This window comes from Duganella guangzhouensis (assembly GCF_009674535.1).
Classification (GTDB): Bacteria; Pseudomonadota; Gammaproteobacteria; order Burkholderiales; family Burkholderiaceae_D; genus Rugamonas; species Rugamonas guangzhouensis.
In genome coordinates this window covers 1-112,939 of sequence record NZ_WKJK01000013.1, presented here as the reverse complement: position 1 = coordinate 112,939, position 112,939 = coordinate 1, and the positions used below count along the sequence as shown (strand labels likewise).

General features: G+C 61.9%; 109 protein-coding genes and 1 pseudogene (1 of these 110 cut by a window edge). 52 read left to right on the top strand and 58 right to left on the bottom strand.

The features are described 5' to 3' along the window. A protein-coding gene (locus GJ699_RS23045) for a response regulator (RefSeq protein WP_154380719.1) crosses the window boundary here: on the top strand, positions 1-328 show its 3' end. It extends 3,092 nt beyond the left edge of the window; 328 of the gene's 3,420 nt are visible here — the last part of the coding sequence; its start codon lies off the left edge, out of view; it ends in the stop codon at positions 326-328. On the opposite strand, the gene GJ699_RS23040 is transcribed toward GJ699_RS23045, so the two are convergent. Continuing rightward, entirely contained in the window at positions 325-1,734 is a 1,410-nt protein-coding gene (locus GJ699_RS23040; RefSeq protein ID WP_154380717.1) for a M16 family metallopeptidase, read from the bottom strand. The genes GJ699_RS23045 and GJ699_RS23040 overlap by 4 nt on opposite strands. A gap of 3 nt (positions 1,735-1,737) precedes the next feature. After that, positions 1,738-3,054: a M16 family metallopeptidase gene (locus GJ699_RS23035; RefSeq protein WP_154380715.1), complete on the bottom strand. Its 1,317-nt coding sequence runs from the start codon at positions 3,052-3,054 to the stop codon at positions 1,738-1,740. A 118-nt stretch (positions 3,055-3,172) separates the two neighbouring features. On the opposite strand from GJ699_RS23035, the gene GJ699_RS23030 reads away from it, so the two are divergent. Then, positions 3,173-3,640 (top strand): acyl-CoA thioesterase, encoded by a 468-nt coding sequence (locus tag GJ699_RS23030; protein ID WP_154380897.1) that lies wholly within the window; start codon positions 3,173-3,175, stop codon positions 3,638-3,640. Between the two features lie 35 nt (positions 3,641-3,675). Here the strand turns inward: GJ699_RS23030 and GJ699_RS23025 are convergent, their stop codons facing one another. The 3 genes from GJ699_RS23025 to gudD all read right to left on the bottom strand — a co-directional run bounded on the left by GJ699_RS23025 (position 3,676) and on the right by gudD (position 8,860). Beyond that, positions 3,676-5,961, bottom strand: coding sequence for a TonB-dependent receptor (locus GJ699_RS23025; protein WP_154380713.1), 2,286 nt, complete (start codon positions 5,959-5,961; stop codon positions 3,676-3,678). Positions 5,962-6,181: 220 nt separating this feature from the next. Continuing rightward, positions 6,182-7,486: an MFS transporter gene (locus tag GJ699_RS23020; RefSeq protein WP_154380711.1), complete on the bottom strand. Its 1,305-nt coding sequence runs from the start codon at positions 7,484-7,486 to the stop codon at positions 6,182-6,184. A 33-nt stretch (positions 7,487-7,519) separates the two neighbouring features. Continuing rightward, positions 7,520-8,860 (bottom strand): glucarate dehydratase, encoded by a 1,341-nt coding sequence (gene gudD, locus GJ699_RS23015; RefSeq protein WP_154380709.1) that lies wholly within the window; start codon positions 8,858-8,860, stop codon positions 7,520-7,522. 152 nt (positions 8,861-9,012) lie between these two features. Here gudD and GJ699_RS23010 point away from each other — a divergent pair, with 152 nt between their 5' ends. Then, positions 9,013-10,050: a LacI family DNA-binding transcriptional regulator gene (locus GJ699_RS23010; RefSeq protein WP_154380707.1), complete on the top strand. Its 1,038-nt coding sequence runs from the start codon at positions 9,013-9,015 to the stop codon at positions 10,048-10,050. 17 nt (positions 10,051-10,067) lie between these two features. Beyond that, positions 10,068-10,340 (top strand): KTSC domain-containing protein, encoded by a 273-nt coding sequence (locus GJ699_RS23005; protein ID WP_154380705.1) that lies wholly within the window; start codon positions 10,068-10,070, stop codon positions 10,338-10,340. On the opposite strand, the gene GJ699_RS23000 is transcribed toward GJ699_RS23005, so the two are convergent. Next, on the bottom strand, positions 10,318-11,187 hold the full coding sequence (locus tag GJ699_RS23000) for a DMT family transporter (protein WP_154380703.1): 870 nt from the start codon (positions 11,185-11,187) through the stop codon (positions 10,318-10,320). The two genes, GJ699_RS23005 and GJ699_RS23000, sit on opposite strands and share 23 nt — an antisense overlap. A 55-nt stretch (positions 11,188-11,242) precedes the next feature. On the opposite strand from GJ699_RS23000, the gene GJ699_RS22995 reads away from it, so the two are divergent. Next, positions 11,243-12,043, top strand: a complete 801-nt coding sequence (locus GJ699_RS22995) for an AraC family transcriptional regulator (RefSeq protein ID WP_154380701.1) — start codon at positions 11,243-11,245, stop codon at positions 12,041-12,043. Here the strand turns inward: GJ699_RS22995 and pdxR are convergent. Continuing rightward, positions 12,015-13,499 (bottom strand): MocR-like pyridoxine biosynthesis transcription factor PdxR, encoded by a 1,485-nt coding sequence (gene pdxR / locus GJ699_RS22990; RefSeq protein WP_154380699.1) that lies wholly within the window; start codon positions 13,497-13,499, stop codon positions 12,015-12,017. The genes GJ699_RS22995 and pdxR overlap by 29 nt on opposite strands. 82 nt (positions 13,500-13,581) lie before the next feature. Between pdxR and GJ699_RS22985 the strand changes: the two genes are divergently transcribed. Continuing rightward, complete coding sequence (locus GJ699_RS22985) at positions 13,582-14,190, top strand: FMN-binding negative transcriptional regulator (RefSeq protein WP_154380697.1); 609 nt, start codon at positions 13,582-13,584, stop codon at positions 14,188-14,190. On the opposite strand, the gene GJ699_RS22980 is transcribed toward GJ699_RS22985, so the two are convergent. After that, a complete protein-coding gene (locus GJ699_RS22980) occupies positions 14,126-15,127 on the bottom strand; it encodes a DMT family transporter (protein WP_371867639.1) in 1,002 nt (333 codons plus the stop codon). The genes GJ699_RS22985 and GJ699_RS22980 overlap by 65 nt on opposite strands. Positions 15,128-15,245: 118 nt before the next feature. Between GJ699_RS22980 and GJ699_RS22975 the strand changes: the two genes are divergently transcribed. After that, entirely contained in the window at positions 15,246-15,821 is a 576-nt protein-coding gene (locus GJ699_RS22975; RefSeq protein ID WP_154380693.1) for an SET domain-containing protein, read from the top strand. Here the strand turns inward: GJ699_RS22975 and GJ699_RS22970 are convergent. Together GJ699_RS22970 and GJ699_RS22965 are read right to left on the bottom strand one after the other, a co-directional pair. After that, entirely contained in the window at positions 15,745-18,588 is a 2,844-nt protein-coding gene (locus tag GJ699_RS22970; RefSeq protein ID WP_154380691.1) for a bifunctional diguanylate cyclase/phosphodiesterase, read from the bottom strand. The genes GJ699_RS22975 and GJ699_RS22970 overlap by 77 nt on opposite strands. A gap of 115 nt (positions 18,589-18,703) precedes the next feature. Then, positions 18,704-19,456, bottom strand: coding sequence for a fused MFS/spermidine synthase (locus GJ699_RS22965; RefSeq protein ID WP_229262252.1), 753 nt, complete (start codon positions 19,454-19,456; stop codon positions 18,704-18,706). 92 nt (positions 19,457-19,548) lie between these two features. On the opposite strand from GJ699_RS22965, the gene GJ699_RS22960 reads away from it, so the two are divergent. The 13 genes from GJ699_RS22960 to GJ699_RS22900 all read left to right on the top strand — a co-directional run bounded on the left by GJ699_RS22960 (position 19,549) and on the right by GJ699_RS22900 (position 32,537). Beyond that, on the top strand, positions 19,549-19,824 hold the full coding sequence (locus GJ699_RS22960) for a hypothetical protein (RefSeq protein ID WP_154380689.1): 276 nt from the start codon (positions 19,549-19,551) through the stop codon (positions 19,822-19,824). A 14-nt stretch (positions 19,825-19,838) separates the two neighbouring features. After that, positions 19,839-20,984: a GGDEF domain-containing protein gene (locus GJ699_RS22955; protein ID WP_154380687.1), complete on the top strand. Its 1,146-nt coding sequence runs from the start codon at positions 19,839-19,841 to the stop codon at positions 20,982-20,984. Positions 20,985-21,043: 59 nt separating this feature from the next. Continuing rightward, positions 21,044-22,495, top strand: a complete 1,452-nt coding sequence (locus GJ699_RS22950; RefSeq protein WP_154380685.1) for a Ppx/GppA phosphatase family protein — start codon at positions 21,044-21,046, stop codon at positions 22,493-22,495. A gap of 45 nt (positions 22,496-22,540) precedes the next feature. Next, positions 22,541-23,275, top strand: coding sequence for a substrate-binding periplasmic protein (locus GJ699_RS22945; protein WP_229262251.1), 735 nt, complete (start codon positions 22,541-22,543; stop codon positions 23,273-23,275). Between the two features lie 40 nt (positions 23,276-23,315). Continuing rightward, complete coding sequence (locus GJ699_RS22940; RefSeq protein WP_229262250.1) at positions 23,316-25,940, top strand: hybrid sensor histidine kinase/response regulator; 2,625 nt, start codon at positions 23,316-23,318, stop codon at positions 25,938-25,940. After that, positions 25,937-26,311 carry a response regulator gene (locus tag GJ699_RS22935; RefSeq protein WP_154380681.1) on the top strand — a complete coding sequence of 125 codons (375 nt, stop codon included), beginning with the start codon at positions 25,937-25,939 and terminating at the stop codon, positions 26,309-26,311. The genes GJ699_RS22940 and GJ699_RS22935 overlap by 4 nt, the downstream gene beginning before the upstream one ends. A gap of 38 nt (positions 26,312-26,349) precedes the next feature. Continuing rightward, complete coding sequence (locus tag GJ699_RS22930; protein WP_154380679.1) at positions 26,350-26,868, top strand: hypothetical protein; 519 nt, start codon at positions 26,350-26,352, stop codon at positions 26,866-26,868. Between the two features lie 100 nt (positions 26,869-26,968). Then, entirely contained in the window at positions 26,969-27,739 is a 771-nt protein-coding gene (locus GJ699_RS22925; protein WP_154380677.1) for a GNAT family N-acetyltransferase, read from the top strand. A 57-nt stretch (positions 27,740-27,796) separates the two neighbouring features. After that, positions 27,797-28,606, top strand: a complete 810-nt coding sequence (gene fdhD, locus GJ699_RS22920) for a formate dehydrogenase accessory sulfurtransferase FdhD (protein WP_154380675.1) — start codon at positions 27,797-27,799, stop codon at positions 28,604-28,606. Beyond that, entirely contained in the window at positions 28,593-29,660 is a 1,068-nt protein-coding gene (locus GJ699_RS22915) for a DMT family transporter (protein ID WP_371867638.1), read from the top strand. Before fdhD ends, GJ699_RS22915 begins: the two co-directional genes overlap by 14 nt. A 167-nt stretch (positions 29,661-29,827) precedes the next feature. After that, positions 29,828-31,984, top strand: coding sequence for a TonB-dependent receptor plug domain-containing protein (locus tag GJ699_RS22910; protein ID WP_195763630.1), 2,157 nt, complete (start codon positions 29,828-29,830; stop codon positions 31,982-31,984). A gap of 190 nt (positions 31,985-32,174) precedes the next feature. After that, positions 32,175-32,342, top strand: a complete 168-nt coding sequence (locus GJ699_RS22905; protein WP_154380669.1) for a Flp family type IVb pilin — start codon at positions 32,175-32,177, stop codon at positions 32,340-32,342. A 27-nt stretch (positions 32,343-32,369) separates the two neighbouring features. Further along, positions 32,370-32,537, top strand: a complete 168-nt coding sequence (locus GJ699_RS22900; RefSeq protein WP_195763629.1) for a Flp family type IVb pilin — start codon at positions 32,370-32,372, stop codon at positions 32,535-32,537. A gap of 47 nt (positions 32,538-32,584) precedes the next feature. On the opposite strand, the gene GJ699_RS22895 is transcribed toward GJ699_RS22900, so the two are convergent. The 7 genes from GJ699_RS22895 to GJ699_RS22865 form a co-directional block, all read right to left on the bottom strand. Beyond that, positions 32,585-34,321, bottom strand: coding sequence for a S41 family peptidase (locus GJ699_RS22895; protein WP_195763628.1), 1,737 nt, complete (start codon positions 34,319-34,321; stop codon positions 32,585-32,587). A gap of 96 nt (positions 34,322-34,417) precedes the next feature. Next, a complete protein-coding gene (locus tag GJ699_RS22890) occupies positions 34,418-34,735 on the bottom strand; it encodes a hypothetical protein (protein ID WP_154380663.1) in 318 nt (105 codons plus the stop codon). A 58-nt stretch (positions 34,736-34,793) separates the two neighbouring features. Beyond that, entirely contained in the window at positions 34,794-35,606 is an 813-nt protein-coding gene (locus GJ699_RS22885) for a DUF5677 domain-containing protein (RefSeq protein ID WP_154380661.1), read from the bottom strand. 95 nt (positions 35,607-35,701) lie between these two features. Beyond that, a complete protein-coding gene (locus GJ699_RS22880; protein ID WP_154380659.1) occupies positions 35,702-36,049 on the bottom strand; it encodes a hypothetical protein in 348 nt (115 codons plus the stop codon). Positions 36,050-36,221: 172 nt separating this feature from the next. After that, complete coding sequence (locus GJ699_RS22875) at positions 36,222-36,533, bottom strand: DUF3144 domain-containing protein (RefSeq protein WP_154380657.1); 312 nt, start codon at positions 36,531-36,533, stop codon at positions 36,222-36,224. A 211-nt stretch (positions 36,534-36,744) separates the two neighbouring features. Continuing rightward, the gene (locus tag GJ699_RS22870; protein WP_154380655.1) at positions 36,745-37,122 is read right to left on the bottom strand and encodes a hypothetical protein; all 378 of its coding nucleotides are present in this window, start codon (positions 37,120-37,122) and stop codon (positions 36,745-36,747) included. A 336-nt stretch (positions 37,123-37,458) separates the two neighbouring features. Next, a complete protein-coding gene (locus GJ699_RS22865) occupies positions 37,459-37,869 on the bottom strand; it encodes a DUF3997 domain-containing protein (protein WP_154380653.1) in 411 nt (136 codons plus the stop codon). A gap of 1,096 nt (positions 37,870-38,965) precedes the next feature. Here GJ699_RS22865 and GJ699_RS22860 point away from each other — a divergent pair. Continuing rightward, positions 38,966-39,892: a LysR family transcriptional regulator gene (locus GJ699_RS22860; RefSeq protein WP_154380651.1), complete on the top strand. Its 927-nt coding sequence runs from the start codon at positions 38,966-38,968 to the stop codon at positions 39,890-39,892. Positions 39,893-39,961: 69 nt separating this feature from the next. Beyond that, positions 39,962-40,942, top strand: a complete 981-nt coding sequence (locus GJ699_RS22855; RefSeq protein WP_229262249.1) for an MBL fold metallo-hydrolase — start codon at positions 39,962-39,964, stop codon at positions 40,940-40,942. Positions 40,943-40,954: 12 nt separating this feature from the next. Here the strand turns inward: GJ699_RS22855 and GJ699_RS22850 are convergent, their stop codons facing one another. Together GJ699_RS22850 and GJ699_RS22845 are read right to left on the bottom strand one after the other, a co-directional pair. Continuing rightward, positions 40,955-42,721, bottom strand: coding sequence for a serine hydrolase domain-containing protein (locus GJ699_RS22850; protein ID WP_154380649.1), 1,767 nt, complete (start codon positions 42,719-42,721; stop codon positions 40,955-40,957). Next, on the bottom strand, positions 42,718-45,018 hold the full coding sequence (locus GJ699_RS22845) for an FdhF/YdeP family oxidoreductase (protein ID WP_154380647.1): 2,301 nt from the start codon (positions 45,016-45,018) through the stop codon (positions 42,718-42,720). The genes GJ699_RS22850 and GJ699_RS22845 overlap by 4 nt, the downstream gene beginning before the upstream one ends. Before the next feature lie 51 nt (positions 45,019-45,069). Between GJ699_RS22845 and GJ699_RS22840 the strand changes: the two genes are divergently transcribed. Both GJ699_RS22840 and GJ699_RS22835 read left to right on the top strand, forming a co-directional pair. Further along, the gene (locus GJ699_RS22840; protein ID WP_154380642.1) at positions 45,070-45,330 is read left to right on the top strand and encodes a helix-turn-helix domain-containing protein; all 261 of its coding nucleotides are present in this window, start codon (positions 45,070-45,072) and stop codon (positions 45,328-45,330) included. 50 nt (positions 45,331-45,380) lie between these two features. Then, positions 45,381-47,093 (top strand): sensor domain-containing protein, encoded by a 1,713-nt coding sequence (locus GJ699_RS22835; RefSeq protein WP_154380640.1) that lies wholly within the window; start codon positions 45,381-45,383, stop codon positions 47,091-47,093. Between the two features lies 1 nt (position 47,094). On the opposite strand, the gene GJ699_RS22830 is transcribed toward GJ699_RS22835, so the two are convergent. Continuing rightward, entirely contained in the window at positions 47,095-48,267 is a 1,173-nt protein-coding gene (locus GJ699_RS22830; RefSeq protein ID WP_154380888.1) for a DUF1501 domain-containing protein, read from the bottom strand. A gap of 10 nt (positions 48,268-48,277) precedes the next feature. Next, a complete protein-coding gene (locus tag GJ699_RS22825) occupies positions 48,278-49,807 on the bottom strand; it encodes a DUF1800 domain-containing protein (protein ID WP_154380638.1) in 1,530 nt (509 codons plus the stop codon). A gap of 85 nt (positions 49,808-49,892) precedes the next feature. Between GJ699_RS22825 and GJ699_RS22820 the strand changes: the two genes are divergently transcribed. Continuing rightward, positions 49,893-50,495 (top strand): YdeI/OmpD-associated family protein, encoded by a 603-nt coding sequence (locus GJ699_RS22820; protein ID WP_154380635.1) that lies wholly within the window; start codon positions 49,893-49,895, stop codon positions 50,493-50,495. A 4-nt stretch (positions 50,496-50,499) separates the two neighbouring features. Here GJ699_RS22820 and GJ699_RS22815 read toward each other — a convergent pair whose 3' ends face one another. The 8 genes from GJ699_RS22815 to GJ699_RS22780 form a co-directional block, all read right to left on the bottom strand. Further along, positions 50,500-51,765, bottom strand: coding sequence for a carbohydrate porin (locus GJ699_RS22815; protein ID WP_154380633.1), 1,266 nt, complete (start codon positions 51,763-51,765; stop codon positions 50,500-50,502). Then, entirely contained in the window at positions 51,740-54,169 is a 2,430-nt protein-coding gene (locus GJ699_RS22810; RefSeq protein WP_154380631.1) for a membrane-bound PQQ-dependent dehydrogenase, glucose/quinate/shikimate family, read from the bottom strand. The genes GJ699_RS22815 and GJ699_RS22810 overlap by 26 nt, the downstream gene beginning before the upstream one ends. Before the next feature lie 200 nt (positions 54,170-54,369). Then, complete coding sequence (locus tag GJ699_RS22805) at positions 54,370-54,657, bottom strand: hypothetical protein (protein WP_008447145.1); 288 nt, start codon at positions 54,655-54,657, stop codon at positions 54,370-54,372. Positions 54,658-54,841: 184 nt separating this feature from the next. Further along, positions 54,842-55,537: an ABC transporter ATP-binding protein gene (locus tag GJ699_RS22800; RefSeq protein ID WP_154380630.1), complete on the bottom strand. Its 696-nt coding sequence runs from the start codon at positions 55,535-55,537 to the stop codon at positions 54,842-54,844. An 8-nt stretch (positions 55,538-55,545) separates the two neighbouring features. Next, positions 55,546-56,337 carry a phosphonate ABC transporter, permease protein PhnE gene (phnE, locus tag GJ699_RS22795; RefSeq protein WP_154380628.1) on the bottom strand — a complete coding sequence of 264 codons (792 nt, stop codon included), beginning with the start codon at positions 56,335-56,337 and terminating at the stop codon, positions 55,546-55,548. Continuing rightward, positions 56,334-57,269, bottom strand: coding sequence for a PhnE/PtxC family ABC transporter permease (locus GJ699_RS22790; protein ID WP_154380626.1), 936 nt, complete (start codon positions 57,267-57,269; stop codon positions 56,334-56,336). Before GJ699_RS22790 ends, phnE begins: the two co-directional genes overlap by 4 nt. Continuing rightward, entirely contained in the window at positions 57,269-58,090 is an 822-nt protein-coding gene (locus GJ699_RS22785) for a phosphonate ABC transporter ATP-binding protein (protein ID WP_154380624.1), read from the bottom strand. The genes GJ699_RS22790 and GJ699_RS22785 overlap by 1 nt, the downstream gene beginning before the upstream one ends. A 6-nt stretch (positions 58,091-58,096) precedes the next feature. Next, positions 58,097-58,957 (bottom strand): putative selenate ABC transporter substrate-binding protein, encoded by an 861-nt coding sequence (locus GJ699_RS22780; RefSeq protein WP_154380622.1) that lies wholly within the window; start codon positions 58,955-58,957, stop codon positions 58,097-58,099. Between the two features lie 127 nt (positions 58,958-59,084). Here GJ699_RS22780 and egtD point away from each other — a divergent pair, with 127 nt between their 5' ends. After that, positions 59,085-60,089: an L-histidine N(alpha)-methyltransferase gene (egtD, locus tag GJ699_RS22775; protein WP_154380620.1), complete on the top strand. Its 1,005-nt coding sequence runs from the start codon at positions 59,085-59,087 to the stop codon at positions 60,087-60,089. An 8-nt stretch (positions 60,090-60,097) separates the two neighbouring features. Next, positions 60,098-61,321 carry an ergothioneine biosynthesis protein EgtB gene (gene egtB, locus GJ699_RS22770; RefSeq protein WP_154380618.1) on the top strand — a complete coding sequence of 408 codons (1,224 nt, stop codon included), beginning with the start codon at positions 60,098-60,100 and terminating at the stop codon, positions 61,319-61,321. Positions 61,322-61,340: 19 nt separating this feature from the next. Here the strand turns inward: egtB and GJ699_RS22765 are convergent, their stop codons facing one another. The 7 genes from GJ699_RS22765 to GJ699_RS22740 form a co-directional block, all read right to left on the bottom strand. Then, positions 61,341-62,228: a glycosyltransferase gene (locus GJ699_RS22765; RefSeq protein ID WP_154380616.1), complete on the bottom strand. Its 888-nt coding sequence runs from the start codon at positions 62,226-62,228 to the stop codon at positions 61,341-61,343. Between the two features lie 32 nt (positions 62,229-62,260). Further along, complete coding sequence (locus tag GJ699_RS22760) at positions 62,261-63,148, bottom strand: glycosyltransferase family 2 protein (protein ID WP_154380614.1); 888 nt, start codon at positions 63,146-63,148, stop codon at positions 62,261-62,263. Then, entirely contained in the window at positions 63,145-63,855 is a 711-nt protein-coding gene (locus tag GJ699_RS22755) for a class I SAM-dependent methyltransferase (RefSeq protein ID WP_154380612.1), read from the bottom strand. Before GJ699_RS22755 ends, GJ699_RS22760 begins: the two co-directional genes overlap by 4 nt. A 230-nt stretch (positions 63,856-64,085) precedes the next feature. Beyond that, positions 64,086-65,627 carry a methyl-accepting chemotaxis protein gene (locus GJ699_RS22750; RefSeq protein ID WP_154380610.1) on the bottom strand — a complete coding sequence of 514 codons (1,542 nt, stop codon included), beginning with the start codon at positions 65,625-65,627 and terminating at the stop codon, positions 64,086-64,088. Between the two features lie 152 nt (positions 65,628-65,779). Beyond that, complete coding sequence (leuA, locus tag GJ699_RS22745; protein WP_154380608.1) at positions 65,780-67,474, bottom strand: 2-isopropylmalate synthase; 1,695 nt, start codon at positions 67,472-67,474, stop codon at positions 65,780-65,782. A 96-nt stretch (positions 67,475-67,570) separates the two neighbouring features. Then, positions 67,571-67,693 (bottom strand): hypothetical protein, encoded by a 123-nt coding sequence (locus GJ699_RS35010; RefSeq protein WP_267877736.1) that lies wholly within the window; start codon positions 67,691-67,693, stop codon positions 67,571-67,573. Between the two features lie 204 nt (positions 67,694-67,897). Next, positions 67,898-68,602, bottom strand: a complete 705-nt coding sequence (locus tag GJ699_RS22740) for a TetR/AcrR family transcriptional regulator C-terminal domain-containing protein (protein WP_154380606.1) — start codon at positions 68,600-68,602, stop codon at positions 67,898-67,900. Between the two features lie 104 nt (positions 68,603-68,706). On the opposite strand from GJ699_RS22740, the gene GJ699_RS22735 reads away from it, so the two are divergent. From GJ699_RS22735 to GJ699_RS22715, 5 genes are all read left to right on the top strand, one after another. Beyond that, a complete protein-coding gene (locus GJ699_RS22735) occupies positions 68,707-69,825 on the top strand; it encodes an MBL fold metallo-hydrolase (protein ID WP_154380604.1) in 1,119 nt (372 codons plus the stop codon). Positions 69,826-69,837: 12 nt separating this feature from the next. Beyond that, positions 69,838-70,398 carry an ester cyclase gene (locus GJ699_RS22730; protein WP_154380602.1) on the top strand — a complete coding sequence of 187 codons (561 nt, stop codon included), beginning with the start codon at positions 69,838-69,840 and terminating at the stop codon, positions 70,396-70,398. A 45-nt stretch (positions 70,399-70,443) separates the two neighbouring features. After that, positions 70,444-72,000, top strand: a complete 1,557-nt coding sequence (locus tag GJ699_RS34690; protein ID WP_229262248.1) for a zinc-binding dehydrogenase — start codon at positions 70,444-70,446, stop codon at positions 71,998-72,000. Between the two features lie 11 nt (positions 72,001-72,011). Beyond that, the gene (locus GJ699_RS22720; protein WP_229262247.1) at positions 72,012-72,659 is read left to right on the top strand and encodes an MBL fold metallo-hydrolase; all 648 of its coding nucleotides are present in this window, start codon (positions 72,012-72,014) and stop codon (positions 72,657-72,659) included. 200 nt (positions 72,660-72,859) lie between these two features. Then, positions 72,860-74,248 carry an OmpP1/FadL family transporter gene (locus tag GJ699_RS22715; RefSeq protein WP_154380600.1) on the top strand — a complete coding sequence of 463 codons (1,389 nt, stop codon included), beginning with the start codon at positions 72,860-72,862 and terminating at the stop codon, positions 74,246-74,248. A gap of 120 nt (positions 74,249-74,368) precedes the next feature. Here the strand turns inward: GJ699_RS22715 and selD are convergent, their stop codons facing one another. Then, a complete protein-coding gene (gene selD, locus GJ699_RS22710) occupies positions 74,369-75,415 on the bottom strand; it encodes a selenide, water dikinase SelD (protein ID WP_154380598.1) in 1,047 nt (348 codons plus the stop codon). A 48-nt stretch (positions 75,416-75,463) separates the two neighbouring features. On the opposite strand from selD, the gene senA reads away from it, so the two are divergent. The 7 genes from senA to GJ699_RS22675 all read left to right on the top strand — a co-directional run bounded on the left by senA (position 75,464) and on the right by GJ699_RS22675 (position 83,335). Continuing rightward, complete coding sequence (senA, locus tag GJ699_RS22705) at positions 75,464-76,657, top strand: selenoneine synthase SenA (protein WP_154380596.1); 1,194 nt, start codon at positions 75,464-75,466, stop codon at positions 76,655-76,657. Positions 76,658-76,722: 65 nt separating this feature from the next. After that, positions 76,723-77,997 carry a Xaa-Pro dipeptidase gene (locus tag GJ699_RS22700; RefSeq protein WP_154380594.1) on the top strand — a complete coding sequence of 425 codons (1,275 nt, stop codon included), beginning with the start codon at positions 76,723-76,725 and terminating at the stop codon, positions 77,995-77,997. 112 nt (positions 77,998-78,109) lie between these two features. Next, positions 78,110-79,375, top strand: a complete 1,266-nt coding sequence (locus tag GJ699_RS22695; RefSeq protein ID WP_154380592.1) for a hypothetical protein — start codon at positions 78,110-78,112, stop codon at positions 79,373-79,375. Between the two features lie 205 nt (positions 79,376-79,580). Continuing rightward, positions 79,581-81,227, top strand: coding sequence for a methyl-accepting chemotaxis protein (locus GJ699_RS22690; protein ID WP_154380884.1), 1,647 nt, complete (start codon positions 79,581-79,583; stop codon positions 81,225-81,227). Between the two features lie 67 nt (positions 81,228-81,294). After that, a complete protein-coding gene (locus GJ699_RS22685; protein ID WP_154380590.1) occupies positions 81,295-82,563 on the top strand; it encodes a glycosyltransferase in 1,269 nt (422 codons plus the stop codon). A 5-nt stretch (positions 82,564-82,568) separates the two neighbouring features. Then, positions 82,569-82,889 (top strand): YnfA family protein, encoded by a 321-nt coding sequence (locus GJ699_RS22680; RefSeq protein WP_154380881.1) that lies wholly within the window; start codon positions 82,569-82,571, stop codon positions 82,887-82,889. Positions 82,890-82,897: 8 nt separating this feature from the next. Beyond that, positions 82,898-83,335, top strand: a complete 438-nt coding sequence (locus tag GJ699_RS22675; protein WP_195763626.1) for a nuclear transport factor 2 family protein — start codon at positions 82,898-82,900, stop codon at positions 83,333-83,335. Here GJ699_RS22675 and GJ699_RS22670 read toward each other — a convergent pair whose 3' ends face one another. The 5 genes from GJ699_RS22670 to GJ699_RS22650 form a co-directional block, all read right to left on the bottom strand. Then, positions 83,336-84,568: a malic enzyme-like NAD(P)-binding protein gene (locus GJ699_RS22670; RefSeq protein ID WP_154380587.1), complete on the bottom strand. Its 1,233-nt coding sequence runs from the start codon at positions 84,566-84,568 to the stop codon at positions 83,336-83,338. An 84-nt stretch (positions 84,569-84,652) separates the two neighbouring features. Beyond that, on the bottom strand, positions 84,653-85,948 hold the full coding sequence (locus GJ699_RS22665; protein WP_154380585.1) for a Glu/Leu/Phe/Val family dehydrogenase: 1,296 nt from the start codon (positions 85,946-85,948) through the stop codon (positions 84,653-84,655). Between the two features lie 142 nt (positions 85,949-86,090). After that, complete coding sequence (locus GJ699_RS22660) at positions 86,091-87,050, bottom strand: LysR substrate-binding domain-containing protein (RefSeq protein WP_154380583.1); 960 nt, start codon at positions 87,048-87,050, stop codon at positions 86,091-86,093. Between the two features lie 11 nt (positions 87,051-87,061). Continuing rightward, on the bottom strand, positions 87,062-88,396 hold the full coding sequence (locus tag GJ699_RS22655) for an MFS transporter (RefSeq protein WP_154380582.1): 1,335 nt from the start codon (positions 88,394-88,396) through the stop codon (positions 87,062-87,064). A gap of 12 nt (positions 88,397-88,408) precedes the next feature. Beyond that, positions 88,409-88,858: a MarR family winged helix-turn-helix transcriptional regulator gene (locus GJ699_RS22650; RefSeq protein WP_154380580.1), complete on the bottom strand. Its 450-nt coding sequence runs from the start codon at positions 88,856-88,858 to the stop codon at positions 88,409-88,411. 121 nt (positions 88,859-88,979) lie between these two features. On the opposite strand from GJ699_RS22650, the gene GJ699_RS22645 reads away from it, so the two are divergent. After that, on the top strand, positions 88,980-90,185 hold the full coding sequence (locus tag GJ699_RS22645) for a cation:proton antiporter (protein ID WP_154380578.1): 1,206 nt from the start codon (positions 88,980-88,982) through the stop codon (positions 90,183-90,185). A 12-nt stretch (positions 90,186-90,197) separates the two neighbouring features. Beyond that, positions 90,198-90,446 carry a DUF3297 family protein gene (locus tag GJ699_RS22640; protein ID WP_154380576.1) on the top strand — a complete coding sequence of 83 codons (249 nt, stop codon included), beginning with the start codon at positions 90,198-90,200 and terminating at the stop codon, positions 90,444-90,446. 52 nt (positions 90,447-90,498) lie between these two features. Here the strand turns inward: GJ699_RS22640 and GJ699_RS22635 are convergent, their stop codons facing one another. The 9 genes from GJ699_RS22635 to GJ699_RS22595 all read right to left on the bottom strand — a co-directional run bounded on the left by GJ699_RS22635 (position 90,499) and on the right by GJ699_RS22595 (position 95,584). After that, positions 90,499-90,693 carry a hypothetical protein gene (locus tag GJ699_RS22635; RefSeq protein WP_229262246.1) on the bottom strand — a complete coding sequence of 65 codons (195 nt, stop codon included), beginning with the start codon at positions 90,691-90,693 and terminating at the stop codon, positions 90,499-90,501. A gap of 190 nt (positions 90,694-90,883) precedes the next feature. Next, positions 90,884-92,128, bottom strand: coding sequence for an MFS transporter (locus tag GJ699_RS22630; RefSeq protein WP_154380574.1), 1,245 nt, complete (start codon positions 92,126-92,128; stop codon positions 90,884-90,886). A gap of 3 nt (positions 92,129-92,131) precedes the next feature. Then, positions 92,132-92,467 carry a hypothetical protein gene (locus GJ699_RS22625; protein WP_371867637.1) on the bottom strand — a complete coding sequence of 112 codons (336 nt, stop codon included), beginning with the start codon at positions 92,465-92,467 and terminating at the stop codon, positions 92,132-92,134. A gap of 14 nt (positions 92,468-92,481) precedes the next feature. Continuing rightward, positions 92,482-93,036, bottom strand: a complete 555-nt coding sequence (locus GJ699_RS22620; protein ID WP_154380572.1) for an RNA polymerase sigma factor — start codon at positions 93,034-93,036, stop codon at positions 92,482-92,484. Positions 93,037-93,074: 38 nt separating this feature from the next. Continuing rightward, on the bottom strand, positions 93,075-93,527 hold the full coding sequence (locus GJ699_RS22615; protein WP_154380570.1) for a hypothetical protein: 453 nt from the start codon (positions 93,525-93,527) through the stop codon (positions 93,075-93,077). Positions 93,528-93,621: 94 nt separating this feature from the next. Beyond that, positions 93,622-93,828, bottom strand: coding sequence for a DUF6434 domain-containing protein (locus tag GJ699_RS22610; protein WP_154380568.1), 207 nt, complete (start codon positions 93,826-93,828; stop codon positions 93,622-93,624). Between the two features lie 9 nt (positions 93,829-93,837). Further along, the gene (locus tag GJ699_RS22605; RefSeq protein ID WP_229262245.1) at positions 93,838-94,401 is read right to left on the bottom strand and encodes a nucleotidyltransferase family protein; all 564 of its coding nucleotides are present in this window, start codon (positions 94,399-94,401) and stop codon (positions 93,838-93,840) included. Continuing rightward, a complete protein-coding gene (locus tag GJ699_RS22600) occupies positions 94,398-95,018 on the bottom strand; it encodes a hypothetical protein (RefSeq protein ID WP_154380566.1) in 621 nt (206 codons plus the stop codon). Before GJ699_RS22600 ends, GJ699_RS22605 begins: the two co-directional genes overlap by 4 nt. Beyond that, positions 95,015-95,584 (bottom strand): hypothetical protein, encoded by a 570-nt coding sequence (locus tag GJ699_RS22595; protein WP_154380564.1) that lies wholly within the window; start codon positions 95,582-95,584, stop codon positions 95,015-95,017. The genes GJ699_RS22600 and GJ699_RS22595 overlap by 4 nt, the downstream gene beginning before the upstream one ends. 152 nt (positions 95,585-95,736) lie before the next feature. Here GJ699_RS22595 and GJ699_RS22590 point away from each other — a divergent pair, with 152 nt between their 5' ends. From GJ699_RS22590 to GJ699_RS22580, 3 genes are read left to right on the top strand one after another with little or no spacing between them, the layout of a single operon-like run. Further along, the gene (locus GJ699_RS22590) at positions 95,737-95,997 is read left to right on the top strand and encodes a DUF4160 domain-containing protein (protein WP_154380562.1); all 261 of its coding nucleotides are present in this window, start codon (positions 95,737-95,739) and stop codon (positions 95,995-95,997) included. A gap of 4 nt (positions 95,998-96,001) precedes the next feature. After that, positions 96,002-96,256, top strand: coding sequence for a DUF2442 domain-containing protein (locus GJ699_RS22585; protein ID WP_154380560.1), 255 nt, complete (start codon positions 96,002-96,004; stop codon positions 96,254-96,256). A gap of 51 nt (positions 96,257-96,307) precedes the next feature. Then, positions 96,308-97,342 (top strand): DUF5694 domain-containing protein, encoded by a 1,035-nt coding sequence (locus tag GJ699_RS22580; protein ID WP_154380558.1) that lies wholly within the window; start codon positions 96,308-96,310, stop codon positions 97,340-97,342. Between the two features lie 38 nt (positions 97,343-97,380). Here GJ699_RS22580 and GJ699_RS22575 read toward each other — a convergent pair whose 3' ends face one another. After that, positions 97,381-98,856 (bottom strand): DEAD/DEAH box helicase, encoded by a 1,476-nt coding sequence (locus GJ699_RS22575; protein WP_154380556.1) that lies wholly within the window; start codon positions 98,854-98,856, stop codon positions 97,381-97,383. 303 nt (positions 98,857-99,159) lie between these two features. Next, positions 99,160-99,687, bottom strand: coding sequence for a cyclic nucleotide-binding domain-containing protein (locus tag GJ699_RS22570; protein WP_195763625.1), 528 nt, complete (start codon positions 99,685-99,687; stop codon positions 99,160-99,162). 177 nt (positions 99,688-99,864) lie between these two features. Here GJ699_RS22570 and GJ699_RS22565 point away from each other — a divergent pair, with 177 nt between their 5' ends. Further along, positions 99,865-100,266, top strand: coding sequence for a hypothetical protein (locus GJ699_RS22565; RefSeq protein WP_154380552.1), 402 nt, complete (start codon positions 99,865-99,867; stop codon positions 100,264-100,266). A gap of 4 nt (positions 100,267-100,270) precedes the next feature. On the opposite strand, the gene GJ699_RS22560 is transcribed toward GJ699_RS22565, so the two are convergent. From GJ699_RS22560 to GJ699_RS22550, 3 genes are all read right to left on the bottom strand, one after another. Next, entirely contained in the window at positions 100,271-101,293 is a 1,023-nt protein-coding gene (locus GJ699_RS22560; protein ID WP_154380549.1) for a hypothetical protein, read from the bottom strand. A gap of 52 nt (positions 101,294-101,345) precedes the next feature. Beyond that, a complete protein-coding gene (gene fabI / locus GJ699_RS22555) occupies positions 101,346-102,137 on the bottom strand; it encodes an enoyl-ACP reductase FabI (RefSeq protein ID WP_154380547.1) in 792 nt (263 codons plus the stop codon). A gap of 187 nt (positions 102,138-102,324) precedes the next feature. Further along, the gene (locus tag GJ699_RS22550; RefSeq protein ID WP_229262243.1) at positions 102,325-103,695 is read right to left on the bottom strand and encodes a transglycosylase SLT domain-containing protein; all 1,371 of its coding nucleotides are present in this window, start codon (positions 103,693-103,695) and stop codon (positions 102,325-102,327) included. Between the two features lie 230 nt (positions 103,696-103,925). On the opposite strand from GJ699_RS22550, the gene GJ699_RS22545 reads away from it, so the two are divergent. Together GJ699_RS22545 and GJ699_RS22540 are read left to right on the top strand one after the other, a co-directional pair. Continuing rightward, positions 103,926-104,483: a DUF1415 domain-containing protein gene (locus tag GJ699_RS22545; protein ID WP_154380545.1), complete on the top strand. Its 558-nt coding sequence runs from the start codon at positions 103,926-103,928 to the stop codon at positions 104,481-104,483. Then, complete coding sequence (locus GJ699_RS22540) at positions 104,480-104,668, top strand: DUF1289 domain-containing protein (protein ID WP_154380543.1); 189 nt, start codon at positions 104,480-104,482, stop codon at positions 104,666-104,668. The genes GJ699_RS22545 and GJ699_RS22540 overlap by 4 nt, the downstream gene beginning before the upstream one ends. On the opposite strand, the gene GJ699_RS22535 is transcribed toward GJ699_RS22540, so the two are convergent. Then, positions 104,669-105,178, bottom strand: coding sequence for a DUF1993 domain-containing protein (locus tag GJ699_RS22535; protein WP_154380541.1), 510 nt, complete (start codon positions 105,176-105,178; stop codon positions 104,669-104,671). A 153-nt stretch (positions 105,179-105,331) separates the two neighbouring features. Between GJ699_RS22535 and GJ699_RS22530 the strand changes: the two genes are divergently transcribed. Together GJ699_RS22530 and GJ699_RS22525 are read left to right on the top strand one after the other, a co-directional pair. After that, positions 105,332-108,454 carry a bifunctional diguanylate cyclase/phosphodiesterase gene (locus GJ699_RS22530; protein ID WP_154380539.1) on the top strand — a complete coding sequence of 1,041 codons (3,123 nt, stop codon included), beginning with the start codon at positions 105,332-105,334 and terminating at the stop codon, positions 108,452-108,454. 18 nt (positions 108,455-108,472) lie between these two features. Continuing rightward, positions 108,473-110,746: a xanthine dehydrogenase family protein molybdopterin-binding subunit gene (locus GJ699_RS22525; RefSeq protein ID WP_154380537.1), complete on the top strand. Its 2,274-nt coding sequence runs from the start codon at positions 108,473-108,475 to the stop codon at positions 110,744-110,746. Positions 110,747-110,835: 89 nt separating this feature from the next. On the opposite strand, the gene GJ699_RS22520 is transcribed toward GJ699_RS22525, so the two are convergent. After that, positions 110,836-111,261, bottom strand: a complete 426-nt coding sequence (locus tag GJ699_RS22520) for a thioredoxin family protein (protein WP_154380522.1) — start codon at positions 111,259-111,261, stop codon at positions 110,836-110,838. Between the two features lie 84 nt (positions 111,262-111,345). Here GJ699_RS22520 and tsaB point away from each other — a divergent pair, with 84 nt between their 5' ends. The 3 genes and pseudogenes from tsaB to GJ699_RS35345 all read left to right on the top strand — a co-directional run. Continuing rightward, the gene (tsaB, locus tag GJ699_RS22515) at positions 111,346-112,038 is read left to right on the top strand and encodes a tRNA (adenosine(37)-N6)-threonylcarbamoyltransferase complex dimerization subunit type 1 TsaB (RefSeq protein ID WP_154380520.1); all 693 of its coding nucleotides are present in this window, start codon (positions 111,346-111,348) and stop codon (positions 112,036-112,038) included. Next, positions 112,035-112,508, top strand: coding sequence for a ribosomal protein S18-alanine N-acetyltransferase (gene rimI / locus GJ699_RS22510; RefSeq protein WP_154380518.1), 474 nt, complete (start codon positions 112,035-112,037; stop codon positions 112,506-112,508). The genes tsaB and rimI overlap by 4 nt, the downstream gene beginning before the upstream one ends. A 212-nt stretch (positions 112,509-112,720) precedes the next feature. Next, positions 112,721-112,939, top strand: a pseudogene (locus GJ699_RS35345) (DUF4440 domain-containing protein); the annotation flags it as partial.

Genomic DNA, 112,939 nt, shown 5'->3' with positions numbered 1-112,939 from the left:
GGTGGCGGCGCTGAAGCGCCTGGGCGGGCTGGAGGCGATCTACCTGATCGCGCTGCGCAGCTACGTCAGCGAAGCGGAAAAGCTGGTGGCCGAGTTGCAGGCCGCGTGCGCCGTTCAGAACGCCGAGGCCGCGCTGCCGCCGCTGCACACACTGAAAGGCTTGGCCGGCACCATCGGCGCCGACCGCCTGGCCACGCTGGCCCAGCAAGCTGAACGCGCCCTCAAGCAGGATGCCGACGCCTGGGCGCCGCTGGAGCTGGTGCTGGCCGCCTGTCCCGGCGTCGCCGACGACATCGACCAGCTGGTGCGTCAGCTCGATCCGGCCTAGTTGGCGGCCGGCTTGAAGCCGTCGGCCGTGATTTCCAACTCGCTGACTTCGCCATATTGGCGGGCCACCTCGCGGATCGCCTCGGCCTTGCCGATCAACACCGTCTGCAGATTGGCGCGCGGGAAGTGCTTGTTGATGATGACTTTGGCGCGCTCCGGCGTCAGACTGTCCACCGACTGCGTGAAGTTATCGATCTGCTCGCGGCCGACGTCGTTGGCATACATCTCGCCCAGCAGCCCGGCCAGCTGCTCGCCGGTTTCATAGCGCGGCGGGAACTGGCCTTTGACGTAAGCCTTGGCCGATTCCAGCGTCGCCTTGTCGATGCCCTGATCCCACAGTCGCTGATAGGTCTTGTGCGCCAGCGCCAACGCCGCCGCCGTCTTGGGCTGGGCGGTGAAGCTGCTGATGGCGAAGGTGCCGCTCTGCGACAGCGTGATGAACTGGCTGCTGGCGCCATAGGTCAACCCCGAATTCACCCGCAGCTCGTCGTTCAGCCATGAGGTGAAGCGGCCGCCCAGCACCGTGTTGACCACGTTCAGCTGCACATAGTCCGGATCGTTGCGGGCGATGCCGGCGCCGCCGATCAGGAATGTGGTCTCAGTCGCATCCGGCTTGTTGACCAGCCAGACGCGGGCTTTATCGGCCTGCACCTTGCCATTGTCCAGCCGCGCCGGCGCCGCTCCCTTGGCTTGCCAGGCGCCGAACAGCGACTCGATCTGGCGCCGCATTTCCGCCTTCTGGAAATCGCCCACCACGATGATGGCGGTATTGTCCGGCCGGTAGTATTGCTGGTAGTAGCGCTGCACGTCCGCCTGCTTGAGCGCGCTCACACTGTCGACCGTGCCGCTGGCCGGAATCCCATACCGGCTGTCGCCGAACAGCATCACGCGGTAGTAAGTCTGCACCACGGTGCGCGGTGATTCCTTGGCCTGTTTCAGGCCGGCGACCTTGCGCTCGCGCAGCTTGGCCAGCTCGCCATCGTTAAAGCTGGGCTGCTGGACGATTTCGGCGAACAGCGGCAGCAGCGCCGCGCTGTCGGCTTTGGCGAAATTGGCTTGCACATTGGTGGCCTCGGCGCCGCCGCCGTTGGCCAGGCGTGCGCCGCGATAGTCGAACGCCTGGTCGATGGCGGCCTTGTCGTGGGCCTGGGTGCCCAGCAGCAGGGCGTCGCCGGTCAGATTGGACAGGCCGGCTTGCTGACCGTCGTTGACGGCGCCGGTTTTGACCACGGCGCGCACCGAAATCAGCGGCACGTCATGGCGTTCCATCAGGTAGACCGTCAAGCCGTTCTGCAGCGTGACGGTATCGTATTCCGGCAGCCGGAACTCGGCCGCCTGGGCCAGGCCGGCGGCCAGCAGGGCGGTGGCCAGTGCGGCGCGGCCGCATGCGATGGTGGTACGGGTCATCAATCAATCCTCCTTCGCGGCCAGCACGCCGACGGTGCGCTGCGATTTCTTCAGGTATTTGGCGGCCGCGGCCTGGATATCGGCCGGGGTCAGCTTCTGGTAGGCGGCTGGCGCGTCGAACATTTTGCGGTAATCGCCAAACAGCAGCTCGTAATTGCCCAGCTGCTGGGCCTTGCCGTTGATGGTTTCCTGTTCGCGGTACAGGTCGATCAACTTCTGGTTCTTCACCTTTTGCAGCTCGTCGTCGCTGACGCCATCCTTGACCAGTTTGTCGATCTCGGCCAGCAGCGCCTGCTCCAGCTTGGCCGGATCGACTTTGGGCACCGCTACCGCCGACACATACAGCAGGCCGGGGTCAAAGCCCTCCAGGCTCTGGATGCCGAGCTGCGTGGCCAGTTGCTTCTCTACCAGCGCTTTGTACAGGCGCGAGGTCTTGCCACCGGCCAGCAGGGTTTGCAGCACGTCCAGCGCGTAGTAATCGGGATCATTCGCTTGCGGGATTTTGTACGCGACGGTCAGCGTGGCGGCGGTGGCCGACTCCTTGGCCACGAATACGCGGCGCTCGCCTTTCTGCGGCGGCTCCACGGTACGCACCGCCGGCGGCAGCGCCCGTTTTGGAATCGCGCCGAAGTATTTGGTGGCCAGCTGCTTCACCTGTTCGGTCTTGACGTCGCCCACGATCACCGCCACCGCATTGTTGGGCGCATAGTAGGTCTGGAAGTAGCGCTGCAAATCTTCCTGAGTCCATGCCTTGATGTCGGATTCATGGCCGATCACCGGCCATGAATACGGATGCGCCGAAAAGGCCGCGCTGTTGATTTGTTCGCGCAGCGCGCGCGCATTGGAGTTTTCCAACCCGGTGCTGCGCTCCGACAGCACCACACCGCGTTCGCTGGCCACCATCTTCGGATCGATGCTCAGATGCGCGATGCGGTCGCTCTCCAGCGTGAAAATCGTTTCCAGTGACGAGGCCGGGAACCAGTCCTGATACACCGTCATGTCGCTGGTGGTATAGGCGTTGTTGGAGCCGCCCTTGGCTTCCATGGTGCGGTCGAACATTTTCGGGCCGTAATGCTGCGAGCCGTTGAACATCATGTGCTCGAAGAAGTGCGACAGGCCGGTAATGCCGGGCGCCTCATTGCGCGAGCCAACCTTCCAGAAGGTGTACATATTGGCGTTGGGGATGGCGTGCGATTCCAGCACGATGAATTTCATGCCGTTGGCCAGCGTGAAGGTTTGCACCTGATCGGCACTGAGCGCGGCGTGCGCATTGGCGGCCAAGCCGAGCAGGATGCCGGCGGCCAGGGTTGTCCATTTCATGGGCGCTCCTTGAAGAGAAGCGCAAAGCATACAGCTTTTTGACAAGTATTTGCGAATGACAAGCTTACCGGCTAGCATGGCAGCAACGACAACAAGGAGCTATGCAATGGAAAAACCGATGAACTGGGTGGCGCACGAACTGAGCATGACCGTGCTGATGACACCGGATATGGCTAATTTCTCAGGCAACGTCCACGGCGGCACCATCCTCAAATACCTCGACAGCGTGGCCTATGCTTGCGCCAGCCGCTATTCGGGCAGCTATGTGGTGACGCTGTCGGTGGACCAGGTGATGTTCCTGCAACCGATCCACGTTGGCGAGCTGGTCACCTTCCTGGCCTCGATCAACTACACCGGCAACACCTCGATGGAAGTCGGGATTCGCGTGGTGACCGAGAATATCCAGCAGCGCCTGGTGCGCCATGCCAATAGCTGCTACTTCACGATGGTGGCGGTGGATTCCGACCGCAAGCCGGTCAAGGTGCCGGCGCTGGTGCCGGAGAACGAAGAGCAGAAACAGCGCTGGGAGCAGGCGCTGCTGCGCAAGCAGGCGCGCCAGATGGTGCACGGCAATCGCAAGAAATAAGCCATCCCCGGCGTGAGGCCGGGGATGGCCACGCCTCACATCCGGTAGTCCAGCGAGACGCCGATGCGACGGAACGAGTTTTCACCCAGACTGTAGGCAAAGCCCGAACCGGCGCCTTTGCCCGGCAGCGGATAGATGATGGCGTTCGGCACCCGCTTGTCGGCCAGGTTGCGGCCATACAGCTCGATGCCCCATTTGTCATCTGGCGAACGCAGCGCCAGCCGCAGCGATGCGATCGAGTGGCCGCCGAAGCCGCACTCCAGGGCCAGCGAATTGCAGTAGCGGACGCGGCTCTTGTAGACCAGATCGCCGCCCAGCTTCAGCTGATAATCACCCGGCAGTTCCCAGCTGTAGTCGCCGTTGAACGTCACCTTGTTGCGCGGCGAATACAGCAGGCGCTGGCCGCCGACGTTGTTGTTGTCGAAGATGAAGCCGGCCGGATAAGCGGTATCCAGAATCACCGCCATGCTCATGCCCAACTGCAGTTCCGGCAGCGGCCGCGCGCGGACATCGGCCTCAAAGCCTTTGGTGACCACGTTCGGCACATTCAGCGGAATGCAGCTCAGCGAGCCCACCGAAGTCAGCGTGCAGTTCTGCTCCTGGAAGTCCTTGATCTTGGTGTGGAACACGGCCATGTCCACATCCAGGCGGCGGTTCAGGAACGACAGCTTGGAACCCAGCTCCACGCTGGTCGGGATTTCCGGCTTGACGGTGTAGCCCTGGAAGCTGCCGGCGGCGGCGGCCTGATTGATCGGCGTGTCGTTATCGATCTGCGGTCCCTTGTAGCCACGGCTGAGCGTGGTGTACAGGTTGACGTCGCGCGACAGCGTGTGTTGCAGGCCCACTTTGCCGGACACATTCGACTGGCTGGCATCGCCGCTGGACGATTTGACCGTGGCCGGTACCGAGAAGCCGTCGAAGCTGACCACACTGCTTTGCGTGTACTGCGCCGACACCGAATCGCGCGTATAGCGCAGGCCGGCGATCACGGCGCTGGCGTCGGTGACATGGTAGGTGGCCTGGCCGAACAGCGCTTTGCTGGTCAGCTTGGCGGCCTGCACATTGTCGGTGGCGATCGAGCGCGGCACCGGCGGCGATGGCAGCACCGGGTTCGGGTAAATCGTGGTGGTCGAACTCTTCTGGTTGGACGAATCGGCATAGAACAGGCCGCCGACGTATTCCAGCGTCTGCTTGGCTGGCGAGGCGATGCGCAGCTCCTGCGAGAACTGTTTGTAGTTCTGGTACGGATCGTGGTTGCGCACCTTGTCGTAGCCTTCCGACATATCGATGGTGGTGTCGTTCGGCCCCATGTCGCGCTTGCGGTAGGCGGTGATCGAGGTCAGCGTGGCGCCGCTGGCCAGGCTCCAGTCGATCTGGCCGGACAGGCCGCGCACCTGGGAGCGATTCAGCTCGGCGCCATCGGAGCAGACCTGGTTGTTGGTCTTGGAGACGGTCACGCCACAGGCGGCGAATTCGGCCAGTGCGTTGTGGTTGCCGGCGGTGTTGCTGCTGTAGGCGACGGCTGGCGCGAAGAACACCGCGTTTTCGCTGCGCGTGTTGGACGCCTCACCAATCACATTGATGGTGACGTCGCGATTCGGCTGCAACAGATAGCGCAGGCGCGCGCCGGCGTTGGTGGTTTCGCTGTCCTTGCCGGTGTGGACATTGTGATACACCCCGTCGTTGCGCTCGGCCAGCGCCGAGATGCGCAGCGCCGAAATATCGTTGAGCGGGACGTTGCCGGTGGTGCGCACGGCTTCGCCATGGTTGCCCTTGTATTCGACTTGCACGCTGGCGCTGCGGTCGCCGATGATGGGCTGCTGGGTCGCCATGTTCAGCACCCCGGCCGAGGCGTTCTTGCCGAACAGCGTGCCCTGCGGACCACGCAGCACTTCTACCCGCGCCATGTCCAGCATCAGGCCGCTGGCGGTGGCGCCTTGCGGCACGCCGTCGATCACCACGCCCACCGAGCTTTCCGCCGACAGCGTGAACACCGAGGTGCCGACGCCACGGATCGAGGCACTGCCGCCGGCGCCGCCGGTGGCCTGGTCGCCAAATTCCAGCGAGGCGGCGGTCTTGGCCAGGTCGCTGATGTCTTTGACGCCGGCGCGTTCCAGCGCGGCGGCATTGATGACGGTGATCGCCACCGGCACTTCCTTGATGCTCTGGCTGCGTTTTTGCGCGGTGACGACGACGGTTTCGATTTCAGGGCTGGCGTTGTGGTCGCCACTCTGGGCGTGGGCGGGATGCCAGATGGTAGCGAGGCTCATGGAAAGCAGGGTCAGCGAACCAATCGCCGACGTGGTGCGAGGTACGTGCATTTATAGTCTCCTTTTTATTGGCCGGTGGCCCGGCCTGCCTGTTCTTCAGGTCTGCGAATCGAGTATAGGCAGGCTGTATAAAAATTCCCAAGCCGTAATCCGTGATACCTGCTATCTCCGATTGAGCGTGGCAAACTGATAGGTGGTTTGTCGGAAAAAAGAAACTCCCCGGGCCGGTGACGGCGCGGGGAGCAAATGGGGAGAGACGAAGAAGGGGAGGTTAGCGTTGGCGGCGGGTCAGGAATACCAGCCCGGCGGCGATCACCGAGGCGGCGGCCAGCGCATACAAGCCGCCCTGGATCGAACCGGTTTTCTGTTCCAGGTAGCCGAAGGTGGCCGGCGCCACGAAGCCGCCCAGATTGCCCAGCGAATTAATCAGCGCGATCACGGCGGCGGCGATGCGGCTGTCCAGATAGCCCTGCGGAATCGGCCAGAACAGCGACGAGGCCGCCTTGAAACCGATGCCAGCGAAGCAGATCGCCACGAACGCGAACACCGGGCCGCCGGTGGTGGAGGCAAACATGCCACACGCCGCCACAATCAGCGCCACCGCCACCCACGCCTGTTGATGGCGATACTTCTGCGCCAGCGAGGCAAACATATACATGGCCGCGATCGAGATAATCCACGGAATCGAGTTGAACAGGCCGATCTGGAATTCCGAGAAGTGGCCCATCTTCTTGATGATGGAGGGCAGCCAGAAGGTGGCGCCGTAAATGGTCAGCTGAATCGCGAAGTAGATGAAGCAGAACAGCGCGATGCGGCCATCCTTGAGCAGCGTGAACATGCTGGCGTGGGGCGGCTTGTTGGCGTCGCGCTCTTTCTTCTCGGTTGCGATGACGGCCGCCAGTTCGGCGCGCTCTTCGTGGGTTAGCCACTTGGCGTCTTCTGGCCTGGAGTCGAGGAAGAACCACACCACGAAGCACAGCGCCACCGATGCCAGGCCTTCGATGATGAACATCCACTGCCAGCCATGGAAGCTGCCGCCCTGAATCGACAGCAGCGCGCCGGACAGCGGACCGGAGATCACCGACGCCAGCGCCGAGCCGCTGAGGAAGATCGCCATCGCCTTGCCGCGTTCGCGGTTCGGCAGCCACTGCGTGAAGTAGTAGACCACGCCGGGGAAGAAGCCGGCTTCGGCCACGCCGAGCAGGAAGCGCATCACGTAGAACGAGGTTTCGCCCTGCACAAAGGCCATGCCGGTGGCGACCACGCCCCAGCTGGCCATGATGCGGGTCAGCCATGCCTTGGCGCCGAAGCGTTGTTGCAGGATGTTGGACGGCACTTCAAACAGTGCGTAGGCCAGGAAGAACACCCCGGCGCCAAAGCCGAACGCGGCGGCGCCGATGCCGAGGTCTTTTTCCAGGTGGCTGCGGACGAAGCCGATGTTGACGCGGTCGATATAGTTCGCGATGAACATCACCACGAACAGCGGCAGGATGCGCCACTTGACCTTGCTGACGGCCGTGTCCAGCACGGTCGGCGCGGCCACGGCGGCGCCATTTGTTGTTGCTGCGGTATTCATGCTTGTCTCCTTGTTCTAGTTCTGGTTTTATTATTAGCGAACCATGCAAGGCATTTTGTTGTTGAACTTCCAGCCAGGGATCAGGAACTGCATCGCCATCGCATCGTCGCGCGCGCCCAGTCCCATGTTCTTGTACAGCTCGTGGGCACGTTCGACCGCGTCCATGTCCAGTTCGACGCCGAGGCCGCCCTTGGTCGGCACCTGCACCATGCCGCCCTTGATTTGCAGCGGATTCTTGGTCAGATGTTGGCCGTCCTGCCAGATCCAGTGGGTGTCGATGGCGGTGATGTTGCCAGGTGCCGCCGCCGCGACGTGGGTGAACATGGCCAGCGAAACATCGAAGTGGTTGTTCGAGTGCGAACCCCAGGTCAGGCCCCACTCATGGCACATCTGGGCGACGCGCACCGAACCTTGCATGGTCCAGAAGTGTGGATCGGCCAGTGGAATGTCGACCGATTGCAGCTGGATCGCGTGCCGCATTTCGCGCCAGTCGGTGGCGATCATATTGGTGGCGGTCAGCAGGCCGGTGGCGCGGCGGAATTCGGCCATCACTTCGCGGCCGGAGAAACCGTTCTCGGCGCCGCATGGATCTTCGGCGTAGGCCAGCACGTCGCCCTGGTCGCGGCACAGGCGGATCGCATCTTTCAGCAGCCAGCCGCCGTTCGGGTCCAGCGTCACGCGCGCTTGCGGGAAGCGTTCGTGGATGGCGGTGACGGCTTCGATTTCTTCCTCGCCACGGAACACGCCGCCTTTCAGCTTGAAGTCGTTGAAGCCATAACGCTCATACGCGGCTTCGGCCAGGCGCACTACCGCTTCCGGCGTCACCGCCTGTTCGTGGCGGATGCGCAACCAGGTGTCTTTTTCATCCGGCGCTTCATCGTAGGGCAGGTTGGTGGCCTTGCGGTCGCCGACGTAGAACAGATAGCCTAGCATTTCCACTTCGCTGCGTTGCTGGCCTTCGCCCAACAGGGCGGCCACCGGCACGTGCAGGAATTGGCCGACCAGGTCCAGCAGCGCCGCTTCCAGCGCGGTGATGGCGTGCACGGCAATGCGCAGGTCGAAGGTTTGCAGGCCGCGGCCGCCGGCGTCGCGGTCGGCAAAGGCGCTGCGGGCGGCGTTCAGGATGGCGTTGTAGTTGCCGATCGGCTGATTCAGCACCAGATCGCGAGCATCTTCCAGCGTCTGGCGGATTTTCTCGCCACCCGGCACTTCACCGACGCCGTTGTTGCCCAGGCTGTCGGTCAGGATGACGATGTTGCGGGTGAAGTAGGGGCCGTGGGCGCCGCTCAGGTTCAGCAGCATGCTGTCGCGGCCGGCGACCGGGATCACGCGCATGGCTACGATGCGTGGGGTGTCGGTGGTGTGTTGGGTCATGATGTCTCCATAAATGATTGCGCTGTCATTTGCAATCTTAGTCCTGTATCCAAGGCATTTCAAGAGAAAACTGCGCCTCGGCACAATTTTAAAAATGATAGAAAATGATGTGTGATGCTACAATGTCATATCGTTTTCTATCAGAGTGCATCATGGACAAGACTGAAATGCGCACCTTGCGCACCGCCGGCGGCGAGGTGCCGGTGAGCGGCGCCACGCTGGCTGACGTGGCGCGGGTGGCCGGAGTGTCGCCAATTACGGTGTCGCGCGCGCTGAACCAGCCACAGCTGGTGCGGCCGAACACGGTGGCCAAGGTGCAGGCGGCGGTGCAGCAGACCGGCTACGTCAAGAACATGATGGCCGGCGCGCTGGCGTCCAGCCGCAGCAGGCTGGTGTCGCTGGTGCTGCCGACCATTTCCACGCCGATTTTTGCTGACATGGTGCAGGCCGCCAGCGACCATTTGACCGCCGCCGGTTATCAGGTGATGCTGGGCCTGTCCAGCTACGAGGCGTGGCGCGAGGAATTGCTGGTGGAGACCATTCTCAGCCGTCGTCCGGACGGCGTCATCCTGACCGGTTCGCTGCACACGGACAGCACCCGGCGCCGTCTGCAAGCGGCGCAGGTGCCGGTGGTGGAAGCCTGGGATTTGACGCCGTCGCCGATCGACATGATGGTCGGCTTTTCGCACGAGGAGGTGGGCCACGCGATCGCCCAGCACCTGCTGGAGCGCGGCTACAAGCGCATCGCCATCCTGGCGGTGCAGGACCCGCGCGCGGCGCGCCGCAACCAGGGTTTGCAGGCCGGGCTGGCCAAGCACGGGGTGGAAGTGGCGGCGCTGCAGATCATGCCCTTGCCCTCGACCTTCGCGCTAGGGCGCGACGGCATGGCGGCGCTGCTGGCCAGCTGTCCGGACGTGCAGGCGGTGGTGTGCAGTTCCGACACACTGGCGCACGGCGTGCTGACCGAGGCCATCGCGCGCGGCATCAAAGTGCCGGAGCAGCTGGCGGTGGTCGGCTTTGGCGATTTGTCGTTTGCCGCGCATACCTATCCGCCGCTATCGACTGTACGCGTCGATGGCGCTAATATCGGACGTGTGGCGGCGCAAGCGATACTGGACCGGTTGGAGGGCAAGGCGGTGGGCAGCCTGACCGATACCGGTTTCCAGTTGCTGCAGCGCGGCAGTACTTAATCTGAGGGGAGGCCGGCATGGAAATGAAGCGCATCAATGCGGGTAAGCTGCGGGCCATCGGCTACGACCCGCGCGACAAGCTGTTGCGGGTGGAGTTTGACGACGGCACGGCCATCGATTATTCCGGCGTGGGCAACGAGGTGTGGCGCAAGCTATCCAGCTCCGGCGCGGCCTGGAGCTACTATCGCGACAATATTGAGGAAGAATACACCGGTCGCAAAGGCGTGGTGCGCAAGCCGACCACCCGCGCCGATCTGGAAAATTTGTTCAAGCCGCCCGGCGAGGCTTGAATTCGGCCAGTGCCACGCCAGCGATGGCCAGCGCGCCGCCGCCGAGCACCCAGCCGCTCAGGTGCTCGGCCAGGAAGACGCTGGCCAGCAAGGCCGTAATCACCGGCACCAGATTGAAAAACAGCGACACGCGCGCCGCGCCCAGTCGATTGACTCCGCTCATCCACAGCAGCGGCGCCAGGATGGACGCGCCGACGCCGGCAAAGCCCACATAAAAGCTGTCCGCCACACCCAGAGCGTGGTGGCTGCCGGCCAGATAAGCCGGCAAGAACGCCAGCGTCGCCACCAACGCCTGGATGTAGGCTGATTCGACCAGCGGCACCCCCAGCTTCCATTTATTCAGCAACAGGCTGTAGGTCGCGAACGACAGCACCGCGACCAGCATCAGCGCGTCGCCGAGATTCAGACCTTGCCGTACCAGCGCACCGAGGTCGCCGCGCGACACCACCAGCACCACGCCGCTGATCGACACCGCCAGCCCGCACAGCGCCGCCACGCCGGCCCGATGACGCAAAAAGAAGATCGACAGCAGCAGCGCGATCAGCGGCACCAGCGCCTGCATGATGCCCATATTGGTGGCGCTGGTGTAATGCGCGGCGTAGTAGGCGATGGATTGAAAGATTACGCCGCCAAACAGGCCCAGCACAGCGAGCCGCGCCAACACGCCGCGTGTCAGGGCGGGATTGGCGCATACGCGTTTCAAGGTGAACGGCGTCAGCACCAGCACCGCCAGCAGCCAGCGATAAAAGCTGATTTCGATCGGCGTCAGCGTTTGCGCGCACAGTTTGGTGACGATGGTGTTGCCACCCCAGATAAGGGCGGCCAGCAGGGGAAATAGATAGTTCATGCAGGCATGGTAGGCTTTGTCGTATTATTTGCATATCCTTGAAATACGACATTCCATGCAGCGAAACCGACAGCACCATCCGATTCCCGACAGCGTCGATCTGAGTCAGGATATCTACTTCCGCCACCTGGAGCTGGAACCTACTGAATGGGGTTCGCACACGCATCCGTGGGGCCAGCTGAACTACCTGACGCATGGTGTGATGAGCTTGTCGATTGCGGGCACATCGTTTCTGTCGCCGCCACAGTACGCGGTATGGATTCCTCCCGGCATGGCGCACACCTCGGTGAATGCGACGGCGGCGAGTTACCGCGCGGTCTACTTGTCGCTGGCGGCGTCGGCGCGGATGCCGGTGGAGCCGTGCGCGCTGACCGTCGGCCCGGTGTTGCGCGCCATCCTGGATGAATTCGCGCGCATCGATGTGCGCGTGCCGGCGACTCCGCAGCAGAAACGCATGGCGCGGGTGGCCTTGGACCAGATTGAATCGGCGCAGCGGCTGCGCGATTACATGCCGGCGCCATCGTCGGCGTTGCTGCGGCAGGTGCTGGCCGAGGTGGAGGCGGACCTGTCGCGCAAGCGCTCGACCAAAACGCTGGCGGCGCAGTTTCATCTGACCGAGCGCACGCTGGAGCGGCGTTGCCTGGCCGAGATGGGCATCGGCCTCGGCGAATGGCAGCAGCGCTTGCGCTTCATGCGCGCCATGCAGGCGCTGGACGCCGGTCAGACCATCAAGCAAGTGGCGCTGGCGCTGGGCTATTCGTCGCCGTCGGTGTTCATCAGCATGTTCCGCCGCCAGGCGGGGCAGACGCCGGACCAGTACCGGCGCGCTAGCTCAGCAACTGGCGCAGCTTCTTGACGGTGGCTTGCAGTTGCGGCGCGGTGTAGCCGCCAAAGCCGAGCATCAGGCCGGACAGCGGCGGGGTGGCGTGGCACATCGGTGATAGCGCGCGCACCGCCAGGCCGGCGGCTTGGGCGCGGGCTGCGACCGCCACGTCGTCCGCCAGCCACAGGACGATGTGCATGCCCTGGTCGGCCGGCTGGATGCGCAACGCCGGCAGTTCGCGCCGCAGGGCATCGATCAGGATCTGGCGTTTTTCGCCGTACAGGCTGCGGATGCGGCGGATGTGGGTTTCAAAATATCCCTCGCGCATATAGGTGGCGATGACGTGTTGCTCGCTCAGCGGCGAGCCGCGTCCGATCAGGGCGCGGGCGCCGGTGAAGGCGGCCACCAGTGCCTCGGGTGCGACGATGTAGCCCAGCCGCAGCGATGGCGCCAGCACTTTGCTGAAGGTTCCCAGATAGATCACCCGTTCGCGGTCCAACCCTTGCATGGCGGGGAAGGGCTGGCCGGCGTAGCGCAGTTCGCTGTCGTAATCGTCTTCGACGATCCAGCGGTTGTGGCTGGCGGCCCAGTCGGTCAGGGCGATGCGCCTGGCCATGCTGAGTGGCATGCCGATCGGATATTGGTGGGACGGCGTGACGAAGGCGGCCTTGGCTTGCGGGCAGGCTTGCAACGCGGCGGCGACGTTGAAGCCCTGGTGGTCTACCGGCACCCGCTGCACTTGCACGCCGCGATCTTCCAGCACGGCGGTCAGGCCGCTGTAGGCCGGGTCTTCGGCCCAGGCGAAGTCGCCGGCTTGCAGCAGGACTTTGGCCGCCAGGTAGAGACCTTGCTGGGTGCCTTCGGTGATGATGATGTGCTCGGGATCGCAGTCAACAGCGCGCGATTTGCGCAGGTAGTCGGCCAGCGCGGTGCGCAGCGCGGGCAGGCCTTGGGCGTCTGGATAGCCCGACGGGGCGGCGGCTGGCGTGGCGCGGATGCGCTTGCTCAGGCGGTGCCAGTGGTGGTCCATCGCCACTTCGCCTTCAGGGACGGCGATTGAGAATGGCACCGAGGGCAGCGCCGACAGGCGGGTGGCCAGCGCGGCGTAAGCGCTGGTGGCGGGTGGCGTTGCGTTGGCGGTAGCGGTAGCGGGCGGCGAGGGGCGGCGTGGCGCGGGTTTGCGGCGGGCGTCGGTGGCGTCGCTGATGGCCAGGCGGTGCAGGTCGGCGGCGACGCGGGTGGCCGAGCCGATGCGGGCTTCGAGGTAGCCTTCGGCAACCAGCTGGGCGTAGGCGACGCTGACGGTACCGCGCGCCAGCCCCAGCGAGCCGGCCAGGCTGCGCGTGGACGGCACTCGCTCCCGCGCCTTGAGCTCGCCCTTGAGGATGGCGCCGCGCAGCGCTTCCGCCAGCCGGCGTCCGATTTCGCCCGGCGCGGCATCCAGCGCGCCCAGCGCGGGAATTTCAATCACGAGTGGCTTGCGCGGCATACTGGACCAGTCATTTTTGCGGTAAGTGGATCTTCATCATACGCCGCTTAAACCGCACAATGGTGTTTTAACAGGAGTTGCCATGCACTGTCCCGCCATGTTTCGCGAAGAGCGCATCGAGGTTCTGCAGCAGTTGATCCGCCATCATCCGTTGGCCACGCTGATCACCAGCGGCAGCCACGGCCTGAGCGCCAATCTGATTCCGTTCACCCTGCACGGCGACGTGCTGCGGGCGCATCTGGCCCGCAACAACCGCCAGCTGGACGATTTGCGCGCCGGTGGCGAGGCGCTGGTGGTGTTTCAGGGACCGGAATGTTATGTCTCGCCAGCATGGTATCCATCCAAGGTCGAGCACGAGAAAGTGGTGCCGACCTGGAATTTCGTCATGGTGCAGGCGCGCGGCACGCCGCAGGTGATGGATGACCCCGACTGGCTGCGCGCCCACGTCGGCCAGATGACCGATCAGCTCGAAAGTGAACGCGAACAACCATGGAGCGTGGATGACGCGCCGGCCGATTTTATCGCCGGCCAGCTGCGCGCCATCGTCGGCGTCGAGATCCCGATCGCCGCCATCGAAGGCAAGTGGAAGATCAGCCAGAACCGCCAGCAAGCCGACCGCCAGGGCGTTATCGACGGTCTGGCGGCTGAGGGGCGCTGCCCGCACATGCGGCAGTTGATGACGGGCGGCTAGCGCCGGGCTTCAGCAGACGTGCCAGCATGGCGTGGCCGCTGACCAGCAGGATGCCGGCCAACACCAGCGCGGCGCCGATCAGGAAGCCGGCGTTGATGTGTTCACCCAGCAGCAGGGCGCCCAGCATCACGCCGAACAGCGGCGTCATAAAGGAGAACGCGCCCAACGGCGAGGCCAGGTAATGGCGCAGCAGCCAGAACCAGGCCAGCAGCGAGATGAACGACACCACGATGGTCTGGAACAGCAGATTGGCCAGCGCCAGCGGCGTCGGCGCGAAGTGGGCGCCGCCGACGGCCAGCGCCGCCAGCAACAGCAGCAGGCCGGCGCCGACCAGTTGATACAGCAGCGTTTGCGTGGGCGTGCAGCGGGCCAGCGCGGAACTGCGGATCACCACCGTGGTGGCGCCCCAGGCGATGCCGGCCGCCAGGCACAGCGCGTCGCCCAGCAGGGTCGAGCCGGCGCCGCCGCTGCCGCTGCCGCTGCCGCTGTCGCTGCCGGGATGCAGTGCGAACGCGGTGGCCACGCCGGCAAACGCCAGCCCGATGCCAAGCCATTGCAGCGGCGCCAGCCGTTCCGATGGCAGTTTCAGATGCAGGCCGAGCGCGGCAAACAGCGGGCCGGTGTAGAGGAACACCACGGCGTGGCCGGCGCTGGTATGCAGCAGGCCGGCGCCCAGCAACAGGTATTCCAGCGCGAACAGCAAGCCAGCCAGCAGGCCGGGGCGCCAGGCGCCTGGCACGGCGGCAAAATTTTCGCGCCGGCTCAGCATCAGCAGGCCAACCAGCACGGCGGCAGCGCCGGAGCGTAGCGCGATTTGCAGGATAGGCGTGACATCCTGCGCGGTGGCCTTGAGGCCGATTTGCTGCAAGCTCCATATCAGGCACAGCAACAGCATGATGGCGACGGCGCGACCGTCCAGAGCCTTACGTGTATCCACAATCCATTCCTCATTTTTTAGCGAGGCCGGATTATGCACGCAATCAGTATCGTAAATCCATTTGAATCCGCGCAAGCGCTGTGGTTTAATCGAATGATCTTCGATCACTCTGATTACCATGCCCAGCGACAGCCTTCAGCCAGAGTCAGTTCCAGCCCTTACGCCCGCTTACCGCGTCGAACGCTCGTCGGTGCACGGTAACGGCGTGTTCGCCCAGCGCGACATTCAACCAGGTGAACGCATCATCCAGTACGCCGGCCGCGAAATCGGCTGGGACGAGGCGCAACTGCGCGCCGAGCGCCAGGGCGGGCCGCACAATCACACCTTCTTTTTCAGCCTGTCCAACGGCAATGTGGTCGATGGCGGCGACGAGGGCAACGAGGCGCGCTTCATCAACCATTCCTGCGAGCCGAATTGCGAGGCCATCGAGGAAGAGGACGGCACCATCTTCATCTACGCGCTGCACGATATCAGCAAGGATGAGGAACTCAATTATTCCTACCCGCTGATCTACGAAGGCCGTCACACGCCGGCCATCAAGAAGGAATTCGCCTGCCGCTGCGGCGCCGTCAATTGCAGCGGCACCATGCTGGCGCCCAAGCCGCGCAAGCGCAAGCCTAGGCCGGCATCGCCTGTAGATCGCGTCCCTGTCGCAGCAACTGTTCAAATTCCTCAACCGGCAGCGGCCGGCTGAAGTAATAGCCCTGGATTTCGTCGCAGCCGTGGCGACGCAGGTAATTGACCTGGGTTTCGGTTTCCACGCCCTCGGCGATCACGCGCAGCTTGAGGTTGTGCGCCAGCGCGATGATGGACACCACGATGGCGGCCTCGTCATCCTCGTTGATGTCGCTGATGAAGGAGCGGTCGATCTTCAGCACGTCGATGGGGAAGTGGCGCAGGTAGGAAAAGCTGGAATAGCCGGTGCCGAAATCGTCGATCGACAGCGCCAGTCCCAGCGACTTCAGCTTGTGCAGCAACTCCACCGCCTGCGTCACGTCGTGCATGAACAGCCCCTCGGTCAGCTCGATGTCGAGGCAGGCCGGCGGCAGGCCGGTGTGCTCCAGCACCTCGGTGATCGCGTTGACCAGCTGCGGTTCGCTGAACTGGCGCGGTGACAGGTTGACCGCCACCCGCAGCGCGCCGTGGCCGGCGTCCTGCCACTGCCGCGCCTGGGCGCAGGCGGTGCGCAACACCCAGGCGCCGATTTCCACGATCATGCCGGTTTCCTCGGCCAGGCCGATGAAGCGTTGCGGCGCCACCATGCCCAGTTCCGGATGCTGCCAGCGCAGCAGCGCCTCCATGCCGACCACGCGGCCGCTCTGCAAGTCCACTTGCGGCTGGTAGTGCAGCACGAATTCGCGCCGCTCCAGCGCGTTGCGCAGCGCGCTTTCAATGCGCAGCCGTTCGCGTGCTTCCTCGTTCATGGTCGGCTCGTAAAACTGGGTGTTGTTGCGGCCCAGCTTTTTGGCGCGGTACATGGCGATGTCGGCGTGTTCGATCAGGCGCTGCGCCGAGCTGCCGTCGGAGCCGTACACCGCGACCCCGATCGAGCAGGTGACAAAGAACTCCTTGCCCTCCAACATCACCGGCTGGGTCACGGCTTGCATGATGCGTTGCGCCACGTCCGGCGATAGCGCCTGGTCTGGATATTCGGTCAGCACCGCGACGAATTCATCGCCTGACAGGCGCGCCACGGTGTCGCTGTCGCGCACGCTTTCCTGCAGCCGATGGGCCACGGTTTTCAGCAACTGGTCGCCAGCCTTGTGGCCCATGCTGTCGTTGACGAACTTGAAGCGGTCGAGGTCGATCAGCATGACCCACAGCGAGTTGCCGCTGCGGTTGGCCAGCGCCACCGCCTGGCTGAGCCGGTCCTGCAGCAGCATGCGGTTGGGCAGGCCGGTCAGCACGTCATGGTGGGCGATGTGCTGAATGCGCTGTTCGGCCAGCTTGCGCTCGGTGATCTCGGTGCCGGTGCCGCGATAGCCGGTGAAGCTGCCCTCGCGGTCGAACACCGGTTCGCCGGCGGTGCTGAACCAGTGGGTCTGGCCGTCCAGACCGGGCAGCGAATATTCGAGATTGGCGAACGGCAGATGGGCTTCCAGCGTGGCCATGTGTTCGCGGCCCCAGCGGTTGTTCCACATTTCCGGATGCAATTCCCAGCGGGTTTTGCCGACGAAGCGCTGCGGGTCTTGTTTGCCCTTGTGGAAGAAGCCGCCGCTGATGTTGGTGAAGCGGAATTGCGCGTCCTGCTCCCAGTACCAGTCCGACGACAGCGCCAGCAGGCGGCGGAAGCGGTGCTCGCTTTCCTGCAGCGCTTCCTCGGTGCGCTTGCGCGCGGCCACGTCCTCGGCCAGCTGCTCGTTGCTGCGTTTCAGGGCCAGCGTGCGTTCGTCGACCAGCCGCTGCACTCGCAGCGAACGCCGCGCCAGCGAGTTGACGAAAGCCGCCGTCAGCAGCGAGAACAACAGGCCGCCGATCAGCGTCGACAGCGAGCCCAGGTGGGAGGGCAGGAAGGGGCGCGGCAGCGGCGTTACCTGCACATGCCAGGACTTGCCGGCGGCGCTGAAGGTGCGGACATAGGGTTCGCGGTAGTCGAACGCCAGCCAGCGTTGCATTGGTTGCGGCGCTGGCGCCTCGCCGGCCGGCTGGCCACGGCTGTAGACCAGGTTGGCCGGACTGATGCTGTCGCCGATGTAGACCTGCAAGCGCAGCTCGCTGTCGTCCAGCAGGTCGGCCGCCAGCAGCACTTTCTGGATCAGGTCGCCGGAGCGGATGACGGCGCTGGTGTTGCCGATCCAGGCCGCGCGCCGCTGCGCCACCGTGCTGAGGTCGGCGCCGGCGCGATAGAGCGGGATCATCATCACAAAGCCCTGTTGCATGGCGCGTTCCTGTTCCAGCCGCATCAGGGGTGTGGTGCGCGGCTGGCCGTGGTCGACCGCATCGGCAATCGCCCGCGCCATCGGCGGCAGCGAGGCTACGTCCAGGCCGAACGCGGCTTCGTTGCCCTCCAGTGGCTCCAGATAATCGACGATGATGTGCTGACGGCGCGTACCCAGCGCCTGTTGGCCGGCGTCGTGCAGCCGGAAGCCGGGATATTGCGCCTGCATCGCGGCCTGGTGGCGGCGCGCCTGTTCGTCATCCATCACGCGGTGGAAATTGAAAGCTTGCACAAACGGATAACGTTCCAGCAGTGGCCGGGTAAAGTCAGCGAATTGTTCCCGGTTGGGCACGCCCACCGACTTGAACAGGCCGTTGAGGGTGGTGACCAGTTCCAGCGCATCGTCCAGGCCGCGCCGGATGGCGGCGGTGCGCATATGGCCGCGCTGCTGGAAGCTCAATTCCAGCTTGCTGTATTCGAGCGCGCTGACGGCGACGAACAATAGCCCGGTCACGGCGAAGCCGGTTATCAGGGTAAGTATGGCCGCCAGCGAAACTCGCGGTAAGAGGCGGGGCGACGACATGGCACGCTTTCCAGGGGAATTTAGCTGGGACGCGGGCAGGGGCAGGGACCGCAGAGGATGGTGCTAGTGTGTCACAAAAAGTGCCATGGGGACAGATTTTGCGGCGGCCGCTGTGTCAATTTGCCACGTTCCAGCGCAGTTTGAGCACGATCCAGTGCGCCAGCAGACGGTTCAGCAGCGGCAGCGCCAGGCCGCCGGTGCGCGCCACTTTTTGCTGCATCGCCAGCGCCGGCGAGCGGCCGCCGCCACGCACCGCGAACAGAATACAGTTGTTGCCGGCGATGCCGTGGAAGGCGCAGACACGCTGCTCGAAGGTCTGGCGCAGCCGTTGCCGCATGGCCTGGTAGTGCGGATCGTAGCTGAAGATGTTCGCCACCAGCACGCCGCCGGGCCGTAGCGCGTTGTGGCAGTCGGCGTAAAAGCTGGCGCTGCCCAGCTCGGGCGGCAGGCCGCTGGCGTCGAAGCCGTCCACCAGCAGCACGTCGGCGCTGCCGGCCAGGCTGGCCATGTGGCTGGCGGCGTCGGCCTGGATGACACGGAAGCGGGCGTTGTCGGGCGGGATCGCAAACTGCTCGCGCAGCGCGATCACCTCCGGGTCCAGTTCCAGCACGGTGATGCGGCTGTGCGGCAGGTAGCGGTAACAGAACTTGGCCAGCGAGCCGCCGCCCAGGCCGACCATGACGATGTGCTCGGGCTGCGGATGGAACAGCACAAAACACATCATCGCGCGGTTGTAGCTAAGCACCAGCTGGTCCGGGCGTGACAGGCGCATTTCGCTTTGCACCATGCCGGGCGTGAATTCCAGCAGGCGTTTGTCGCCCAGGGTGCGGACTTGCGGGCGTTTCAGGGGCGGCGTGGGCTGGTCCAAGTTTGTTGTATTCTGGATTTACGTAGGGAATCATAGTAGCATGGCGTTAGCACCGGCCAGCCCCTCTGGCGGCCCCAACGGAGAGAGAGACGATGTTTTTAGACCACCCTACGCTTACCGCCACCAACAGCTTCACCGAGCCGGACCGCCTGGAGCGCCTGACCCGCGTCTACGGCTACGTGGCGGCGCTGGCCGATTTGGCCGGCAAGCAGAGCTTCATTGAAAAAGTCAGCCAGTTGCACGATCACAAGGGGACGCTGATCGTGTTCTGGCACGACACCCCGACCGAAGAGGAAAAAGCCTTCTTTGTGCAGGCATGGGCCAGCAAGATGGGCGACGGCAGCAGCAACGTCGAGCACGAGGTCTGACCCCGGCTGCGGTCATGGATATAAAAACCTTGTTGTTGGCGCTGGCATTGGGCAATTTGAGCCTGTGCGCAGCGCTGTTCTTTTTTGAGCAGGACGCGCGCCGTGCCGGCCAGGCCGCGCGCAGCCACGCCACCTGGGCGTGGGCCAAGCAGTGCCAGGCGCTGGCCTGGACCTTGTTGTACTTCCGTGGCGTTCTGCCCGATTTCCTGACCATCCCCTTTGCCAACGCGGTGCTGTTTGCCGGCTTTGCGCTGGACGCGTCCGCGCTATGGGAGCAGGCCGGGCGCCGCGTCTGGCGCAGCCATTTGCTGCCGGCGCTGGGCGCGGCGGTCGGCCTGTACGCCGGCGCCTGGCTGTTGCAAGTGCCGGCCGGCGGCCGCATCGCGATTGGCGCCGTGGCCAGCAGCCTGTTTTTCCTGGCCGGCGCCGCCGCGCTGGGACGCGGCTGGCGTCACGCCAGCGCGCTGCGGCGCTATCTGGTGCTGGCGACGCTGGTGTGCGTGCTGGCGGTGCTGGCGCGCGGACTGGGTTCGCTGCTGCCGGAGGGCGTCAGCTGGATCAATCCGCTGGCGATGCAGGCGCTCGGCATGGGCGCGCTGTACTGGATGATGGTGAGCAGTGCCTTCGGCTACCTGCTGTTGGCGCGTCAGCGCGAACAGGGTGAGTTGGCGCGGCTGGAGGTGGTGGACGCGTTGACCGATGTGCCGAACCGGCGCGGCTTCTATCAGGCGCTGACGCCGTGGATCGCGCTGGCGCGCCGCCCCGGCACGCCGACCGCGCTGATCGTGCTGAATCTGGACCAGTTCAAGCGCGTCAACGACAACTATGGCCATCCGGCCGGCGACATGGTGTTGAAAGCCATGGTCGGCGTCTGCAAAAAACAACTACGCGATTCCGATCAGATGGGCCGCCTGGGCGGCGCCGAATTCGCGATTCTGCTGCCGCGCACCTCGCAGGAAGATGCCGAAATGGTGGCGGAGCGCATCCGCAACGCGGTGGCGGCGCTGCCGGTCAAGGCGGAAAAGGCCATTATCAACATGACGGCCAGCCTGGGCGTGACCACCATCCGCGCCGAGGACAGCACCGTCAGTCTGTTCAAGCGCGCCGACGAAGCGCTGCATTCCCCCCAATTAGATACCTCTGAAGTCATGAAGCTGTAACAAACTGGGCTTATCGTGCATATAATAGTGTAAATCGTTTAGTTTAATTTCAATCATATATGTACGCAGCAGTCGACCTAGGGTCCAACAGTTTTCGTCTCCACATCGGCAAGCATGATGGAGAGGCCATCCGCGTCCTGAAAAGCGTGCGCGAACCGATACGCCTGGCCGCTGGGCTGGACAAGGACGGTAATCTGACGCCGGCCGCCAAACAGGCGGCGCTCAACTGCCTGAAGAATTTCCGCACCGTGCTGGCGGCTTACAAGCTGGATGCGGTGCGGGTGGTGGCCACGTCGGCGATGCGGGTGGCGCGCAATTCGGCCGCATTCCTGCCCGAGGCAGAGCAGGCGATCGGCTATCCGATCGAGATCATCTCCGGCGAGGAGGAGGGGCGCCTGATCTATATGGGGGTGGCCAACGCGGTCGGCCTGCCGGGTGAACGCCGGCTGGTGATCGACATCGGCGGCGGCTCCACTGAACTGATACTGGGACGCGGGCAGGAGATCGAAAAAGTCGAATCGTTCAGCGTCGGCACGGTCAAGCAAAGCCTGTCGTTCTTCATCGGCGGGCTGGTGGACGGGGCGTCGTTTGAAGCCGCCATCCTGTCGGCGCGCAGCCATTTCGAGGATGCGGCACCGCCGTACCATCCGCAGTTCTGGAAGCAGTGCTATGGTTCGTCCGGCACCGCGCGCACTATCGCTGACATCATCATCAAGAACGGGCTGGGACGCGAAGTCAACGCCGAGTCGCTGGAGCTGCTGAAGCAGCGCTTCATCGAATTCGGCCATGTCAGCAAGATCGACATGGCGGGCCTGAAGGCGGACCGCGCCAGCACCATCATCGGTGGCCTGGCGATTTTGATTGGCCTGGTGCGCGAGCTGGATATCCCGGTGGTGCAGCCGATCGAGGCCGGCCTGCGCATGGGCGTGATGTGGGACTTGCACCTGCGCTCCACCAAGCGTGACCGCCGCGAACAATCGGTGCTGACCTGCGTGCAGCGCTTCCATGTCGACGAGCGCCGCGCCCACCGCGTGGCCAACGACGCGCTGGCGCTGTACGGCCAGACCAAGCCGAGCGCGGACCTGTACACGCGTCATCTGTACTGGAGCGCGCTGCTGCACGAGATGGGCATGGTGGTGTCGCACACCGGCTATCACAAGCACGCCGCCTACATGATCGAAAACGCCGACCTGCCGGGCTTCACGGCGCGCGAGCAACGCACCATGAGCTGTCTGATCCTCGGCCACAAAGGCAATCTGCGCAAGGTGGTGGAGGTGCTGGGCGAGCCGGATTTCGCCAAGGCCATCGTGGCGCTGCGGCTGGCGGTGCTGTTCATGCACTCGCGCATAGATATCGACTTCACGCAGATCAAACTGCGCTACAAGAGCCGCATCGAGCTGGAGATCCGGCGCGAGTGGGTGGCCGAGCATCCCACCCTATCCTACTGGCTGGAGAAGGAGCAGGAGCAGTGGGATGAGGTGGGTGTAGACTTCAGCATCCGCACCAGCTAAAAGGCACCCGCCATGTACGACAGGATTCTTCGCTATTGCACTTGCATGTTGCTAGTCCTGTCGCTACCGGCCTTCGGGCGCGAGACCGTGACCTTGTGCTTCGAGTCGCAAGATGTACGGCCCTGGCGCACCGAGCAAAACGGCGGCCTCAATTTCGAGCTGCTGAAGATGGTCGAGCAGCGGCTCGACATCCATTTCGATTTCCAAAGCATCCCATGGAAGCGTTGTCTGGCGCAGCTGAAGGCGAACGCGGTCGATGGCGCGTTCGCGGTCAGCTACAAGCCGGACCGGCGCGAGCTGGGTGAATACCCCGGTGGCGACACCCCGGACGCCGCCAAGCGCATGCACACCGACACCTATGTGGTCCTGCGCCGCAAAGGCAGCAAAGTGGCATGGGACGGAAAGCATTTCAGCAATCTGGATGGCGCGATCGGCTTCCAGCTCGGTTATTCGGTGGGCGATGTGCTGCGCGCGCAGAACCTGGAGGTGGACGAGGGCAGCCAGCGCGCCGATGAACTGGCGCGCAAGCTGATCGCCGGACGGCTGGCGGCAGCGGCGGTGGGGGGCAGCGACGCCGCCGGCTTGATGCGCGGTCCGCTGGCGCCGCAGCTGGAGCAACTGCCGATCCCCATCATCGAAAAGCCGTACTTCCTGATCCTGTCGCACGCGCTAGTGGCCTCGAAGCCGCAACTGGCGGCGCGCATCTGGAACGCGGTGGAGCAGGCCCGCAACAGCCCCGCCTACAAAAAGCTGGCGCTGGCCCAGGGAGTGCGCCATTAACCCGCAGGATACGGTACTGACTGACGGTGGCGGTCCGCTGATGCAGCTGCGGCTGGCGTGGCGCCGCAATATCCTGCTGCGCCTGAGCTTTGGCATTTTTCTGGCCGTGGCGATTTCCACCGCCATCTACACCACCTATGTGATGCAGTCGCTGCACAGCGAGGCCGAACAGAAGCTGCGCGAGCGCGCCGAGCGGCTGGCGGCGGTGCTGTCGCAGGCGCTGGCGCGGCCGCTGTTCGACATCAACAGCGCGGCGGTGTCCAGCGTGGTTGATGCATCGGGCGCGACGCCGGAAGTACTGGTGCTGCGGGTGCTGGCGCCCAACGGTGCGGAGCTGGCCAGCTATGTGTCGCCGATGAAGGAACCGGTGGCGTCGATCCGCGTGCGCCGCGAGATCCAGTTTGCCGATGCGCGGCGCAGCTATCCGGTCGGCGCCATCGATCTGGCGTACTCGCGCCAGCAGATGGACAGCGACCTGAATCGGCAGATCTTCAACACGGTGGCGGCCAATCTGCTGCTGGCGCTGGCCATCGTGCTGTCGATTTTCATTGTCGGCCGGCGCGCGGCGCGGCCGTTTGCCGACATCCGCATCGGGCTGGAAAAGCTGACGCGCGGCGAGACCGACATCAAGCTGTCCGGCATCGGCCGCGCCGACCAGGTGGGAAGGCTGTCGGACGCGGTGCTGCGCTTTCGCGACACGCTGGTGCGGCTGCGCGACGCCGAGCGCGCGCTGCGCGACCTGAATGCGGAGCTGGAGCAGCGCATCGACGCCCGCACCGCCGAACTGTCGCGCAGCATGCAGATGGCGCGCGACAGCCAGGCCAATCTGCAAACCATCGTCGATACCGCGCTGGATGCGGTGGTGCGGATGGATCTGGAAGGGCGCATCGTCGGCTGGAATCGGCAGGCGGAGGCGATCTTCGGCTGGAAGCGCGAGGAGGCGCTGGGGCTGGAACTGGACCGCACCATCATTCCGCCACGCTTCCGATATGACCACAAGCGCGGCATGCTGCGTTACCTGACCAGCGGCGCCAGCGATGTGCTGGACACCCGCATCGAGGTGTACGCGTTGCGCCGCAACGGCGAGGAATTCCCGATCGAGCTGGCCATCACGCGGGTGCGCACCGAGGAGCATGACAGCTTTGAATTCTGCGCCTTCATCCGCGACATCAGCGAGCGCCGCGAGCGCGAGCAAAAGCTGGTGACGGCCAATGTGATGGCGGAGGCGGCGAATATCGCCAAGTCCGAGTTCCTGGCGAATATGAGCCACGAGATCCGCACCCCGATGAGCGCGGTGATCGGCATGGCCTACCTGGCGCTGCGCACCGACCTGACGCCGCAGCAGCACGATTACATCAGCAAGATCCACCGCGCGGCGCTGACGCTGCTGGGCATCATCAACGACATTCTGGATTTCTCCAAGATTGAGGCCGGGCGGCTGGAGGTGGAGGCGATTCCGTTCGCGCTGGAAGATGTACTGGCCAATGTCAATAGCGTGACGGCGCAACGCGCGGCCGACAAGCAGTTGAATTATCGGGTGCAGGTGGCGCCGCAGGTGCCGGCTTACCTGGTGGGTGATCCGCTGCGTCTGGGGCAGGTGCTGATTAACCTGGTCAACAATGCGGTCAAGTTCACGCTGGAGGGCGAGTTGGAATTGCTCTGCGAATTGCGCGGCGCAACGGATGACGATAAGGCGGTGCTGCGCTTCACCGTGCGCGATTCCGGCATCGGCATGACGCCGCAGCAGAAATCGCGGCTGTTCCGCGCCTTCAGCCAGGCCAATGGCTCGACCACGCGCCAGTTCGGCGGCACTGGGCTGGGATTGTCGATTTCGCAGCAGCTGGTGCGGCTGATGGGCGGGAATATCGAGGTGGAGAGCACCGTGGATCGCGGTTCGACCTTCCGTTTCGATTTGCCGTTTGCGCTATCCGACGAGGCGGCGCTGGCCAATCAACTGGCCACGCATCATGCGCCGGCGGCGGAGTTGACACTGGACGCCGCGCCGCAGCGCACCGCGCGCGTGCTGCTGGCCGAGGACAGCGCCGACAATCAGGATGTGACGCGCGACCTGCTGCGTTTGCAGGGGCTGGACGTGGAAGTGGTGGCCAATGGCCGCGAGGTGGTGGAGCGCCTGCGCGAAGCCGGGCCGCTGGCCTATGACCTGGTGTTGATGGACCTGGGCATGCCGGTGATGGACGGCCATGAGGCCACGCGTCTGCTGCGCATGGATAGCCGCTTTGCCGAGTTGCCCATCATCGCCGTCACCTCGCACGCGCTGTCCGGCGTGCAGGCGCGCTGCCTGGAGGAGGGCATGCAGGACTACATCACCAAGCCGATCGATCCGCAGCGGCTGTACCGGGTGCTGTCGCGCTGGCTGGGTATTTCGATGAAGGTGATCCCGCCCAAACCGCCGTTGCCGGAATCCGAGGCTGCGGCGTTCTGCGCCAGCGCGGCCGATGCGCGCAAGGCGCTGGCCGAACTGGCGGCGCTGGTGGCGGAGTTCAGCGGCGAGAGCGTGGACCATTTCAAACACGCGCGCGCCTGTCTTGGCACCTTGCTGTCGCCGCAATTGATGGCGCGGCTGGATCATCATATGGAGCAGTATGAATTCGAGGCGGCCGGGAAACTGCTGGCCGAGGCGATCAAAGATCAGGAGGCATCATGAATTCCGCTAATAGAAAAACCGTGCTGATTGTGGATGACACGCCGGACAACATCACCCTGTTGTCCAATCTGCTGAAGGACAAGTACAACACCAAGGTCGCCACCAGCGGCGCCACGGCGCTGCAGATCGTGGCTACGTCCAAGGTGGATCTGATCCTGCTGGACATCATGATGCCGGACGTGGATGGCATTGAGACCTGTCGCCGGCTCAAGGCGGACCCCGTCAGCGCGGCGATTCCCGTGGTGTTCCTGACCGCGAAGAGCCAGCAGGAAGATGAAGCGCTTGCACGCAGCGTGGGCGCGGTGGACTTCCTGCGCAAGCCGCTGAACCCGGATTTGCTGTTCGCGCGTGTGGCGGCTTACTTGAAATGATATATACTATTTATATTGTTGATTAAAATGGAGTGAATATGGCCACCAAAGCCGCTACCAAAACTACCCCCGCCAAGCCAGCCGCCGCCACCAAGGCCGCGCCGAAAGCCGCCGTCAAGCCTGTCGTGAAAGCCGCTGCCAAGCCAGCGCCGAAGGCTGCCGCCCCTAAAGCGGCGCCGAAAGCCGCCGCACCAAAAGCAGCGCCTAAGGCCGCACCGAAAGCCGCAGCGCCTAAAGCAGCACCTAAGGCCGCCGCACCGAAGGCAGCACCTAAAGCTGCACCGAAGGCCGCCGCCAAACCGAAGGCCGCAGCCAAACCAGTCGTCGCCAAGCCGCAGAAGGAAAAACTGGTGCGCGACAGCTTCACCATGCCGGAAGCCGAATACGCAGTGCTGGGCCAAGTGAAGAAAGCCGCCCTGAAAGCCGGCTTCGAAGTGAAAAAGAGCGAACTGCTGCGCGTCGGCGTCGCCCTGATCTCGCAGATCGACCTGGCCACGCTGAAAAACGTGCTGGCAGGCCTGCCGCAGCTGAAAACCGGCCGTCCAAAGAAAGCCTGATAGAAAAACAACACGTCATCAAAATGACATTTTTTTGTCATTTTCTTGAAGTATTCGCTGGTTACGCTTGCTTCGTCTTCCAACAAAAAAGGGATGAAGCATGCAAACCTCGATCATTCAGGCCGACGCGCGAGCAACGTCCGGCAAGCTGGTTCTCAGCATGGCAAGCACGCCAGAAGAACTGCGCGAAGTTCAGCGTCTGCGCTACAAAGTATTCATCGAATCCATGGGCCTGAGCGCGCTGCAACGCGCCGACGGCCTGGATAGCGACGAATTCGACGAGCACTGCGATCACCTGATCGTGCGCGATTCCGACACCCTGATGGTGGTTGGCACCTACCGCCTGCTGAGCGCCAACCGCGCCCGCAAGCTGGGTCGCTTGTATTCGGAAGGCGAGTTTGACCTGGGCCGCTTGAACAACATCCGCAGCCGCATCGTCGAGGCTGGCCGCGCCTGCATCCATCCCGACTATCGTGGCGGCAGCGTCATCATGCTGCTGTGGTCCGGCCTGGCCGAATACATGCGCCGCGAGAATGCCGAATTCCTGGTCGGCTGCGCCAGCATCTCGCTGGCCGATGGTGGCCACAACGCCGTCGCCGTGTACCAGCAACTGATCGCCAAGAATCTGGCACCGGTCGAATACCGCGTCACGCCGCACCTGCCGTTCCCGTTCTCCAAACTGGAAGCCGCGCAGAAGCCGCAAGTGCCGGCACTGCTGAAGGGCTATATGCGCTCTGGTGCCTGGATTTGCGGCGATCCAGCCTGGGATCCTGATTTCGAAAGCGCCGACCTGTTCCTGCTGATGCCACTGGCGAACCTGGATACGCGCTACGCCCGTCACTATGGTGTAGGCGAAGCGCAGGCCGCTTAAACGCGTCCGCCCGGCCCCGTGTAAAATAAGCCGTTGTGCTTATTTTGCGGGGCTGTCATGAAGTTGGATCTGGAGTCGGATAAAGCGGGTTTTCAGGAACGCCCGGTACTGCGCCATCGCGGCGCGGGCGCCACCCGTCTCACCGACAGCGTCATCGAGGAAGTACCGGTGGCGCTGGTTTTTAATGGCATCTCGCATGCCGTCATGATGGTCACGCCGCGTGACCTCCAGCCGTTTGCCATGGGCTTCGCCTTGACCGAAGGACTGGTCGCCAAAGCTTCCGATATTTTCGACATTGAAGTGCGCGAGCATGCGCGCAGCTTCGAAATTGACATCACCATCGCCAGCGAGGACTTCGTCCAGCTCAAGCAGCAGCGCCGTTCGATGGCTGGCCGTAGTGGTTGCGGCGTGTGTGGCATCGAAAGCCTGGAACTGCTGGATCTGCAGCCGGAACGCATTACGACCGCGCCGCTGCATGCGGAAGGCGGGCTGCAGCCGGCAATCGCCATCGCCGTGTCGCAGCTGGGACAGTATCAGGATCTGATGCGCGCCACTGGTGGTGTGCACGCCGCCGCGTGGTGCGACGCCAACGGCACCGTGCTGCGCGTGTGCGAGGATGTCGGCCGCCACAATGCACTGGACAAGCTGATAGGCCATCTGGCGCTGGACGGCGTCGACCTGCAGCGCGGCTTCGTCTTCATGTCCAGCCGCGCCAGTTATGAACTGGTGCGCAAGGCGGCGCGCATGGGCATTTCCATGCTGGCCACCATCTCTGCACCCAGCACGCTGGCGATCGATATCGCCGCCGAAGCTGGCATCAAGCTGGTGAGTTTCTGCCGTCAGGATGGCTGCGTTGAATACACTTGAACACCACAGCGGGCTGCATCAAGGCGCGATCTATGCGCTGCTGGCCGCCGCGCTGTTCGGCGCCAGCACACCGTTCGCCAAATCCCTGTTAGGGCAGGTGGCACCGGTGGCGCTGGCCGGCATGCTTTACATGGGCAGCGGCCTGGGGCTGCTGTTGTTCTATCTGATCCGGCGTGGCAGCAAGGCTGAACGTGCGGGACTGACCGCCAAAGACTGGCCGTGGCTGGGCGGCGCCATCCTGGCCGGCGGCGTGGCCGGTCCGGTGCTGCTGATGCTCGGGCTGACCACCACGCCCGCGTCTTCCGCCTCGCTGCTGCTGAATATGGAAGGCGTGCTGACATCGTTGCTGGCCTGGTTCGTCTTCAAGGAGAATTTTGACCGCCGCATCTTTGTCGGCATGCTGTTGATTGTGGCGGCGGGCGTGCTGCTGTCCTGGGATCAGGCGACCACGCACGGCATGCCGACCGGCGCGCTGGCCATCGTCGGTGCTTGCCTGTGCTGGGGCATCGACAACAATCTGACGCGCAAGGTGTCGGCCAGCGACGCGGTGCAAATCGCCTGCGCCAAAGGGCTGGTGGCCGGCACCGTCAACCTGAGCATCGCCGCCGCGCTGGGACAGCCGCTGCCGGGCGTGTCGATCACGCTCAGCGCGGGGCTGATCGGCTTTTGCGGCTATGGATTGAGTCTGGTGATGTTCGTGCTGGCGCTACGTCATCTGGGCACGGCGCGTACCGGTGCCTACTTCTCGGCCGCGCCATTCGTCGGCGCCGTGATTTCGCTGCTGATGCTGGGCGAGCAGCCGCAATCCGCGTTCTGGCTGGCCGCAGCGCTGATGGGGGCCGGCATCTGGCTGCATCTGACCGAAAGCCACGCGCATGAACATCAGCATGAGGTGATGGACCACTCCCACGCCCACACGCACGACGCCCATCACCAGCACGCGCACGATTTCGACTGGGACGGCGCTGAGCCGCATGTGCATGCACACCACCACGCGGCGCTGACGCACGCGCACAAGCACTATCCGGACATTCATCACCAGCACAAGCACTGAGATCCGATCGTCTTCTCCAACACGCGGCGGACGTCTCCACTCAAACATTTGATTATTTGACCCAATCGACTCCTCGCTATTGTGAGCCGACTGATGGAAAGGGCAGAATCACTCCACGGTGTATTTCCCCGTTCGCCTGTTCAAAAACCATCAGGAGCACAATGGAGTTGAGATTGATATTTGTCGCCGCATTGACTGCGGGGGCGAGCGGTACGGGCCTGGCCCAAGAGAGCACCGACAAGGCGACCGGCAAGGACAGCGCTGCTCCAATCCAGAAAGTTGAGATCAAGGCCCAAGCCGAGGAATATGATCCACGCCGTGACGACACGGCCAGCAAGACCGTGATCACCAATGCCGAGATCATGAAATACGGCGACACCAATGTATTCGACGTGCTCAAACGCGCGCCAGGGGTGACGGTGATCGGCAATTCGATCCGCATGCGCGGGCTGGGCAACTACACGCAGGTGCTGGTCAACGGCGAACGCGCGCCGCCGGGGTTTTCACTGGACACGCTGCCGCCGGAACAAATCGAACGCATCGAAGTAATCCGCGCGGCGTCGGCCGAGTTCTCGATGCAAGCCATCGCCGGCACCATCAACATCGTGCTGAAGAAGGTGGTGGCAAAGGCGCAGCGCGATCTGCGCGCCAACCTGTCACGTGCCGATGACCAGCGCGATGCGCTGCTGCTTGGCACGCTCGCCGACCGCAGCGGCAATCTGTCCTGGTTCGTCAACGGCGTGATGGGCCGCACGCTGCGTGATGCGCCGAGCGGCGGTGATGATGACTTCACCAATGCGCAAGGCGTGATGACCCAGCAGCGCGACTGGTGGCGCCGTAACCGGTGGCGCAATTCCTACCTCGGCCTCCAGCCGCGCCTCAGCTTTAAACTGCCGGGCGACGATCAACTGAACCTGAGCGCCTTCGTTCAGGTTGGGCGTTCCGGAGGCGACTCCGAAACCCGCTACAACGAAACGATCGGCCATTTCAGCAATCCCGATTACGTTGACCTGACGAGCCAGAACGCGTCGCGTACCCGCTTCCTCGGCGGTGAGGTGAACTGGGTCGCGAAGCTGGGCGGCGGCAAACTGGACGCGAAGCTCAATCTCTCGCAGGGCAAGATCAATAGCGACAGCGCGTCGCTGTCGGCCACCGTGGACAACGCCGTCGTGCTGGACCGCGATGCGGATACCAGGAGCGACTACGACACCGTCAGCAGCACGGGCAAGTACACCCGCACGCTGTTCGACGGACACTCGCTGGCGACTGGCTGGGAGATCAACCAGCAGAGCACCGAGGATAACGTATTGCGTGTGGAGGGCATTATCGGCACCACGCGGCTCATCATACCGGAGCACTTCAAGCCGCGCGTGTTGCGCTATGCCGCGTTCGGCCAGGATGAATGGAACGTCACCAAGAACTGGTCGGTCTATCTGGGCGCGCGCTGGGAAGCGATTCGCACCGACAGCGAAGGTACGGGCTTGCCGGTGACGCAGTCGAAGAGCCACGTGCTGAGTCCCGTGGCGCAGACGCTGTATAAATTCCCGGACAAGAGCGGCCGCCAGCTGCGGCTGGCACTGACGCGCACCTACAAGGCACCGAGCACGCAGCAGTTGACGGCACGCCGCTACGAAGCGCCCGAGAATACCCGTTTTAATCCTGATTCGAGCGGCAATCCGAAGCTGCGGCCGGAGCTGGCGAATGGCATCGACATCACTTACGAGCATTTCTTCGCACCCAGCGCCTTGTTCTCGGTGGGGACGTCGCAGCGCCGCATCCGCGACTATATCCGCACACGGCTAACGCAGGACGAGCATGGGCTGTGGCTGAACCAACCGCTGAACGACGGCCAGGCCACCGTGCGTACACTGGACGTCGAGCTGAAGTTTCCGCTGAAAGCGTTGCTGGCGGATGGCCCGAATGTGGACCTGCGCGCCAGCGCCAACAAGAATTGGTCGCAGGTCGAGACGGTGCCCGGCCCGAACAACCGGCTGGACCAGCAGGTGCCGCTGTCCGCCAACCTCGGGGCCGACTTCCGCAGCGACAAGCAGAGCTACGGCGCCAGCTTCGCCTACCGCCAAGGCAGCCCGGTGCGCGCGTCCGCCGAACAGACGATCCGCGTGTTCCAGCGGCGCGACCTGGATGCGTACTGGCTGTACAAGTTCAATCCCGGCCTGCAGGTGCGCCTGTCCGCCAACAACTTGCTGGGCGAGGACAACTACGGCTACTCGCGCTATGAGGATGTGAACGGCGTGAGCCGCCAGGCCAGCCGCACGCCGGGCTCGGTGAAGCTGGCCGCGAATCTCGAAATGAAGTTCCAATAACACTTCGGGTCAGCGCACCGGCACATCGTGACAAATATCACTCCACAAAGTGACGTTTGTCCGATGGCGGCCGGGGTGGCGGTGCGTAGAATGTCTTTCATCGGCAGCACACGAGCAGTAACCTAAAACCGGAACCCCGTTTTAGTTGAAGACTACCAATCCAACCCAATCAACTTAAACGAGGTCCATCATGAACGCAGTCAAAAACTTCATCAACGACGAAGCCGGCATCACCGCCATCGAATACGCCCTGATGGCCGCCGCCATCGCCGCAGCGATCACCGCTGGCCTGGCAGTACTGGGCCCGAAACTGACCGCTTCGCTGACCTACATCTCCGGTCTGATCAAATCGTCGTAATCCCTGATTAAGCTTGGGAGAATGACCATGAACGCAATCAAGAACTTCATCCACGAAGAAGACGGTATCACCGCGATCGAATACGCCCTGATGGCAGCGGTGATCGCCGCAGCAATCACCGCAGGTGTGGCCGTCCTGGCGCCGAAGATCACCGCATCGCTGACGTATATCGCTGGCCTGGTGAAGTCGTCGTAATCGCATAGGCAGCAAACGAAAAGCCGGAGCATATGCTCCGGCTTTTGTCATTTATGCCGCTGTATTTCGTTGATGGAGGCATCCAGTACCTCGTCGCGCATTGCGCGTAGTCCCTTGATCGTCGGCTTGACCTCGATATCGGGAACGATCCCAGTACGCTGCGTGGGGCGTTTATCGGGATAGAACACCCCGATACCGCTGATCATGGTCCTTAGCCCGCCAGGCAAGGGAATCGGGGACACGTTACCATCGGCACCAGCCGTCGTGCTGCCGACTACCGTGGCGCGTGGACCCGCACGCAAGGCCATTGCCGTGTATTCGGACTGACTCTGAGACTTCTCGTCGACCAGTATCACCACCTTGCCAGCATAACGAGATGCTTGCGGTGGAATAGTGAGTTCCGGCCCCCATTTGAAGCCGCCCGGATTGGCCAGATCACCGATCGTGAAGCGTACAAATTTGGTGGGTTTATCGATGAAATACTGGCCGAGGGCAAAAGGCACGAAATCTGACGGGTAGTTCCGGATGTCGATGATCAAGCCTTTGGTCTGCGCGGAGCGCTCCATATAGCCCGGAATGTCGGCGCTCTTGATGGAGGACAGTTTGATATAGGCGATGTCATCACTGAGCAGCTGAAAGGTAGCGCCCGCTTTGTCATGCGTTACCCGGTTCCTTGGCCCGGTTCGCGGCAGACGGGAGACCGCAATCTCCCTCAATCCGTCGACTTGCCGTACCTTTAATTGCGCGCTCTCGCAAGCGCCGACGGTCATGCCTTCAGCGATATCGCGCAAGAGCGTCGGCTCATTCGACGCCGCATAGTACGGCCGCCAGGAATCAACCAGCTGGGAGACCGGGACGCCATCGATGGCTTCAATGATGTCGCCACGGTGAAGCCCGCTAGCCGCGCCAGCTTCATCGTTCGCGTAGCCGCTGATCGCCGCGACACCTTCCACGAATCGAATCTGGACCGGCAACTGGCAGGCCCCCACCGGAGGACGCACCTGGAGCGAGCTCCATAAATTGGCGTGCGTATCATGGATGCGTGCTATGACCGCCATCATCGCCAGTTCGTAAGCTGAGCGATCTTTTGCCAGCGTTACCGGGACAATCGACTCCCGCAACGCATTGTCCCAGTTTTCACCGATCTGATCGCGGTATGGCGCCCAATACTCGACAATATTCCAGAGTCGGAATAAGGACAGGAGTTGAAAGCCGGCATCCGGAAACTGGAGTTCTTTATATTCGGCTTCCTTGTCGAATACCGGATTGCCTATTTGGGGCGCGAGAGAAACGTAGAATTGCGTTCCTGCACTGCTACGTTGGTGATAAATCTTGTTCAAATCGTTCCGCAGCGCTGTGCTGAGCAGATGCGTGTCGTTCAGCCAATCCAGATCTGGCACCAATTGGAAATCCTGCTTGTCCAGTTTGGCGCAAGGATTGCATTCCGTAATTGGCCCGAGGCTTGCGATCCATGCGTGCAAAATGGCATCGGCGCTATCGCGATCCGTTGCCGCGAGAACTGTCGGCAGTATCTTCAGCAGCTCGTAGTCCCATTGATACTGGCCGCCAACGACCGAAGGGTGGTGGTATTTCAAGAAGCCCCATACTTTGCCAGTGATGATGAGGTTGTCGACCTGAATCGTGCTGAGCTGCTGAAGGCTGATACGAGAGCCCGCATCGAATTCGTGGTTTGTGCCGGGCGCCTGAGTGTCGGCTTGCGCTGTCGCCATGCTCACTGCGAAAACAAATCCGAGAAGGGTGCTGCAAATAATATTTCTGAGCATTAATGCCTTCCTCAATAGTCGTGGTTCGTTGCTGCGATAGACAGGGCTCATACGAGCCGAATTTCATTCACTCTGTTTGAGTCTTGTGAAGATGAGTTATGCATCGGACCACCCGACCAGAGTCAGCATGAGTTCAGGCAGAATAATCATAGTTATACCCAGTACGCCCGTTAACAGACTAACCAGTAAGGCTGGGAGACCAGTTAGATAGCCTGAAGGTTCTTTTCCTTCCCAGCCATATGGAATCCGACATTCCGCAATATGCAATCCCGCATCTATAAGCATTATGACACCCGCTCCCATAATCCCTGCTTTTGAGGCCACAAAAATAAAAAGGACAACCATCACTGCAAAGGCCGCAAAGCGCACGATACGCCAGCGTGGATATTTTTCAGGGGTGGGCGGCTTAACCATCTTAGGATATTCAAGGTTGTAGAAGCAAGGTCGGCTGATGCCCCTTCTCGGACCTTCATCAGTGCTCCTCATCAGGCCCAAAGAGTCTAGAAAGATATTTGTACCTGGCACGTAAACTACTGGCGTGAGAAAGCTCATCGTTGGTACCCCATTTTTCTAGAAAGCCTTCCAAACCAACAAGTGCCGAGGCAATGCCAGCTAACAACGTATCGGCAAACTCCGAGTAATCTGGTCCGAATGTATAGCTGTATTCATCGTCTGGCGACATGTGGTGACTGACTGAAGTAGCTGTCGGGTGTGCATCTTGAGAAAGGGGACGATAAAGTATCGTGTAAAGGCTTTCGATACTCAACGCTTCTGCTAAGGTCTTTAAATCGATTGAGGTGTTTTCACCTAACAATTCGCCTGCCAACTTTGACATCTTCGCCTTTATTGATGCAGGTGTCTCATCAATGCCGGTGATTTCTTGTGATACGACTCTTCGATATTTTTCGTTTGCCCGTATCAAAGCTTCACTGTAAGTAAGTGCTTTGCTCTCCTTGCTGACGTTACGCAGTTCAATATTCTTTGCCGCGCCTAAGCAGTGCGTCGCCGACTCAAATGTAGCTCGTGCCATGGACCTGGACTGAGCCCGAAATCCATTATTGGCCAATAAAATACAGGCTTGAAAATCTTGGGTTAGCCGACACAGCAAAGCTGGACCTATAAGCTCCCAAGAGCTATCGGGCGTAGGCCTTACGCTAGCAATCACCTGCATTAAAAAACGACTCAAGTCGAGTGCCAGTGACAGATGGACTGCTTCTGATGAATCAGGTGGAAAGTCCGGCTTGATGAAATTATTATCAAGAAAGCCGTCAGTCTCTAATGACATAGCTTATATAAATCCTATTCTGCTTTTTAATCGATACTACGTCTACTTTAATTAAATACTATGACCCTGTTTTCAAAATGTGGACGCTGAACGTCTTACTTCGGCCGATCTGAAGCGATTTCAAATTTCTGAAGGAAATTATTAATTAAAACTGCGACTGACCTCTGCTTCAATTCATAGTCAACAAACCAATCGAGCCAATCGTTTCCGACATGTCCTGGAGATTCCCAAAAGTCATCGTGTTCCCATTCAAGTTCAACTTGCTGGATTTCTATTCCCGCGGTCGGCTTGCAATGCTTGGTTCCGTTTGCTAGTTGACGTATCGTATCCCATTCAGGGTAAGCTGCTTTCATCGCACGACGGGCATTGTCATCAAAACTTCGCCCAAGATCGATCTTGAAGTGCCAGTCAGCGACGTGATTAGCCATCATTATGGCAGCCATCAAATCACCAAAGCGTTTTTCCTTTTTAAGGCGATCAAGCGATTCGCTAGCTAATGCAGCGAGGTCATCCGCACAAGTGATTTTAGAAATAGTCAGAACGTCTCTCCCGCTTAAACTGAATATCTAATGGGTGATTTCCACGGCACCTCCAATGACGGTCCGCAACTGGCCTTTATTGATCTTCAGTCGCTGTCTTAGTCGAGAGTTTCATATACTGATCAAAGTTCTGGATGTAGTCATCGAGGTTCTCGATTAAGCATTTTTCGTACTCGGTTACAAAGTAGGCGATGGTCTCTGCACGCGCTGCTTGCATATCTTCCTTTTTCTGAAATCCACAGGCACTCCGCCATGCGTTGAATCTGGACACTGCAAACATGAACGAGGCGCTTACTGATCCGCTAGCCGCATCGCTTAATTGATCGTTCGCGAGATGAATGTGCGCATCTGCACGATTGTAGAAATGGTCATCAGCTTGTTGAGGCATATTCGAATTTAATTCTATTAATCACAAAGTGGTAAAGTTATCATGAAAGTCCGGAATTGGCCGAACGTGGCGAGAGACTCATAACACGGACATCCAGTCGCTTCTCTCAAGTAAACTAATGAATTCATTCAATGACTCGTCAGCCATATCAGAAGTTTCCATTATCATAATTTCTAAGAGCACATTTCCGAACGGCAGCTATTGGCCGAACTCAGCCCATTTTTTCCTGTGAAAACTCAGGGAACGCGTGGTCCACGCAAATGGCCATGTTTTTCAAGACGCGATTTCTGCAACGATCCCAAAGGCATATTTCATCACCTTCACCGCCGTGAGTTCGGACAATGAACGCTCGACGGAATGGCTTGTCATCAAATGACTCCCAGTCCGCTGAAGCCGGAACCTTGATCGCCCAATCGGACCGGTCATTTACGTCTAGTTGCCAATACGTATCGCATCCATGACAGCGATAAAGCCTTAGCCAGTCACGACTTCCGACAAGTTCAAAATCTTTGGCAAAGACCTGCTCTTCACCGTAATTCAAGCAGTCTGGCATTGCCTGGCATTTGCATTTCATTGGTGCTTTTTTCAATTAAAGATGAACGTCCGATTTTGGCAGCCGTTTCCGGTGATGCTAAATGATGAGATGGAAACGCCCCGAAGGCAATGAGTCTGGTTCGTCGTCATGCCACCACCATCCAACAAAAAGCTTTTTCCCGTCTACCTCAAAAGAAAAAACAGTGGACGAGTCATATGGGCTATATTCTACATCTGTAAGTCGATATCGCTGTCCTGGAATGAAGTTGCCAGTATGCGTATTGATTGGTTCAGAAACCATATAAAGCGCCCCAATACGCAATGGGTTGTTACGCCAAGTCATCATCAAGTGCTATTTTTCAACGGTGGCTTCTGGCCGGTATCGGAACATCTATCGTAAGTCGTCAAACGTCCGAGTAAACTCGGGCAACGACATCAGTGTGGATTTTCTCTTGTACTCCGACTCCGACATAGGCCCCAAAACCGTAACGCTTGGGTCTACATATTTTGCATCTTTCTTCCGGTCCAGGATGAAATAATTGGTCATGGATTTATTACCTGCTGGATGTTGCTTGGCTACGATGAAACTCTCATTCCAGCCCACCGAAAACACTGTCTCGGGGATACGCCCAATACAAGTATCCTCTTCTTTCAACTCATAACAAACCCCCATTTCCTCTGTGATGTCGATAGCTGATAAGTGATAGGGGCCACTAATTTTTTCATCAAATACAACGGTTTGCCAGCAGCCGACCAACTGAGTCAATAGCAGAGTGAAGGTTAATGAGCTAATCTTTTTCATCGTTTTTTAATGTCGGCTGCTGGCCGCTAGCCGACTCTTCTACTAGAGAAAGCCTGCCAGCAAAAAATTAAGGCTAAAACTAGAAATGCGACGGAAAACCCAATAACCAAATAGTCCGGTAGAAGAGATGGATATACCTTATCGAAAATAATATAGCTTAACCCGAAGGCATACGCCAGCGAAGGCAGCCATTTCTTCTGCCACAAGAAACTAACCATCGCTATGGCGCAACCCACTATACCTAAAATAGTGGCAAAGTGCATGTCATCCTTCAAAAAACTTCGGTCTGCTTTTGGCCGGTTACGGACAAATTAAGGTGTGTGCAACAATGAACTCGAACAAGATTTCACAAATTTACCAATACTTTCGTTTCGTTCATCTTCTGACGGTAATAGAATTACCTCATCCATAAAATGCTCGAAATCATCTTGGCCTAATTTATGGTACTTCTTGGCAAGTTCGTTATGAGATGGATCTCTATCGTCATCAGCTGTCACAATTTTTTGAGTGGCTGCCAATAAGAATTTTGTAGATATTCTTGCAAGTTTCTCTCGTTGATCTATTGGCCCAGTCTTGCTATTTTTTTAAAAAAAACTAAAACAGGAATAAAGCTTACGCGCATCCATCAATCGTTGATCTTCACCTTGGGCGTATGCCGAAGATGCACAACAAAAAAAGATAAAAATAATTACCTTAAAATTACTCATGGAGATGACAATATTGAAATATGTTGATCAAAATTTTAAAAGCTAAGCACATATTTTTACGCTAGGGCTGACCGATAAACGTCTGGTATTGGCCGAACTCTGCCGGTGGCATGGAGAATAACATATTGCAAATCTGAAAAGTACGTGAAATCTCACTGCCGAAGTGGTGCCGGGCTTCGATTGCTGGGAATGGACGGCAGCTTTTAACGTGATTGAATGAGGTGATGAGAATGCTCGCACATTGGTGGGAACCTTGGCTACGCGATCATTCGCCCCTTCGTCGTAATTGCCGGTTCGTAAGGATTTGCTCGGCGTGCGAAGAGGGGCAGCGCAGCAGCGGGTACAATCCCGCCATCGTGCCAACCCATCCATAAAGTGAGGAGTAATTCGTGCGTCTGAGGGGACTGGACATTAATCTGCTGATTTGCCTCGACGCACTGCTCAGCGAGAAGAACGTGTCGCGCGCGGCGGAAAAAACGTGCCGCAGCCAGTCGGCCATGAGCCACAGCCTGGCGCGCTTGCGCGCCATCTTCGAGGACGAGCTGTTGACCCAGGTGGGGCGTAAACTGGTGACCACTGCGCTGGGCAATGAGCTGGCGGCGCCGGTGCGCAAGCTGCTGCTGCAATTTGATGCGCTGGCCCTGATCGGTGCCGGTTTCGATATCGCCAAGGTGGAGAAAACCATCACCATCATGGCGACTGATTATTCGGGCACGGTCTTCTTTCCCGAGTTGGTGCGGCGCGTGGCGGCGCAGGCGCCCGGCCTCCGTCTGCATCTGCGGCACACCGAGCAGCAGTGGCCGGAATTGCTGGAGCGCGGTGAGATCGATATGATTGTGCTGCCGCAGCCGTTTGTGCTGGCCAGCCAACCGCATGAACGCCTGTTCAGCGATCAGCATCAGTGCATCGCCTGGACCGGTAATAGCGTGCTGAGTGGCGACACCATCAGCCGCGAGCAGTACGCCAGCATGGGCCATGTGCTGTTGGAATACGCTGGCGGCCGCACACCCACGGTCAACGAATACCTGCTACGCCAGCTTGGCATTACGCGCCGGGCCGAATGCGTTGCGCCGCACTTCACACAGATCCCCTTTATGGTGGCAGGCACCGACCGCATCGCCACCGTACCGCGCCGCGTGGCGTTCATGTCCAGCAAGTATCTGCCGCTGAAATTGTTGGCCATGCCGGTTGAACTTCCGCCGCTGGAAATGGCGGTGCAATACCACCAATATCAGGAGCTGGACCCGGTGCTGGGCTGGTTGCGCGCCGAGATGCGCGCGGTGGGCGTCTCGCTGGATTATCTGCCGGCTGCATAGCTGCCATGCAGAGATTTCATTTCTCCTGGCGGCGCGCAGGCAGTATCGTTTTCGGGATTAAGGAGACTCATGATGAACAATAACGAAAAACGTCGTCATTTTATGAAGTTGGGCATTGCCGCCGCAGGCGCCATCACGCTGCCGCTGCTGGCCAGGGCGCAGGCCGTGCCGTCAGCTGGACAGGATAGGCTGGTACTGTTGGGGACAAAGGGCGGCCCACGCGTGGGTGACGTGAAGAGTCCCGCCAGCGCTTGGCGCATGAATCCATCCAGCATGCTGGTGATCGGCGGCGTGCCGTATGTGATCGACTGCGGTTATGGCGTGTCGCTACAAATGGTCAAGGCTGGCGTGCGGTTGCAGGATCTGCGCTACATCTTCATCACGCACCACCATTCGGACCACGAGATCGAATACGGCAACCTGATTTACAACGGCTGGGCTACCGGCCTGAATCAGGTGGTCGATGCTTACGGCCCGCCGGGACTGGAGAAAATGACCAGCGATTTCCTGGCGCTGAATCAGATCGACATCACTACCCGCATCGCCGACGAGAGCAAGCCGGATCTGCGTACCCTGGTGCGGGCGCATGACATCCACGACCTGGCGAACGTGATGCGCAACGAGCGGGTGAAGGTGAGCGCGCTGTATGCGCTGCATCCGCCGCTCAACGACAGCTACGCCTACAAGTTTGAATTTGATGGCAAGACGGTGGTGTTCTCGGGCGATACCACCTATAACCCCAAGCTGGCCGAGTTTGCGCGTGGCGCCGATTATCTGGTGCACGAAACGATTTACGTGCCGGCGGTGGATGCCATGGTCAAGCGCGTACCCAACGCCGCCACGCTGCGCAAGCACCTGCTGGGCAGCCACACCACCACCGAGGATGTCGGCCGCATCGCCGCCGCGGCACAGGTGAAAAATCTGGTGCTGACCCACCTAGTGCCGGGCGACGACGCCAGCATCACGGACGCCATGTGGGCGGAGGGCGTGCGTCGCCACTATCAGGGCAATATCGTGGTGGGCAAAGATCTGCTGTCCATCGACCTGTGAATCTGTTTTGCGCTACTGGTTTTTGCTTGCGCCTGGGGTGATAAAAGCGGCGGTTTTTTCGCCGGGTTTGGTGGGGACGATGGAGACGCGCGTGAACTGCAGATTGCGTATGCGGCCGGTATCGACGGTGAATGTGTTGCAGTCGCCGGCGCTGCACTGATACGCGATGCGGTTACCCGAGCCGCTGGCGATGAAGGCGTTGGGGCTATCTTGCTCCAACGTGAGCTCGCCGCGTGGATAGGTCAGGATCAGTTTTCCATCGCGACGGCTGACGGTGTACAGCACGTGCAGTTCGTCGCTATAGAATTCGCCTTCATAGTTTGCCAGTTCCACTTCGCTCAACGGCGTGGGTGGCGCGGATCGGGTGAAGTGGTGCGTTTGGCCTGCCTGCCAGTAGGAGCCGCCTTGGATGACGCCATCCTGGTCCGGCGCATCGAACGCGAAGCGGCCGTCGACCACTTTCAGGAACAGCGACCGTTCGCCGGAAACGAACAGCGGATACGGCGGCTGGCCGGTTGGCTTGACCATCAATTTTCCACCTTCCTTGTAAATCGTGTTGGTGAAGGTGGGCGAAAATTTCCAGTAACCGATGAATGCGTCCAGTTTGGCTGGATCGATGTTGGTTTCAACATTGGGCAGGAAGTGCGTGTCCTTTGCCGGAGCCGCTGCCGGCACGGCATCCATCTGTTTGCCCAGATAGATGTCCGCGATTTTGCGCGACAGGCCACCCGCGTCGGAGTCCGCGAAGTTGGATAGTGTGATGACCGACAGATGTTGTTCGGGGAAGCGCATCAACTCACTGCGGTAGCCCGCATCGCCGCCGCTGTGTTCAACGGTCTTCAGTCCGCGATATTTGCCGATCACCAGTCCGGAGGCATAGGTCAGCGGCTTGCCATTAGAGAGCACACCAACGGTCTGCATTTCCTCCAGCAGTTTTTTGCCACCGACTTTGCCATCATAGAAATTGCGATCCCACAGCGCCAGGTCTTCGACCGTGGTGGACAGGCTGGTGGCGCCGACGTTGGAGTAGGACAGGGCGATGTAGTCGTAGCCGTTGTGACCATTCGGGCCATACGAGGCAGCGCGGCCTTTGATGAGCGCCTGGTAGTCGTCGACGAAGCGGGTGTGCTTCATGTTCAGCGGATCGAAGATGCGGGCTTTCGCAAACTCCGGCAGCGACTGTCCGGACACTCGTTTAACCACGATGCCCAGCAATGTATAGCCGGTGTTGCTGTACAGGTGAGCGGTGCCGGGCGGCGAGTTGAGCGCGCGCTGGCGCTTGAGCAGGCCGAGGATGTCGTTTTCGGTGATGACGTCGTCCAGGCGCCAGCCTGCAAGCATCAGCAGTTCCCACTGGTCGCGCAAGCCGCTGGTGTGGTGCTCCAGCTGACGCAGCGTGATCGGTGCGCCAAAATCCGCCAGCTCGGGGATGTATTTGTGGATGTCGTCGTCGAGCGAGAGTTTGCCATCCTGTGCCAGCAGATGGATCGCAAAGGCGGTGAATTGTTTGGAGACCGATGCGATATGAAACGGCGTGGTTGGTTTGATCGGCACATCATGCTGCAGATCGGCCAGGCCGATGCCTTTTTCGTACACGATACCGCCATCTTGAATCACCGCGATCGCGTAGCCGGGATGTCCAGGCTTTTGCAGCGGCGCCAGTAGCGCGTCAACCTGGCGCTTGAGGGCTTGCTGTTCACCCGGTTTTTCGGCCGACTGACAAGGGATGGACAGCGTGGCTGCGGCCAGTGTGATGACGATGGCGGTGAGGTTTTTCATTGGTTGGTATTAAGCTCCAAGAGTACCGGGATTGATTTGTAGGCCGGCGTGCCTGCGATGTCGGCCTTGCTGTGCAGCGGCACCAGGCCGTTCGTTTCGGGGAAGTAGGAACCGAGGCAGCCGCGCGGGATATCGTATTCCACCAGCAGGAAGCGTTCGGCGCGGCGCGTGACGTCATCCTCCCACACGCTGACCAGGTCGACGTACTGACCATCCTTCATACCCAGCATGGCCAGATCTTCCTTGTTGATGAAGACCACGCGGCGCATGCCGAACACGCCGCGATAGCGGTCGTCCATACCGTAGATGGTGGTGTTGTACTGATCGTGCGAGCGCGCCGTCATCAGCGTTAGCAGACGTTCGCCGTAGCGCGCGCGGGCGCGGTGGATTGGGGTGTCGACGTCCACTGCGTGCGGCACGAACTGGGCGCGGCCGCTGGCGGTACGCCATTCGCGTTCACGCGAGGCCACGCGCAGGTGGAAGCCACCGGCGTGCGCGACGCGCGCATTGAAGTCGTGGAAGTCGTCGAACACCTGTTCGATCATCTCGCGGATGCGCGCGTAGTCGGCGCCGCAGGCCAGCCAATCCAGTTGGCCGTCGCCCAGCGTGGCATGCGCCAGCCGCGCCACGATAGCGGTTTCCGACAGCAGGTTGTCCGAGGCCGGTTTGTTGATGCCGTAGGAGATGTGCACCATGCTCATCGAGTCTTCCACCGTCACGCCTTGTGGCACGCCGTTTTGCAGGTCGATCTCGGTGCGGCCCAGTGTCGGCAGGATCAGCGCTTCCTTGCCGTGTACCAGATGGCTGCGATTCAGCTTGGTGGTGACGTGCACCGTCAGGTCGCAATTGCGCAGCGCCTCAAAGGTCAGCGGCGTGTCCGGCGTGGCCATGGCGAAGTTGCCGCCCATGCCGAAGAAGACTTTGACGCGGCCATCCAGCATGGCCTGGATGCTCTCCACCGTGTCGTAGCCATGTTCGCGCGGCGGTTCGAAGTGGAAGACTTTTTGCAGCCGGTCGAGGAAGGCTTTGGCCGGCTTTTCCTCGATGCCCATGGTGCGGTCGCCCTGCACGTTGGAGTGGCCGCGCACCGGACACAGGCCGGCGCCGAGGCGGCCGATCTGCCCGCGCATCATCATCAGGTTGGACAGGATCTGGATGGTCTTGACGGCGCTCTTGTGCTGGGTCAGGCCCATGCCCCAGGTGCAGATGACGTTTTTGCCCTTGATGTAGATTTCGGTCAGTTGGTCGATCTGCGCGCGTGGCACGCCGGATTCGGTCAGCAACTGCTCCCAATCCTGGGCGCGCAAGTCTTGTTCGAATGCTTCGTAGCCGCTGGTGTGGCGGCCGATGAATTCGCGGTCCAGCACACTGGCGCGGCCGGCCGCCAGTTCTTCGTCGTCGCGCTCGACCAGGCGCTTGGCCATGGCTTTGATCAGCGCGAAGTCGCCGGCCAGCTTGGGCTGGATGAACAGGGTGCTGATGCTGGTGCTGGAACCGGTCAGCATCTCCAGCGCGTGCGCCGGGCTGGTGAAGCGTTCCAGGCCACGTTCGCGCAGCGGGTTGATGGAGACGATGGCGGCGCCACGGCGCGCACAGTCGCGCAGCTCGTTCATCATGCGCGGATGGTTGGTGGCCGGGTTCTGGCCGAAGATCAGCAGCGTGTCCGCGTGTTCGAAGTCTTCCAGCGTGACCGTGCCCTTGCCGATGCCGACGGTGCCCGGCAAGCCACGGCTGGTGGGCTCGTGGCACATATTGGAGCAGTCGGGGAAGTTGTTTGTGCCGTACATGCGCACGAACAGCTGGAACAAAAACGCCGCCTCATTGCCAGTGCGGCCGGAGGTGTAGAAGGTGGCGTGGTTGGGATCGGGCAGGGCGTTCAAATGGCGCGCGATCAGGGCGAAGGCGTCGTCCCAACCGATTGGCAGGTATTTGTCGCTGGCGGCGTCGTAGACCATGGGATCGGTGAGGCGGCCATGCTGTTCCAGCTCGTAGTCGGATTGTTCCAGCAGTGCGCTGACGCTATGGGCGGCAAAGAAGTCCGGCCGTACCCGTTTGCTGGTAGCTTCCGCCGCTACCGCCTTGACGCCGTTTTCGCAGAATTCGAAGGTGGACGCGTGTTCGCGGTCCGGCCAGGCGCAGCCCGGGCAGTCGAAGCCGTCCGGCTGGTTCTGCTTGAGCAGGGTCTTGTAGTTACCACCGGCGACCTTTTCGCGCACCAGGTTGACCGCGACCTGTTTCAGTGCGCCCCAGCCGGCGGCCGGATGGGTATAGGGTTCGATGTGAGGCTTTTTGTTCATGCTGCGGTCCAATCTGATGCAGAATTATGTTTTCGCTAAATTTAACACACCATGGATGAAGAAGTCATGGCCGCGCTGGGCGGCGTCTTGCTGGCTTTGCGGCAGATCGCCGCCGAATGGCCGGACAAGCCCTGCACGCTGGCCAAGCTGAGCAAACAAACGCAGCTGCCGATGAGCGTATTGCGGCGCCAATTGACGGTGCTGGAAGAGGCCGGGCTGATCGCGCTGGCGCTGGACGAGGGCGGCATCACCGGCACGGTGGCGCTGAGCGCCGCCGGTAGCGAACTGGCGGCGCAGTTGATCATGCCGTGAACCCGGCGGCCTGGCCGTGGTCCAACCGTGTTTGGGGGAGCGGTACGCCCATGACACCGCCATTGACGCATCTGATCGCGCCCGGCCTGGCGCCGGAGGTTCTGCTGCAGCAGATTTATCTGAATGTGCGCGATTTCGCCATCTTCACCACCGACCCGGAGGGGAAGGTCAGCAGCTGGAATATCGGCGCGGAGCTGATCTTCGGCTATGCGCCGGGCGAGATCATCGGCCAGAACATGAAATGCCTGTTCACCGTCAGCGATCAGGCCGAGGGCCAACACTTGCAGGAGATGCAGCAGGCGCTGGAGCGGCAACGTGCCTCTGATTACCGCTGGCATATGCGTAAGGATAACTCGATGTTCTGGGCCGATGGCGTGCTGACGCCGATTCCCGGCGAGGATAGCCAGTCGATGGGGTATCTGAAAATCCTGCGCGACGTCACCGAGCGCAAGCTGGCGCAGGATGAAATCCACCGCCTCGCCACCATCGACGTGCTGACCGGGCTGGCCAACCGCGCCGCCTTCGACACGCGCCGTGGCGAGTTGATGGCGCTGGCCGAGCGCACCGGCCAGCTGCTGTTGTTGCTGATGATAGATCTGGACCAGTTCAAGGAGGTCAACGACTTGCTGGGTCATCATGCCGGCGACCAGCTGTTAAAGCTGGTGACGCAGCGCATCCGCGCCGTCAGTCGTGAAAGCGATTATGTGGCGCGTCTGGGCGGCGACGAATTCGGATTGATGCAGCTGCATGCGCCATCGCCGACCAGCGGTGGCGTGTTGGCCGACAAGCTGCTGCAGGAGCTGGAGCGGCCGTTCATGATCGGCGACCACGAGGTCAAGATCAGCGCCAGCATCGGCATCGCGGTGTGTCCGATGGATGCCAGCGATCCGGACCTGCTGCTGAAAAAGGCCGATCTGGCGCTGTACCACGCCAAGAACGCCGGCCGCAATCGCTATCACTACTACACCGAGGCGTTGGACGAGGTTGCGCACCGCAAGAATGCCGACCACAATGAACTGCGGCGCTTGATGCGCAACGGCCGCTGTGAGCTGGCCTATCAGCCGATCCTGGACGCCGCCGGCCACACCATCGCGATGGAAGCCTTGCTGCGCCTGCCCGGCTATCTGGGGCGGCAGCCGGTGGAATATGCGATCGGCCTGGCGGGCGAGATTGGCATGCTGCCGGCACTGGGCGTGTGGGTGGTGCAGCGTGCCTGCGAACAGCAGCGGCGCTGGCGTGACCTGGGCATCAATGGTTTGCGCATTTGCGTCAACACCTGCGCCAAAGAGCTGCGCGACGATGGCTATGTCGGCAAGCTGGAGGAGACGCTGGCGCTGCATGGCCTGCAGGCGGCCGACATCGAGATCGAGCTGACCGAGCGCGACGCCATCGAGCTGGAACGCAGCGGCAGCCAGGTCATTCAACGGCTGCGTGACGCCGGCTTCATGCTGTCGCTGGATGATTTCGGCACTGGCTATTCATCGCTCAGCTATCTGCGCGCGCTGCCGGTCAATACCATCAAACTGGATAAGAGCTTTCTGCACGGCGTGCCGGACAACGCCGACGCCAACGCCGTGGTGCGCATGGTGATTGAGCTGGCGCAGGCTTTGCGCTTGAACGTGATTGCCGAAGGTGTGGAGCGCACCGAACAGGCTGTGTTTCTGGGCCGCGCCGGCTGCGGCGCTTTTCAGGGCTTTCTGTACACGCCGGCGCTGACGGCGAACGATGCCACCGTCTGGCTGCAGACCCATGCCGCGCACTGAATCAAACCAGCCCGAGGTCGCGCCCTTTGGTGCCGAAGATGGCGGCCACCTGGCCGGTATTCAGGCCGTACATGCGCGTCAACAGACCGCCGAACATGGCGCGGTATTCGTTCAGCACCGGATAGTCGCGGTTCTGGAATAGCGTGGGTTGTTCCAGCCTTACCTGCTCGCCGTGCACCTTGCCGCCGTTGATGCCGCCGCCCAGCACCCAGTACACGCTGCCGTGGCCATGGTCGGTGCCGCGATTGCCGTTTTCGCGGAAGGTGCGGCCAAATTCGCTGACCACCACCACCACCGTGTCCTTCCACTCCGGCCCCATCTCCTGTGCGAAGCCGGCCAGTCCCTTGCCCAGCTCCGCCAGCCGGTTGGCCAGGTAGCCGGTGCTGTTGCCCTGGCCGACGTGGGTGTCCCAGCCGCCGACATCGACAAAGCCGATGTTGTAGCGTTCTTTCATCAGTCGCGCGATGCGGCGCGCTTCCAGCTCAAAGCCCTTGGCGCTGATGGCGTTGCGGTTGGCGGCATCCATCTCGCCGATCATTTCCTTCATCACGTCGGCGCGCACGGTGAAGCCGTCGCGCACCGGCTGCGCCAGCGCCGTGCCTTCATACATGGCGGCGATCATGCTGGCCTGGCGCGCGTCGATCGCCGGCTTGGCGACGTTGCGCAGCGCGGTGTTGGGCACTTGCAGCCCGCCCTGCATAATCAGCGGTAGCTGGTCGGTGAAGGAGATGGCGCTGGCGCGGTTGGTGTTCAGCGTGGCCGCCAATCGATTGAGGAAGCCGGAGCGGTAATCGCGGCTGCCATTCAGCGCCTGTCCCAGTTCGATGCTGTCCTGGGTTTCGAAGTGGCTGCGCGACAGGTCTTCGGTGCCGGCAAACGGCACGAAGGACGCCTGGCCGGCGCTGAACAGCGGCAGGATGCTGTCCGCCAGCGCTGGGTGCAAGCCCCAGTCGGTGTCGATCGGTAGCGCGTCGGCCTTGGGGATGGCGATGTTGGGCCGCACCTGATAGTAGTACTGGCTGGAGATCGGCACCAGCAGGCTGGTGGCGTCGTAGCCGCCGCGCATGAAGACGAACAGCAGGCGCGGTTGTCCGGCCGGCGCGGCCCATAGCTGACCGGCCATCGTGACGGCGGGCAGCGCCGCCATGGTTTTGAGCAGGGTGCGGCGTTTCATCATGCATCTCCTAACGGTGCATCAGCTCCGGCGACGACAGCAGCAGCGTGTTCCACTCCTGCGGCGAGCCGGCCTGGTCGAGCTCCTGGCGGGTGGCCGGCGCCAGCGATTTTTGCAGCGACTGGTAGTACAGCGGGTTGGCCAATTGCGGGAAAGCCGGCTTTTCCAGCGGCTGCGCGCCCTCGGTCTTGAACAAACCGGCCGAGCCGCCGCCGATGGCTTTGGCGATTTCAAAGCGGGTGGTCATCTGGCCGGGACTGGCCCAGCCGGGCTGGGTGAGCGCGTAGCCGTCCGGCGTTTGGCGGCCATACAGCGGCTGGCCCATGCGATTGAGCCAGTTGAGCATCGGCCCGGTGTTGAGGATGATCTTGTCGTCGTAGCTGAGGCGCACCGCCGACACCACGTAGTGCACCGGGTCTTTGAACTTGTGGCCCAGCGATTGCGTGAACTCGGGTGAGGTGAACATCACGCGTAGCACGGCGGCGATGTCGCCGTCGCTGGACTGGAAGCGTTCGGCCATGCGCTGCACCAGCTGTGGTGGCGGTTCGTCGGCGACGAAATACACCGCCAGCTTGTGGCTGACGTAGCGCGCGGTGGCGGGGGCGCGTGCCAGCCGGTCCAGCGCCTCGTCCACTTCGGCCAGGCCGCGTCCTTTGACCGGCTGGCCGAGGAATAGCTTGTCGCCGTAATCGTGGCGATTGGGGTTGAACTCGAACAGGCCGTTGCGCACGTATTCGGCCTGTTTGTCCTTGCGGACGTTGGGCATCTTGTCGCCCAGGTTGACGCCGACGCCGGTGAGGATGCGCGCCAGTTGCTGCACGTCGTTCTGGGTGTAGCCGCCGTCCACGCCCAGCGTGTGCAGCTCCATGATTTCGCGCGCGTAGTTTTCGTTGATGCGGCCGGCGGCGTTCTGTTCGTTGTCCAGATAACGGATCATGGCTGGATGGTGCAGCGTGGCGGCCAGCAGGTCGCGGAATTTGCCCAGCGCGTGCGGGCGGATCGCTTGTTCTTCATAGTCGCCCACCAGCGCGCGCAGATTGGATTTGCCCTGGTGGACGTTGAAGTGGTTCATCCAGAACCACGTCATCTGCTCTTGTAACTGGTTGGGTGAATACAGGTCGCGCAGCAGCGAGCGGGTGGCGGCTTCCTTGGCCAGGCGCGTCAGCTCCTGCTGGTAGGCGCGCTGCGCGGCTTTCTTGGCTTCGTCGTCGGCGATGGCTTTGTCGTAGTCGCGGCGCTGGGCTTCCAGCTCCTGCACCAGCTGCATGACCGGCTTTTGCGAAATGGTCATGGTGTCTATCTGCGCCTGCGCTTCCGGCGGCAGTTTGGCCGGTGCGGGATGCAGCTGCTGGTCCAGCCAGCGCTCATAGCCCTGCTTTTCGGCCCGTTGCCAGGTGCTGGTATTGACGCCCCAACTGACGCGGTTCAAGGCGGCGCTCAGCGCTACCGGATCGCCGCTGGGTTGCGGCGGCGTGGTGGTGGTGGCGGCGCAGCCGGACAACAGCAGGAGCACGGCCAGCGGACGGGCAGGGATCTTCATCAGGACAGTATAGACCGTTGCGCGTGGATGCCAATTTTGCGTTTCGTGTATGGTGCAACAAAATGTTACAGGGTATATTGGCGGCATGCCGACCCTAGACCCACGCGTAGACGCTTATATCGCCAAATCCGCCGATTTCGCACAGCCTATTCTGGAGCACTTGCGCGCGGTGGTGCATGCTGCCTGCCCGGAGGTAGAGGAGACCATGAAGTGGAGCTTCCCGCACTTTATGTACAAGGGCATGATGTGCAGCATGGCTTCCTTCAAGGCGCATTGCGCCTTCGGCTTCTGGAAGGCCGAGTTGTTGATGGCCGATGATGAGGTCAAGCGCGAAGCGATGGGCCACTTTGGCCGCATCACGGCGGTCAAGGATCTGCCGTCCAAAAAGGTTTTGGCCGGCTACATCAAGCAGGCCATGAAACTGAATGATGATGGTGTGGCGGCGCCGGCGCGCGCCAAGCCGGCCAAGCCGCGCGTGCTGGAGATTCCGGATGACTTGAACGCCGCGCTGGATGCGGTGCCGGCCGCGCGCGAGCATTTCGATAGCTTCACTCCGAGCAAGCAGCGCGATTATGCCGATTGGCTGAACGAAGCCAAGACCGAGGCCACGCGCACGCGCCGCCGCGAGCAAGCCGTCGAATGGATTGCTGAAGGCAAGTCCCGCAACTGGAAGTACGAGAAGTGCTAGTGCTTCAGAACGTAATCCTGACCTGCACGCCCAGCGCGGTGGCGTTGGCGGTCGAGCGGTAGCTGAACGCGCCCGGATCGATTATGTGCTGCAGATCGGCGCGCACGATCAACCAGCGCCGCAACTGCCAGCCGTAAGCCAGTTCGATCGCGCTCTCGCCGGCCGGCAGCGAGGCATAGCCACCTGGTGTCGGCGTGCTGTCCGCGTGCGCCATGCGCAGGCGCGGATTGACTTCGGCGCGCACCACGCCCAACGCCACGCTGTCCGCATCGCGTCCTTCGAAGGTGCCGGTCTTGACTACGCCGGCCGCGTACCAGCGCGTCATCGGCGCCGAGGTTTCGGGGTGCGCGGTGTATTGGCCGAACAGCGATAGTCCCCGGTTGGCGCGGCCTTCACGAATGATCATCTGTTCCGCCAGCACATAGACGCCATAGCGCTCATCGACCGTGCCGCTGCCGCCTTGGCGTGATGCGCGCGAGGTGTCGTAATACATGCCCAGTTTATAGTGGCCACCTTCCGGCGCGTATTCCAGTTCCAGTGGCAGCAGCACGCCGGTGGTGCCGGCGGCGAACGGCTTGAAAGCGTTGTCTTTGTCACCCAGCTTGGCGTTGACCTGGAACACGCCGCTGCGCAGCAGCAGATCGGGACGAAGCTTGTAGCGCAGCGCCGCGCCCCAGCGCGCGTTCGGGTAGTTGTACCAGCCGCTGTTCCCCGACAGTGACAGCGGGTGCGCGCAAAACGCGGCGTTGACGAAGTTGCAGCCGAGCGCAATCCCGCCCAGGTCATTGCCCATGGCGAAAAAGCCCAGGCGCAGATTGAGCTGACCGCCGGCCAGGTTTTGTTCCAGACTGAATTCGGTCAGGCGCGTGTACAGGCCGCCGTAGTCTTCCTGGATTGGCAGCCGGTTGCCGACGTAGTCCGAGGAGATGCCGACACCACGCCGGTCGTTGAGCGTGAAGTGGAAGATGGCGCCGTTCCAGCCGCTCAGCCGCTCCAGATCCGCGTCCACGCCCATGCGCACCTGCTGCGCGTAGGCGCGGCCGCGCTTGAGACCACCGTCGACGGCGGCGAAAGTCTCGGAGACGTAGTCGCCACGGAAGCTGACGCCGGCATCGGCCCACTGGCGGCGCTGGCCGCCCCAGTCGCCGGTCAGTGTGGGGTCATCGGCCAGCGCGCAGCCCGGAGCGGCGGCGGCCAGCGCGATGGCCTGCAATGCCGCCGTCAGCGCCGCGCGGCCGGGCCGCTCATGGCAGCGTGTAGGCGATGACATAGTCACCCCGATCCGGCGATTGGCGCGCGCCGCCGGCGGTGATCACCACATACTGCTTGCCACTGTGCGGCGACTTGTAGCTGACCGGGCCACCCTGGCTGCCCACCGGTAGCCGCGCCTTCCACAATTCAGCGCCGGTGGCCGCGCTGTAGGCGCGCAGATAAAAGTCCTGGGTGCCGGCGATGAACACCAACCCACCCTGCGTCACCAGCGTGCCGCCCAGCGTCGGCATACCGATCGGGATCGGCATGCCCATGCGAATGCCCATCGGACCAGTGTCCTGCACCGTCCCCACCGGCACCTGCCATTTGATGGCGCGGGTCTTCATGTCGACCGCCGTCAGCGTGCCATAAGGCGGCGCCTGACAAGGAATACCCAGCGCCGACAGGAAGCGGTCCTTGGTCACCGAGTACGGCGTGCCTTTCATCGGCACGCTGCCCATGCCGGTATTGGGCGCCTCGCCGCCGCTGCTGGTGGCCACCTGCGCTTTCGGATCGAGCGGGAACATCTGCACCCACAAGCCAAGCCGCATGTCGTTGACGAAGATGGTGTTGCTGACCGGGTCCACCGACAGCCCGCCCCAGTTCATGCCGCCCAGCGAGCCGGGGAAGCTGAGCGACTTGTCGGTGCCGGGCGCGGTGTACAGCCCTTCGTAGCGCATGCCCTTGAAGGCGATGCGGCACATCAGCTGATCCAGCGGGGTGGCGCCCCACATGTCGGACTCGCTCAACGGGCCGACGCCGATCTGCGGCATGCCGGTCGACTTGGGCTGCTGTAGCGCATACGGCTCGCCGGGAATGTTGGCGGCCTTGACCTGCACATTGTCGACCTGCGTCAGCGGCTTGCCGGTGGCGCGCTCCAACACATACAGTTGGCCGGCCTTGGTGCCGAACGCCAGTGCCGGCACGCTGCCGCCAGCCGCCAGCGGGAAGTCGATGAAGCTCGGCTGCATCGGCACGTCGAAGTCCCACAGATCGTTATGCACGGTCTGGAATACCCACTTCTCTTTGCCTGTGGTGGCGTCCAGCGCCAGGATGGAGGCACCGTACTTGTGATCGAGCGCGCTGCGGGTGACGCCGTACAAATCGACCGAAGGACTACCGACCGGCATGAACACGGTGTTGGAAGCGGCATCGTAGGACATCGACGACCACACGTTGGGTGTGGAGCGGGTGTAGCTTTGTCCTTCCGGTGGCATGCCGGTGAGCTGCGGATTGCCGGGATCGAAAGCCCAGCGCAACTGGCCGGTGACGACGTCATAGCCGCGTATCACGCCGCCCGGCATATCGACTTGCACATTGTCGGCGACGCGACCACCGATGATGACGGTGGTGCCGGCCAGCGTGGGCGCGGCCGTCAGCTGGTATTGTGGATCGGGCGCGCTACCCAGGCCGGCCTTGAGGTTGATGCGGCCACCGTCGCCGAAGTCGCTGCAGAATTTGCCTGTGTCGGCGTCGAGCGCGATCAGTTCCGCCGTGATGGTGTTCATCAGGATGCGGCGCGTGCAGGGCGCGCCTTCGGCCACACTCACTGCGGTGACCGGTGTGGCACCGGCCGCGGTGGGGTGCTGCAGCGGCGCGCTGGCGTCGAAGTAAGCCAGGCCACGGCAGCGCATCCACACCGTGGCTTTAGCGTTGATGACGGTCTTCCATTTTTCCTTGCCGGTGTCCGCTTCCAGCGCGATCACGTTGTTGTGTGGCGTGCACACATACAGCGTGTCACCGATCTGCAGCGGTGTGTTTTGATCTTCGGCGCCGTTGCCATCGCTGACGGCGATGTCGCCGGTGCGGTAGGTCCACGCCACTTTCAGCTGGTTGACGTTGTCGCGCGTGATCTGGTCCAGCGCCACGAAGCGGCTGCCGCCGCTGGTGTTGCCGTAGGCGCTCCAGTTACGCTGTTCGGTGTCCGGCGTGACCGCCACCAGTGGCGCCAGCGCGCCGTTGAAGGGCACCGGCGGATGCGGCACGAACATGCCGGCCAAGCCGCCCAGCGCCGCCAGCGCCAGAATCAGCGCCACCGCCAGCGAAGAGCCGCGTGCCGGCGGCCGGCCATCGGCGCGGCACAGCAGCGGGTAGGACAGGGCGACGATGGCCGCGCCGGCGGTCATCGCCAGCAGGCGCGAGATCAGTGGCCAGAAGGTCAGACCGACATCCCACAGCGACCAGAGCACCGTTAGCACATACACCAGGCCGAATAGCTGCGCGCCAGCGGGGCGTCGCCGTGCAATCAGCAAGCCGGAGGCGATCAGCCCCAGACCGGCGAGCAGGAAGTACAGGCTGCCGCCCAGCAGGGCGAGTTGGCCGCCGCCGACGGCAAACGCCAGCCCCGCCAACAGCATGACGATGCCAAGCACAATGAGCCAGAACCTGGAAAGTGGTGAGGTGGAGGATGTCTCTATGGACATTGAAACTCTCCTTTGCCTGTCGCCGCGAATGGCGCAGACGTGAGCATGCCGCCGTCGCTATCGACGCGAGCAAGTATTAGTTGGTACTACTGAGAGGTGAGCGTGTCAGCGGGGTTTGGGCTGGACGCTACTACAAGGCGCTAAGGACGGCGCCGGATACCGCATGCCGGCGCCTGGCATTGCAAGAACAGTGTTTCCGTTCAATGCATGGACGCGGTAGACAGATCTTTCAGCTCGCGAATGCTGATATCTGATTTTTCATGCATACGCAGCAGGATCGTGGCACCAACTGCCAACTTCCGGTGACGGATCTTGCTAATAATCGGGGGCTGAACTTCCAACACCCGGCACAACTCTGCATCGTTTTTCAAGTTCATTTTCTCGATCAAAGTATCAAGAAGTTTGTTTGGGACAAAACTGGATGGCTCCAGCGCCCTCGCGCGATTCATGGCTTCAATCAATTCCAACTTCTTTTGACGAACGTTCATGGTTTGCTCCTCCTTTGCTCTAAACGTGTTCAAAAAAGTACGTTTCCCGGCAAGGCTAGCGCCCACACCCTTTCATGTCTGAATGTGGTACGCGACTCAACATTCTTGATAACCATGCAAGTTATTTTCAATAATACTACGACTTACAAAAAAGTGGCAGGGTTTGACAATTAAATTATGTTGGTTATTGCGCAAACGGGTTGACGCAATCGATTTCTTGCATGCCGTTGCGTGACAGTTGTAGGATTTTGTCTGTCTTTTTTGCTGCGAGTTGTGAATGTGTCACCATAATCGCGCAAGCGCCGGTGGCTTTGATTTCACGTTGTAGCAATTCCAGAATGGAATTAGCGGTATCAGGATCGAGGTTGCCGGTCGGTTCGTCAGCTAACACAAGCGCGGGTCTGTGCACCAGTGCGCGGGCGATGGCGACCCGCTGCATCTCGCCGCCGGACAGTTGGTGCGGAAAATCGCGGCCGCGACCGCCCAGGCCGACCGCTTCCAGCATCTCGGCCGCACGTGTCGTGGACAAACCATTCAAAAGCAACGGCAAGGCGACGTTTTGCAGTAGCGTCAGATGGGGCAAAACGTGGAATGCCTGAAAGATAAAACCCATGCGGCTGCGCCGCAGGCGGGTGGCGGCATCGTCGTCCAGGCCGGACATGGCGATGCCGTCGACCAGAATCGGGCTGGCGCCGGGTTTGGCGTCCGGCGTGGCGTCGGGCGTATCGAGGCCGGCGATGAGGTTCAGCAGCGTCGATTTGCCGACGCCGGAGTCGCCCATGATGGCGACAAACTCGCCAGCCTTGAAGGTCCATGACACGTCAGCCAACACCGGACGGCCAGGCACGTAGGATTTGGACAGATGGCGCAGTTCGAGCATAGTTTATTTTATCTGGTGAGCGCGCGGCGCAGCGCGAAGCTGACGCCATCGACCAGCGCCACCAGCAGCAGCATGGCGAGGATGACGGTGGCCGCCAGCGGCATCTGGAACAGCGACAGATGGTACTTGAGCATTTGCCCCAATCCGCCGGCGCCGACCACGCCGAGTATGGCGGCGGCGCGGATGTTGTTCTCCCAGCGGTACAGTGTATAGGACATCATCTGTGGCAGCGTTTGCGGCAGCGTGGCATACAGGAAGGCGCTGGTGGCGCTGGCGCCGTTGGTGCGCAGGCTTTGTTCAGGCAGCGGCGCGGCGTTTTCCAGCGAGTCGGCAAACAGGCGTCCCAGCACGCCGGCGGTGTGCGCGGCCAGTGCCAGCGTGCCGCCCAGCGGTCCGAGGCCGGCGGCGATCAGCATGATGGAGGCCCACACCAGTTCGGGGATCGAGCGCAGTACGTTGAGCAGGGCGCGCATGGCGGCGCGTGGCGCGGCGCCGAAGCGGCCGGACGCGGGCAGTGAGAACGCCAGGCCGAAGATCACGGCCAGCAGCGTGCCGAGGCCGGACATGGCCAGGGTTTCGATCGCGGCCCAGAGGGTCTTGGTGAGGAAGGGCAGGCCGGTTTCGGGCGGTGTGAAGCCGGACAGCAGTTCAAGGCTGCTGTTGATGGCTTCCACGGTGAAGAATTCGCGCCATTTCAGTGGCAGGGTGTAGAAGCTGGCGATGATCAGGGCGAGCAATAGCAGCATCAGCACGCGCACGGTCCAGTCGCGCGGTGGTGGTTTGGGCAGGTGCGGATTCATCCCAGCCTCCGGCGCAGCACTTTGGAGAATTGGTCGGCCAGCGCGACCAGCGCGACGAATACCAGCAGCATCGACGACACTTCGGCGCCGGCCAGCATTTTCATCGATTCGTCCATGCGCTGACCGAGGCCGCCGGCGCCGACGAAGCCCATCACTACTGAGCCGCGAATCGCGCATTCCCAGCGGTAGACGGTGTAGGACATCAGTTCCGACGCGGCCTCCGGCAGGGCGCCGTATAGCAATGCGCTGAGGCGTCCGGCGCCGTTGGCCAGCAGCGTGTCGCTGGCGTGGGCGTCGGACGATTCGAGGATTTCGGCGTAGACCTTGCCCAGCATGCCGCAGTAGGTGAGGGCGATCGCCAGTACGCCAGCGGTTGGCCCGAGGCCGATGATGCGTACGAATAGTAGCGCCCATACCAATTCCGGCACGGAGCGCAGTAGTACCAGCAGCCAGCGCGCGGTCTGTCGCACGACGCGCGCGATGGGGCGCATGCGGCCGGTGCCGAGCGCGGAGATCGATAGCTGTTCGTTGATGATCAACGTGGCGGGGATGGCGCCCAGCAGGGCCAGCGTGAGGCCGGCGGTGGCGATGGCCACGGTGTTCCAGGTTTCGCGCACCAGCATGTCGAGGAATTCGGCGCTGTGCGCGGGCGTGAGGAAGTCGGCCAGGAAGCGGCCGGTGGCGCTCAGGCTTTGTTCGTCCAGCAGTATCCAGGGCTTGAATTCGGTGACCACCAGCGTTGGCCACAGGATGATCAGTGCGATGACGCAAGCCACCACACGGCCGCGCAGCGCGGGATCGCGGCGCGCCGCCTCCGCTCCGGCATGATGGCCACCGCCAGCGCGCTTCCCGCCACCGCCTGCGCCGCCGTTGCCGCCAACGCCACCATTGCTGCCGCCTGCGCCGCCGGCTGGATTCAGTGCGGCGGCCATTACAGGCAGGCGCCTACGCCGAGCTTGACCGCCATCGCGTCGTCCTCAAGCGGCTTGCTGGCGGCCGGTTGTTCGCCTTGATACAGCGCGGCGATCATCTGCGGTGTGACCTGTTCGCGCGGCAGGTCGAATTCAACGCGGCCATCGCGCAGGGCGACGATGCGCGGGAAGTGTGCCAGCGCCAGATCCACCTGATGCAGACTGCAAATCAGCGTGGCGTTGCGCGCCTTGGCTTCTTCGCGCAGTGTGGTCAGCGTCAGCTCCGACAGCGCCGGATCGAGCGCGGACAAGGGTTCGTCCACCAGCAGCGCCTGCGCCGGCGACAGCAGCAAACGCGCCAGGCCACAGCGTTGGCGCTCACCGCCGGACAGGCGATCAACGCGCGAATACAGCTTGTCGCCCAGATTGAAGCGCGACAGCGCCTGCCACGCAGCTTCCGGATCGGCAGGCTTGAACAACGACGCCAGCGCGCGCCACACCGACCATTGCGGCAGGCGCGCCGCCAGCACCGCCGTCACCACGCGCTGGCGTGGCGGCAGTGGCGGCGTTTGCGGCGCCAGGAACAACTGCGCGCGCAAGCGGTGACGCGCCGCCTCGCCCAGCGCCCACGGATCGACACCGAAGGCTTGAAAGCTGCCTGCGGATGGCCGATGGGACAGGGACAGTGTCGCCAGCAAGGTAGTCTTGCCGGCGCCGGAAGGGCCGATCAGGGCCAGTTGCTCGCCCTGTTTGATGGTCAGATTGATGGCTTGCAGCGCGGACGCCGACTGCGCGCCGAGGTGGCGCACAGTCAGGTCTTGCAGTTGATACGTGGTTGGCATTACAGATTACTTCAGCAGGCCCGCATTCTTGGCTGCGGCTTCGATGTTCTTATAGTTCTCGGCCTTGGTCGGGATGAACTTGGAAGCGCGCTGCAGTTCCATGATCGCTTTGTCTTCAGGCTTGTTGGCATCCAGCTCCAGGAAGGCGTCGGCCAGCTTTTTCTTCAGATCGGCGTTCATGTCGGTGCGCACCGACCAGTTGTAATCATAGTAGCCTGGGGTGGTGTAGAACACGCGCACCACGGCCGGATCGACCTTCTTGGCCTCCACCAGCTTTTCCCACACCGAGATATTCAGCGCGCCGGCGTCCACCTTGCCGCCCGCAACCGCAGCCACGGTGGCGTCATGCGCGCCGGAGAAGGCGATGCGTTTCAGGTCGGTGTCCGGATTGATTTTCGCGGCCAGCAGATAGTAGCGCGGCATCAGGTGGCCCGAAGTCGAGGACTCGGAGCCGAAGCTCAGGGTCTTGCCTTTCAGGTCGTTCAGGCTGTTGATGCTCTTGTTGGTGGTGACGAACACCGAACGGAATTTTTCATCTTCCGCGCGCTGCACCAGCGGTGTGATCTGGCCCTTGCTGCGCTCATTGGCCTGCACGAAGGTGAAACCGCCGAACCAGACCATGTCGACCTTCTTGTTGATCAGGGCTTCGACCGAAGCGGCGTAGTCGGTCACCGGGGTGAACTCGACCTTCATGCCGATCTTCTTCTCCAGATATTCACCCAGCGGCTTGAACTTGCGTTGCAGTTCGGTCGGCGCCTCGTCCGGAATGGCGGACACGCGGAACACGTGATCGGCCGATTGCGCCTGGGACCAGGAAGCGGCCAGCATCATGCCGGTGGCGAGCAGGGATTTGAGGGAGATTTTCATTGTCGTTTGCCCTTTAGTGTGAATAGTCGCACAGAACTTTTGGTACAGCGCTACAAAATGGATATTCGGCTATCATAACAAAAATCATCTAAGCACATGACTACCCAGAATAAAGGCATGGCATCGTATGCAATTGTCCCGCTCCCCGGCGATTCGTGTTGTGTCGCCCCTCGCCAACAACACATCGTCCCTGCGGCCCGCACATGGCAGCGCTGAGGTGATCGCTGAAATCAGCGCCGGCTTGCTGGCGCCATCGGCTTATACATCGCCCAAATTCCTGTACGACAGCCTGGGCTCCAAATTGTTCGAGGCGATCTGCGAACTGCCCGAGTATTATCCGACCCGCACCGAAGCGCGTATCTTCAGCAGCTATGGCGATGACATGGCGCGCGTGGTGGGCGAGGGCGCGGCGCTGATCGATCTCGGCGCCGGCAATTGCGCCAAGGCCGCCGCGCTGTTCCCGATTCTGAAGCCGGCGCAGTACGTGCCGGTCGATATCTCGCGCGACTTCCTGCTGGGCGCCGTGACGCAATTGCAGCAGCGCTTCCCGCATATCGAGATGACCGCACTGGGACTGGATTTCTCCAGCGGCTTCGAACTGCCGCAGCACGTGCAAGCTGGCCGTCGCGTGTTCTTCTATCCCGGCTCCTCGATCGGCAATTTCTCGCCATCGCAGGCGGTTGAATTCCTGCGTGGCCTGCGCGCCAACGCTGGCGCCGATGGCGGCCTGTTGATCGGCGTGGACCTGATCAAGGACCACGCGGTGCTGGACGCCGCCTACGACGACGCGTTGGGTGTGACCGCCGCCTTCAACCTGAACATGCTGCGCCACCTGAACCACTTGATCGGCGCCGATTTCGACGTCAGCCAATGGCAGCACGTTGCCTTCTTCAATGCCGAGGAAAGCCGGATTGAAATGCATCTGGAAGCGCGCGAGCCGCTGACAGTGAGCTGGCAAGGCGGCGAACGCGATTTCGCGCGCGGCGAACGCATACACACCGAAGACAGCTACAAATACACGCGCCAGTCGTTTGCCACGCTGTTGGAGCGGGCCGGCTTTGCCACGCAAAGCATGTGGACCGACGACAAACACTGGTTTGCGGTGATCTACGCACGCGCCATCGCCAACTGACTGACATCATGGATCAACTGAACACCCGCTATGCCGCCGTCCGCAAGCACACGCTGGCGCTGGCCGAGCCGCTGAGCGATGAAGACTGCGGGGCGCAATCGATGCCGGACGCCAGTCCGATCAAATGGCATCTGGCGCATACCACCTGGTTCTTCGAAACCTTTATCCTGGAGCGCATGGAGCGCGACTTCGTGTCGTTTCATCCGGCGTTCCGCATCCTGTTCAACTCCTACTACAACGGCATCGGCGAAAAGCACCCGCGTCCGCAGCGCGGCCTGTTGACGCGGCCCGGCATGGCGCAGGTGCGCGCCTATCGGGCCGACGTCGACGCCCGCATCGCGCGGCTGCTGGACAGCGCGCCGGGCGCGGAGCTGGACATGCTGCTTACGCTCGGCATCCAGCACGAACAGCAGCACCAGGAGCTGATGCTCACCGATGTCAAACACCTGCTGGCGCAGAGCATCCTGCGGCCGGCTTACATGGAAATTCCGCTGCCGCCGGCGAGCGCGGTGGCGCCGCTGGACTGGCTGGCGTTCGAGGGCGGCCTGACCGAGATCGGCTACGATGGCACGGGCTTCAGCTTCGACAACGAACTACCGCGCCACAAGCAGTACGTGGCGCCGTTCGCGCTGGCTTCGCGGCTGGTGACGAATGGCGAATACCTGGACTTCATCAACGCCGGTGGGTATTTCAACGCCGCGCTGTGGCTGGCCGAGGGCTGGGACTGGGTGCGCACGCAAAACCTCAAGGCGCCGATCTACTGGTTCCAGGACGAGCAGGGCGCATGGCAGGAGTTCACGCTGCACGGGCCGCAGCCGCTGGACCTGAACCGTCCGCTGACGCACATCTCGCTGTTTGAAGCCGACGCTTACGCGCATTGGGCCGGCGCCCGTTTGCCGACCGAAGCGGAATGGGAATATGCCGCCGCCCGCGCCGCCATCGACAGCGGCGCGCTGCATCCGGCCGGCGCCGGTGCCGGCGCTGCGGGCGGACTGGCGCAGATGTACGGCCACTGCTGGCAGTGGACCAGCAGCAGCTACGCGCCGTATCCGGGCTTTGCCGCCGCCGAAGGGGCTTTGGGCGAATACAACGGCAAATTCATGCTGAACCAGTACGTGCTGCGTGGTTCATCATGCGCCACGCCGCCTGGCCACGCGCGCATCAGCTACCGCAACTTCTTCCCGGCCGGCGCGCGCTGGCAATTCACCGGCATCCGTCTCGCCCGCCGCTGAGATTCAGAGTCAGATCGAACTAGGCCAGGTGGCGCGCGATGCTGCTGGCGACGATCGCGTGGAACATGGCTGGATCGGGCACCAGGTTGCCGAGTTTGAATAGCAGTGGCAGCGCTTGCTGGGTGACCGACAGTCCGATGTCGCGGCTAGTGAAAACGATCATCGGCGACAGGAACTCCGGCAAATTGCCGACGGCGGCGCCGCCCAGCAGGCCGGTGAGATAGCGGCGCCGAATCTGGATGTCTCGTTCAATTTGCAACTGGCGCTTTTGCTGGCTGACTTGGCCGGCATGCACCCGATAGCGGGTCAGTGGCTCAGCCAGATTCTCGTAGCGTTTGCCCAGTAAAGCGCCGCGGCACCATAATTCATAATCTTCCGCGTAATCGAAGCGCGGATCGTAGTGGCCCACGTCGTCGAAGAAGCTGCGCCGCATGAGCATGGAGGGATGGGCCATGCAATTGCCTTGGATGAGCGAGGTTTTGATGGTGGCGTCGCCGGCCGGTTTGAGTGCCAGTTTGGTGCCGTGGCCCGGCACATCGTCAAATAGCTCCAGGGCCGTGCCGCAAACGTCGATCTCCGGTTGTGCTTCCAAAAATGCCACTTGGGCGGCCAGCCGCTGTGGCATGGCCAGGTCGTCAGCATCGAGGCGCGCAATATAGGGGGTGTCGATACGCGCCAGGCCGGCGTTGAGCGCCCCCGCCACGCCGGCATTGCGCGCCAGCGTCAGCACGTCGAGCTGCAAACGGTCGGCATAACTGCGTGCGATGGCGGCGGTGTCGTCGGCCGAGGCGTCGTCGACCACCAGCACCGCAAAGTCCCGAAAGTGCTGCTGCGTCAAACTGTCCAGGGTTTGCGCCAGGGTCGGCGCAGCGTTATGGGCGGGAATGAGTACCGTGACTTGTGCCATGTTGTCGGGTTGGTCTGTGATGGAGGGAAAGGTCAGCTGAAGCGCTCAATCAGCCTTGCCACCTTGTCGACATCTTCCATGCGCCGGTGCACGAAGCACATATGGCAGAGCTTGATGTAGTGGGCATGTATGATATGGTCGACATTGCCCGCGAACTCAGCGGGCACAGTGCCGCGCAGGTAGAACAGGTGCTCGATGAAATCGAGCTCGAACTGATTGGTCGTGCTCAGGTCGACCCTGACGCGCTGGTTCCAGGCGGTTGGGTCGCCTTCGCGGTAGGCCGCACCCAGCAGCGGCAAATACAGTGCCCCGCCGCGCAGCGAACCCAACGCCTGAATAAAATAATCGGTCACGGGCGGCCGCTGAAAAAACCAGTCGGGCATGCGGTCGAACACGCTGCGCCGCACCAGCAAAGCGGGGGTTGGCATGAAGCCGCCGTCGCCTTCGATGACTTGTCCGGGCGCGAACAAGCGCGGCTCATCGCCGTGATCGGCATAGTTGCCCGTGACTTGGTCGTCGTTCCAGCGCACCCGCGTGGCCCGGTGGAAGCACAGGTCGACATGCGGTAACAGTTCCAGTCCATTGCATTGCATGGCCAGCTTGTCCGGCGAGGTCCAGAAATCGTCGCCCTCGCAAATCGCCACCAGTTCGCCGCTGCATTCCGCCATGATGTAAGGCCACATGGAAATCTGTCGGCTATAGATATTTTGCGGCTGGCAGATGATCTTGACCGTGTGGCGCGAGGTGGCGGCAAATTGCCGGTAGATCGCTTCCGAACCGTCGGTTGAGGCGTCGTCGTGAATCACGATCTCGATTGGCCGGTTTAGCTGCTGGGCCTCAATGCCCGACAAGGCCTTGCCAAGATAATTCTCGTGGTTATAAACAAGGACCACCACGGAGACGGTTTGCGTTGCTGTCATTTTTCGAAGAGGAAGAAAGGTTCCGCTGGGTTGATACCCAACTGGTCGGTGTCAACCTGGATGTGCAGCGTCTGGTGGTTGCCGCCGATGTATTTGAGACCGGCCGATGAAATGAGGGTGAAAATATCGGTGCCATACAGGCGCACGTGGTCGGATTGGCCGAATAACATCTCACGCGTTGCCAGCGAAGACGCCGATTCCTCGACAATGGTGCTGGGTAGAATGGATGAGTACGGCGTCTGCAGGATGGCTAGACCGCCCGGCTTCAGTACCCGGGTCAATTCGCGGATCGCTTGCTGATAGTCGTTCACATGCTCCAGAACGTGATTAGCGATCACCAGGTCGAAATAGTCGTTCGGGAAGCCGATGTCCTGCATGTCGATTTTTTGCACATCCGCCGCGTTCGGATACATGTCGGCGAGCACGTGCTGTTGCGGCTGTTGGGCCTGGATCAGCAGCCGCAGATAGCGTTCTGGTGCGAAATGCAGCACGTTGCCACCGGAAATGCGCTGCAGCAGGCCGGGTTGGCTCAGATAGATGAACAGGTGGCGTTCACGGTCGGTACTGCCGCAGTGCGGGCAGCTGAAATTGTCGATGTCCGAGCCGACCACCTGGAGCGCTTTTTGTAGCGGACTCAACGCAGCATAACCCTGGTTGTAGGGCAGGAATTGTTGGACGTTTTGACGGCAAACTACGCAATATTTCATAAGATGGGTATCGGCGCCATACAGCGCTGTCTTGATAGTTAGCGGGACTGATCAAAGGCCGACAGCGTCGTCTTCCTCGATCTGATCAGCCTGGGCGGCCAGGGCGGCGGCATTCGTGGCGCGGATGTGAATGGTTGCGGCGGGCATGCTCTTCCTTAATTCTTTTGCTGAGGTAACGGTGCCACCTCGCAGATGATGCTATAAGGATGCTGCCCAGTCAAGGCAAGCGTTTACAGGCGGAAGGAACTTACCACTTCGTTCAGTTCGCCGGCCTGATCTTGCATCGCCGCCGCAGCGGCGGCGGCTTGCTCCACCAGCGCGGCATTCTGCTGTGTGACCTGGTCCATCTGGCTGATGGCGATGTTGATTTGTTCAATGCCGCTGGTCTGTTCGTGATTGGCGACGGTGATTTCCCCGACAATCGCGGTCACGCGGCGGATGCTGTCCTGAACTTCGTTCATGGTGCTGCCGGCGCGGCTGACCAGCTCCGAGCCTGCGGCCACTTTGTCGACCGAGTCATCGATCAGCGTCTTGATTTCCTTGGCGGCGCTGGCCGCGCGCTGCGCCAGTGTGCGTACCTCGGACGCCACCACGGCAAAGCCGCGTCCCTGCTCGCCGGCGCGTGCCGCTTCCACCGCCGCGTTCAGCGCCAGGATATTGGTCTGGAACGCGATGCCGTCGATGACGGAAATGATGTCGACAATCTTGCGTGAAGAGTCATTGATGGCGTTCATGGTGTCCACCACCTGCGCCACCACTGCGCCGCCGCGTTGCGCCACTTCGGTGGCCGATTGCGCCAGCTGATTGGCCTCATGCGCATTGGCGGCGTTCTGCTTGACGGTGCTGGTCAGCTCTTCCATCGAGGCGGCGGTTTCCTCCAGCGAGCTGGCTTGCTGCTCGGTGCGCGAAGACAGGTCCATATTGCCGCTGGCGATTTCGGCCGAGGCGGTGTTGATGGCGCCGGTGCCGCTGCGCACCCGGCCGACGATGTTGGCGAGATTGCCGTTCATGGTGCCCAGTGCTGTCAGCAACTGGCCCATTTCGTCGCGCTGCTGGCTGTTGATGTGTCGCGTCAGATCGCCTGCGGCGACGGCGCGCGCGACGTCCAGCGCGGCGCCGATAGGATCGGTGATGGAGCGGGTCACGCGCCACGCGAACACTAGTCCCAGCGCCAGTGCCACCACGCCCAGCCAACCCATCATCCGGCCGGCGGTGGCGATGTCCTGTTTGATCGAGGCGCCATTTTGCGTGGCCACGGTTTTCTGTAGGTCCGCCAGTTCGCGGATGCTGTCCTGCAGTTTGGCCAGCTTGGGCAGCATGTCGGCGTTGAGCGCGGCCTGCGCTTCTTCGCGCTGGCCGGCGTCCAGTTGTTTGAGGATGGCGGAGAACGAGGCCACATATGCCTTGCGCTGCTCGACGATGGTGGCCAGCAGTGCCTTGCCGCGTTCGAGGTAGATCAGCTGGTTCAGCGTTTCCAGCGCCTTGCTGATGATTTGCTTGTTGCTGTCGATGTCGCGCCGGATGGCGGCGATGCGTGCCGCATCACTGGTGATGAACAGTTCCAGCGTGAGCGCGGCGTTGGCGCGGGTAGTGCTGCCGACGGTGGCCGCCGCTTCGGCCTTGATCCAGTCCTTGTCGATGACGGTGCCGGTGAGGTTGCCGATGCTGTTCAGGCGTTGCAGGCCGATGCCGATCAGGATCGCCATCAAGATCAGGACTGCGCCAAAGGCGAGACCAAGACGGGCGCCGATTTTGAGATTGGAGAGATTCATACACCGGCCCACGTCGTCAAACATGTAACTAGTATACTTTGAATGCTGCAATGCGGAAAAGGTTGTTGCTGCAGTTATTACCGAGAGTGTTGCGCGGGTGGGACGCAGCTGGGACGCCGCGTGCCACCCGTTCTATTACTGCGTTGCGGCTATCAGACTGCAACAGTGCCAGCTGCCTGCGCCGCCTGCTGGCGCGTCAACTGACGGTTGACGGCGCTCAGCACGGCCTTGAACGAGGCGGTCAGGATGTTGCTGTCGGTGGCGGCGCCGAACAGGGTCGGGCCGTTGGCCAGACGCAGTTCAACGTAGCACGCAGCCTTGGCGTTGGCGCCGGAGCCGATCGAGTGCTCGTGGTAGTCCATCAGTTTGATGTCCAGGCCGAGCGCGTCGACGAAGGCGTCGATCGGGCCATTGCCGCCACCTTGCAGTGCCAGCGGCGCGCCGTTGTGGATCATGGCGACGTCGATCTGCACCGGCTCGTCGCTGCTGGTGTCTTCCACCATTTTGTGCGACTGGTAGCCGTAAGGGACGGTCTGCTCGAAGTATTCCTTGTTGAAGATATCGTAGATGCCTTCCGAGGTGATTTCGAGGCCGGTCTGGTCGGCCACCACTTGCACGGCGCGGCTGAACTCAATCTGCAGACGGCGAGGCAGCACCAGGCCGTAGTCCTGTTCCAGCAGGTAGGACATGCCGCCCTTGCCGGACTGGCTGTTCACGCGGATCACGGCGTCGTAGCTGCGGCCCAGGTCTTGCGGGTCGATCGGCAGGTATGGAATCTCCCAGAGCGCGCCCGGCTGCTGCTTGGCGAAGCCTTTTTTGATCGCGTCCTGGTGCGAGCCGGAGAAGGCGGTGAATACCAGGTCGCCGACGTATGGGTGACGCGGGTGCACCGGCAGCTGATTGCATTCCTCAACCACTTTGCGTACTTCGTCGATGTCGGAGAAATCCAGGCCAGGATGCACGCCCTGGGTGTAAAGATTGAGTGCCAGCGTGACCAGGTCGACGTTGCCGGTGCGCTCGCCGTTACCGAACAGGCAGCCCTCGACGCGGTCGGCGCCGGCCATCACGGCCAGTTCGGCCGAAGCCACGGCGGTGCCACGGTCGTTGTGCGGGTGGACCGAAATGATCAGCGAATCGCGGCGGGTCAGCTTGCGCGACATCCATTCGATCTGGTCGGCGTAGATATTAGGGGTGCTGCATTCCACGGTGGACGGCAGGTTGATGATCATCTTCTTGTTCGGGGTCGGTTCGAAGATGGCGATCACGGCGTCGCAGATATGCTTGGAGAAGTCCAGCTCCGTGGTGGAGAAGGATTCCGGGGTGTACTCGTAGCCCCAGTCGGTGTCTGGATGCTGTTTGGTCAGCTCTTTCACCAGCTTGGCGCCGGTGGTGGCGATGTTGGTGATCTCTTCGCGCGACATGCCGAACACCACTTTGCGGAACACCGGCGCCACCGAGTTATACAGGTGGACGATGGCGCGCTTGGCGCCGACGCAGGATTCGACGGTGCGGCGGATCAGTTCTTCACGCGACTGGGTCAGCACGATGATGGTGACGTCGTCCGGAATGCGGTTCTCTTCGATCAGTTTGCGCACGAAGTCGAAGTCGGTCTGCGACGCCGATGGGAAGCCGACTTCGATTTCTTTCAGGCCGACCTTGATCAGCAGCTCGAACATGCGCAGTTTTTTCTCGATGCTCATCGGCTCGATCAGCGCCTGGTTACCGTCGCGCAGGTCGGTGCTCATCCAGATTGGCGGTTTGGCGATGACGGCGTTCGGCCAGGTACGGTCGGACAATTGGACGGCGGGGAAGGCGCGGTATTTGGACGCTGGGTTCTGCAACATCATGATGGGGCTCCTGGATCTTCTGTAAATTTGGGTGCCGGCGAGAGAGCGCTGGCGCTACTGGGTGTGGCGGAGGGGCTGCCGTGCTACCACGGGGCGCTAGGCGCGGCAACCGATCGGTAGTTTTAGCAGTAGCGTCGACAGCGAACGTGCGCCAGCCGGCAGCGCGAACAGATCGCTGGTGCGGGATGGAGCATGGATGGCCGTAGTCGTAGAGAGCATCGGTGCAAAACTTTCCTGGATTTTGAGACGGTGTGCGGGCTTATGGCCGGCACCGGGGTACAACAGGGACGCGGATTAAACGCGTGCTAGTAGACGCGCTGCTAGCGATAGGGCGCTGGCAGGCGATAGCAGGAAAGCGGATAGGTGCAGATGCGAGATCATTCCTCCAATGTAAGAGATTGGCTACTGGCTTGTCAAGCAGTTTTAGCTTGGATTGCCGAGTTCATGAATGAAGGCATCGGCAAGGATTTTGATGCCAAAGTCGAATTCGCGCGCGTGGTCAAGCCGACTGAGGTGGTGCGCAACCAGCGCAATGTGGGGCAGCCCAAGCTTGCCCAGCGCGGCCTCCCGTGGGCTGGCAATTTCGACATCGTCGCTGCCCAATGTCAGGCCGGTCGTGGCCTCACGCAGCAAGGTGCCGGTCATAAAAGCCAATACCGCGCGCACCGCGTGCACTGCCCAAGCGGGCTTGGCGCCGGCGCTGATCAGGGCCGCCAGTGTCGCTTCCAGCGGCGCGAGATGCGCGAGTGACTCAACCGGCCGGCTGAGCACCAGGGTGGCCGCCTCGCGGTGTGACGACAGCGCCGCCGCCCGGAAGGCATGCGCAATCGCCACCAGGTCGGACCGCAAATCGCCGGTGCGTTCCGGAATGACCATGCGCGACAGGACATGCTCGGCGACCGCGTCGAGCAGCGCTTCCTTGTTTTCGATGTGGTTGTAAAGACTCTTCGCGTCCACTCCCAGGCGGCGCGCGACCACACGCAAGCTCAGGGCGCCGGCGCCCTCGCTGCCAATGATATCGACGGCGGCCTGCACGATGGTTTCACGGGACAAATCCGACTGCCCGCTGCGTGGGCGGCCACGGCGCGCCGGGGCGACGGCATTTTCAGGATGGGAAGTTGTGCTCATGGAACAGGAGCTTAACTTACCTTGACATAAAAATCCACAGCGTGGTTAAATCAAAAAAAAATCCACGGCGTGGATTAAATCTATAACAGTTTTTGGAGACCATCATGACCTCGTTAGCCTCGCCTCCGCCCCCGGGCTGGAGCCTATCCGACCTCGCCGGTTTGCCGACGGCAGGCGAATCGATTAGCTCGCTGGAAATTTCTGATGACGGCGGCCCTGGTGGGCGATTGCGGGCGGCGCGCGCGGCCGGCCTGCGCTTCCGTGCGGAATTCGCGAGGTCTGGCATGCCGGCCACGATCGACACCTGCGATCTGGTCACGCTGCCGTATCCAAGCCGCTTCGGCTTGTTTCGGGCGACCAAGGCGTTGGCGCCTTTTCTCTCGATCACCAACCGGATGCTGGTGATCCGCTGGACCGACAGTGGAGGGCGGCCGCGGGTGCTGCTGTTCGAACCCAGCGATGTTGAACTCGGGCGCAACACGCCTTACTTCGCGGAGCTGCTGCGCCGCACCCCGAAGGTGGTGGCTAACCGCGTGACCACCGTGCACGGCACCGTCCTGGAGCACCTGGCACGCCTGGGCATCAAGCCGTCCGAGGTCGACTACCTGGTTTTCGACCATCTGCACACGCAGGACCTGCGCCGCTGGGTAGGAACCAGCACCTTCCAGGCGGACTTGAATCAGCGCGCCAGGGCCATATTCCCGAACGCGAAAGTGATTGTTCAGCAGGATGAGCTGATCGCCATGGCCGATCTGCATCCGTTGCAAAGGCCGTGGTACCAGCCGGAAGCCTACCGCGATGTTCCGCTGGATGTGTTTCTGCCGATTGAAGGCTCGGTGATGCTCGGTCCAGGCGTGGCCATCATCAAAACCCCGGGGCACGTATTTGGCAACCAGAGTCTGGTGCTTAACACCTCAACCGGCATCTGGGTCAGCAGCGAGAATGTCATCGCCACCGAGTGCCTGACGCCCGAACATTCGCGCTTGCCCGGTGTCGCCGCCTGGAGCAGGGCGTGGCGGCAGGAAGTCATCCTCAATGCGAACACGATCGAAACCATCGCCGATCAGTACAACTCGATCATCCTGGAAAAGACCATCGCCGACCGTGCCCAGGCCGACTCGCGCTTTCTGCAATTCTTTCCCTCTAGCGAACTGACCCCGATGTGGACCAATCCGGGCACCTCGCCGACCTTCCGCCATTGCGCGATCACCCATGCATCCTGAGAGCCTATCGTCATGAATTCTTACCGTACCCTTCCTTCCCCGGAGCGTCTCGCAGCGCGCGAAAAGCTGGTTCTCGACCATTTTCATGATGAAGTGGCACAGCGCTGGAACGACGTTCTGGCGACCTTTCCCCATCCGCACTACGAAATCATCGCGACCATGACGGTCCACGATGGCGACCACGAGGTGCGCGGCTACTACCACGACACGCGGGTGGCATTCCCCGACCAGGACCACGAGCTGGTCTCGCTGCGGCACAGCCACGACGCGGTGATCGCGGAGTTCTGGCTGCTGGGCACGCATCGCGGTCCGCTGGGCACGATTCCCGCCACCGGCTCGCGCTTTCGCGTGCGGATGGCCGCATTCTTCATTTTCGATGCGCAGGACAATCTCATCATTGAACGGATCTACTTCGACACCCTGACCATGCTCAAGCAACTGCTGGGCGGCGTCAACTTGAAGCACCCGAAGAATTGGCCGCTGGCAGTGAAGGCACTGCGCGGCCTGCTCAAGCTTTCCGGCAAGCCCGACCCGCGCCTGCTCCAGACCACACCGCCCAAGCTGCTCTCCTGAACAACACTTCACTTCTCAACCCTTGAAAGGACTTCGAATATGAATATGCGCGCTCTCATTGGTGGTATCGGCCCGGACTGGGTGCTCAAGCCGGATGTCGCCCTGCCGGCATTGCGCCTCGGCGCCGTGCGGGTCCGCGTGGTCGCGGCGGCGCTGAATCGCGCCGACTTGTATATGTTGACGGGAACCTATAGCCCGAAGCTGAAGCCGGGCGATGTCTACCCGGCCGGCATGGAATTCGCCGGCGTGGTTGAAACCTCCAGTCCGCTCGCACCGTCGATGCCGGTGGGCACTCGCGTGATGGGCGTGACGATGGGCGCTTTCGCCGACTATGCCTTGTGCGATCCGAGGATGTTGCTGGCGATCCCGGACGGCATGACATTTGAACAGGCCGCTTGTTTGCCGGTGGCGCTGGCGACCGAGCATGACGCGCTGGTGACGCAGGCGGGCTTCGTCGCCGGTCAATCGGTGCTGGTGGTCGGCGGCACCACCTCGATCGGCCTGGTGGCGATCCAGATGGCCAAGGCATTGGGGGCGTCGACCGTGATCGCCACCACCACGTCCAGCGCCAAACGTGGCGCGATGCTGGCGGCCGGTGCGGACGTGGCGATTAACACCGCCAGTGAGTCGCTGGTGGAGGCGGTGCTGGCCGCCACCGACGGCAAGGGCGTGGATATCACGCTGGATCATCTGGGGGGCGAGCAGTTCGGCCTGTTGCCGGCCGTGACCCGCACGCAGGGCACCATCGTCAACATCGGCCGGCTGGCCGGACCGGTGGCCAATCTTGACCTGGACCAGGTGTCATTCCGGCGACAACGGCTGATCGGCACCACCTTCAGCATTCGCACGCCGGAAGAGCTTGGCGAGGTCTGCATGGCGCTGCACGCCAGCGTCATGCCGGCCCTGGCGGATGGCAAATTCACGCCGCTGATCGACTCGGTCTATCCGGTGCATGCGGCGCTGGAGGCGGCGAACCGCCTGCGGGACAACGCCGCGCTCGGCAAGATTCTGCTTTCCTTCGCGGACGCGCCAGAGCAGCCGGTGCAGCGCGCGCCGGTGCACAATTTCTTTGGCTCCATCGCGCAACTGGGTTACGTGGTGAAGGACATCGATGCCTCGATCGCGGGCTTTGTCCGCAGCGGCATCGGCCCATGGTTCCTGCTGCGCGGCGTGCAGCCGGAGAACTTCACCTACAAGGGCGCGCCGAGCGCGATGGCGATGGACGTCGCCGTGGCCAACAGCGGCGACATTCAGATCGAGATCATCACGCCGGTCAACGATGCGCCATCCATGTACCGCGACTTTCTCGATGCCGGACGCGAGGGCTTGCAGCATTTCGCCTACTGGTCGCGCGACTACCAGGCATTGTACGAGCGCGCGCTGGCCGCCGGCTTCAGCGTTGGCCAGGAGGGGCAACTCGGCGGGCCGAGCGGACGTTTCGCGTATCTCGAAACCGAGCACCACGCAGGCACCTGTGTCGAGATTTCAGATCTGGGTGGCGCCAAGGCGGCATTGTTCGATTACGTGAAGAAAGCGGCACAGCACTGGGACGGCAGCAATGCCGTGATTGTGATTGACCCGGCGATGCTCGCATCACATTAAACGGCGCGGCTATGAAAATTCATCATCTCAATTGCGGGACCATGCATCCGCTGGGCGCGCCGTGCGGGCTGGTCTGCCATGTATTGCTGATCGAAACCCGCTCCGGACTGGTGTTGGTCGATTCCGGACTGGGGCTGCTGGATGTCTCGCAGCCCGGCCGCCGGTTTGGACCGTCGAGGGCGTTTGTTCGACCCGTGTTCAGTCCCGAGGAAGCGGCGATTGTGCAGATCGAACGCATGGGCTTCGACCCGCGTGACGTCCGGCATATTCTCTTGACCCATTTCGATGCCGACCACGTGGGCGGATTGGCGGATTTTCCCTGGGCACAGGTGCATTTGACGTCAGCCGAGGCGTTTGCCGCGCGCCACCCGAAGACCCTGGTGGAGCGCGGACGCTACCTGCCCGCGGCGCGTGAACACGGGCCGTTGCTGGTCGAGCACACGCCACAGCAGTCGAATCATGGCGCGGCTTCGCGGCGGCCAAACCGCTGGCCGAGGTGGCGGACGGGATTGTGCTGGTCAGCCTGCCGGGCCACACGCGGGGGCATGCGGCGTATGCGATCGATGCGGGCGACCGTTGGATATTGCATGTTGGCGATGCCTTCTACCATCACGGCCAAATCGACGGACGCGGCGGCGCGCCGTATTCGCTCCGGCTGATGGAACGCTTGATCGCCCACGATTGGCGCCGTGTCCAGGCGAATCACGCCAGATTGGCTGAGCTATACACCCAGGGATCGTCCGAGATGCGCATCGTCAATGCCCACGATCCGGTGTTGCTGGACCAGGCACGCGATGCGGTAAGACCTGGTGGCATGAATTAAAGCCGCATCACACATCCATATAAAAAGGAGACAAAATTGAAACTGAAAAAAATCAGTCTGGCGGTCATGACCATGTGGTCGGTGGCGCTATCCGGCGCGGCCTCGGCCTCGGGATACCAATTCGGTTCGCAAACCATTTCAGGGCAGGGGAGCGCATTCTCCAACGCGGCGGAGGCGAACGATGCCAGCGTGCTGTTCACCAATCCGGCCGCCATGGCGCGCTTGAAAGGGACCGAATTGTCCGCCGGCTTGACGTTGGTGGTGCCGCATTCGAGCTATACCGACCTGGGGTCGACCAATGTGCTGGGCAAGCCGACCGGGGGCGGCAATGGCGGCACCTTCGCACCGAAGCTTGCGGGCGCGCCATCGTTCTACCTGACGCATGAAATCAACGACCGTCTGGCGGTGGGCGTCGGCATGTTCGTCCCGTATGGCGCCAAGCTCGACTACGGCGACAATTGGGTCGGGCGCTATTCGCTGCAGAGCATCGAGCTGAAGACGGTGGACATCAATCCGTCTGTTTCGTTCAAGTTGAACGACCGGCATTCGATCGGCCTCGGTGTCAGCGCGCAGTACATGACGGCCAAGATGAAGCAGGCGGGGGATGTCACGACCGCCGCCGCCGAAATCGGCGCACAGTATGGCAGCTCGTCCGCTGGCATTTCCGGCGACGGCCAGTCGCGTATCAGTGGCGACGACTGGGCTTACGGCTGGAACATCGGCTATATGTTCCAGCTGGATGAGGCCACCCGTTTTGGCCTGGCCTACCGTTCCAGTATCAAACAGACGCTGAAAGGCGATTGGAGGTGGGACTTCAGCAAGGTCACCGGCAGCTTTACCGGTGGCCATCTCAACGGCGTGTCGATGCGCGCACTGGCGGAAGAGCAGGAACCCAGCAGCAAAGCCGCGGTCAGCCTCGCCACGCCGGAAACGCTGTCGGCGAACCTGTTTCATCAACTGAACCCGACTATCGCGCTGATGGGGGATGTGACCTGGACACGCAATTCGCGCTTGCAGGACCTGGTCATCTCGCAGAGCAATGGCGTGGGGCCGGCGACGATCCATATGAATTGGCGCGACACCTATCGTATGTCGGTCGGCTTGAATTATCAGGTCAAAGAGGGGGTTATGTTGCGCACCGGGCTGGGCTATGATCAGTCGCCCATCTCTGGTGGCCAGGCGCGCCATCCGTCATTGCCGGACAGCGCGCGGTCCTTGTTGTCGGTTGGCGGAAGTTATCGCTTGAACCAGAACGCCTCTATCGATTGGGCATACACCTATATGCATATCAAGGACGCTCTGGCCGGCTACACCGATACGTGTAACCCGGCGCTGACAACTTGCTCCGGCAATGGCGAGACGACCACGGGAGCCTACAAGACTTACATTCAAATGGTAGGCATCCAGTACAACCACATATTCTGATCATCAGGCAGGGCACCCATGCAAGGATTAGTTGCGCTGGCTGCTGGGTCGAGGGTGACCTGGCGCGGCAAGAAGGCACATAAAGCAGCGCGTGCAGAAGCCTTCGCGCTCGCTGATTGTTTAAACTACGTTCACGCGGGGCTGGCCTTCTGCCATGCGGCCGATGACGGCGGCCTCGCCGAAGCCTTCGCGCTTGAACAGGGCCAGCACTTCTTCCACGCTGGCCGGATCGCAGCTGACCAGCAGGCCGCCCGAGGTTTGCGGGTCGGTCAGCAGCGAGTGCTGCGCCGGCGTGATGGTTTCGGCAAGCTTGACGTCATGGCCATACGCGGCCCAGTTGCGGCCGGAGGCGCCGGTGAAGTAGCCATCGTGCGCCAGTTGCTCCACGCCGGGCAGCAGCGGGATCTTGTTCATCTCCAGATGCGCTTCCAGCTTGGCGCCGCGCGCCAGTTCCAGCAGGTGGCCCAGCAGGCCGAAGCCGGTGACGTCGGTCAGCGCGTGCACGCCGGCCAGTTCGGACAGCGCCTTGCCTGGCTTATTCAGCTTGGTGGTGTTGGCGATCATGGCCTGGTAGCCGTCCGCATCCAGTTTGTCCTTTTTTAGCGCGGCCGATAGCACGCCCACGCCCAGCGGTTTGCCCAGCACTAGCACGTCGCCGGCTTGGGCGTCGGCGTTGCGCTTTACTTTGGATGGGTGGATCAGGCCCATCACCACCAGGCCGTAGATCGGTTCCACCGAGTCGATGGTGTGGCCGCCGGCGATGGGGATGCCGGCTTCGGCGCAGATCGATTCGCCGCCTTTGATGATCTGGCCGATGGTTTCGATCGGCAGTTTGTTGATCGGCATGCCGACCAGGGCCAGCGCCATGATGGGCGTGCCGCCCATCGCATACACGTCGGAGATGGCGTTGGTGGCGGCGATGCGGCCAAAGTCGTACGGATCGTCGACGATGGGCATGAAGAAGTCGGTGGTGGCGATCAGCGCCTGTTCGTCGTTCAGTTTATAGACGGCGGCGTCGTCGGCGGTTTCAATCCCGACCAGCAGTTCTTTCGGCACCGGGAAGCCGTTGGAGTTCTTCAGGATCTCGGACAGCACGCCGGGCGCGATTTTGCAGCCGCAGCCACCGCCGTGCGAGAAGGAGGTCAGTTTGATTGGTTCTGCGCTCATGGTTGGTCTTTCTGTTAAATTTGGCCTGAAAGTGGTTACAATCGGCCCATGAGCTCCTCATTCCGCAACGCCACCTCGCAGCAGATAGCCCAGGCCCTTCAGCATGCGCGGGATTATACGCTGTCGCTGTTCGATTGTTTTGTCGCCGCCGGCCTGGACGCGTCGGCGCGCGTGCCGCAGCTGCGCATCATTAATCCTCCGTTGTGGGAGCTGGGCCACATCGCCTGGTTTGCCGAATGGTTCATCCTGCGCGAAGCCGCCTCCAGCCATCCCGCTGACGCCAACGGCAACTGCCTGCTGACCAAGGGCGACGACTGGTTCGATGCCGCCAACGTGCCGCACCGCAGCCGCTGGACGCTGGACCTGCCCAGCAGCGGCGGTGTCAAAACCTACTGCCACGAAGTGCTGGACCGGGTGCTGGACAAGCTGTCGCGCGAGCCCAACACCGATGAGGCGTTGTATCCGTATCGCCTGGCGCTGGCGTATGAAGACATGCGCGGCGAAGCTTTGCTGCACGCGTTGCAAACCCTGGGCCTGGCCGCGCCGCCGCAGGCGTTCAGCGAGATGCCATCATCTTTTGCGCCGTCCGAACTCGGCTTCCCCGGCGGTACCGTGCTGTTGGGATCACAGCCGGACAAGGGCTTTGTATTCGATAACGAGCGCCAGCCGCATGCCTTCCGTGTTGCGCCGTTCCGCATGGACAGCAGCTTGGTAACGAATGCCCAGTATGCAGATTTCGTCATGGATGGCGGCTACGATAACCGTCAGTTCTGGAGCAATGCGGGCGCCGACTGGCTGATGCAGCAGGAACGTTCGGCGCCGCGCTACTGGCAGCGCGATGGCGGCCAATGGCGCACCATGCGCTTCGGGAAGCTATCCACGCTGGCCGGCACCGAGCCGGTGCGACATGTGAATCTGTATGAGGCGCAGGCGTATTGCGCCTGGGCCGGACGGCGCCTGCCCACTGAGGCAGAGTGGGAATATGCGGCTTTGTCCGGCCACCCGGCGCTGCGCTGGGGCCAGTTGTGGGAGTGGACCGCGTCGCCATTCGAACCTTATCCCGACTTTGTGGCGGACCGTTATCGCGAATATTCGGAGCCCTGGTTCCACACCCACCAAGTGCTGCGCGGCGCTTCGTTTGCCACGCCGGCACGTTTTGGCTCGGTCAAATTCCGTCATTTCCAGCTGCCGGAGCGTGACGATATCTTTGCAGGTTTCCGCACCTGCGCCTGGCCGGGGTAGCTTCTTATTTGGCGAGGGCTCTGCTATTCTTTTTGTTTTCATCCAAACAAAAAGGGCGACCCTCCATGAAACTGAAGCACCTCCTGATTTCCGCCGCAGTGTTGAGTGCAAGCGTGCACGCCGCCGACCAGGTCACGGTCATCCGCGCCGGCAAACTGGTCGACGTGGTCGCCGGCACGGTATTGAAGGATCAGACCATCATCATCACCGGTGAGCGTATCAGCGCGGTCGGCCCGAGCGCCTCGACCACGGTGCCGGCCGGCGCCAAGGTGATCGACCTGTCGGCGCAGACCGTGCTGCCTGGCCTGATCGACATGCACACCCACCTGACCGCCGACCCATACCTGAGCGGCTATAACTCGTTGGGCGTGTCCGACACCCGCGCCGCGCTGTACGGCGCGCGCGCCGCCCGTAAAACGCTGGAGGCGGGCTTCACCACCGTGCGTAACGTCGGCGCCGCCGGCTTTGGCGACGTGGCGCTGCGCGATGCCATCAACGACGGCGACGTGATCGGCCCGCGCATGCGCACCGCCGGCTACGCGATCGGCATCAAGGGTGGTCACTGCGACGAGAACCTGCTGCCGCCTGAAGTGAACTTCACCGGTCGCGGCGTGGCCGACGGTCCGTGGGAAGCGCGTGCCAAGGTACGCGAGATGGCCAAGTACGGCGCCGACGTGATCAAGATCTGCGCTTCGGGCGGTGTGCTGTCCAAGGGCGACGAGCCGGGCGCGCAGCAATACACGCTGGAAGAGATGCAGGCCATCGTCAGCGAGGCGCATAAGCTGGGCCGCAAGGTGGCCGCGCACGCGCACGGCACCCACGCGATTCACGACGCCATCATCGCCGGCGTCGATTCGATCGAACACGCGAGCCTGATCGACGAGGAGGGCATCAAGCTGGCCAAGGAGAAGGGCACGTATCTGGTGATGGACATCTACAACGATGACTTCATCCTGCAGGAAGGCGCCAAGGCCGGCATGCTGCCGGAATCGATCGAGAAGGAAAAGGTGATCGGCCAACTGCAGCGCGATAACTTCCGCAAGGCGTTCCAGGGCGGCGCCAAGATGGCCTTCGGCACCGACTCCGGCGTTTATCCGCATGGTGACAATGCCAAGCAGTTCTTCTACATGACCAAGTACGGCATGACCTCGATGCAGGCGATCCAAGCGGCGACCATCAACGCCGCCGATCTGCTGGGCTGGAAGGACCGCGTTGGTTCGATCAGCGTCGGCAAGTTCGCGGACATCATCGCGGTCAACGGCAACCCTGCCGACAACGCCAGTGAACTGACCAAGGTGTCGTTCGTAATGAAGGGCGGCGCGGTGATCCGCAATCCGTAAGTCACTAATGGCTTGACAGAGCATTCGCCTGGCTCGCCAGGCCATGCGGGCGGTGTAGAGGGGAAGATGTTTTTCTTTTTATACTGCCTGCATGCGTGTTTCATTCCTTCTTATGGCCGGGCTGCTGCTGGCCGCTGTGGTGAGCGGTTGCGGCGGTGGCTCGGCTTCCTCTTCGACCGCTTCCACCAGTTCTTCCAGCGCTTCCGCCGCCGCTGCCACGATTGCCGTTGGCGCTTCGGCCGCCGTGACGCTGGCCAATGGCGCCGCGCTGCCGGCGATGGCGGATGCGCTGGTGGTGGGCGACCATATCGTGGTGCGCTCGCGTTCCGATTCCTTCATCACCGTCAGCGGCGCACCGGCGTATGCGGCCACGCGACTGAGCGTGCTGGATAAGCAGGGCAAGCTGCTGTCCAGTACCGATTACGGCTTCTCGCTGGCTGCGGACTACACCGGTGAATGGCTGATGATGCTGTCGCCCGATGGCTTCATCATGGTGCAGGCATCGTCCGGCACGCGGCTGCTGCATTTCGATGCGCAAGCCAAGCTGCTGGATAGCGGCAGCGATCTGTATCCGGCGGTGGCGTCGACGTCGACCACCGAATACGCGGCGGCGGAGAACGGCGGCGCGGTCGATGGCAACGGCTTCTGGCTGGCCACCACCTTCTCGCTGTTGCCGGTCACCGATAAGACACAGTATCTGCTCAAGCTGTGCAAGTTCGATTTCAATGGCAAACAGCTGACGCCACCGTTCACCATTTCCACCTCGGCGCTGCATCCTTACGTGGCGGCTTCCGGCGGCGCGGTGCTGGCGGGCTGGATGGAAGGCGGCGGCGCCACGCTGGCCATGTGGGCCAAGGGCGCTGGCGCGCCGACCATCCGTTCGCTCGCCACCAGCGGTGCGCAGCCGTATCCGATTGCCTTGAACAGCGCCGGCAAAATGGGCGTGCTGTGGAACGGTAAAGCTACGACCACCAGCGCCGGTGGTGTGATGGGCGTGGCGGTGAGCGATGCGGGCGCGCCGGTGCTGGCCAGCGACCGCACCGATCTGACGCAGGAGAGCTTGTCCACCCACTGGAGCGGCAATGTGCGCACGTCGGTGATCGACGCGCATGCGTTCAGCGGCGGCATCACCATCGCCGGCAGTGTGGTCGGTTCGCTCCAGAGCGGCGACCCGGTGGGCGATATCCTGGTGCTGGCGGATTATGTGGTGGGTTCGAATCCGCTGTCGGCATCAGCGTCGACGGTGCTGCAGTTCACGTTGCCGACTGGCGTGGCGCTAGGTTCTACGCCCATTTTCCGGCAAATGCTGTTCAGCGACCACGCGGTGCTGCTGTCCGGCGACGACAGCGGTTTGCGGGCCTACTCTGTTACCCGTTAAGCAAGTGTGGTAATTCCGAACAACTGCTCGTTGTGTTAGACAATTTTTATTTATTTTCGGCATTTGTTAATGCATAATAATTCCAGAAGTCAATAACGCGCTGGTCTGGCCTGTTGGCGCGTGTCTGTACTCCCCTTTTTGATCCACCGAGCTAACGGCGCTATCCGCGTCGTTTTTTTCGTTCGTCCTGTACAAATGGAAGATGATGGAAGCTTTTAAAAAACTGAAAATTGGTACCCAATTGGCACTCAGCTTCGGCACGCTGACGGCGCTGATGCTGATCATGGCGACCTTCGCCATCGTTCGCATGAATTCGATCACCAATGCGTTCCACAACGAGCAGCGTCTGATGGCCGACAAGCTGGAGCCGCTGTATGTGGCGCGTGAGGCGCTGGCGCAGACCGGCATCGCGGCGCGCAATGGGTATATCGTCACCGATAACGCGCAGGCCGCGCGTGAACTGACTGTGCTGGACGAACAGCGTGCGATTTATCTGGAGGCGCTGGAGAAGATGACGCCGGCCTATCAGGGTGACGCCAATTTCGACAAGGTCCGTGTCGGCCTGCTGAAGATGGCCGACGCGCTGAAGCGTCCGCGCGCGTTGCGCGAGGCGGGCGACATGGAGGGCTACGCCGCTTTCCTCACCAATGAATGTAGCCCGCTGCGCAAGCAGATCGTGGCCGATATCGCCGCTGTGTTGAGTGCCGCGCAGGCTGAAACGCGCGAAGCCAGCGCTGGTGTGGACGAGCATGCGCATCAGGCTTTCCTGTGGATTGTGCTGCAGGCGGTGTTGTCGCTGGTGGTGAGTGTGCTGGTCGCGTGGGTGAATACGCAACTGCTGCTCAAGCAGCTGGGCGGCGAGCCGGCGTATGCCACGGATATCGCCAACAAGATCGCCGAGGGCGATCTGTCGGTGGCGGTGCAGGTCAAGGCTAATGATAAAACCAGTTTGCTGCATGCGATTGCGGCCATGCGCGACAGCCTGTCGTCGATTGTCGGCCAGGTGCGGCAGGGTACCAATCTGATTACCACGGCGTCGTCGGAAATCGCCAGCGGCAATCGCGATCTGTCGCTGCGCACCGAGCATCAGTCGGCGTCGCTGGAGAAGGTGGCGACCGCGATGGAAGAACTGACCGGCACCGTGCGCCAGAATGCGCATAATGCGATGCAGGCCAATACGCTGGCGGTGTCGGCGTCCGACGTGTCGGTGCAGGGCGGGCAGGTGATGGAGCAGGTGGAAGTGACGATGGCGTCGATTAACGAGTCGTCGAAGAAGATCGTGGACATCATCTCGGTGATCGACGGTATCGCCTTCCAGACCAATATTCTGGCGCTGAACGCGGCAGTGGAAGCGGCGCGCGCCGGTGAGCAGGGACGCGGCTTTGCGGTGGTGGCGACCGAGGTGCGTAATCTGGCGCAGCGCTCGGCGGCGGCGGCCAAGGAAATCAAGTCGCTGATCGACGATTCGGTGGTGAAGGTGGGCGCCGGTTCGGAGCAGGTGCACAAGGCGGCTGAGACCATGCATCAGGTGGTGAACAGCGTCCAGCACGTGACCGAGATCATGGGCGAAATCAGCGGCGCCAGCATGGAGCAGACGGCCGGCATCGAGCAGGTCAACAACGCCATCGGCGAGATGGACAGCATGACGCAGCAGAATACCGCGCTGGTGGAGCAGGCATCGGCGGCGGCGCAGGAGCTGCAGGATCAGGCCACCAGCCTGGCGCATGTGGTGGACGTGTTCAAGCTGGAGTCGCATACCGCCAGCGTCACCGGCTTGCGCGGCCGTACCCGCCGTCGCGCCGCGCCGGAGGCACCGGCCGAAGATGAAGTGCGCCGCATCGCCAACGGCTAATTAACGCTTGCCCGCAGCACCCTGACCATTACATAATTTGAAACATGTGAATGGGAGGAGTGCTGCGTTGAAGATTGGCCTGCAAACCTGGGGTAGTCACGGCGATATACGGCCTATGCTGGCGCTGGCCGAGGGTTTGCAGCTGGCTGGCCATGAGGTGACGCTGGTGATCACCTGCGTCGATAGCGACGTGTATGCCGCTGTGCAGTCGGCGGCCGGCGTCACGATCCGCACCGTGGCGTCGCCGGTGATTCAGCGGGATGAGGCGGCGGAGATCGGCATCTCCATCGTCAGCGCGCGCGATCCGCTGCGGCAGATGGCGCTGATACTGCGCCGCTGCTTCCAGCCGGCGGAGGAGGCGATGATCGCGGCGGCCCAGCAACTGGCTGCGGAGTCGGATCTGCTGATCGGACATTACTTCATGTATCCCTTGCAGGTGGCGGCGGAGCGGGCGGGCAAGCCGTATGTCAGCGTGCTGCTGTCGCACGCGGCGGTGCCCAGCGCCTACAGCCATCCGTTGCGCTGGCCGCGCATGTTCAACGGTTTCCTGTGGTGGTTGACGCGCACCTTGCTGCATCGCGAGCTGGCGCCGTATGTGAACGGCTTGCGGCGACGGCTCGGCATGCGGCCTGTGCGCGATGTGGTCAGCGAAGTATGGCTGTCGCCGTATCTGACCTTGGTGGCCGTGAGTCCGCAGATCTGCGAGCGCCAGCCGGATTGGCCGGATGCGGTGCAGCTGAGCGGCTTCCTCGATATGCCGAACATGTCGCTGGAAGGGCAGCTAAGCGCCGCGCTGGCGGCTTTCCTCGACGCCGGCGAGGCGCCGGTCTACATGACCCTGGGCAGCTGGATGCCGCAAGACCTGCCTAACCAGCGCGACACCCTGCGGATGCTGAGCGATGCAGCGCGCCAGGCCGGCTGCCGCGCTGTGATCCAGTCGCCAGCCTGGGAAGCTTGCGGCTTCCAGCCGGACGACCGCATCATGTACGTCTCCGCCTCGCCGCATCATCTGATATTCCCACGCTGCGCGGCGGTGCTGCATCACGGCGGCGCCGGCACCACGCAATCGGTCACGCTGGCCGGCGTGCCACACATCGTCATCGCCCACATCAGCGAGCAGGAACACTGGGCCAACGAACTGCGGCGCATCGGCGTCGCCGGCAAGCTGACCAGGCGCCGCAGCGTCACGGCGAGCCAACTGGCCGAGCGCATTGCGCTTGTGCGCAGCAAGCCGGAATGGCGCATCAAAGCCGCGCAGGTCGCGCGCGCGATGGTGCAGGAGAACGGCGTCGATGCCGCTGTGCGTCTCATCAATCGAAGCATGGAGAAAATGTAGTGGATATGCTGAGAATCGCGGCGCTGTTTTTTGTGACGGCGCTGGCGGAAATTGTGGGCTGTTATTTGCCCTGGCTGGTGCTCAAGCAGGACAAGCCGGTGTGGTTGTTGTTGCCGGCTGCGGCGTCGCTGGTGTTGTTTGCGTGGTTGCTAACGCTGCACCCCACAGCCGCCGGCCGCACGTACGCCGCATATGGCGGCGCCTATATCTGCGTGGCGCTGTTGTGGCTGCGCTTCGTGGATGGCATTGCGCTGACGCGCTTCGATGTCATCGGCGCCGCGCTGGCCCTGGCCGGCATGGCCGTCATTGCCTTACAACCCAAATGAGGAAGACTATGGTGAAGCAGCTTTTAGCAGTAGCGTTGCTGGCGCTGGCCAGCAGTGCGTTTGCCGCGGACGATGCGGCGCTGGTGTCGCTGGTGCAGCGGCACGTCGAGGCGCAGCGGACCTTCGATCAGGCCACGCTGAAGGCCATCACGGCAGAAAACTATGCGGAGATTTCGCCACTGGGCGAGGTGGATGGACGCGACAAGATGTTGTCGTTCTATGCGCCGGATCAGAAGCGCGCGGCACCGCAAGTGCAGGTCGACGAACCGCTGGTGCGCGTGCAGGGCGACAGCGCCGTTATCTACGCGCGGTTGACTTACACCATGGGCACGGGAGAGACGGCGCGCACCATGGCGATGCGCGCCGGTTATGTAGCTCAGCTCAGGGACGGCAAGTGGCTGCTGGTGTCGGCTCAGTACACCGGCATCCGCCCGCCGAAGAACTGATTACAGCAGCGATTCCGCCAGATCCTTCAGATCGTCGGCGTATTCCAGCTCCACCAACTCCTTGCGGGCGACGCCGCTGCGCCATGCGGCGGTGGCGATCTTCGGCGTGACGCCGCTCAGCAGGCGCGGGTCCAGCAGGCCAGGCACGATGTAGTCCTTGCTGAAGCGCGCGTCGCTGCGCGCCATGTCGGCCAGCGCCACCACGCAGGCGCGCTTCATTTCCTGGTTGATGGTGGACGCGCCCGAATCCAGCGCGGCGCGGAACAGGTAAGGGAAGCACAGTGCGTTGTTGATCTGGTTCGGATAGTCCGAACGACCGGTGGCGATGATGGCGTCCGGCGCCACTTCGCGCACCAGTTCCGGACGCAGTTCCGGTTCCGGATTGGCCAGCGTGAAGACGATAGGATGTGCTTTCATGCGCTGGATGTCGGCCTGCGACAGCACGCCAGGACCGGACACGCCCAGGAACACGTCGGCACCTTCCATCACTTCCGACAGCGTGGTGGCGGTGGTGTCTTGTGCCCACGCGGCTTTTTCGCCATCCAGATTGCGCGCGGTGGTCAGCACGCCTTTGGAGTCGCAAACGAAGATGTTGTGACGCTGCGCGCCCAGATCCACCAGCAGTTCCAGGCAGGCCACGGCGGCCGCGCCGGCGCCCGAGCAGACGATCTTCACGGTGGCGATATCGCGGCCGGTCATTTCAATCGCGTTCAGCATGCCGGCGCCGACCACGATGGCGGTGCCGTGCTGGTCGTCGTGGAACACTGGAATCGACAGACGCTCGCGCAGCTTGCGTTCAATGTAGAAGCACTCCGGTGCCTTGATGTCTTCCAGGTTGATGCCGCCGAAGGTTGGATGCAGGGCGGCGATGATGTCGACCAGCTTGTCCGGATCGCTCTCGTCGATCTCGATGTCGAAGGCGTCGATGCCGGCGAATTTTTTGAACAGTACCACTTTACCTTCCATCACCGGCTTGCCGGCCAGCGCGCCGATGTTGCCCAGGCCGAGCACCGCGCTGCCGTTGGTGATGACGCCCACCAGGTTGCCCTTGGCGGTGTATTCATAAGCCTTGGTTGGATCGCGTTTGATTTCCACGCACGGCGCGGCGACGCCCGGCGAGTAAGCCAGCGCCAGGTCTTCCTGGGTGCTGACACTTTTGGTGATTTCGATGGCGATCTTGCCGGCGCTGCCTGCACGGTGATAGGCCAGTGCCTTTTGTTCAATCGTGGTCATTTATTCTTTAGTCCTTGTTTAAAGCGAAAAACGCCCGCACGAGCCAAAGGCTGGTACAGGCGCAAACTGCTGGCGATTCAGTGCTTATGGGTAGAGGCCACGAACTTCACGGGCTTGCAGCACTCGGGTGCAAGCGAGGATAAACGTGGCGGTGCGCAGCGTGACTTTCTTGTCTTGCGCAACCACCCAAACGGCGTTGAATGCTTCCTGCATGATGCGGGTAAGGCGTGCATTAATTTCATCTTCAGTCCAGAAGAAGCTGGAGAAATCCTGCACCCATTCGAAGTATGACACGGTTACGCCGCCTGCGTTGGCCAATACATCAGGAACGATCAACACATCTTTATCGGTCAGGATGTCGTCCGCTTCAGGCGTGGTAGGGCCGTTGGCGCCTTCCAGAATGATTTTGGTGCGAATTCGCGGCGCGTTAGCGGCAGTAATCTGCTGTTCCAATGCAGCCGGAATCAGGATGTCCGATTCGATGTCCCAGAAGGCATCTCGACCGAGCGTTTGCTCGGCGCCAGGGAAGTTGGCGACACCACCAGTTTCGGCGACAAACTTATGCAACAAGGCAACATCCAGACCACCTTGATGCACCACGGTGGCGGTATGATCCTGCACCGCGATGATCTTGGAACCAGCGTCCGAGAACATGGTCGCGGCCACGCCGCCGACGTTGCCGAAGCCCTGCACCGCAACCCGCGCACCGGCAATCGCCACGCCGCGTTTGGCGGCGGCTTCGCGGCCCACCACGAACACGCCGCGGCCGGTCGCTTCACGGCGGCCCAGCGAGCCACCCAGCGAGATTGGTTTGCCGGTCACCACGCCGGTCGACAGATTCCCTTCGATCATGGCGTAGGAGTCCATCATCCATGCCATCACCTGTTCGTTGGTGTTGACGTCTGGTGCGGGGATGTCCTTGTTAGGGCCGATGATCAAACTGATTTCGCTGGTGTAGCGGCGGGTCAGACGCTGCAGCTCACCACGCGACAGGGTTTTCGGATCAACGCGGATACCGCCTTTGGCGCCGCCGTATGGCACGTTGACGGACGCGTTTTTCACGGTCATCCATGCCGACAGTGCCATCACTTCGGACAGCGTTACGTCCTGGTGAAAGCGCACGCCGCCTTTGCCTGGGCCGCGCGACATATTGTGCTGCACGCGATAGCCTTCGTAGTGGGCGATGGTGCCATCATCGCGTTCGATCGGAACGTCGACGGTCAGAATGCGCTTGGGGCGCTTGAGAGTTTCGACCCAGCGCGACAAGCTGCCGAGGTGCGGGGTGACGCGATCGATCTGCTGCAGGTAGACACCCCAAGGACCGAGATCTTCGGCGTTGAGGTAGGAAGGCAGTGCGTGTTTTGCGTGTTCGGTGGTCATACTCAAGGCTCCCAGTGGATTCGTTTGCTGACCGCTGCTCGTGGCTGCGTTCAAGTGATGCGAATCGTACGCCCGGGTGTTTGAGGCGGCCAATGCTGTATGCGCATTCGGCTATGCAAAAAGCGCATAGTTAGCTAATCGTCTAACGCTCCGATGCCGGGACACGGCGTTTGCGGCCGCCGTTCTGCTGCACTTCGAGGAACTCCCACAGCCGGTCGACGATCGGTTTACCTTGCCGGCTGGGCGATGGGCGCTCGCGGTACAGGCGGATTTCCATTTCGATTTCCCAGTCGGCGGTATCGCGGTCGGCGCGCGCCAGCTGTTTTTGTTTGAGCTCGCGCGTGACCGCGGATTCAGGCAGGAAGGCGATGCCATGACCTTCCAGCGCCATCATCTTCAGTCCCTCGGCCATGTCGGTTTCGTAACGCGGCTCCAGGTGCAGCGGGATTTTTGTATCGTTGAGTATCAGCTCCACCATACGTCCGAGGTAGGCATTGTTGGTGAACGAGAGGAAGGGCAGCGGCGCGCGCTTGGTGCCGGGTAGTTGATACTCCGGCACCTTGTTCTTGTCGCAACGGGCATAGGCGCGCAGCGATTCGTGGCCCAGCACCAGCATGTCGTAGCGGCTCGGGTCCAGCTGCACCGGCTGACGCGGATGGTGGTAGCACAGCAGCAGATCGCAGCCGCCTTCGACCAATTGCAGCACGGCGTCGTGGACGTTGAGCGCCATCAGACGGCTGCGGATCGGCGCGAAATCCTGTTCCAGTTTGGTCAGCCATTTCGGCACGAAGGTCAGCGACAGTGTGTGCGGCACGGCGAGGTCGATGCTGGTCTGCGCGGCGGCGCGTTTGGAACGCAGCATTTCGCGCGCGCCGTTGATCTTCGATAGCATCTCCAGCGCCTGCTCGTAGAACACGATGCCGGCCGGCGTCAAACGCGTGGGGTAGGAGGTGCGGTCGACCAGGTCGGTGCCGAGCCAGTTTTCCAGCGATTGGATGCGGCGTGAAAAAGCGGGCTGCGTCACGTGGCGCAGCGCCGCCGAGCGGCTGAAGTTATTGGTCTCCACCAGTGAGATGAAGTCTTCCAGCCATTTGGTTTCCATGCAAAGTCCTTTTACGGTGTGGTGGTGGCGATGCTGCGGATCGGCGTGAACAGATAAGCGCTCGCCGCGAACAACACCAGTATGATGCCACCGCCGAGGAACAATTGCGACAGCGAGACCTGCGTCAGCAACCAGCCGGTGGCCGCCGCCGACAACGGCGCCAGTCCCATAAAGATGAACATGAAGATGCTCATCGCGCGGCCCATCATCTGCGGCGGCACGCGGCTCTGGATCCAGGTGAAGACGTTGATCTGCATGTAGCCGGTCAGCAGGCCGAGTGTCAGCATCAGCAGCGACACTTGCCACACCGCGTGCACATAGCCCATCGGCGCCAGTAGCAGGCCGGCGATGCCGTCCACCAGGAGCAGCATGGTGCCGAAGGCGACGAAGCGCAGGCGCGCGCCCAGCTTGGCGGCGACGCCCATGCCGAGCAGCGTGCCGGCGCCATGCGCACCCATGATCAGACCGAGCGTGGAGGCGCCATGCAGCTCGCTGGCCAGCACCGGCATCGCTACCTGCATCGCGCCGCCGATGAACAGCGACACCGTGCCCCAGTAGATGAAGCACAGCCGCATCGGCACATCGTCCCACACCATGCGCAGGCCGGCGCCGACCGAGCGCAGGACGGATTGTTTTTCTGCCTGCGGCGTAGCGGCATCGCGCAGCAGCGCTACTTTCGCCAGCGTCCACGCCGAGAACAGATAGCTGAAGCAGTCGAAGCTGAAGGCCAGTGCCAGGCCGCGTCCATTGCTGACGGTGCCGCCGCCATCACCGGCAATCGCCAGCAGGCCCGCTGCCAGCAGCGGTCCGACCAGCATGGTGATCTGGCGCAGTCCCATCATCATGCCGTTGGCGGCTGGCAGATGTTCGGGCACGATCGCCAGCGGCAGGATCGACATCCCGGACGGCATGGCGAACGCCTGCGCCAGACCCAGGCCCAGCGCCAGCAGATAGATGATGTGCAGCGCCATCTGCGGTGAGATGACGACCGTCAGCGACAGCGTATCGCTGAGCGCCACGGTCGGCATGGCCGAGATGTTCAGCACCAGTAGCGTCATCAGCGCAAGCAGCACGGCGTTGATGTACTTGGTCAGCATCAGCACGCGCTTGGGCGAGTAACGGTCCACCACCGCGCCGCCGATCAGGATGAAGATGGCGCGCGGGATGCTCATCAGCGCGATCACCAGGCCCAGTGCCAGCGTGTCGCCGGTTAGCTTCAGCACCAGCCAGGGCAGGGCGATCATGGTCATCTGGTCGCCCAGCGCCGAGATCGCGCCGCCGCGCATCAGCCATTTGAAATTGGGGTCGCGCTTTAACGCGGCGCGTTGCGGTGGGACGTCGGCCATCTGGCTCTCCTGTCAGGAATTGGAAGCGTTCATGCCGGCGATGAGTGCCAGCGCGTTGCTCATGTCGTCGAATACTGCTGGCGGGCAACTGCGCAGCAGGTCTTTACTGATTTGCTCCGCCACCGTGGTGGCGTTGGTCAGCAGCTCGCGGCCGGTGTCGGTGATGGCGGCGTAGGCCACGCGCGCATCGCGCGGGTCTTGCTGGCGCTCGACCAGACCGATTTTTTCCAGCGGCAGCAGGGTGCGGGTGACGCCGGACGCAGTCAGCCCCTGGCGCTCGGCCAGATCGACCCGGCGCAGGCGGCCGCCGGGCGAGCGGTGCAGATAGTGCAGCAGCATGAAATCGCTGAAGCTGATGCCGTGATAGCCGCCCAACACCTGGTCCAGGCGGCGCACCAGCGTGGCTTGGGCGCGCGCCAGGCGCAGCGTGAATTCAAGGCTGGGGCTAATGGGAGTGGTCATGTTGAGTCCTTGTTGATGTATCGTTGAATTATGTTTGAATAATACTTGAGTAATCAAGTATTGTATAGTTTTTCACGTAATCTCGTTAAAATGTAGCAAAACTACACAACAGGGGACATCCATGCATATGGGAACGACAGAGATCTTCTTGATCGCCATGGTCATCATTTTCAGCGTGCCATATCTGATCTGGCGGCTGGGCGGGACCGATTACTACGCGCCACTGGTGGTGGTGCAAATTATCACCGGCATTTTGCTGGGGCCGGGCATTATGGGCCGCGCTTATCCGGATTACTACGCCTTTGTCTTCAACCCGCAGGTGGTGCAGTCGCTGAACGGCATCGCCTGGTGGGCAGTGATGATGTTCGTGATGATCGCCGGTGTCGAACTGGACCTCAAGAAAGCCTGGCAGCACCGGCGCGAAAGCACCATCACCGCTGGTCTGGCGCTGGGCACGCCGCTGCTGTTCGGCTGCATCGCCGCGCTTGGCCTGCTGGGCTATGCCGGCTGGATGGGGCCGAAAGCGCATGACTGGCAATTCGTGCTGGGCGTGGGCATGGCTTGCGCCGTGACCGCGCTGCCGATCCTGATTCTGCTGATGGAAAAGCTGGAGATTCTGCGCCAGCCGATTGGCCAACGCATCCTGCGCTATGCCAGCCTGGACGATATCGCCATCTGGGGCGTGCTGGCGGTGATTCTGCTGGACTGGGACCGTGTCGGCCGCCAGGCCGGTTTCCTGCTGGCGTTCACCATCGTCACCAAGCTGTTCCGCATGATGATGGTGCGGATTCAGGAGCGCGATCGCTGGTATGTGTCCTTCATCTGGCTGGCGCTGTGTGCGTTTGCGGCTGACTGGGCCGGCTTGCATTACATGGTCGGCGCCTTCCTGGCTGGCGCGGTGATGGATGCCGAATGGTTCGATCAGCAAAAGATGGACTTCCTGCGTGCCAATGTGCTGATGGCGGTGATGCCGGTGTTCTTCCTCAGCACCGGGCTGCGCACCAACTGGGCGGTAGGCGGTTCGGCGGTGTTCCTGGTGGCGGCGGTGCTGCTGGTGGCCTCGGTCAGCGGCAAGCTGGCCGGCATTCATATCGCCGGTAAGATCCTGAAGTGGGGACCGGGCGAGGCATCCATCATCGGCTGGCTGTTGCAGACCAAGGCGCTGATCATGATTATCTTCGTCAATATCCTTCTGGATAAACAGATCATCACCAGCGAAACCTTTACCGCGCTGCTACTGATGGCGATCGGCAGCACCATGCTGACGGTGCCGGTGGTGCATCCAAAATTACAACGGGTGGCGCAGCTGATCTTCAAAACCAGCTGATATAATGCCGGGATGAACGATACTACTCAACTCCCACCACTGCCGGACCGTCTGTCGATCGATCCGCGCAGCAAATTCCATGTCGCGGCCGTGTTCGAGCACGACGTTGGCATCAATTTCAACGGCAAAGAGCGCACTGACGTGGATGAATACTGCGTCAGCGAAGGCTGGATCAAGGTTCCGGCCGGCAAAGCACTGGATCGCTTCGGCAATCCGATGCTGATCAAGCTGAAAGGCACGGTCGAGCCGTTCTACCGTTGATCGGCAACGCAAGCAAGCAAACAACAACGCCACCCTCGGGTGGCGTTTGTTTTTAGTGGGCCGCCGCGACTTCGCCGCGCAGTTTGTCCAGCATTTGCAGCGTGGCCGGGGAAAGATTCATGATCCCGTGATACGCGCAGTACTCACAAAACGCTTCCTCCGGCGTCATGGCAGCAATGCTGGTGTCGGAATGGCCCCGGCGGCGCAGCGCGCGCAGGCAGGCGGCATCCATATTTCTGGAATTCATGCACTTTTCCCTTTCGATTTTGATAAGGTTAATAGACAAATACGACTTAACTGAAACGATTATAAGCGTGAAATTGCCGTGTGGCAATAAAATTGGCTTTACTTAACATATCGAAACATTTTGCTACGACAGGGAGTGTGCCGCGCCTCCCGCTCGGGGAGGCGCGTTTCTTAGCGGGAGGGAGGCGGGATCAGGCGGCCGCTTGGGGGCGCGGCGTGGCGGCGGGCAGGTCGCGTTGCAGGCGCCACAGCAGCGTGGTGGCAACCAGCGAGGTGGCGACCACCACGTAGCCGACGGTATCGAAATGCAGCAGTCGGCCATCGGCACCCTGGCTGACGATGTGGCCGGCCGCCACCGAGGCCACGCCGCCGGCCATCTGCTGGATCGAGGCGCTGATGGCGTTGTACGAGCCGCGCTGACTTTGCGCCGGCACCGTCGACGAGATCGCCTGGAACGGGATCATGCGGGAGAAGATCCCGACAAACATCACCGAGTTAATCACCACCAGCATCCACAGCGGCGTGTGGCCGAGGTGGGTGTAGAACAGCACCATGGCGATCGACAGCGCGGTGCCGAACAGGAACACGCGGAACTTGCCGATGGCGTCGGCGGCGCGGCCGATCAGCGGGCCGATGAAGATGGTGCACAGGCCGGTGACCAGATACACGGTCGGCAGGTGATGCAGGTCGATACCCATGTTGTTGACGATGAAGGCGCTGCTGAATGGCATCAGCATGAAGCCGCCGGTGGTCAGCAGGGCGGTGATGCAGAACGCCAGCAGGTAGCGCTTTTCAGTCACGGTGTGGAACAGATGCATGAATGGACTGTGTTCCTGCGGCAGGCCGAGGTGGGCGTTGACCGGTTGCAGCTTCCACGCCACCAGCAGGCCGCCGATCAGGCCGAACACCGCCATGGCGAGGAAGGGCACATGCCAGTTCCACTGGTTGGACAGGTAGATGCCGACCGGGATGCCCAGCACCTGGCTGGCGGCAAACGCGGTCTGGATCAGGCCCATGACGCGGCCGCGCATTTGCGGCGGGAACAGGTCGGTGGAAATCGCCAGCACGATGGAGCCGATCACGCCGCCGAACAGGCCGGTGAACACGCGCGCCGCCAGCAGCGATTCAAAGGTGGTGGCCAGGCCGCACCAGACGGTGCCAAGGATGAAGCCGGTGTAGAAGAACAGCAGCAGCTTTTTGCGGTCGTAGCGGTCGGCAAAGCCGGCGGTCAGCAGGCCGGACACGCCGGCGCTGAAGGCGTAGGCCGACACCACCAGGCCGAACTGTGCCGGGCCGATGTGCAGATCCGGCATGATGACCGCACCCAGCGGCGACATCAGCATGAAATCGAGGATGACGGCGAACTGCAGGAAGGCCAGCATGGCCACCACGGTTTTCTGATAGCCGCTGAATGGTGGGGCGGGGGTTTTTTTCATTCGTTATTCTTTCGTCTCGGGTGGTGCGGGGCGGCAAAAGTTGGCGCGGTTTTTGAAGAACGCGCCGCGTTCTTCGGGCGTCATGGCTTGCCAGCGCTGCCAGTGCTCGCGGCGTTCATGCCAGTCGCGATGGCCGCGGAAGCCGCCAAACAGGATGCGGCAGAGTAGCAGCAATCCGAGGGCTTGCCAATAAGTCACCGCGTGCACGCCGGGGATGATGTCGGGGATCAGGCAATTCCACAACTGCATGACGATGCCGCCCAGCGCTGCGGCGATGACCAGTATCCACAGGCCTTTCAGCAGTTTGAATTTTTTGTAACTCATGTCATGGTGACGCATTTCAGGTACTCCTTTCATTCTTCGTACAGGGCTTGCAGGCGCTGGCGCAGATACAGCACGGCGTAGCGCTTGCGGGCCAATAAAGTGTTGATCGAGATGCCAGTGTCGGCCGCCATCTCCTTGAAACTGATGCCGTCCAGTTCGTGGGCGATGAAGACTTCGCGCTGGTTGGCGGGCAGGTCTTCCAGCGCGCGCTGCAATTCCTCCAGCAGCATGGCGCGGGTGTAGGCGGCCTCGGGGCCGGCGTCGGGCGAGGGCAGCATCAGGTCGAGGCGGCAGTCTTCATCATCCTCGTGGGCGATGTCCTCCAGCGCCACTTCCTTCTTTTTGCGGAAGCGGTCGATGATGCGGTTGCGGGCGACGCGGAACAGCCAGGCGCTGACCTGCTCGATCGGTTCGGGCAGGCGGTAGGCCTGGGTGAATTCGTAGAACACGTCTTGCAGGATGTCGTCGGCGTCGGTCTGGTCGGCCACGCGGCGGCGGATGAAATTCCACAGGCGCGAGCGTTCCTTCAGCACGGTGGCAGTGATCTCCTGGTCCTGCTCTGTTGTCATGGTGGGCGCGGTCATGCATGGAGGACGTGCCAGCGCGCCGGATATTGTATCGATTACGGCTGGGCTGGCAAAGTTTGGTACATGATAACCACATTGTGGAATTTGGCCAGATGCTTGCCGGGCTGGGTCTTGACGCGGGTGGCGGTGTCGTAGGCGATGCTGAGGTGGGAGGCATCGGTCCAGTTCAGCTGCGGCGCGCGGGCGTCGTCCATTTTTTCGATGTAGAAGACGGACGAGTCGTCCTGGTCGCCATGGTCGGCGACTTTTTCGCCGGGACGGTGCAGGTGGATTTCGTAGTACACCATGCCCTGGCCGAAGCCGGCGCCGTTGTCGACGGTCTCCAGAATGGCGGACCAGTGCTTGTCGGGCGAGAGGAATTCGGCATGCTGCAGGATTTTGGACGAGTCTTCCCTGACCGCCTGGATCATCAGGTAGACGATCATCAGCGGTATGGCAATCGCCCAAAAGACGATGAATTTACCGATCCGGGTTTCCAACATGGTCATACTCATTCCAAATTGACATGTATGAATTGTGGTCGAGCGGCGCGGCGGCGTATAGCGGGGAACGCGTAAAACTACGAAAAGGTCAGCGATGTGACTATGCGTGACGGCGCAGCCATTCGTCCGCGACGTCGCCCATGTTGCTGGCGTTGCCGCTGCGGATCCAGGCCATCAGCTCGCGGCTGAATTTGAAATCCGGGCCGCATTCGGCGGTGAGGAAGCGGCGCACGTTTTGTGTGTTCCGGTAATCGGCGTCGATTTGTGTGTCGCGGGATAGCTGCCCGCCGTGCCAGTCGAATGTCATCGCTTCTCCTTAAATGATGGTGACCTGTGGCCAGCGCTCGGCAAAGCGCTTGGACTGGACGCGTTGCTGGTAGGTGGCGGCGCTGGCGCGGGCGGGATTGTGGCGCACGCGCATGGCGAACAGGTCGTCCAGACCGTGCGGGGCGATGATGCCGATGGTGTCGTCGGCGCGCAGGTTGACGCCGACGCAAGTGGCGTATTCGGGCCAGGTGGCGATGCCGGCCGCCAGCGAGTCCAGCGGGACCACGATCTGCGACTGGTGGGTCAAGAACCAGTGATGCACCAGTGCCTGATTGGTTACTTCCCAGCGGACCGATGGTTTTAGTGCTATCAGACGTTGCAGCATCTCGGCTTCGTGCTGGGGGCTGGTGTCGGCATCGTGGTACACCACGTCGACGTCATCGTAGTGCGTTGGTTGGCGGTAGACGTGCAGCGCGTCCCACACCAGCGACCTGACCGCGCCGGCGCCGATGCACCACGATGCGAGTTCCAACTGGCGCGCGGTTTCCAGTAACGCCATCAACGCGGGCGATGAGTGCACCAGCTCAATCAGACGGCTCTCCAGAGCGCTCATGGCGCTGCACGCTCGCGGCAGTCCCCGCCGTAAGCCTCGGTATATGGCTTATCGAAACAGGCGATCAAGCCGTCAACCACGTCGATGTTGGGCGGCCAGCGGATTTTTCTTTTCTGGCCATCGGCGAAATCGAGTTCGATGTAGCCGTTGACGATGGGCGGCAGGTCGGCGCCGGGTGGCGGCTGGAAGGCAAGCAGGCTGGCACGCGCTTGCTCCAGTGCCGCGCGGTCTTTGCGCAGAAAGGCGATGGTGGCATCCACATAGGGGTTCCAGTCGCCTGTGTCGGCGCTTGCGGGCTTGCGGGATTTTTCCATCAGGGCGATGGCGGCGGCGTCTTGGCCTGCGTCCGCGCGCAGCTGCGCTTCGTGCCAGAACAGCAGACCGGATTCGGATTGGTGGGCTTGCTGGTAGTCGCGCAGCAGGTCGGCTGCGACCACGGCGCATTCCGGCTTGGCTTCCAGCGACCGCCATCCGGACGGCATTTGATCGAATTGCGTTTCGTCGAGGGCGAGCATTTGGGCGCGGTCGTAAGCGCAACTGGCCGGTGGGGCGTCTTGGGCGCTGGCGCTGTTGAGCAGGCCGCAGCACAGCAGCAGGGCGGTCAATTGCTTTGTCATTTGGCGGCTTTGTGGGTGTCGTTAAAGGATTTGATCATTTCCGCTTCGCGCTGTTTGGCTTCGTCCAGCGTGGGGACGTTGAGTTCGCGGCGCACGGCATCGGGCACGTTGGGATCGACTGCGACCAGATGCGGTGGGCGATTCATCCGGGACTGGAACTGGGTGCCGTAGCGCTGCGGGCGGCCGACGCGCATCAGGAAGCGGTCCATGCTGGCAGCGGCCAGCCATTTGGCGCGCTGCTCGCCTTTGCCGATGGCGATCACGCACAAGTCGTGGGCGAGCAGGGCATCCTCGGGTTCGAAGGCATGTTGCAGCACCATGGCGGCGTGGTAGTAGTCTGCGCCGGTGGCGAGTTGGCCGGCTGCGATCAATTGCTTGACGCGCAGTTCGCGTTGTTCGTCGCGGTTGTTGATGGCTTCCCAATCAAGCTGGCCGCCCGGCACCACGTTGCGGTCGGATTGGTCCGCTTCAAACATCTGGGCCAGCTCCTCGCTGACCGTCACCGGCGCCGCGCCCGCGCACATCGTGATCGAGGACAGCAACACCACCACAACCATCTTCAGCATATCGCACCCACTCAAAGCTCAGGACGAGACAGTGTACTTGGATGTGGTCCAAAAAATATCACCGATTCTCACTTATTAAGCATGTTTGAGCCCACTCAAGCAGGTCTCGGTCGGCGTTGTTATCGTGGCTCAGATCGATCAGGGGGGACGATATGCCAACCATTAGCAGAGTACACGGAGCTACGATCCGTATGTTCTATCGGGATCACCTTCCTCCGCACTTTCATGTGCGCTATGCTGGTTGCGAAGCCACCATTGATATTCGAAAGCGTATTGTTCTGTCAGGCTATTTGCCACCCCAAATATTAGCTGCCGTGGTGCGTTGGGCTCAGCTTCATAGAGATGAGCTTTTACAAAACTGGCGTCTGTGCGCGGTGCTGCAAGTTCCGCAGCCGATTACTCCATTGAGGTGATGATATGGACTGGGACGTGATTGAGGTGAAACCGCAGGGAGATCATTTGCTTCTGGTGCGGTTTAAGGATGGGCTGGAGGGGACGGTGAAATTTCTGCCTTCGGCTTTTCGCGGCGTGTTTGCTCATCTGCGCGATACGGTGCAGTTTGAGAGGGTAGCGGTGCTGGATGGTGTCGTCACTTGGCCGGGCGAGATTGATTTAGCTCCCGATGCAATGCATGCGGAAATCAGTCGCAGCGGGCAATGGATTTTGTCCTAGGGTTTTTCGTTCTGACTTACACTGACCCATCTTTTACGATGCGGAGAGTGTATGGTTAAGTGGGCTTGGATGGTGATGGCGGCCTTGCCGCTGGTGGCGCAGGCGCAGGGTGAGTTGTCGGCGCTGGACCGGGACATGGCGGGGCCGCGCGCGCAGGTGCTGGTGCTCGGTACCGTGCATCTGAGCGGGATGCCGAAGAGCTTTAACCCGGCGTCGCTGGATGGTGTGCTGGACCGCCTGGCGGTATTCAAGCCGGACATCATTACGGTCGAAGATCTGTCAGCCGAGGAGTGCGATCAGGCGCTGCGGCAGCCGGCCAAGTATGGCAGCGATTATTGCGCACCAACCGATGCCGCCAAGGCCGCCACCGGCCTCGATCTGACGGCCGCCATCACGGAATTGAACAAGATCCTCAGGACCTGGCCCGCGCAGCCAACGCCCGCACAGCGGCGTCACCTGATTGCGGTGTATCTGGCGGCAAGTGAGCGCGGCTCCGCATACGCCCAATGGCTGCAACTACCGGAGCCGGAGCGCCGCGCTGGCGACAGTCTGGACGACAAGCTGGTGACCGGACTGCGCAACGCCGCCACCGAGAATAATGAGAGCTATCAGATCGCCGCCCGACTGGCCGCGCGGCTCGGACTGCAGCGCGTGCATCCGGTCGACAACCACACCGGCGATGTGCTTGATGTGGACGACGTACAAGCCTACGGGCGCGCGCTGCAAGCGGCGTGGACCGCCGGCGGCGCTGCCATGAAAGAAGTGGAAGCCCAACAGAAGAAACTGTCAGAGGCTGCTGATCTGTTGCCGCTGTACCGCCAGCTCAACGATCCCGCCAATCTGCGCGTGCGCGCCGACGCCAACGTCCGCGCCGCCATGCGCGCGCCGGGCTATCCACAGATCTGGGTGGCGGGATGGGAAATCCGTAACCTGCGCATGGTCGCCAACATCCGCGAAACCTTCCGTGAGCGTCCCGGTGCGCGCGTGCTGGCCATCGTGGGCACGGCCCATAAGCCATGGTTCGACGGCTGGCTGGGCCAACTGCAGGGCGTGGACATCGTCGACGCGCAGCAGGTGCTGAAGTAAAAACGGCCACCAGTTTGTGCTGGTGGCCGTTAGGCTAATTAGCGGTCGCCGTAGCTGCGACGCGGACGGTCGCTGTTGTACGGGGTGTTACCTTTGTAACCGCCGCCTTTGTAACCTTCGCCGCTGCCACGGTTTTCGCTGTGGCCACGGTTTTCGCCGAAGCTGCGGCTTTCGCCGTTGCCTTCACGGCGCGGGCCGTTGCTGCTGCTGCCTGGCTTGCTGAACGAACGCTGGCCTGGCTTGGCGCCGCCACGGTTGTCACCTGGTTTCCAGCCGCCTGGACGCGACGAACGCGGTGCGACGCTGGATTTCTTCGGCTCGTAACCTTCCACCACGTTCACCGGAATCAACTGCTTGGTGAAGCGCTCGATGCGTTTCACGTGCATGCCTTCGGCGTGGTTGACCAGCGAGATCGCGTGGCCATTGCGGCCGGCACGGCCGGTACGGCCGATACGGTGCACGTAGTCCTCAGGGAACTTCGGCAGGTCGTAGTTGAACACGTGGGTGATGCTCGGCACGTCGATACCACGGGCGGCAACGTCGGTGGCGATCAGGATCTTGACCTGGCCGCGGCGCAGGCTGTCCAGGGTGCGGTTACGCGCGCCCTGGTGCATGTCGCCGTGCAGCGCGGCAGCCGAGAAACCGGCGATGTTCAGACGGTCGGCGATGGTGTCGGCGTCACGCTTGGTGGCGGTGAACACAACGGCCTGATCCAGCGTTTCGTCGCGCAGCAGGTGGTCCAGCAGGCGGTTCTTGTGCGACAGGTCGTCGACGAAGTGCACGCGCTGGGTGATGTTTTCATGCTTGTTGGCCGCGCTCATGATCTGGATGATCTGTGGCTCTTTGGTGATGCGGCGCGCCATGTTGCCGACCACGCCATCCAGCGTGGCCGAGAACAGCATGGTTTGACGGCTCGACGGGGTCGCTTCGACGATCTTTTCGATGTCGTCGATGAAGCCCATGTCCAGCATGCGGTCGGCTTCGTCCAGCACCAGGATTTCCAGTTGCGAGAAGTCGATCTTGCCCGATTCCATGTGGTCGATCAGACGACCAGGGGTGGCGACCAGGATTTCCGGATTCTTGGCCAGTAGTTGCATCTGCTTAGGATAAGGCATGCCGCCCAGGATCGACACGGCCTTGATGCGGCGCAGGTTGACGCTGTACTTGTCGGTGTTGGTGGTGACCTGCAACGCCAGTTCGCGGGTCGGGGTCAGCACCAGCATTTTTGGCTGGGCGGCTTTGAAACGTGGGCGCTCGCCGCGCGCACGGGCGGCTTGCATTTCTTGATTCGGGGTTTTGCCGGCGGCGCTTGGCTCCAGCTCGGCAAGGCGGTGCAGCGACGGCAGCATGAAGGCTGCAGTCTTGCCGGAACCGGTTTGCGAGGATACCAACAGATCCTTGCCAGCGATCGCGGCTGGCACTGCCTGCTCCTGTACCGGGGTCGGCTTGGTGTAGCCGGCGTCGGTCAGGGCTTTGAGAATGGACGTGTTGAGACCTAATGCTTCAAATGTCATGCTGTTCTTTCGTAAAAATCAGGCGCTCACGCTTCATAGCGGAACGCGGAATAGCAACGCCTACCAAAACGAAATGACTCAATCAAAATCGAAAGAAATTTCGGCACAAAAGCTTTGCGCCGGGACGGTGTCAGATCAACGACACCAGAGGCGGGAGGGCTTTATTAGGCATCAGAATGATGCGCTGAGGCTTGCGTTAGCTTGCTTTATGTTACTGGCTGAGCTACCGCTATCGATTCGCTATCGACCTAAGTAGCATATGCTAGACCGCTATTATGCCCTAGTTTGCCTCTGTTGTATAGTCTAGCTGGCCATGCGCTTCAGCAGGCGCTCGAAGCGCAGGCTGGCCTGATGGGCCTTGGCCAGCATCGCTTCGCTGATGTCGTCGGCGTGCGGCATGCCGGGTTCGTCCAGCTGGCCGTAGCCGAAGCGGCGTGTGGTGTGGCGCATGCGGGCCGACATGAACACCGCAAGCGCGCGGTAGAAGCGGGCGGCGAACGGGGCGTCGGCGGCCAGTTTGTTGCGCAGCCGGGTGTGCGACAGGCGCAGCGCCGAGGCGCCTTGATTGGCGCGCACCGAGGCGGTGCTGCGCGCCGGGTCGACCAGCGACATTTCACCGATGATCTCGCCGCTGCCCAGTTCGACGATCAGCTCGCCGCTGGCGCTGAGCACCGAGAAGCTGCCGTCCAGCACGAAGTAGACGTTGTCTGGCTGGCTGTCGAACGGAATGATCTCGGCGCCGACCGGATAGCGCAGGCGATCGCCAGCATTGGCCATCCATTCCACGTCCTCATCCAGCAGCTCGCTGAGGATGAAGAGTACTTTGCGCATGCGCGCCGGTTCCGGCATCAAGTCGGTTCTGTTCACTGGCCACCTAGTCTGGATATTGTTTTTAATTTCAGTAAGTATAAACTTTTTTCACGTGGAAAGATATCCAATCGACAATAAGCTACCGTGCGCGGCCGGTGTTATTAATAAAATAAGATTGAGCTTTTTGCGGAGGCGGAGATGAGGTTATTTCTCGTGGTAATGCTGGGCTGCTGCGCGGTGCAGGCGTCGGCGCAGACTTTCAATGAAGCGGACAAGGTCAGTGTCAAGCTGGGTGTGCGGCGCGATTTTCTGACGGCGGTCAGCGGCGCTTGCGGCCGATTGTTTCCCGAACATGCGCCTCAATACCAGAGTGCGGTGCAGTCCTGGCGACAGGCCAACGAGGCCGGTCTGAAGCGGGCGGACACGCTGATGCTCACGCGCAGCAGCCGCGAGGATGCGCAAGCCATGCGGCCACTGGTGGATGAGGAAAAGCGCACGCTGCAAAGCTGGCAGACCGGCAAGCTCGGCATCTCACAGCAAAAGGCGCCCACCATGGCCGATTGCGACAAGCTTTACGCCAGCCTGGGCACGCTGCCCTGAGCGCTTACTTAGGGCCGCGCAGCCCGTTCATCCTTTGCGTGCCTGTCGCCGACAGGAACGGCGCCAGCGCCTGCCACTTGATCAGCACGTCCTCTTCGCAGGGGCGGTCGATATAGGCGTTGGCGGAGGGATGGAACACCACGCCTTCTGCGGTCGGCCATGCGCGGTCGAAGGAAACCTGCGCCTGGCACTCGCTGTTGATCTGTTCATATTCCTTCCAGACCAGTTCCTGCAGCGTGCGGCGCGGGATGCCGGGATGGTAGCTGCCGATCGGCCAGGCGCCGCTGAACCAGCCGCGCAAGTCTTCCGGCTTGCCGGTGGCGACCGCGTAGGTCTCGCCGCCGGCCTCGCCATAACCATGCGCGCCGCCGCAATAGCCGGTGTACTCGCGTGACAGCACGACAATATCCGCAGTCCAGGCGATGATGCCGGTGGTGATGGTGTTTTTCCACGGATGCCCTGGACCATCGCGCATGATGCCCAGCGAGGCGCATTCGACGATGTCGCCCAGATTGCTGGCGACCATTTCCTGTAGCTGCTGGTTCAGCGCCTGAATGCCGGCGCCATCGCCCTGCAGCGTCACACTGTAAAAATCCTTGATGCCGGGCGAGGTGACTTTCCGGTAGCTGTTGGCGCCGATGGCAATCGGCGCACTGAGCTGCCGCTTCAGGTTGCGGATGCGGCGCTCGGCATCACTTTGGCCAGGCGCCGCGCTCAGCGGCAACTGCTTGTCGCCGGCCGGCGTGCGCCATACCCCGGTCAGGGTCTTGCCTCCTGCGCAACGCAGCTCCAGTTGACCGGTCTGCCGGCCTTGGGCATCGTACTCGCGCCACTTGCCGGCTTGCGCATCCGGCGCCAGGTAAAGTTCGGCCAGATTATCGCGGTAGTGATAGCGGCCACGGTAATGCCAGGAATCGCCGGTCTCGCTGAAATCCAGCGTGACCGGGATGGTGCCGATGGTGCCGCTCCAGACCTGTTCCAGGCATTCATCAGCATGGGCGGCAGGGGCGAGCAGGGCGGCGAGCAAAAAAAACGCCCCGACAGGCGAGGCGTTTTTGAGGCGTGTCGGCATGGACGACTTATTGGTAGTCTTCAGCGTTCAGGCCCATGACGTGCGAGAAGCCGCCATCGACGTAGGTGATTTCACCGGTGATGCCGGAAGCCAGGTCCGACAGCAGGAAGGCGGCGGTGTTGCCGACTTCTTCGATGGTGACGTTGCGGCGCAGCGGCGCGTGCGACGAGGCAAAGCCCAGCAGCTTGCCGAAGTCCTTGATGCCGGACGCGGCCAGGGTCTTGATCGGGCCAGCCGAAATGCCGTTCGAACGGATGCCCAGCTTGCCCAGGTTTTCCGCCAGGTAGCGTACCGACGCTTCCAGCGAGGCTTTGGCCAGGCCCATGGTGTTGTAGTAAGGGATGGCGCGCACCGCACCCAGGTAGGACAGGGTCAGCACCGACGAACCATCTTTCAGCAGCGGCAGCGCGGCCTTGGCCATGGCCGGGAAGCTGTAGGCCGAGATATCGTGGGCGATGCGGAAGTTTTCGCGGGTCAGGCCGTCCAGGAATTCGCCGGCAATGGCTTCGCGCGGCGCAAAGCCGATCGCGTGTACCAGGCCGTCCAGCTGCGACCAGCTTTTGCCCAGGTCGGCGAACAGCGCGGTGATTTGCTCGTCGCTGGAGACGTCGCAGTCGAACACCAGTTTGCTGTCGAATTCGGCGGCGAATTCGGTGATACGGTCTTTAAAACGTTCGCCAACGTAGGTGAACGCCAGTTCGGCGCCTTCGCGATGGCAAGCTTTGGCGATACCGTAAGCGATGGAACGGTTCGACAACAAACCAGTGATGAGGATTTTTTTGCCTTGCAAGAACGCCATAAGGGACTCCGATTGCAACTGCGTGCACGTGCTGCCCGTTGGGCTGGCTGGCGACGTCAGTGGGGTTATGTTTTTTTAGTGTACGAGACTTGCCCGACACGCAAGACCGAGATTGTAGGACGTGTAAGCCGCATCCGCAACCTCTGAATCGCACGCTGACGGCCCGGTAATGCGGGCCGTAGCGTGTTTAGTTGGCTTTGCGATGTTTCCGGGTTTTGGCGTCGTCACGCGCGACGCGTGCCTTCACCAGCGAGACGCTGCCTTTTTCCGCCTTGCCATTCTTGGCCGGCAGTTTGTAGCCTTTGGCCGACTTGCCGCTGCGCTCGGCCTCGTAGGCGACCGTGGCGTTGTCTTCAGGAATGTCGAGATTGGCCGAGGCCGAAATCTTCGGCACCAGAATGGTGGAACCGGCTTTCAGCACCGAGTTCTGCGGAATATTGTTGGCCTGGCGGATGACTTCCGGCGAGGTGTGGAAGCGCGAGGCCAGCGAGCGGATCGATTCGCGCGCGCTGGTGATCTTGTGGGTCGACCAGGTCGACAGTTCCTGGCTCCATTGCGCCAGGTTGATGTGGAATTTCTCCGCATTTTCCTTTGGCAGCAGAATCTTGGTGTCTTCGCCACCGGTGATGACCGGACGCTTGAACTGCGGATTCAGCGCCTTGAACTCGTCCACCGACAGCTCGGCCAGGTGGGCCGCCACGGTCAGGTCGATATCGCTGGTCTTGTCGACGGCGGTGAAGTAAGGCGAATTGTCGATCACCGGCAGGCTCAGGCCGTATTGCTGCGGGTTGGCGACGATATTCTTGACCGCCTGCAGCTTGGGCACGTAGTTGCGGGTTTCGGCCGGCATTTGCGCGGCCAGGCTTTCAAAGTCGGTCGGCTTGCCGGCAGCCTGGTTGCGCTTGATGGCTTTCTGCACCGAGCCTTCGCCCCAGTTATAAGCGGCCAGCGCCAGTTGCCAGTCGCCAAACATATCGTACAGGCGCTGCAGATAGGTCAGGGCGGCGTCGGTCGAGGCCAGGATGCCACGGCGTTCGTCCTTGAAGGCGTCTTGCTTCAGATTGAAGTCGCGGCCGGTGCCAGGCACGAACTGCCAGATGCCGGCAGCATTGGCGTTGGACAGGGCGTTCGGGTTGAACGCCGACTCAATAAAGGGCAGCAGCGCCAGTTCGGTCGGCATGCCGCGCTTTTCCAGCTCGGAGACGACGTGGAACAGGTACAGCGAAGCGCGCGCGGTGGTGCGGGCGATGTAGTCGGGACGGGTGGCGTACCAGTTAACGTGCTTGGTCACCAGATCGTTATTCACATCCGGAATGGCATAACCACTGCGGATGCGGCCCCAGACGTCTTTTTCGCGGAAAGCTTCCTCGTCGACCGCTTTGGCCGGTTTGATAAGTTTCAGGGAATTAACATCAGGGATGGGGGATTTCGGCAGGGGGGAGAGCGCGGCGGTGGCCGTCGGCAGGCCCGGTGCCTCATCGTAGGCCAGGGCCAGCACTGGCGCCAGCAGCGCCATTAGCGCTGCGATCGCCGCGGATTTAGAAATTCGTGCTTGCATAGTTTTCCATGGTTGGCGAGAAGAAACATCGCGTGGACTATGAATTAAACGTGGAGTGTACGAAGGTAGGACGATCGAGTCAAGAAATATGTCATCCATATGACTAATTCTTATATGTAATAATTCCCGTCAAATAAGGGTGAGATCGCTGCAAATTGACGGAAATAGGAGATGGCGCAAAGAGTGCGTACAATCCTGTTTTTATTAAGCAGTGATTGAGGAATAGCAATATGAGTAGCCCCGCCATCGAACGCGACGCGGTGATCGCCCAGACCGTCCATTGGCTGGAAAAGGCCGTGATCGGCCTGAACTTGTGCCCCTTTGCCAAGGCGGTGCATGTCAAAAAACAAATCCGCTATGTGGTCAGCGAGGCGGAAACGCCGGAAGAGCTGCTGGAAAAGCTGATGGAAGAGTTGCAGTATCTGGCCGATGCCGATCCGGAAAAGATCGATACCACGCTGCTGATCCATCCGAACGTGTTGACCGACTTCTTCGATTTCAACGAATTCCTCGACGTGGCCGATGCCGCGCTGGAAGACCTGGGGTTGGATGGCTTCCTGCAGATCGCCAATTTCCACCCGGAATATCAGTTTGCGGATACTGATCAAAATGATATCGGCAACTACACCAACCGCTCGCCGTATCCAACGCTGCACCTGCTGCGCGAGGACAGTCTGGACCGCGCGGTGGAAGCTTTCCCCGAGGCGGCGGATATTTTTGAAAAGAATATCGAGACCATGGAAAAACTCGGCCACGACGGCTGGGACAAGCTGCTGGAGCGGCCATGAGCGATTTGCCGGTCCGTCCGGACACACCGTGCGTGGCGGTGTGTTCGACCACCTTCGACGACGTGTGCCGCGGCTGCGGCCGCACGGTGGTCGAAGTGGCCCATTGGGTATCGATGACGCCAGAGCAAAAGGAAGTGGTCTGGCAGCGCATCCTGGCGCAGGGCTACCCGCGCCGCAATACCTGATTAATACGACCCGATAAAGTCTTTCTTGCCGACTTCCAGGCCGTTGTGGCGCAGGATGTCGTAAGCGGTGGTGGCGTGGAAGTAGAAGTGCGGCAGCGCATAATGGAACAGATAGGTCTGGCCCACGAAGTGCTTGGTTTTCTCGCCGCTGCCGGTGGTGATGGCGCGGCCTTCGCTACCCTCGATCTGCGCCTGCGGTACGCTGTCGATGTAGGCTAGGGTCTTGACGATGCGTGCTTTCAGGTCGGCAAAGCTGGCTTCCTTGTCTTCATACGACGGTACTTCCTGGCCGCCCAGACGCGCTGCGGCGCCTTTGGCGAAGTCGCAGGCGATCTGGATCTGGCGCGTGAACGGCAGCATGTCCGGGAACAGACGGAACTGCAGCAGCGCGGCCGGGTCTATCTTCTTCTCGGCCGCATGCACTTCGGCCTTTTCCAGGATGGCGTGCAGACTGTTCAGGATCTGTTTAAACACAGGAATAGAGGCGGAGTACATCGAAAAAGTGGTCATGGCGAATTCCTATGTGTGGGAAAAGAGTCGCGATCATAGCGCGGCGGCAGGTTTTTTGCTTGCCTCTGACTTTTTCGACATTTTTACGTGCATAATTCCATCAAGTAACAATTTCAGACCGATGATGCCAACTTTTCAACGACAGTGCCGTGCATGAGTAGCACGACGATTTATCAGAAAATGCGCGCCCGCCTCAGCGCGCTCTACGGACTGTCCATCTACGGGGCGCTGCTGCTGGTGGTATTCGGCGGTCTGGTGATTCCGGCCATCATCGGCAGCTATCTGCTGATCGGCGTGCACGAGCAGCAGTCGGCGCGCGTGGCACTGAACGAATCGTTGCAGCGCAACGCGGACATCCTGGCGCTGGGCATGCAGGAATCGCTGTGGAACATGAATGCCGAATCGGCCCATTCGCTGGTCGAATCGGTGATGCGCGACCGCTCGGTGCTGCAAGTGCAGGTGGTGGGCCAGGCCGATACCCAGTTCATGCACGTGCGTTCGCCGCGCGTGGCCAGTGGTAACGTTTATCGTGCCGAACGCGAGATTCTGGTGCGCGGCGAGCGCATCGGCAAGATCATGGTCGAAATGGACGATGCGCGCAGCCAGCAGGAGTTGCGCGAGAAGCAGCTGTCCTATGTGTTCGTGCTGGCGGCGCAGCTGACGGTGTCGCTGCTGCTGATCGTGCTGTTCCTGAATGCGCGCCTGATCAAGCCGCTGCGCAAGCTGATGCGCTTCTCCGACCGCCTGTCGCATGGCGACTTTGAAACCCGGCTGGAACTGAGCGGCAGCGATGAGCTGGGCCGGCTGGCGCAGCAGCTGGAGCAGATGCGGGTCGCGATCAAGCGCCTGTTCGAAGACATCGGCCAGCGCGAGGAACGCTTCCGCACTATCGTCACGCAGGTGCCGGGCGCGGTGTTCCGCTTCCGTCCCGACGGACCGATCGACTTTGTGTCGGATGCCATTGAGGACATTTCCGGCTACTCGGCGTCGCAGTTCATGCGCAGCACCACCCATGCGTGGAGCAATCTGATCGCGCCGGAAGACCGCAAGAAGCAGCGCCGCGTGATCGGCCAGGCGATCCGCGACGGCCAACCCTACGCAATCGAATACCGCATTCAGGACGCCTCCGGCGCCGAGCGCTGGGTGCAGGAAAACGGCCAGCCGCAGGCATCCGATGGCGACAGCAACTCGCCCTGGGTGGACGGCATCATCTCCGACATCAGCCAGCGCAAGCACAATGAGATGCGCATCGAAGCGCTGCTGGCCGAGCAAAGCGCGATTCTGGACAACGTGATGTTCGGCGTGATGTTCGTGCGTAACCGTCACATCGTCTCGGTCAACCGCCGCTGCGAGGAGCTGTTCGGCTACGAGCCGAGCGCGATGACCGGTGCCTCCACCGCCATCATGTTCCTGGACGCCTTCGACTTCGAATCGTCGGGCGCGCGCCAGTACCCGCTGCTGTCGCACGGCGATTACTTCAGCGAAGAACGCCAGTACCGCCGCAAGGACGGCAGCGTGTTCTGGTGCCTGGTCAGCGGCTATGCGCTGGACCACAACCGCGCCAACGAGGGCAGCATCTGGGTGTTTGCCGACATCACCGAGCGCAAAGGGGCGGAAGAAGAGTTGCGGCTGTCGGCCACCGTGATCGAGCACATTGCCGATGGCGTGGTGGTGCTGGACGCGAAGGGCACGATTGTCGCTGTCAATCCGGCGTTCTCGCTGATCACCGGCTACAACGAGGAAGACGCGCTGGGCAAGGACTACACGCTGACGCGCTCCTATCGCCACGAACAAAGCTTCTACGACCAGATGTGGCAAGAGCAGCTGGACACCGGCTACTGGCGCGGTGAGTTGTGGTGCCAACGCAAGAATGGCGAGCTGTATCTGGAATTCCTGACCGTCAGTGCGGTGCGCGACACGCGCGGCCAGACCACGCATTACGTCGGTGTGTTCAGTGACATCACCAAGGCCAAGGAGTCGCAGGAAAAGCTGGACCACCTGGCCCACCACGATCCGCTGACCGCGCTGCCGAATCGCCTGCTGTTCAACGATCGCTTGCAGCACGCGCTGCAGCGCGCCTCGCGCGATGGCGAACAACTGGCGCTGCTGTTCATCGACCTGGATCGCTTCAAGAACGTCAATGACACGCTGGGTCACCACATCGGCGATGAGCTGCTCAAGCAAGTGGCCAAGGCGCTGCAGGACCGCCTGCGCGAGGGCGATACGCTGGCGCGTCTGGGTGGCGATGAGTTCATCGTCCTGCTGGAGAATATCGACAACCAGTACGGCGCCAGCCTGGTGGCCGAAAAGCTGGTGCAGATGTTTGAGCAGCCGTTCATGGTGGCGGGGCACGAGCTGTTTGTGACGTGCAGCGTCGGCATCTCGCTGTTCCCGGACGACGCGGCCGATCTGAATATGCTGATCCGTAACGCCGACGTGGCCATGTACCAGGCCAAGGCGCGCGGCCGCAATGGCTTCAGCTTCTATGCGCCGTCAATGACCGGCGAGGGCGTCGAGCGCTTGCGCCTGGAGACCTTCCTGCGCCGCTCGATCGAGAAGGACGAGATCTTCCTGAACTATCAGCCGCAGGTGGAAATTGATACCGGCCGCTTGATCGGCGTTGAGGCGCTGGTGCGCTGGAATCATCCGGAACTGGGACTGATTCCGCCGATTCGTTTCATTCCACTGGCCGAGGACACGGGCTTCATCAACCAATTGGGCAAGTGGGTGCTGCACGAAGCCTGCCGCCAGATGGTGCGCTGGCAGCAGGCCGGCCTGCATGTGCCGAAGATCGCGGTCAATCTGTCGGCCAAACAGTTTGAGCGTGGCTCCATCGTCAACATGGTGGCCGACATCCTCAGCGACACCGGTCTTGAGCCGCAGCGTCTGCAGCTGGAGGTGACCGAGTCGGTGATTATGAATACCGGCGACGCCATGGTCTTCATCAACGACCTGCACTCGATTGGCGTGGCGCTGGCGATTGACGATTTCGGCACCGGCTATTCGTCGCTGGCCTACCTGAAGCAGTTGCCGGTGCAGACGCTGAAGATTGACCGCTCCTTCATCAAGGACATCTCGACCGACGTCAATGACGAGGCGATCGCGATTGCGATTATCCAGCTGGGCAAGAGCATGAACCTGTCGGTGATCGCGGAAGGCGTGGAGACCGACGAGCAGGCCGCCTTCCTGCTGCGCCACGGTTGTAACCTGGCGCAGGGTTATCTGTATAGCCGTCCGCTGTCGTCGGATGATATGCTCGCTCGCTGGCAAAAATAAAAAATACCGGAGACTGTGATGCAGGCAGTGAAAAACAAATCGCGCCGCCGATTCATCCTCGGCGGCGTGGCGGCGACGGGCGCGCTGGTGGTGGGCTGGGGGCTGCTGCCGCCGCGCCAGCGTTTGAATGGCAGTCATCCGCTGCCGCTGAGCGGCGACGCGGTCGCGCTCAATGGCTGGGTGGGGATCGCCAAGGACGGCACGGTCAGTGTCGCCATGCCGCGCAGCGAAATGGGGCAGGGCGTGTACACCGCCTTGCCGATGCTGGTGGCCGAGGAGCTGGATGTGCCGCTGTCGTCGGTGCAGATCGTGCAGGCGCCGATCGATAAAATCTTCGGCAATGTGGCCATGCTGAAGGATGGCCTGCCGTTTCATCCGGACGATACCGGCCGCCTGAAGACGGCGGTCAGCTGGGTGGTGGGCAAGGCCGCGCGCGAGCTGGGGCTGATCATCACCGGCGGTTCGTCCAGCGTCAAGGACGCGTGGGAGCCGATGCGCGAAGCCGGCGCCACCGCGCGCGCCATGCTGGTCGCCGCTGCGGCGGCGGAGTGGAAAGCGCAGGTAGCCGATTGCCGTACCGAGGATGGTTATGTGCTGCATGCGGATGGCCGCAAGCTGGCCTATGGCGCGCTGGCCGAAAAGGCGGTGACGGCGGCGCCGGGCGAGGTGCGTCTCAAGTCGCCGCAGGAATTCAAATTGATCGGCAAGCCGCAGGCGCGGCGCGACACGCCGTCCAAGGTGAACGGGCGCGCCATCTTCGGCATCGACGCGCGGCCGCCGGGTGTGCTGTATGCGGCGGTGCGGATGTCGCCGGTGATCGGCGGTACGGTGGCCAGCGTGAAGAGCGATGTGGCGCTGAAGATGCCGGGCGTGCTGAAAGTGGTCGACTTTTCTTCTGCGCTGCCTGAGCGCACCGGCGCTGGTGCTGGCGTGGCGGTCATCGCCAAAAGCTACTGGCAGGCCAAGCAGGCCGCGCTAGCGCTGGAGATTCAATGGAACGACGGTCCGCTGGCTGGCCTGTCGAGCGACGCCATCTACGCCGACTTCGCCGCCAAGCTGGATACGGAAGACGGCTACGCCTACTACAAAGCCGGCGACATGGACGCGGTGGAAGGCAAAGCCGCCGGCGTGGCGCGCACGCTGAAGGCCGAATACCGCGCGCCCTATCTGGCGCATGCGGCGATGGAGCCGGTTAACTGCACCGCCCAGGTCAAGGACGGCAAGGTGCGCGTGTGGGCGCCGACGCAGTCGCCCGGCTTTGCGGTGGATGTGGCGGCCAAGGTTGGTGGCGTGTCGGCGCGTGACGTTGAGCTGCATGTGACCATGCTGGGCGGCGGCTTTGGCCGACGGCTGGATGTGGACATGGTGGCGCAGGCGGTGGCGATCGCCAAACAGGCTGACGGCTACCCGGTGCAGATGATCTGGTCGCGCGAGGACGACACAACGCACGACGTGTATCGCCCGGCGGCGCTGGCGCGCTTCCGCGCCACGCTGGACGCGGCGGGCAATGTGCTGGGCTACGATAACAAATCGGCCAGCGGCTCGATCTCGCACCAATTCTTCCAGCGTAACCTCGGCCTGCCGGCGGGAGGGCCGGACAAGACCACCGCCGAGGGCGAATTCGACATGCAGTACCACTTCGCCAACCAGCGCATCCGCCACGTGATCGTGGACAGCGCGGTGCCGCTGGGGTATTGGCGCTCGGTGGGACACTCGCACAACGCGTTCTTCAAAGAGAGCTTCATTGACGAACTGGCGCATGCGGCGGGCAAGGACAGCGTGATGTTCCGGCGCGAGCTGCTACGGCAGCATCCGCGTCATGTCGCGGTACTGGATGCCGCCGTGGCCAAAGCCGGCACGCCGCCCGAGGGGCGGGCGCATGGCGTGGCCTTGCACCAATCGTTCGGCACGATAGTGGCGCAGGTGGCGGAGGTGTCGGTGGAAGGCACTGAAATTCGCGTGCACCGCGTGGTGTGCGCGGTCGATTGCGGGCTGGCGGTCAACCCCAACACCATCGCCCAGCAGGCCGAATCCGGCGTCATCTTCGGCTTATCGGCCGCCTTGTTTGGTGCCGCCACCATCAAAGGCGGCAAAGTCGAGCAGAGCAACTTCCACGACTACCCGGTGGTGCGCCTGAACCAGGCGCCGCAAGTCGACACCATCATCCTGCCGAGCGCCGCGCATCCCGAAGGCATGGGCGAACCGGCGACACCGCCGATCGCCCCAGCCGTCGCCAACGCCGTCTTCAAGCTGACCGGCAAACGCCTGCGCAGCCTGCCCCTGACGTTGTAACCGGGGTCAATCCTCCCAAAGCTACACGGGCTCTACCGTAGCGTTCCGCTACGGTAGAGCCCGTGTAGCTTTGGGAGGATTGACCCCGGTTACAAAGCGTCGCGCAGCAGGGTGTGCAGGTTGCAGTGGCGCTGCCAGTCGGCGCGCTCCTGGTTGTTGATGATGAGTTCCTGCAGCTCTTCGTCGCTCTGGGCGGCGGTCGATTGCACCAGGCGGTGGGCGATGCCGGCATCCGGCAGCATGGTGCCGAAGAAGGCGACCAGGTCGTGGTGCTGGATCAGCAGGGTGGGGAAGTTTTCGACATCCAGGTCGCCCACCACGTCGGCGTGGTCTTCGATGTCGATCCAGACGAAGAATTTGTCCGGGTGGCGCGCCGCCAGTTCTTCAAACGTGGCGCGGTAGCTGGCGCAGGTGCCGCACCAGGCGGCACACAGGCAGGCTACGATCCAGCGCTCGCCGGCCAGGGCGGCGGTCACTTCTTCGCGGTTTTCGGAATTCAGGGTCAGGCTGTGCATGATGGTCGGGCTGGCGGCGCGCTCAGCGCCAAAACGCGTATTCTACATCTTCGCGCCCGCCTGCGCGCCGGGTTAAAATACGGCATGCCTATCATTCTTGCCATTGAAACTTCGTCCGAAACCGCCTCCTGCGCTTTGCTGCGGGGCGATGCCGTCATCAGCCGCGTCTCCAGCGGCGTCCGTACCCATTCCCAGGCCGTGTTGCCCATGATTCAGGAATTGCTGACCGAGGCCGGCATTGCGTTGCAGGATTGCGATGCGGTGGCCTATGGCGCCGGTCCTGGGTCGTTTACCGGTGTGCGCACCGCTTGCGGGGTGGCGCAAGGGCTGGCGTTCGGCGGCAAGTTGCCGGCGGTGCCGGTGGTGACGCTGGATGCGATGGCGCTGGCCTGCCATCAGCAGCATGGCGCCGATGAGGTGCTGGTGGTGCTGGATGCGCGCATGGGTGAGGTGTACTGGGCGCAGTATCGCTTTGAGAACGGTGAGCCGGTGGCGGTGTTGCCGCCGGTGTTGTCGGCGCCGTCCGAGGTGCGGCCGCAGGGCGCGCCGGTGGTGTGTGGCAATGGTTTGTCGGCCTATGCTGATGCCTTCCCGGCCGGCGGTTTTGCCGAGGTGATGCCGCATGCGGCGCAGATCGCGCAACTGGCGGCGACGGCGTTCGCGGCCGGCCGCACGGTGACGGCGGCGGAGGCGCAGCCGCTGTATCTGCGCAATAAGGTGGCTTACACGCAGGCGGAACGCCGTGAGATGGTGGCCACCAAGGAAGGTGGCGCATGACGGCGCAGCTGTGGGATCTGGCGCGTCTGCAGTATGAGCCAATGCAGGCATCGGACCTGGAAGAGGTGCTGGCGCTGGAGGAGAGCGTGTATCCGCATCCGTGGAGCATGGCGAATTTTGTCGATTCGCTCAACTCGCAGTATGAGGCGTGGGTGTTGCGTGATCGCGATGGCTATTTGCTGGGGTATTTCCTGCTGATGGCGATCGTGGATGAGGCGCATTTGCTGAATGTGGCGGTGTCGGCTGAGAAGCAGGGACAGGGCTTGGGCCGTTTTCTGCTGAATCAGTCGGTGGCCTGCGCGCGCGGGCTGGGCATGGAGTCGATGTTGCTGGAGGTGCGGCCTTCGAATACGCGGGCGCTGCAGATTTATGAGCGTTATGGATTTAAACAAATCGGCCGTCGCAAGGGTTATTACCCGGCGGCCAACCAGCAACGCGAGGACGCGATTGTGATGCGGTTTAAGGTATGAGTCAGTCGTCGGCACGGAGTGCGCTGTTCCTGCAGGAGATGGGCGTCGGTGTGCAGTGGAAGTTGCGACAGGGCTCGCAGGATGAGGGCGCGATGGATGGCGCGCCGGTGGCGCTGGCTGTCGTGGCGCCGGAGCAGCAGGTTGCTGCGCCTGTGGTGCCCGCGCCCGCGCTTGCACCTGCACCCGCACCCGCTGCTATCCAGCCGGAGGCTGTGAGCGCCGCTCCGGATGTGCCGGTGCCGGCGGCTGCCGCTCAGGCGTCCGCGCCGGTCGCTGCTGTCAGCGCGCCCGCGCGTGCTCCAGAGTCGCCATCCGCCGCATTGGATGACGAATCGACCGCGTGGTTTGATGACGCGCCGGCCCCGCCGCCAGCCGCACCATCCGCCCCGCGCCAAGGGCCAGCCGCGCGGCCGCCTGCGCCTGCTCCCGCG

Coding starts and splice junctions, on each gene's coding strand:
- GJ699_RS23040 (WP_154380717.1), bottom strand. CDS start 1,734: ATGACCCGTACCACCATCGCATGCGGCCGCGCCGCACTGGCCACCGCC.
- GJ699_RS23035 (WP_154380715.1), bottom strand. CDS start 3,054: ATGAAATGGACAACCCTGGCCGCCGGCATCCTGCTCGGCTTGGCCGCC.
- GJ699_RS23030 (WP_154380897.1), top strand. CDS start 3,173: ATGAACTGGGTGGCGCACGAACTGAGCATGACCGTGCTGATGACACCG.
- GJ699_RS23025 (WP_154380713.1), bottom strand. CDS start 5,961: ATGCACGTACCTCGCACCACGTCGGCGATTGGTTCGCTGACCCTGCTT.
- GJ699_RS23020 (WP_154380711.1), bottom strand. CDS start 7,486: ATGAATACCGCAGCAACAACAAATGGCGCCGCCGTGGCCGCGCCGACC.
- gudD (WP_154380709.1), bottom strand. CDS start 8,860: ATGACCCAACACACCACCGACACCCCACGCATCGTAGCCATGCGCGTG.
- GJ699_RS23010 (WP_154380707.1), top strand. CDS start 9,013: ATGGACAAGACTGAAATGCGCACCTTGCGCACCGCCGGCGGCGAGGTG.
- GJ699_RS23005 (WP_154380705.1), top strand. CDS start 10,068: ATGGAAATGAAGCGCATCAATGCGGGTAAGCTGCGGGCCATCGGCTAC.
- GJ699_RS23000 (WP_154380703.1), bottom strand. CDS start 11,187: ATGAACTATCTATTTCCCCTGCTGGCCGCCCTTATCTGGGGTGGCAAC.
- GJ699_RS22995 (WP_154380701.1), top strand. CDS start 11,243: ATGCAGCGAAACCGACAGCACCATCCGATTCCCGACAGCGTCGATCTG.
- pdxR (WP_154380699.1), bottom strand. CDS start 13,499: ATGCCGCGCAAGCCACTCGTGATTGAAATTCCCGCGCTGGGCGCGCTG.
- GJ699_RS22985 (WP_154380697.1), top strand. CDS start 13,582: ATGCACTGTCCCGCCATGTTTCGCGAAGAGCGCATCGAGGTTCTGCAG.
- GJ699_RS22975 (WP_154380693.1), top strand. CDS start 15,246: ATGCCCAGCGACAGCCTTCAGCCAGAGTCAGTTCCAGCCCTTACGCCC.
- GJ699_RS22970 (WP_154380691.1), bottom strand. CDS start 18,588: ATGTCGTCGCCCCGCCTCTTACCGCGAGTTTCGCTGGCGGCCATACTT.
- GJ699_RS22960 (WP_154380689.1), top strand. CDS start 19,549: ATGTTTTTAGACCACCCTACGCTTACCGCCACCAACAGCTTCACCGAG.
- GJ699_RS22955 (WP_154380687.1), top strand. CDS start 19,839: ATGGATATAAAAACCTTGTTGTTGGCGCTGGCATTGGGCAATTTGAGC.
- GJ699_RS22950 (WP_154380685.1), top strand. CDS start 21,044: ATGTACGCAGCAGTCGACCTAGGGTCCAACAGTTTTCGTCTCCACATC.
- GJ699_RS22945 (WP_229262251.1), top strand. CDS start 22,541: ATGTTGCTAGTCCTGTCGCTACCGGCCTTCGGGCGCGAGACCGTGACC.
- GJ699_RS22940 (WP_229262250.1), top strand. CDS start 23,316: ATGCAGCTGCGGCTGGCGTGGCGCCGCAATATCCTGCTGCGCCTGAGC.
- GJ699_RS22935 (WP_154380681.1), top strand. CDS start 25,937: ATGAATTCCGCTAATAGAAAAACCGTGCTGATTGTGGATGACACGCCG.
- GJ699_RS22930 (WP_154380679.1), top strand. CDS start 26,350: ATGGCCACCAAAGCCGCTACCAAAACTACCCCCGCCAAGCCAGCCGCC.
- GJ699_RS22925 (WP_154380677.1), top strand. CDS start 26,969: ATGCAAACCTCGATCATTCAGGCCGACGCGCGAGCAACGTCCGGCAAG.
- fdhD (WP_154380675.1), top strand. CDS start 27,797: ATGAAGTTGGATCTGGAGTCGGATAAAGCGGGTTTTCAGGAACGCCCG.
- GJ699_RS22905 (WP_154380669.1), top strand. CDS start 32,175: ATGAACGCAGTCAAAAACTTCATCAACGACGAAGCCGGCATCACCGCC.
- GJ699_RS22900 (WP_195763629.1), top strand. CDS start 32,370: ATGAACGCAATCAAGAACTTCATCCACGAAGAAGACGGTATCACCGCG.
- GJ699_RS22895 (WP_195763628.1), bottom strand. CDS start 34,321: ATGCTCAGAAATATTATTTGCAGCACCCTTCTCGGATTTGTTTTCGCA.
- GJ699_RS22890 (WP_154380663.1), bottom strand. CDS start 34,735: ATGGTTAAGCCGCCCACCCCTGAAAAATATCCACGCTGGCGTATCGTG.
- GJ699_RS22885 (WP_154380661.1), bottom strand. CDS start 35,606: ATGTCATTAGAGACTGACGGCTTTCTTGATAATAATTTCATCAAGCCG.
- GJ699_RS22880 (WP_154380659.1), bottom strand. CDS start 36,049: ATGGCTGCCATAATGATGGCTAATCACGTCGCTGACTGGCACTTCAAG.
- GJ699_RS22875 (WP_154380657.1), bottom strand. CDS start 36,533: ATGCCTCAACAAGCTGATGACCATTTCTACAATCGTGCAGATGCGCAC.
- GJ699_RS22865 (WP_154380653.1), bottom strand. CDS start 37,869: ATGAAAAAGATTAGCTCATTAACCTTCACTCTGCTATTGACTCAGTTG.
- GJ699_RS22855 (WP_229262249.1), top strand. CDS start 39,962: ATGATGAACAATAACGAAAAACGTCGTCATTTTATGAAGTTGGGCATT.
- GJ699_RS22850 (WP_154380649.1), bottom strand. CDS start 42,721: ATGAAAAACCTCACCGCCATCGTCATCACACTGGCCGCAGCCACGCTG.
- GJ699_RS22845 (WP_154380647.1), bottom strand. CDS start 45,018: ATGAACAAAAAGCCTCACATCGAACCCTATACCCATCCGGCCGCCGGC.
- GJ699_RS22840 (WP_154380642.1), top strand. CDS start 45,070: ATGGATGAAGAAGTCATGGCCGCGCTGGGCGGCGTCTTGCTGGCTTTG.
- GJ699_RS22835 (WP_154380640.1), top strand. CDS start 45,381: ATGACACCGCCATTGACGCATCTGATCGCGCCCGGCCTGGCGCCGGAG.
- GJ699_RS22830 (WP_154380888.1), bottom strand. CDS start 48,267: ATGAAACGCCGCACCCTGCTCAAAACCATGGCGGCGCTGCCCGCCGTC.
- GJ699_RS22825 (WP_154380638.1), bottom strand. CDS start 49,807: ATGAAGATCCCTGCCCGTCCGCTGGCCGTGCTCCTGCTGTTGTCCGGC.
- GJ699_RS22820 (WP_154380635.1), top strand. CDS start 49,893: ATGCCGACCCTAGACCCACGCGTAGACGCTTATATCGCCAAATCCGCC.
- GJ699_RS22815 (WP_154380633.1), bottom strand. CDS start 51,765: ATGTCATCGCCTACACGCTGCCATGAGCGGCCCGGCCGCGCGGCGCTG.
- GJ699_RS22810 (WP_154380631.1), bottom strand. CDS start 54,169: ATGTCCATAGAGACATCCTCCACCTCACCACTTTCCAGGTTCTGGCTC.
- GJ699_RS22805 (WP_008447145.1), bottom strand. CDS start 54,657: ATGAACGTTCGTCAAAAGAAGTTGGAATTGATTGAAGCCATGAATCGC.
- GJ699_RS22800 (WP_154380630.1), bottom strand. CDS start 55,537: ATGCTCGAACTGCGCCATCTGTCCAAATCCTACGTGCCTGGCCGTCCG.
- phnE (WP_154380628.1), bottom strand. CDS start 56,337: ATGAATCCGCACCTGCCCAAACCACCACCGCGCGACTGGACCGTGCGC.
- GJ699_RS22790 (WP_154380626.1), bottom strand. CDS start 57,269: ATGGCCGCCGCACTGAATCCAGCCGGCGGCGCAGGCGGCAGCAATGGT.
- GJ699_RS22785 (WP_154380624.1), bottom strand. CDS start 58,090: ATGCCAACCACGTATCAACTGCAAGACCTGACTGTGCGCCACCTCGGC.
- GJ699_RS22780 (WP_154380622.1), bottom strand. CDS start 58,957: ATGAAAATCTCCCTCAAATCCCTGCTCGCCACCGGCATGATGCTGGCC.
- egtD (WP_154380620.1), top strand. CDS start 59,085: ATGCAATTGTCCCGCTCCCCGGCGATTCGTGTTGTGTCGCCCCTCGCC.
- egtB (WP_154380618.1), top strand. CDS start 60,098: ATGGATCAACTGAACACCCGCTATGCCGCCGTCCGCAAGCACACGCTG.
- GJ699_RS22765 (WP_154380616.1), bottom strand. CDS start 62,228: ATGGCACAAGTCACGGTACTCATTCCCGCCCATAACGCTGCGCCGACC.
- GJ699_RS22760 (WP_154380614.1), bottom strand. CDS start 63,148: ATGACAGCAACGCAAACCGTCTCCGTGGTGGTCCTTGTTTATAACCAC.
- GJ699_RS22755 (WP_154380612.1), bottom strand. CDS start 63,855: ATGAAATATTGCGTAGTTTGCCGTCAAAACGTCCAACAATTCCTGCCC.
- GJ699_RS22750 (WP_154380610.1), bottom strand. CDS start 65,627: ATGAATCTCTCCAATCTCAAAATCGGCGCCCGTCTTGGTCTCGCCTTT.
- leuA (WP_154380608.1), bottom strand. CDS start 67,474: ATGATGTTGCAGAACCCAGCGTCCAAATACCGCGCCTTCCCCGCCGTC.
- GJ699_RS35010 (WP_267877736.1), bottom strand. CDS start 67,693: ATGCTCTCTACGACTACGGCCATCCATGCTCCATCCCGCACCAGCGAT.
- GJ699_RS22740 (WP_154380606.1), bottom strand. CDS start 68,602: ATGAGCACAACTTCCCATCCTGAAAATGCCGTCGCCCCGGCGCGCCGT.
- GJ699_RS22735 (WP_154380604.1), top strand. CDS start 68,707: ATGACCTCGTTAGCCTCGCCTCCGCCCCCGGGCTGGAGCCTATCCGAC.
- GJ699_RS22730 (WP_154380602.1), top strand. CDS start 69,838: ATGAATTCTTACCGTACCCTTCCTTCCCCGGAGCGTCTCGCAGCGCGC.
- GJ699_RS34690 (WP_229262248.1), top strand. CDS start 70,444: ATGCGCGCTCTCATTGGTGGTATCGGCCCGGACTGGGTGCTCAAGCCG.
- GJ699_RS22720 (WP_229262247.1), top strand. CDS start 72,012: ATGAAAATTCATCATCTCAATTGCGGGACCATGCATCCGCTGGGCGCG.
- selD (WP_154380598.1), bottom strand. CDS start 75,415: ATGAGCGCAGAACCAATCAAACTGACCTCCTTCTCGCACGGCGGTGGC.
- senA (WP_154380596.1), top strand. CDS start 75,464: ATGAGCTCCTCATTCCGCAACGCCACCTCGCAGCAGATAGCCCAGGCC.
- GJ699_RS22700 (WP_154380594.1), top strand. CDS start 76,723: ATGAAACTGAAGCACCTCCTGATTTCCGCCGCAGTGTTGAGTGCAAGC.
- GJ699_RS22695 (WP_154380592.1), top strand. CDS start 78,110: ATGGCCGGGCTGCTGCTGGCCGCTGTGGTGAGCGGTTGCGGCGGTGGC.
- GJ699_RS22690 (WP_154380884.1), top strand. CDS start 79,581: ATGGAAGCTTTTAAAAAACTGAAAATTGGTACCCAATTGGCACTCAGC.
- GJ699_RS22680 (WP_154380881.1), top strand. CDS start 82,569: ATGCTGAGAATCGCGGCGCTGTTTTTTGTGACGGCGCTGGCGGAAATT.
- GJ699_RS22675 (WP_195763626.1), top strand. CDS start 82,898: ATGGTGAAGCAGCTTTTAGCAGTAGCGTTGCTGGCGCTGGCCAGCAGT.
- GJ699_RS22670 (WP_154380587.1), bottom strand. CDS start 84,568: ATGACCACGATTGAACAAAAGGCACTGGCCTATCACCGTGCAGGCAGC.
- GJ699_RS22665 (WP_154380585.1), bottom strand. CDS start 85,948: ATGACCACCGAACACGCAAAACACGCACTGCCTTCCTACCTCAACGCC.
- GJ699_RS22660 (WP_154380583.1), bottom strand. CDS start 87,050: ATGGAAACCAAATGGCTGGAAGACTTCATCTCACTGGTGGAGACCAAT.
- GJ699_RS22655 (WP_154380582.1), bottom strand. CDS start 88,396: ATGGCCGACGTCCCACCGCAACGCGCCGCGTTAAAGCGCGACCCCAAT.
- GJ699_RS22650 (WP_154380580.1), bottom strand. CDS start 88,858: ATGACCACTCCCATTAGCCCCAGCCTTGAATTCACGCTGCGCCTGGCG.
- GJ699_RS22645 (WP_154380578.1), top strand. CDS start 88,980: ATGCATATGGGAACGACAGAGATCTTCTTGATCGCCATGGTCATCATT.
- GJ699_RS22640 (WP_154380576.1), top strand. CDS start 90,198: ATGAACGATACTACTCAACTCCCACCACTGCCGGACCGTCTGTCGATC.
- GJ699_RS22635 (WP_229262246.1), bottom strand. CDS start 90,693: ATGAATTCCAGAAATATGGATGCCGCCTGCCTGCGCGCGCTGCGCCGC.
- GJ699_RS22630 (WP_154380574.1), bottom strand. CDS start 92,128: ATGAAAAAAACCCCCGCCCCACCATTCAGCGGCTATCAGAAAACCGTG.
- GJ699_RS22625 (WP_371867637.1), bottom strand. CDS start 92,467: ATGCGTCACCATGACATGAGTTACAAAAAATTCAAACTGCTGAAAGGC.
- GJ699_RS22620 (WP_154380572.1), bottom strand. CDS start 93,036: ATGACCGCGCCCACCATGACAACAGAGCAGGACCAGGAGATCACTGCC.
- GJ699_RS22615 (WP_154380570.1), bottom strand. CDS start 93,527: ATGACCATGTTGGAAACCCGGATCGGTAAATTCATCGTCTTTTGGGCG.
- GJ699_RS22610 (WP_154380568.1), bottom strand. CDS start 93,828: ATGACATTCGACTGGCACGGCGGGCAGCTATCCCGCGACACACAAATC.
- GJ699_RS22605 (WP_229262245.1), bottom strand. CDS start 94,401: ATGAGCGCTCTGGAGAGCCGTCTGATTGAGCTGGTGCACTCATCGCCC.
- GJ699_RS22600 (WP_154380566.1), bottom strand. CDS start 95,018: ATGACAAAGCAATTGACCGCCCTGCTGCTGTGCTGCGGCCTGCTCAAC.
- GJ699_RS22595 (WP_154380564.1), bottom strand. CDS start 95,584: ATGCTGAAGATGGTTGTGGTGGTGTTGCTGTCCTCGATCACGATGTGC.
- GJ699_RS22590 (WP_154380562.1), top strand. CDS start 95,737: ATGCCAACCATTAGCAGAGTACACGGAGCTACGATCCGTATGTTCTAT.
- GJ699_RS22585 (WP_154380560.1), top strand. CDS start 96,002: ATGGACTGGGACGTGATTGAGGTGAAACCGCAGGGAGATCATTTGCTT.
- GJ699_RS22580 (WP_154380558.1), top strand. CDS start 96,308: ATGGTTAAGTGGGCTTGGATGGTGATGGCGGCCTTGCCGCTGGTGGCG.
- GJ699_RS22575 (WP_154380556.1), bottom strand. CDS start 98,856: ATGACATTTGAAGCATTAGGTCTCAACACGTCCATTCTCAAAGCCCTG.
- GJ699_RS22570 (WP_195763625.1), bottom strand. CDS start 99,687: ATGCGCAAAGTACTCTTCATCCTCAGCGAGCTGCTGGATGAGGACGTG.
- GJ699_RS22565 (WP_154380552.1), top strand. CDS start 99,865: ATGAGGTTATTTCTCGTGGTAATGCTGGGCTGCTGCGCGGTGCAGGCG.
- fabI (WP_154380547.1), bottom strand. CDS start 102,137: ATGGCGTTCTTGCAAGGCAAAAAAATCCTCATCACTGGTTTGTTGTCG.
- GJ699_RS22550 (WP_229262243.1), bottom strand. CDS start 103,695: ATGCAAGCACGAATTTCTAAATCCGCGGCGATCGCAGCGCTAATGGCG.
- GJ699_RS22545 (WP_154380545.1), top strand. CDS start 103,926: ATGAGTAGCCCCGCCATCGAACGCGACGCGGTGATCGCCCAGACCGTC.
- GJ699_RS22540 (WP_154380543.1), top strand. CDS start 104,480: ATGAGCGATTTGCCGGTCCGTCCGGACACACCGTGCGTGGCGGTGTGT.
- GJ699_RS22535 (WP_154380541.1), bottom strand. CDS start 105,178: ATGACCACTTTTTCGATGTACTCCGCCTCTATTCCTGTGTTTAAACAG.
- GJ699_RS22530 (WP_154380539.1), top strand. CDS start 105,332: ATGAGTAGCACGACGATTTATCAGAAAATGCGCGCCCGCCTCAGCGCG.
- GJ699_RS22525 (WP_154380537.1), top strand. CDS start 108,473: ATGCAGGCAGTGAAAAACAAATCGCGCCGCCGATTCATCCTCGGCGGC.
- GJ699_RS22520 (WP_154380522.1), bottom strand. CDS start 111,261: ATGCACAGCCTGACCCTGAATTCCGAAAACCGCGAAGAAGTGACCGCC.
- tsaB (WP_154380520.1), top strand. CDS start 111,346: ATGCCTATCATTCTTGCCATTGAAACTTCGTCCGAAACCGCCTCCTGC.
- rimI (WP_154380518.1), top strand. CDS start 112,035: ATGACGGCGCAGCTGTGGGATCTGGCGCGTCTGCAGTATGAGCCAATG.